Origin of the sequence: Kitasatospora sp. NPDC101183, from assembly GCF_044767945.1 — a bacterium.
Classification (GTDB): domain Bacteria; phylum Actinomycetota; class Actinomycetes; order Streptomycetales; family Streptomycetaceae; genus Kitasatospora.
The window spans coordinates 275,208-388,083 of sequence record NZ_JBIWOW010000004.1 but is presented as its reverse complement, the minus strand read 5'-3'; the positions used below and the strand labels follow the sequence as shown (position 1 = coordinate 388,083).

Sequence of the window (112,876 nt, the reverse complement as noted above, 5' to 3'; positions counted from 1 at the left end):
CATCCTGGGCGGCCAGGCCCGGGTGCGCGGGGTGTCGGGCATCTGGAAGGACCTGACCGACAACGTCAACTTCATGGCGTCCAACCTGACCGGACAGGTGCGCAACATCGCCGAGGTCGCCTCCGCGGTGGCCCGCGGTGACCTGTCCAAGAAGATCACCATCGACGCCCAGGGCGAGATCGCGACCCTCGCCGGGACGCTCAACACGATGGTCGACCAGCTGTCCGCGTTCGCGGTCGAGGTGACCAGGGTGGCCCGCGAGGTCGGCACCGACGGGACGCTGGGCGGCCAGGCCGGCGTGCCGGGCGTGGCCGGCATCTGGAAGGACCTGACCGACAACGTCAACCAGATGGCCAACAACCTCACCGGCCAGGTCCGCAACATCGCGCTGGTGATCACGGCCGTCGCCCGGGGCGACCTCTCGCAGAAGATCGACGTCGACGCGCGCGGCGAGTTCCTCCAGCTCAAGACCAACATCAACACGATGGTCGACCAGCTCTCCGCCTTCGCCGACGAGGTCACCCGCGTCGCCCGCGAGGTGGGCACCGACGGCCGCCTGGGCGGCCAGGCCCGGGTGCCCGGGGTGGACGGCACCTGGCAGGACCTCACCGAGTCGGTGAACGAGCTGGCCAACAACCTGACCCGGCAGGTGCGCGCGATCGCGCAGGTCGCCACCGCCGTGACCAGGGGCGACCTGAGCCTGCGGATCGACGTGGACGCCGCGGGCGAGCTCGACGAGCTCAAGGACAACATCAACCAGATGATCGCCAACCTGCGCGAGACCACCCGCACCAACCAGGAGCAGGACTGGCTCAAGACCAACCTGGCCCGGATCTCCGGCCTGCTCCAGGGCCGCCGGGACCTGGAGGCCGTCGCCTCGCTGATCATGACCGAGCTGACCCCGGTGGTCTCCGCCCAGCACGGCGCCTTCTTCCTCGCCCAGCCGGCCGGCCGCACCGCCGAGCTGATCACCGAGGACGACGACGAGAACGACACCGTGCTGCGGCTGATCGGCAGTTACGGCTACCAGCGCCGGGCGATGCCGACCACCTTCCGGCCCGGGGAGTCGCTGATCGGCCAGGCCGCGGTGGAGAAGCGGGCGATCATCGTCAAGGAGGCGCCGCCCGGCTACCTCAAGGTCGCCTCCGGCCTCGGCGAGGCCTCCCCGGCCCACATCGTGGTGCTGCCGGTGCAGTTCGAGGGCCGGCTGCTCGGGGTGATCGAGCTGGCCACGTTCAGCTCCTTCACCACCGTCGCCCTGGACTTCCTCAACCAGATCGCCGACCTGATCGGCGTCACGGTCAACACCATCAGCGTCAACACCAAGACCGAGGGCCTGCTGCTCGAATCCCAGCGGCTCACCGCGGAACTCTCCATGCGATCCGCCGAGTTGGAGGCGCGCCAGGAGGAACTGGAGCGCACCAACGAGGAGTTGCAGGAGAAGGCCGAGCAACTCGCCCAGCAGAACCGCGACATCGAGATCAAGAACAGCGAGATCGAGGAGGCCCGGCAGGTCCTGGAGGAGCGCGCCGAGCAGCTCGCCCTGGCCTCCCGGTACAAGAGCGAGTTCCTGGCCAACATGTCGCACGAGCTGCGCACCCCGCTCAACTCGCTGCTGATCCTGGCCAAGCTGCTCTCCGACAACAACGAGGGCAACCTCTCGCCCAAGCAGGTCGAGTTCGCCGACACGATCCACGGCGCCGGCTCCGACCTGCTCCAGCTGATCAACGACATCCTCGACCTGTCCAAGGTCGAGGCCGGGAAGATGGACGTGCGCCCCTCCCGGATCGCGCTCGTCCAGCTCGTCGACTACGTCGAGGCCACCTTCCAGCCCGTCGCCCTGGACAAGAACCTGGACTTCGCCGTCCGGGTCTCGCCCGCCCTGCCCGTCACCCTGCACACCGACGAGCAGCGGCTCCAGCAGGTGCTGCGCAACCTGATCTCCAACGCGGTGAAGTTCACCGACGCGGGCGCCGTGGACTTCTCCATCGCCTCCGCCGGGCGGGACGTCCCCCAGCACGTGCGCGAGCGGCTGCTGGAGTCCGGTTCGATCCAGGGCCCCGACGACGAGCTGATCGCCTTCGCCGTCTCGGACACCGGCATCGGCATCCCCGGCAACAAGCTGCGGGAGATCTTCGAGGCGTTCAAGCAGGCGGACGGCACCACCAGCCGCAAGTACGGCGGCACGGGCCTCGGCCTGTCGATCAGCCGCGAGATCGCCCGGCTGCTGGGCGGCGAGATCCACGCCGAGAGCGAGCTGGGCAAGGGCTCCACCTTCACGCTGTACCTGCCGCTGCGCGGCGGGTCCCAGGACGGCGCCCCCGGCGGCCCGGTCGCGGCGGGGGCCGGCCTGCCGCGCGCCTCGGTCGGGGTGACGCCGGTGGGCCTGCCCGTGCCGGTCGGGGAGAACCCGGCCGACCACTGGGCCCAGGAGGTCCGGGAACTGGCCGAGGAACGCCGCAGGGGCGCCCTGGAGCGCCGCCGCAGCGCCGCCCTGGAGCCGGGCCCGGCCGGGCCCCGTACGGTGGAGCCCGTCGCCCCGCCGCGGCCCGGGCGCGCGGACACCCGCTTCGACGGCCAGCAGGTGCTGATCGTGGACGACGACGTGCGCAACGTGTTCGCCCTCACCAGCGTCCTGGAGCAGCACGGCCTGACCGTCCTGTACGCGGAGAACGGCCGTGAGGGCATCGAGATGCTCGAGCAGCACGAGGGCGTGGCGCTGGTGCTGATGGACATCATGATGCCGGAGATGGACGGCTACGCGACCACGGAGGCGATCCGCCGGATGCCCCAGTACGCGGGCCTGCCGATCATCGCGCTGACCGCCAAGGCGATGAAGGGCGACCGCGAGAAGTCGCTGGAGGCGGGAGCCACCGACCACATCACCAAGCCGGTGGAGACCGACCACCTGCTGTCGGTGATGTCCGAGTGGCTGCGTACGGACCGTTCGTGAGGGGACGGGGGCGTGAACTCCCGGTGGTGCACCGGGGTTCGCGCCCTCGGCTCGACCGGTTTGCTGGCGGCCGGGCCCGGGAACCGGGTAGGGTCACCGATCGTTGCGAACAGTGACCGGACGGCGACGCGCTGCTGAGCGTGCGCCGGAGCGCGCGCCGTGCGCCGCTCCGGATCAGGTCCTGACGGAGCGATGTGCCGGGTGAGGGGGTGCGGCTAGCATGACCGGGGTAGCGGTGGGCGGGGCGCGAGTGCCCGCACCGGTGGGCAGGCAGGCGACAGGAGGGCGAGCCCCGATGCAGAAGGCGAAGATCCTCCTGGTCGACGACCGGCCGGAGAACCTGCTGGCGCTGGAGGCGATCCTCTCGGCCCTGGACCAGACGCTGGTCCGCGCGGCCTCCGGGGAGGAGGCGCTCAAGGCGCTGCTGACGGACGACTTCGCGGTGATCCTGCTGGACGTCCAGATGCCCGGCATGGACGGCTTCGAGACCGCCGCCCACATCAAGCGCCGCGAGCGCACCCGGGACATCCCGATCATCTTCCTCACCGCGATCAACCACGGCCCGCACCACACCTTCCGGGGTTACGCGGCCGGCGCGGTGGACTACATCTCCAAGCCCTTCGACCCGTGGGTGCTGCGGGCCAAGGTCTCGGTGTTCGTCGACCTGTACGCCAAGAACTGTCAGCTGAGGGAGCAGGCCGCGCTGCTGCGGCTGCAACTGGAGACGGGTGGCGGCGAGGCGGCCGCCCACGGCGCGCTGCTGGGCGAGCTGTCCGCGCGGCTGGCGGCGGTGGAGGAGCAGGCCGAGGCGCTCGGCAAGCAGCTGGACGGGGTGGAGGACGCCGCGGTGTCCGCCACGGCGGGGCACCTGGAGCGCAAGCTCGTGGCCCTGCGCCAGGCCCTGGACGCGATGCGTCCGGGTGCCTCCTGAGGCACGTTCGAGGCGGTCCCGGGGCAGTCCCGAGGGCCCCACAGGGCACTTCGGCCTCGTCCGTTCGGGTGATTTCCTGAGGCGGCCGGGTGAATCCGGGTCAGCATGACGGTGTGTCTGCGACACGTCCGGGCCCCGGGCTCGGGCACATGTGCACCGCCGACGCGCCCCGGTAGGCTGCTGACCCATGGCCACTCGTACGCCCGGAAGCGCGGCACGCAAGCAGGGTCCGGGACCGTCCAAGAAGGCCGCGGCGAAGGCCCCCGGCAAGCCGCCCGCCAAGAAGGCGGCCGCCCGCAGGGCCCCCGCGAAGCAGGCCGCACCCCCGCCGCCCCCGCCCCGCCGGGGTCTGGTCATGGGCGCCCTCAACGCCGTCGCCAGCCCCGTCGCCGCGATCTTCCGGGGCTTCAACGACGGCGCCAAGAACCTCCACCCCGCCCACCGCAAGGACGGGATCGGGCTGCTGCTGTTCGCGCTGGCCCTGGTCGTCGCCGCCGGCACCTGGTTCAGCTCCGAGGGCTGGCTCAACCAGTCCGCCACCGCCGTGGTGTCCGGCCTGTTCGGGCGGCTCGACGTGCTGGTGCCCTTCCTGCTGGCCGGGATCGCCATCCGGCTCTGGCGCCACCCGGAGCTGCCCGAGGCCAACGGCCGGATCGTGATCGGGCTGAGCGCCCTGCTGGTCGGCGTCCTCGGGCTGGTGCACATCGGCTGCGGGGCGCCCACCATGGGCAGCGGCGCCTCCCGGATAAGGACGGCCGGCGGCATCATCGGCTGGGCCGTCTCCACCCCGGTGATGGCCGCCGCCGGGCCCGCCGTCGCCGTCCCGCTGCTCCTGCTGCTCTCCTTCTTCGGCCTGCTGGTCGTCACCGCCACCCCGGTCAACCGCATCCCCGAGCGCCTGCGGGCGGGCGGGATACGGCTCGGCGTGATCGAGCCCGGCCCCGAGGACGAGTACGGGCGGGGGCGCACGCCGGAGCGCGAGCTGTCCACCGACCCCCCGGAGGACGCCGACCCGGACGCCCTGCCGTACTCCGTGGACTCCGACGGCGAGGACCCGCGCGACGAGGTCGGCGCCCGCCGCCGCCGGCGCCGCCGCAAGCCCGCCGAGGACGAGGAGCAGGCCGAGGACGGCCGGATCTCCCTCGACAAGGAGCCGCTGGACCCGTACGCCACCCGCGACCTCGCCGCCGGCGCGGCCGCCGACCTGGACGGCGCGCTGGTCTACGGCGTGCCGGCCTCCTCCGCGGTGGCGGACATGATGCACCAGGTGCAGGACCGCACCGCCCCGCCCGAGGAGCCCGCCCTCCCCGCCGCCCGCAGCGGCGGCCCGGGAGCGCCCGAGGAGCACGGCCCGGCGCCCGTGCGCATGGAGCAGCTCCAGCTCTCCGAGGGCATCACCTACGCCCTGCCCTCCCTCGACCTGCTGGAGCGCGGGGGCCCGGCCAAGGCCCGCAGCGCCCTCAACGACGAGGTGGTGGCCCAGCTCACCAGCACCTTCGCCGAGTTCAAGGTGGACGCCAAGGTCACCGGCTTCACCCGGGGCCCGACGGTCACCCGCTACGAGGTCGAACTCGGCCCGGCCGTCAAGGTCGAGCGGATCACCGCGCTCGCCAAGAACATCGCGTACGCGGTGGCCAGCCCGGACGTGCGGATCATCAGCCCGATCCCGGGCAAGTCCGCCGTCGGCATCGAGATCCCCAACCGGGACCGCGAGATGGTCAACCTCGGCGACATCCTGCGCTCGCGCACGGCCGCCGAGGACACCCACCCGATGAACGTCGGCATGGGCAAGGACGTCGAGGGCCACACCGTGATGGCCAACCTCGCCAAGATGCCGCACATCCTCGTCGCGGGCGCGACCGGCGCGGGCAAGTCCTCCTGCATCAACTGCCTGATCACCTCGATCCTCGCCCGGGCCACCCCCGACGAGGTGCGGATGGTGCTCGTCGACCCCAAGCGCGTCGAGCTCACCGCGTACGAGGGCATCCCGCACCTGATCACGCCGATCATCACCAACCCCAAGAAGGCCGCCGAGGCCCTCCAGTGGGTGGTGCGCGAGATGGACCTGCGCTACGACGACCTCGCGGCGTTCGGCTTCCGGCACGTGGACGACTTCAACGCCGCCGTGAAGGCCGGGACCGTCACCCCGCCGCTGGGCAGCGAGCGGGAGCTGCGCCCGTACCCGTACCTGCTGGTGATCGTCGACGAGCTGGCCGACCTGATGATGGTCGCCCCGCGCGACGTCGAGGACTCGGTGGTGCGCATCACCCAGCTGGCGCGCGCCGCCGGCATCCACCTGGTGCTCGCCACCCAGCGGCCCTCGGTGGACGTCGTCACCGGCCTGATCAAGGCCAACGTGCCCTCCCGGCTGGCCTTCGCGACCTCCGCGATGGCCGACTCCCGGGTCATCCTCGACCAGCCCGGCGCGGAGAAGCTGATCGGCAAGGGCGACGCGCTCTTCCTGCCGATGGGCGCGAGCAAGCCGATCCGCATGCAGGGCGCGTTCGTCACCGAGGCGGAGATCGCCAGGGTGGTCCAGCACTGCAAGGACCAGCTGAGCGCCGTCTACCGGGACGACGTGACGGTGGGCGGCGGGCCCAAGAAGGAGATCGACGAGGAGATCGGCGACGACCTCGACCTGCTGGTCCAGGCGGTCGAGCTGGTGGTCTCCACGCAGTTCGGCTCCACCTCGATGCTCCAGCGCAAGCTGCGCGTCGGCTTCGCCAAGGCGGGCCGGCTGATGGACCTCATGGAGTCGCGCGGGATCGTCGGCCCGAGCGAGGGCTCCAAGGCCCGCGACGTGCTGGTGAAGCCGGACGAACTGGACGGTGTGCTGCTGACCCTTCGCGGCTGAGGGGCGCTCAGGGGCTGATCGGCCGTGTCCGAGGGGGGTGTTCACTCGTTCGGAGGAGGGCGGGCGAACCCCGGGGAACCGAACGTCCGTGCACCGCGTCACACGGCGAAAAAGCGCACCCCGGATTCCCGCGCGCTCCTCCGCCGACGACCCGTCGGCGGAGCCGGCCCCCCGGCCGGAGCGGCCGCGCGCATTCGGGCCTGTTCCGCTTGAGAAACGATCCGCCTCCGCCCCTAGACTGTTCTCCAGCAGGTGGCCATCCGCTCGAAAGGCGTGCCCCGTGACCATCGGCAAGTCCCCCGACCGCGAGAACGCCCCGTCGTCCGTCGCGCCGACCGACGACGCGGTGCAGGCGGCCGATGCCCCGAGCATCGGCCGGGTGCTGTCCACCGCCCGGCTCGAGGCCGGGCTGACGGTGGACCAGGTGAGTACGGCGACCCGCGTGCGGGTGCCGATCGTCCACGCCATCGAGGAGGACGACTTCGGCCGGTGCGGCGGGGACTTCTACGCCCGCGGCCACATCCGCGCGATCGCCGCGGCCGTGGGAGCGGACGGCGAGGAGCTCGTCGCCCGGTACGACGCGGCCCACGGCGGCTCACCGGCCTCCAAGCGGCCCACCCAGCTCATCGACAGCGGCCCGATCAAGGTGCCCGGGCGCGGACGGCCGAACTGGGCCGCCGCCATGGTCGCCGCGATCGTTGCGGTCGTCGCCCTCATCGGCTTCAACCTCGTCAGCGGCAAGGGCGCCCACACCGGGACGGGCACGGCCAGCGCGCCGCTGCCCAGCGGCTCCGGCACCGGCTCCGTCGCCCCGGCCGCCCCCTCCGTGCAGCCGCCGGCGCCCGCGCCGACCGCCGCCGCCATCGCCGCCGTCCCGGCCGACAAGGTCACCGTGAAGCTGGTCGCCGAGGGCACCAGCTGGATCTCGGCCACCGACGGCAACGGCAAGTCGCTGTTCCAGAACAACATCAGCGAGGGCCAGGACCAGACCTTCACCGCCGACAAGCTGATCAAGCTCGTCCTGGGCAACGGCGGGGCCGTGCACGCGTACGTCAACGGCAAGGACCTGGGACTCCTCGGCAAGGACGGCCAGGTGGTGCACGTCACCTACACCCCCGGGGACCCCCAGGCGGGCTGACCGGACGGGCCCGTACGGCCCGGAGATGATCAGGTGATCCGAGGCGCGCGGCCTCCGGGGCGAACGGCACCGGAAGCCGCGCGTTAATCTTGGGCCTATGCCTGAACGCCGTACTGTCGCCCTTGTCACGCTCGGATGCGCCCGCAACGAGGTGGACTCCGAGGAACTCGCCGGGCGACTGGAAGCCGACGGCTGGTTGCTCGTGGACGACGCCGCCGACGCGGACGTCGCCGTCGTCAACACCTGCGGCTTCGTCGAGGCCGCCAAGAAGGACTCCGTGGACGCCCTCCTGGAGGCCAACGACCTCAAGGGTCACGGCCGCACCCAGGCCGTCGTCGCCGTCGGCTGCATGGCCGAGCGGTACGGCAAGGAGCTCGCCGACGCCCTGCCCGAGGCGGACGGGGTCCTCGGCTTCGACGACTACACGAACATCTCCGACCGCCTCCAGACGATCCTCTCCGGCGGCCACCACGCCGCGCACCTGCCGCGCGACCGCCGCAAGCTCCTGCCGATCAGCCCCGCCGAGCGCCAGTCCGCCGCCGAGACCGTCGCCCTGCCCGGCCACGGCGCCGAGGCCCCCGCCGAGCCGATCGCCGACCTGCCCGACGGCCTCGCCCCGGCCTCCGGCCCGCGCACCCTGCGCAAGCGGCTGGACGACAACCCGGTGGCCTCCGTCAAGCTCGCCTCCGGCTGCGACCGGCGGTGCTCCTTCTGCGCCATCCCCGCCTTCCGCGGCTCCTTCATCTCCCGCCGCCCCTCCGACGTCCTGGGCGAGTCCACGTGGCTGGCCGAGCAGGGCGTGCGCGAGGTCGTCCTGGTCAGCGAGAACAACACCTCGTACGGCAAGGACCTCGGCGACATCCGGCTGCTGGAGACGCTGCTCGGCGAGATCGCCGCGCTGGACGGCGTCGAGCGGGTGCGGGTCTCCTACCTCCAGCCCGCCGAGATGCGCCCCGGCCTGATCGACGCGATGACCGGCACCGCCGACGTGGTGCCCTACTTCGACCTGTCCTTCCAGCACTCGGCGCCCGCCGTGCTGCGCCGGATGCGGCGCTTCGGCTCCACCGACCAGTTCCTGGACCTGCTGAAGACGATCCGCGACAAGGCCCCGCAGGCCGGCGCCCGCTCCAACTTCATCGTCGGCTTCCCCGGCGAGACCGAGGAGGACTTCGCCGAGCTGGAACGCTTCGTCACCCACGCCGGGCTGGACGCGATCGGCGTCTTCGGCTACTCCGACGAGGACGGCACCGAGGCCGCGACCTACGACGGCAAGCTGCCCGAGGACGTCGTCGCCGAGCGCCTGGACAAGCTCAGCCGCCTCGCCGAGGAGATGACCGCCCAGCGGGCCGAGGCCCGGATCGGCAGCGAGGTCGAGGTGCTGATCGAGTCGATCGAGGACGGCGTGGTCGAGGGCCGCGCCGCCCACCAGGCCCCGGAGACGGACGGGCTGACCACCCTCACGGGCGTCGAGGCGCCCGAGGCCGGCCAGTTCTGGCGGGCGAAGGTCGTCGCCAGCGAGGGCGTGGACCTGATCGCCGAGGCGCTGGAGCAGGTGCGCGTGCGCCGGGCCCCGGGAGCCGGGGAATGACCAAGGGGCCCGGCGCCACGGCCGCGGCCCACCCGGGCAGACCGGCGGCCGCGATGCCGGCGACCCCGGGGATCTGGAACATCGCCAACGTGCTCACGATGATCCGGGTGCTGCTCGTCCCGGTCTTCGTGGCGCTGCTGTTCGCCGGCGGCGGGCACGACCCCAGGTGGCGCTCCGTCGCCTGGGCCGCGTTCGCGGTCGCGATGATCACCGACCTGTTCGACGGTGAGATCGCCCGGCGCAAGGGCCTGGTGACGGACTTCGGGAAGATCGCTGACCCGATCGCCGACAAGGCGATCATGGGCTCGGCGCTGATCGGCCTGTCCGTCCTCGGCGATCTCGCCTGGTGGGTCACCGTGGTGATCCTCGCCCGCGAGCTGGGCATCACGCTGATGCGCTTCTGGGTGATCCGCTACGGCGTCATCCCGGCCAGCCGCGGCGGCAAGCTCAAGACGCTCACCCAGGGCACCGCCGTCGGCATGTACGTGCTGGCGCTGACCGGCTGGCTGGCCACCGGACGGGCCGTGCTGATGGGGCTGGCGGTGCTGCTGACCGTCGGCACCGCGCTGGACTACATCGGGCAGGCGCTGCGCCTGCGCCGCGAGGGACTGGCCGCGGAGCGCGCGGACCGGTGAACGGGGGGCACGGGGTGGACTTCCAGCTGGCGGAGAAGGCGCACGCGCAACTGCGGGCCCGGGGGGCCACGGTGGCCGTCGCCGAGTCGCTGACCGGCGGGCTGCTGGCCGCCGCCCTGGTGGACGTTCCCGGGGCCTCCGCGACCTTCCGGGGCTCGGTGACCGCGTACGCGACGGAGCTCAAGGCCTCGGTGCTCGGCGTGGACGAGGGACTGCTCGACGTCCACGGGCCGGTGCACCCGGTGGTGGCCGCCCAGATGGCCGAGGGCGTGCGCCGGCTGCTGGGGGCCGACTACGGGCTCGCGACGACCGGCGTGGCCGGGCCGGAGCCGCAGGGCGGGCAGCCGGTGGGCACCGTACACCTGGCCGTCGCCGGTCCGGGGGGAACTCTGGTCACTTCGCCCCGGCTGTCGGGCGGTCGTGCCACAATCCGTCACGGGGCGGTGACAGCCGCGCTGGAGCTGCTCGTCGCCGGGACGGCCCGCTGAGGGCCCCGGTCGAGGGCGTCTCCACCGAACCTGGACCTGCCGACTGGCGCACCGGGATGGACGGGCCGGAGGATCGTGTTACATCCGAAGGCCTGGTTGGGCAGAAACCAGGTGGCGAACGGATTGCGTGACGGTGGCCGGGTGGCCCGCGTCGGGTACCACGAGGGGCCCGCAAACCCGGGTGCGACACCGGAACAAGGAGGGGGACGGCCTTGCAGCCCAGAGTGAACACGGACAGGGTCCCCGCACGCGAAGCGGCCAAGGCGGTACGGTGGGGGCGTGACATCTCGATCCGCAGTCCGAGGAGGGAGGCACCGATGATCCTGCTCCGTCGCCTACTGGGCGATGTACTGCGTCGGCAGCGCCAGCGCCAGGGCCGCACACTCCGCGAGGTGTCGGCGGCCGCCAGGGTTTCGCTCGGATACCTCTCCGAGGTCGAGCGGGGACAGAAGGAGGCCTCCTCGGAGCTGCTCTCCGCCATCTGCGACGCACTCGACGTCCGGATGTCCGAGGTCATGCGCGAGGTCAGCGACGAACTGTCGCTCGCCGAACTTGCGGCGATGGCCACCCTCTCGGAAGGTGATCTGCTGAGGCCGGTACTCGAACCGGTTCCGCTGCCCGCCCCCGGCTCCGACCGGGCGACCATGTCGCCCAAGGCCGCCGCCATGGACGTGGTCGCCGCCTGACTCCGGCCTCGCACTCCCGGCCGTGAGAGGTCGGGGACGAGCGGAGGAGGCGGTCGTGCGGAGATCCGCGACGGTGCGCACGGTGGCCCGAATACGGCTGCGGGCGCGGCGGTTGGTGCCGTGGCGGGCGCGCTGGGTCCTGGTGGCCCTGGGCGCGGGGCTCGCCTGGTGGCTGGTGGCCGTCCGGGGACAACTCGTGGACGGTGCGGCGCTGGGGCTGCTCGCGGCCGGCGGCTGGGGGCTCGGTCTCATCCCGGTCCACGCCGACCGGAGCGCGACCGGACCGGTGCGCCGCCGCCGAGGGGAGCCGGTGCCCGTACCGGCGGAACCGCCGACGACCGGCTGAAGTGAACGTGGCGAGGGCCGCGGAGGTGAACTCCGCGGCCCTCGTGCTGTGTTCAGGGGCGTACCGGCTCTACGGGCGCAGGCGCAGGCCGCGCGGGGTGGCGTGGAAGCCGGCCTCCTCCAGGGCGCGGCCGAGGTCCGAGCCGAGGGCGGGCTCGCCGTTGGCCCGTTCGACCGTGACGCTGCCGAGGGCCCCTTCGCGGGCGGCGGCGGCCAGGGCGGAGGCGGCCACCGCGAGGGTGGCGCCGTCCTGGGGCCAGGCCAGCAGGGACTTGCCGCCCCGCTCGACGTACAGCGCCAACTCGCCGTCCACCAGGACGACCAGGGCGCCGGCCTTGCGGCCCGGGCGGTGGGCCTTCGTCTCTCCGGTGCCGGGGGCCGTGGGCGGCTCGGGCCAGGGCAGGGCCGCCCCGTAGGCGTTCGCCGGATCGGCGGCGGCCAGCACCAGGGGCTGCGGGGGATCGGCGGCGGGGGCGGCCGGCCACTCGGCGGCGCGGGTGCGCTCCAGGCGGCCGTTGACCGAGCGCAGGCGGTCGGCGGCGCCCTCCATCGCGAACTGGGCGCCGCCCAGACCCTCGACGAAGTACCCCCGGCGGGCCCGGCCGCGCTCCTCCATGGCGGCCAGGACCCGGTAGACCCCGGCGAAGCCGCCGGGCACCCGTTCGGCGGCCACCGTGCCCCGGGTGAGCAGGCCGTGCCGGTCCAGCAGGCTCTGCGCCTGGGCGGTGGCCCGGACGGTCGGGTCGGTGTCGGGGGAGGGCAGCAGTGACCAGCGGCCGGCCACCGTGGGCGGGCCGGTGCGGCCTGCGGAGGCCCCCGGACGACCGGAGGGGCGGCCGAAGGGGCGGCCGGCGCCGCCGTAGCGGCCGCGCGGGGTGGACCGGGGCGCGCGGTGGGCGGTGGCGCCCGCCGTACGGCCGGAGCCGAGCAGGGCGCGCAGCGGGGCGAGGGTGTCGTTGGTGACGTACCCGGCCCAGACGAGGTCCCAGAGGGCCTCGACGGCCTCCGGCTCGGGGGTGTCCTCGGGCAGCTGCTGGACGAGCTGGCGGAAGAAGAGGCCGTAGCCGCCCTCCAGGGCCCGCAGCAGGGCGCTGTGCAGCGGGGTGAGGGCGGGCGGGACGGGCTCGGGGCGCAGCAGGTGGGCGTTCTCGGCGAGGTGGAGGCTGAGCCAGCCGTCCTTGCCCGGCAGGGCGCCGGCGCCGCACCAGCCGATCTCGCCGGCGGCCGTCAACTCGTCGAGCAGGCCGGGGGAGTAGTCGGCGAGGCGGGCCGGGAGGATCAGCTTCTCCAGGGCGGAGGCGGGCAGGGCGGTGCCCTGGAGCTGCTCGACCACACGGAGCAGGCCGTCCGGGCCGCGCAGGCGGTGGCCCGAGAGGTGCTGCCACTGGGGGAGGAAGGCGGCCAGGGCGCGCGGGGGGACGGGCTCGACCTCCTGGCGCAGGGCGGCCAGGGAGCGGCGGCGCAGGCGGCGCAGGACCTCGGCGTCGCACCACTCGGCGGCGGCGGTATGGCTCTCGGCGGGTCGGAACTGCCCTTGGACGAGGCGGCCGGAGGCGGTGAGGCGCTGCAGGGTGCCGGTGACCACGGCGGTGCCCAGGCCGTAGCGGGCGGCGGCCTCGGCGGCGGTGAAGGGGCCGTGGGTGCGGGCGTGGCGGGCGAGGAGGTCGCCCAGGGGGTCCTTGACCGGTTCGGTGAAGGCCTCGGGGACGCCGACCGGCAGCGGGGTGCCGAGGGCGTCGCGGAGCCGTCCGGCGTCCTCGATCGCGGCCCAGCGCTGCTCGCCGCCGATCCGCACGGCGATGACCCGGCGCGCGGCCTCCAGTTCCAGGGCCCAGAGCGGCTCGGCGCCCCGGGTCGTCAACTCGGCCTCGGTGAGCGGGCCGAGGAGGCGCAGGGCGTCGGCGACGCCCTCGGCGTCCTTGACGCGGCGCTCGGGGGTGAGGCGCTGGAGCTCGGCCTCCAGATCGGCGAGGACCTGGGGGTCGAGGAGCTCGGACAGCTCGGCCTGGCCGAGGAGTTCGGACAGCAGCCGGGAGTCCAGGGAGAGGGCGGCGGCGCGGCGCTCGGCGAGGGGGGAGTCGCCCTCGTAGAGGAACTGGGCGACGTAGCCGAAGAGGAGGGAGCGGGCGAAGGGGGAGGGCTCGGGGGTGGTGACCTCGACCAGGCGGACGGCGCGGGACTCCAGGTCCCCCATCAGCTCGACCAGGCCGGGGACGTCGAAGACGTCCTGGAGGCACTCGCGGACGGCCTCCAGGACGATCGGGAAGGAGCCGTACTCGGAGGCCACTTCGAGGAGTTGGGCGGCGCGCTGGCGCTGCTGCCACAGCGGGGTGCGGCGGCCCGGGCTGCGGCGGGGGAGCAGCAGGGCGCGGCCGGCGCACTCGCGGAAGCGGGAGGCGAAGAGGGCGGAGCCGCCGACCTGGTCGGTGACGAGCTGCTCGATCTCCTGGGGGTCGAAGAGGGCGGCGTCGGCGCCGACGGGGGCCTCGTCGCCGGAAGCGGGCTGTTCGGAGGGGAAGTCGAGGAGGTCGGCGTCGGGGAGGCGCAGGACGATGCCGTCGTCGGCGTGCATGACCTGGGGGTCCAGTCCGTGCTTCTCGCGCAGGCGGGCCGCCAGGGCGAGGGCCCAGGGGGCGTGGACCTGGGCGCCGAAGGGGGAGTGGATGACGATGCGCCAGTCGCCGAGTTCGTCGCGGAAGCGCTCGACCACGATGGTGCGGTCGTCGGGGAGGTGGCCGCAGGCCGTGCGCTGTTCGGCCAGGTAGTCGAGGAGGTTGGCGGCGGCCCAGTCGTCCAGGCCGGCCCGCTTGAGGCGGTCGGTGGCCTCCTCGGGGGCGAGGGCGCCGAGTTCGCGGGTGAACGCGCCCAGGGCGCGGCCGAGTTCGAGGGGGCGGCCGAGGGTGTCGCCCTTCCAGAAGGGGAGGCGGCCGGGGATGCCGGGGGCGGGGGTGACGAGGACCTTGTCGTGGGTGATCTCCTCGATGCGCCAGGAGGTGGTGCCGAGGGTGAACACGTCGCCGACGCGGGACTCGTAGACCATCTCCTCGTCGAGTTCGCCGACGCGGCCGCCGCCCTTCTTTCCGGTTTTCGAATCGGACGCAGTGGTGCCGGCGATGAAGACACCGAAGAGGCCGCGGTCGGGGATGGTGCCGCCGGAGGTGACGGCCAGGCGCTGGGCGCCGGGGCGGCCGGTGACCGTCCCCGCGACGCGGTCCCAGACGAGGCGGGGGCGCAACTCGGCGAAGGCGTCCGAGGGGTAGCGGCCGGCGAGCATGTCGAGGACGGCGTCGAAGGCGGACTGGGGGAGGGTGGCGAAGGGCGCGGCGCGGCGGACCACCGCGAGCAGGTCGTCCACCGGCCAGGCGTCCAGGGCCGTCATCGCGACGAGTTGCTGGGCGAGGACGTCCAGCGGGTTGCGGGGGATGCGCAGCGCCTCGATCCGGCCGGAGCGCATCCGCTCGGTGACCACGGCGGACTGCACGAGGTCGCCGCGGTACTTGGGGAAGAAGACGCCGGTGGAGACGGCGCCGACCTGGTGGCCGGCCCGGCCCACGCGCTGGAGGCCGGAGGCGACCGAGGGCGGGGACTCGACCTGGACGACCAGTTCGACGGCGCCCATGTCGATGCCCAGCTCCAGGCTGGAGGTGGCGACCACGGCGGGCAGCCGGCCGGCCTTCAACTCCTCCTCGACGAGGGAGCGCTGCTCCTTGGAGACGGAGCCGTGGTGCGCCCGGGCGATCACCGCGGGGGCGCCCTTGGCGGCGCCCGAGCCGCCCATCAGCTGGGCGGGGGCGTGGGCCTCGGGGGCGGCGGTGCCCGTGGCCCGCTCGTGGGCGATCTCGTTGAGCCGGTTGCACAGGCGCTCGGCCAGGCGGCGGGAGTTGGCGAAGACGATGGTCGAGCGGTGGGCCTCGACGAGGTCGACGATGCGCTCCTCGACGTGCGGCCAGATGGATGTCTGCCGCTGCGGGTCGCTGTCGGAGGCTCCGCCGGTGGCGGGGGCGGCGGGGAGGTCGTCCAGGTCGGGGACGGGGACGACGACGGAGAGGTCGAACTCCTTGGCGGAGGGCGGCTGGACGACCGCGGCCCCGCGCCGGGGGCTCAGGAAGCGGGCGACCTCCTCGACGGGGCGGACCGTCGCGGAGAGGCCGATGCGGCGGGCGGGGCGGTCGAGGAGCTCGTCGAGGCGCTCCAGGGTGAGGGCGAGGTGGGCACCGCGTTTGGTTCCGGCGACGGCGTGGACCTCGTCCAGGATCACGGTGTCGATGCCGCGCAGGGCCTCGCGCGAGGCGGAGGTGAGGAGGAGGAAGAGGGACTCGGGGGTGGTGATCAGGATGTCCGGCGGGTGGGTGGCGAAGCGGCGGCGGTCGGCCGCGGGGGTGTCGCCGGAGCGGATGGCGACCTGGACCTCGGGCTCGGGCAGGCCCAGGCGGACGGCGGCCTGGCGCAGGCCGGTCAGCGGGGCGCGGAGGTTGCGCTCGACGTCCACCGCGAGGGCCTTCAGCGGGGAGACGTAGAGGACCCGGCAGCGGCGCTTGGGGTCGGCGGGGGGCGGGGTGTTGCTGAGGCGGTCGAGGGCGGAGAGGAAGGCGGCGAGGGTCTTGCCGGAGCCGGTGGGGGCGACGACGAGGACGTCGGTGTCGCGCTGGATCGCCCGCCAGGCCTCGGACTGGGCGGTGGTGGGGGCGGAGAAGGCGCCGGTGAACCAGGCCCGGGTGGCGGGGGCGAAGCCCGCCAGGGGGTCGGCGGGTGACGGGGGTGGGGTGTGGGGCGCCATGCCCCCATGGTGCCGGGTGGGGGTGACAGGCGGGGGGACGGCTGGGGGCTGGGGGACGGTTGGGGGTGGCCGGGCGCGGCTGGGGTGGAGGGCTGGGGTGGAGGGTGTAGCTGGGGGAGCGGGAATGATGGTCGGCTCATATGGTGAGGATTCGGGCACGTGGACAATCCGTGACCGCGAACTCACCGGACCGACGAGTGGAGATCGCGCGATGCCGCAGGCGCACCTGATCGGCGGGGCTGCTCGCCGCTGTTCGCGGCGGTGGGTGCGGGGGCCGGTGCGGGCGCTGCTGGCGATGGTGCTCACGGCGCTGGTGCTCGGGGGCGCGGTGCCGTACGTGTCCGGGCGGGCGTACCTGAGCTACCTGGTGCTGGGGGAGCGGGTGGACGCCTCGGGAGCGGCGGTGGCCTCCTCCGAGAGCCGGGGGGCGGGTGGGCAGGTCGTGCAGGAGTATCCGCAGATCGGGGCGGTGCTGGTGTACGCGACCGGGGGGTTCGCGGAGAAGCTGCGGGGGCGGCCGGGGATCGCGGCGGTGGGGGCGACGCGGACGGCTCCGGTGGTGTCGCCTCCGCGGGGTGTGGTGGGGGCGGGGGACTTCGCGGCCGGGCGGGGGAGCGGGGACGCCGTGGACGGGGTGGAGCGGGCGGACGAGGCGCCGGTGGTGCCCGATCCGGGGCAGGGGGACGGGTGGAACCTGGCGATGGTGGGGGCGGTGAGCGCCTGGGGGGACGGCGCGCCCGTGGCGCGGGTGGGGGCGGACGCCCTGCGCAAGGTGCTGGTGGCGGTGCTGGACTCCGGGGTGGACGACACGCATCCGGACCTGCGGGCGGCGGTCGACCCGAAGGCCTCCGCGTCCTGTGCCGACGGCAGGCCGGACGCCCGGTTCGGGTCCTGGCGGCCCGACCCGGGGGTGGGGGAGAGCGGGCACGGGACGCACGTCGCGGGGATCGTCGGGGCGGCGGGGGAACGGCAGGGTGCCGGGCAGGGTGCTGGTGGGCAGGGTGGTGGGCAGGGTGTCAGGGGGGTGGCGCCGGGGGTGCGGATCGGGGCCGTACGGCTGCTGGGGCCGCTCGGGCAGTACTACGCCGAGAACATCGTCTGCGGGATGCTCTGGGCCGCCGACCACGGGGCGAAGGCCGTCAACAACAGCTACTTCGCGGACCCGTGGAAGTACAACTGCCCGGAGGAACCCGACCAGGCGGCGATCACCGCGGCCGTGGGGCGGGCCGTGGACTACGCGCGGGCCAAGGGGGCGGTGGTCGTCGCCTCCGCGGGCAACGACGGGCAGGACCTGGGGGCGGGGCGGACCGACGAGCGCAGCCCCAACGACCGGGTGACGGGCGCGGCGCGGACGCGGTACCTGGGGACGGAGTGCATCCGGCTGCCGGGGGAGCTGCCGGGGGTCGTCACGGTGACGGCCGTGAACCGGGACGGGAGGCCGTCGGGGTACTCCAACTTCGGGCGCGGGCACGTGTCGCTGGCGGCGCCCGGGGGCGATCCGGACGGGGGGCCGCGCGGGGCGATCGTGTCGGACTGGCCGGGCGGGCAGTACGCGGCGCTGGCGGGGACGTCGATGGCGGCCGCGCATGTGACGGGGGCGGTGGCGGTGGTGGCGGCGGGGCATCCGGAGTACGGGGCGGAGCGGTTGGAGGGGGTGTTGGCGGAGGCGGCTTCGGGGGGGTGTTCGGGGGGGCCTTACGGGTGTGGGGATCGGCGGTACTTCGGGGCGGGGCTGGTGGTGTTGCCTCGTTGAGGTGGGGGCTTTCGGGAGGGTGGGGGCCGGGGGCGGCTCCGGGGGGGGCCGCTCCGTGGGGCTGGATGATTTTCAGACTGCCGCCCTGTGGGTCCGGGGTTGGGCGCCGTTGGCAGTCTGAAAATCACCCGCAACGCCCCACTCCGGGCCACCCCCTGCGCCGCCCCCTCCCGCAGCGCGTCCCTCTCGCTGGGGTTGGGTCGTCGTGGGGGTAGGTGGGGTGGTTGCTGTGGGTGGGTTTCTGTTGCGGCCGCGCGGGCTTCGCTCCGCGCGGCCGCTGGGGGTTCTGGGCTTGCCACCGTTCCGCCCGGTGCGGCTTGTTGAGGGGAACGGCGAAGCCGCCGTCATCCCTGGGGGGATGACGGCGGCTTCGGGGTGGCGGTCAGGCCTTGCGGAGTTGGAAGGCGAGGCCGAGGGATTCGTCGGTGAAGGTTTCGGAGGTCCAGTCGGCTGCGCCGGCGGCGAAGTCGGTGGCGAGGACCTCGTCGGCGACGAGGGGGCCGTGTTCGGCGATGGCTTCGGCGGTTTCCTCGGTGGTGGCGCGCCAGCGGAGGGTGATGCGGTCGGCGACGTCGAGGCCGGAGTTCTTGCGGGCCTCCTGGATCTGGCGGATGGCGTCGCGGGCGATGCCGAGGCGCTTGAGTTCCGGGGTGATGGCCAGGTCGAGGGCGACGGTGGCGCCGGACTCGTTGGCGACGGCCCAGCCCTCGCGGGGGGTTTCGGTGATGATCACTTCTTCGGGGGAGAGGGTGATCGTCTCGCCGTTGAGGTCGACGCCGGTTTCGCCGGTGGCGCGGAGTTCGGCGGCGAGGCGGGCGGCGTCGGTGGCGGCGACCGCCTTGGCGACGTCCTGGACGCCCTTGCCGAAACGCTTGCCCAGGGCGCGGAAGTTGGCCTTGGCGCTGGTGTCGACCAGGGAGCCGCCGACCTCGGCGAGGGACTCCAGGGTGGAGACGTTGAGCTCCTCGGCGATCTGGGCGCGCAGGTCGGCGGGGAGGTCCTCCCAGCCCTGGGCGGCGACGAGGGCGCGGGAGAGGGGCTGGCGGGTCTTGACGCCGGACTCGGCGCGGGTGGCGCGGCCGAGTTCGACCAGGCGGCGGACCAGGGCCATGTGGCGGGAGAGTTCGGGGTTGATGAGGGCTTCGTCGGCGACGGGCCAGGAGGAGAGGTGAACCGAGGCCGGGGCGTCGGCCGAGGTCGGGACCACGAGGTCCTGCCAGACGCGCTCGGTGATGAACGGGGTGAGCGGGGCCATCAGGCGGGTGACGGTCTCCAGCGCCTCGTGGAGGGTGGCGAGTGCGGCGGCGTCGCCCTGCCAGAAGCGGCGGCGGCCGCGGCGGACGTACCAGTTGGAGAGGTCGTCGACGAAGGCGGAGAGCAGCTTGCCGGCGCGCTGGGTGTCGTAGGCCTCGTAGGCGGCGTCGACCTCGCGGACCAGGGTGTTGAGCTCGGAGAGCACCCAGCGGTCCAGCTGCGGGCGGTCGGCCGGGGCCGGGTCGCTCGCGGAGGGGGCCCAGTTGGAGGTGCGGGCGTACAGGGCCTGGAAGGCGACGGTGTTCCAGTAGGTGAGGAGGGTCTTGCGGACCACCTCCTGGATGGTGCCGTGGCCGACGCGACGGGCGGACCAGGGGGAGCCGCCGGCCGCCATGAACCAGCGGACGGCGTCGGCGCCGTGCTGGTCCATCAGCGGGATGGGCTGCAGGATGTTGCCCAGGTGCTTGGACATCTTGCGGCCGTCCTCGGCCAGGATGTGGCCCAGGCAGACGACGTTCTCGTAGCTGTTCCTGTCGAACACCAGGGTGCCGACGGCCATCAGCGTGTAGAACCAGCCGCGGGTCTGGTCGATCGCCTCGGAGATGAACTGCGCCGGGTAGCGCTTCTCGAACAGCTCCTTGTTCTGGTACGGGTAGCCGTACTGGGCGAAGGGCATCGAGCCCGAGTCGTACCAGGCGTCGATGACCTCGGGCACGCGCGTGGCGGTGCCGCCGCACTCGCGGCAGGCGAAGGTCACCTCGTCGATGTACGGGCGGTGCGGGTCGAGGGCGCTCTGGTCGGTGCCGGTGAGCTCGGACAGCTCGGCGAGCGAGCCGACGCAGGTGAGGTGCTTCTCCTCGCAGCGCCAGATCGGCAGCGGGGTGCCCCAGTAGCGGTTGCGGCTGAGGGCCCAGTCGACGTTGTTGTTCAGCCAGTCGCCGAAGCGGCCGTGCTTGACCGTCTCGGGGAACCAGTTGGTGGCCTCGTTCTCGCGGACCAGCGCGTCCTTGACGGCGGTGGTCCGGATGTACCAGGACGGCTGCGCGTAGTAGAGCAGCGCGGTGTGGCAGCGCCAGCAGTGCGGGTAGCTGTGCTCGTACGGGACGTGGCGGAAGAGGAGGCCGCGCTCCTTGAGGTCCGCGACGAGGTCCTCGTCGGCCTTCTTGAAGAACTGGCCGCCGACCAGGGGGACCTCGGGGGCGAAGGTGCCGTCCGGGAGGACCGGGTTGACCACCGGCAGGCCGTAGCGGCGGCAGACCGCGAGGTCGTCGGCGCCGAAGGCCGGGGACTGGTGGACGATGCCGGTGCCGTCCTCGGTGGTGACGTAGTCGGCGTTGAGGACGAAGTGCGCGTTCTCGATGGCGACCAGCTCGAAGGGGCGCTGGTAGTTCCAGTGCTCCATCTCGGCGCCGGTGAAGGACTCGCCGGTGGGCTCCCAGCCCTCGCCGAGGGCCTTGGCGAGCAGCGGTTCGGCGACGACCAGGTTCTCCGTGCCGTCGGTGGCCACCACGTAGGTGACCTCGGGGTGCACGGCGAGGGCGGTGTTGGAGACCAGGGTCCAGGGGGTGGTGGTCCAGGCGAGCAGAGAGGCTCGGTCGGCGAGGGGGCCGCCGGTGAGGGGGAAGCGGACGTAGACGGAGGGGTCGACGACGGTCTCGTAGCCCTGGGCCAGCTCGTGGTCGGACAGGCCGGTGCCGCAGCGGGGGCACCAGGGGGCGACGCGGTGGTCCTGGACGAGGAGGCCCTTGTCGAAGATCTGCTTGAGCGACCACCAGACGGACTGGACGTAGGACGGGTCCATCGTCCGGTAGGCCTCGTCGAGGTCGACCCAGTAGCCCATGCGGGTGGTGAGCTCGGTGAAGGCGTCGGTGTGGCGGGTCACGGACTCGCGGCACTTGGCGTTGAACTCGGCGATGCCGAACGCCTCGATGTCCTGCTTGCCGGAGAAGCCCAGCTCCTTCTCGACGGCCAGCTCGACGGGGAGGCCGTGGCAGTCCCAGCCGGCCTTGCGGGCGACGTGGTAGCCCTTCATCGTCCGGTAGCGGGGGAAGACGTCCTTGAAGACGCGGGCCTCGATGTGGTGCGCGCCGGGCATGCCGTTGGCGGTCGGCGGGCCCTCGTAGAACACCCACTCGGGGCGGCCCTCGGACTGCTCCAGGCTGCGCTGGAAGATCTTGTTGTCCTGCCAGAAGGCGAGGATCTGGTGTTCGAGGGTGGGGAGGTCCACCTGGGCGGGGACGGGGTTATAGGTGCTCATCGCGGGCGTCTACCTCCGGCGGATGCTGGGACTGGATCCTCCGGAGGGACGAGACGGCCTTCGCCGACCCGCGGTACCACCCTCCTTGGCCGCGGTGGTGCGTTGCGGCCCTCTTGTTTGGGGTTGCTGCCGGGTCTAGTGGGCCGCCTCGCGGCGGCTGTTCTTCCGGCGGCTCCGGGGTGATCTTCCCGCCGTGCACACCCCCGGGCTCACACCGTCCCCGGGTCGCTAATGGCTGCGTACGTCGGTACTCGTCCCGTCTGCGCCTTGCAGGCCCAGTGTATCGACCTCCGCAAATCGGTTTGTCCGGGCCGGGGAGGGGAGGCGGTTAGGTGGGGGTGATCTGGGCAGAAGTCCTTCTGCGCGAGGGGCGTGGCGATTGGGGCGGCTGCCTGGGTGGGATCACTGTGAGGTGCCGGTATGTCATGTTGTGACCGGTTTTGATCAGGATTATCGTTCCGGCACTGGAAGCCGCCGGGAACCGGCGGCTCGATTCGTTCGTAGATGGGGTCGAAGCCATGGCTGAGAAGGCAACCGGCGCGGGCACCGCCACCAAGCGGGCACGCAAGGCCGTGGCGGTCGATCCAGGGGAGGGGATTGTGACCACAACCGCACCGAAGACCGGAACGGACACCGTCACCGTGGCGCGGGGCGCCGAATCGGTGGACCCGGCCACGCTGCCGGTCCGGTCCGGCGAGGAGCCGTGGACCGCCGAGGAGGTCCACGAGCTGCACGACGAGCTGATCAGCGATCTGGAGCGGCTGCGCGGCGAGATCGAGGCCGCCGAGGCCGCCATCTCCGGCCTGATGCGTGACTCCAACGACGGGGCCGGCGACGACCAGGTGGACGCCGGTACGAAGAACATCTCGCGCGAGAGCGAGCTGGCGCTCGCCAACAACGCCCGGGACAGCCTCGCCCAGACCGAGCGGGCCCTGGGGCGGCTGGAGGGTGCCGGGTTCGGGATCTGCGAGTCCTGCGGCCAGGCCATCGGGAAGGCCCGGGTGCAGGCGTTCCCGCGGGCGACGCTCTGTGTGCAGTGCAAGGCCAAGCAGGAACGCCGCTGAACCCGGCCACCGGGGCGACGTGGGGGGTCGGGCTTGCCGTACGCTCGACCCCGTAACGTCGGTCGGCGCGTTCGCGGACGCGCTCCGGTCCCCACCGGACCACTTTCATCGGCAGCGGAGCGGATCATCACTACGCAAGGTTCCCCCCAGACGCGGGACGACGCCGTCCCGAACCCGGCCGATGACGTGGAGGCGGCTGTGGCCGAATCCGTCGAGTCCGCCGAGCCCGCCGAGCCCGCCGAATCCGGTTCGACGGAGGAGACGGGCGGGGCCACGGCTGCGGGCAAGGGGCGCCGGCGGATCGGCGTGCTGCTCGTCGTCGCGGTGCTCGCGTTCCTGATCGACCTGGGCAGCAAGCTGCTGGTCGTCGCCAGGCTGGAGAACCACGCGGCGATCAAGGTGATCGGCGACGTCGTGACCTTCCAGGTGATCCGCAACTCCGGCGCCGCGTTCGGGATCGGCCAGGCGCTGACCGTCGTCTTCACGATGATCGCCTCGGCCGTCATCGTGGTGATCTGGCGGATCGCCCGCCGGCTGTACAGCCTGCCCTGGGCGATCGCGCTCGGGCTGCTGCTCGGCGGGGCGCTGGGCAACCTCACCGACCGGCTCTTCCGGGCGCCCGGGGTCTTCCGGGGGCACGTGGTGGACTTCATCTCCGTCCAGCACTTCGCGGTGTTCAACCTCGCGGACTCGGCGATCGTGTGCGGCGGGATCCTCGTCGTGCTGCTGTCCTTCCGGGGCAGCAACCCGGACGGCACCGTGCACCAGCCGGTGGAGAAGAAGGAGAAGTAGGGCCGCTCGGACGGCCTTCGGGGGAGGGGCGGGCTGCGGCTTCCGGCATACTCGTACGGGTGAGTACCGCAGCGCAGATCCGCAGCCTCCCCGTTCCCGACGGCCTGGAGGGCGAGCGCCTCGACGCCGCCCTGGCCCGGATGTTCGGGTTCTCCCGCACCAAGGCCGCCGAACTGGCCGCCGAGGGCAAGGTGACGCTCGACGGCGCGGTGGCCGGCAAGTCGGACCGGGTGACCGCCGGCTCCTGGCTGGAGGTCGAGATCCCCGCCCCCGCCGCCCCCGTGCAGATCGTCGCCGAGCCGGTCGAGGGCATGCGGATCGTCCACGACGACGAGGACATCGTGCTCGTCGACAAGCCGGTCGGCGTCGCCGCGCACCCCAGCCCCGGCTGGACCGGGCCGACGGTGATCGGCGGGCTCGCCGCCGCGGGCTACCGGATCTCCACCTCGGGCGCGGCCGAGCGGCAGGGCGTCGTGCACCGCCTGGACGTCGGCACCTCCGGGCTGATGGTCGTCGCCAAGTCCGAGCGGGCGTACACCGACCTCAAGCGGCAGTTCCACGACCGGATCACCGACAAGCGCTACCACACGCTCGTCCAGGGCCACCCGGACCCGCTGAGCGGGACGGTGGACGCGCCGATCGGGCGGCACCCCAGCTCGGACTGGAAGTGGGCCGTCACCAAGGACGGCAAGCCGTCCGTCACCCACTACGACCTCATCGAGGCGTACCGGGCCGCCTCGCTGCTCGCCGTCAAGCTGGAGACCGGGCGCACCCACCAGATCCGCGTCCACATGTCCGCGCTGCGCCACCCCTGCGTCGGCGACCTCACGTACGGGGCCGACCCGACGCTGGCCAAGCGGCTCGGGCTGACCCGGCAGTGGCTGCACGCCGTCTCGCTCGGCTTCGAGCACCCGGCGGACGGGCAGTGGGTCGAGTTCTCCAGCGAGTACCCGGCGGACCTGCAGAAGGCGCTGGACGTCATCGCGGCGGAGAGCTGAGATGACCGCCTCCATCCGGACGGCCGCGGGGGAGGCCGACCTCGCGCTGGTGTGGGAGGTCCGGCGGGCGGTGTTCGTCGTCGAGCAGCACGTGCCGGAAGAGCTGGAGTGGGACGAGTACGACGCCACCTCGGTGCACCTGCTGGCCCTCGCCGAGGACGGAGCCGCGCTGGGGACCGCGCGGCTGATCTTCGGGGAGCAGGCGTGGAAGGAGACCGGGGGCGTCGCCGGGCGGGTGCTGCTCGGGCGGCTCGCGGTCGTCGAGGCGGCCCGGGGGACGGGGCTCGGGGCCCGGTTGGTGCGGGCGATCGAGGCCGAGGCGCGTGAGCGCGGTGCCGTCGAGGTCGAGCTGCACGCGCAGGTGCGGGCGCTCGGGTTCTACGAGCGGCTCGGGTACGTGGCCGAGGGGCCGGTGTACGACTCGGTGGGGATCGCGCACCGGATGATGACGAGGACGTTGTAGCGGGATCGTGCTGTGCCGGGAGGTCCTCGTGCCCCTTCGGGGTGAGGGGGCCTTCTGTGTCAGCTGTCGCCGGTGCGCACGCGCGGGAGCGCGGTGGGGTGGTGGTCGCGCAGGTGGGCGACGAGGTGCTCGCGGACGTCGAAGCGCAGCTGGGCGGCGTCGTCGGGGTTGCGGGCGGTCATGGTGGCGCGGACGACGATGGTGCTCGGCGTGGTGTCGGTGACGTTGAGGGCCCAGTCGGTGCCGTCCCAGAGGGGGTGGCGCTCCAGGTGGGCGTGCAGCTCCGTGCGCAGCTCGTCGACCGGGGTGGTGTGGTCGAGGTGGAGCAGGACGGCGGCGAGCAGGCCCGGGTCGCGGCGGGTCCAGTTCTCGAAGGGCCGGTTGACGAAGTAGGAGACCGGGACGACCAGGCGGCGGGAGTCCCAGAGGCGGATCACCAGGTAGGAGAGGGTGATCTCCTCGACGGTGCCCTGCTGGCCCTCCACCACCACCGTGTCGTCGATGCGGACGGTGTCCCCGAAGGCGATCTGCAGGCCGGCGAAGAAGTTGCCCAGGGTGCTCTGGGCGGCGATGCCCGCGACGATGCCGATGATGCCCGCCGAGGCGAGCAGGCTGGCGCCGATGGTGCGCATCGCGGAGAAGGTCAGCAGCATCACGGCGACGGTGACCACGGCGATCACCGCGCTGACCACCCGGCGCAGCATGCCGATCTGCGTCCGGACCCGCTGGATGCGGGCCGGGTCCTCGGAGACCGTCTCGTAGCGGCCGAGCAGGCCCTCCAGGACGGCGGCGACCACGCGGACGGTGAGCCAGCCGAGGGAGGCGAGCAGGAGCAGCAGGACGAGGTGGTGGGCGCCCTCGTCGTCCGTCAGGTGGAAGATCCTCGTGAGCGGGTGGGTGGCGAGCAGCAGGGCCGCCACGACCGTGAGCTGGAGCGGGACGCGGCAGCGGCGCAGCTGTGCCCAGACGGGGGCGTCGGGGTGGCGGGCGGCGACGCGCTGGAGGGCCTGGTCGACCGTCCAGCCGATCGCCAGGGTGGCGGCGACGGTGGCGAGCAGGGTGATCAGCGACCAGAGCACGGGGGACCTTCTCGGCGTGGGGGGTGAGCCGTACGATACCCGGGCGTTACGGGGTGAAGCGGACACCTGCCGGTGGCTTTATCGGACGCCTACCGTTGCGGCGGATACGATCAACGGCCATGGAGTTCGGTGGGGCGTGGCGTCGCTTGCGCGGCCGGGGTACGTCCGTCAGACGCAAGGTGCTGGCCGGGGTCGTGGCCCTGGTGGCGGTGGTCGGGGTCGGCACGGCGGCGGTCGCCTCGGGCGGGCAGCAGTCCGTCCGGGAGGAGGACCGTTTCCTCAGCATGCCGGAGACGCCCGGAAGCGCCCAGCAGGTCCAGCTGGACACCTCGTTCTTCACCACGGGTTCCGAACCGAGGCCGGCCGTCCTGCTGGCGCACGGCTTCGGCGGGTCCAAGGAGGGCGAGCGCGACCGCGCCGAGCAGCTGGCCCGGCAGGGGTACGCGGTGCTGACCTGGTCGGCGCGGGGCTTCGGGCGCTCGGGCGGCAAGATCGGGCTGAACGCGCCGGACCGCGAGGTCGAGGACGTCAAGCACCTGGTCGACTGGCTGGCGCAGCGCCCCGAGGTGCAGCTGGACGGGCCGGGCGACCCCCGGGTGGGGATCACCGGAGCCTCGTACGGCGGGGCGATCTCGCTGCTGGCCGCCGCGTACGACCACCGGATCGACGCCGTGTCGACGCAGATCACCTGGTGGAACCTTGCGGACGCGCTGTTCCCGCAGGGCGTGCAGGGCTCGGGCGCGGCGGACGGCGTGTTCAAGAAGCTGTGGGCCGGGATCTTCTTCACCACCGGCTCGGCAGGGGACCTGGGGCCCTCGGGTGGGGCGCCTCGGGCCGGCGGGGCCAAGCCGGCGGCGGCCGGGGCGGCCGGGGAGGTCGGCTGCGGGCGGTTCCTGGAGTCGCTGTGCGCGATGTACGACCGGGTCGCCACCGCCGGGCACGCCGACCCGGAGGCCGTCGCGCTGCTGGAGCGCTCCAGCCCGTCCTCGGTGGCCGACCGGATCAAGGTGCCGACGCTGGTGGTGCAGGGGCAGCAGGACTCGCTGTTCCCGCTCGACCAGGGGGACCGGATCGCCAAGGCCGTCGCGGCCAACGGCGCGCCCGTCGCGGTGGACTGGTTCGCGGGCGGGCACGACGGCGGGACGGACACCAGCGCGCGGGTGGACGACCGGGTGACGGCCTGGTTCGACAAGTACCTGAAGGGCGCCGCGGGGACCGACACCGGGCCGGCGTTCCGGGTGACCCGGACGGGCGGGGTGGACTCGACGGGCTTCCAGGCCGTGCTGCGCGGCGCCTCCACCGACCGCTACCCGGGCCTCGGCGGGACGGGCAGCCGCACGGTGGAGCTGACCGGCGGCGAGCAGACCGTCGCCAACCCGCCCGGCGGGGCGCCGCCCGGGATCTCGACGCTGCCCGGGATCGGCGCGCTGAGCCAGGCCGCCTCGCTGGGCGCCGGGCTCTCCCTCGACTTCCCCGGACAGAACGCCGCCTTCGACTCCGCGCCGCTGGAGAAGGCGCTGCACCTGACCGGGCAGCCGACCGTGCCCGTGCGGGTGTCGGCGGACCGGCCGGACGCGGTGCTGTTCGCGAAGCTGTACGACGTCGGGCCGGACGGGAAGTCGGTGCTGCCGCAGCAGCTGGCCGCCCCGCTGCGGGTGACCGGCGCGGACGCCGGGCGGACGGTGACGGTGGCGCTGCCCGCCGTGGACCACACCTTCCCCGCCGGGCACCGGGTGCGCCTGGTGCTGGCCGCCACCGACCTGGCGTACGCCTCGCCCGCCCAGCCGGCCGTGTACAAGGTCGCGCCGGCCGGGGCGCTGAGCGTGCCGACCGTGGAGGAGCTGGTCACCGAGGCGGCGCCGCTGCCCGCGCGGACCTGGCTGCTGCCCGTCGGCGCCGTGCTGGTGGCGCTCGGGCTGGTGCTGGTGCCCCGGCTGCGGCGCCGGCGGTGGGCCGCCGGCGTGGAGTTCGATCCGGAGCTGGCCGGGGTGCCGCTGCAGATCACCGGGCTGAGCAAGCGCTACAAGGGCTCGCAGGACCGGTACGCCGTACGGGAGTTGGGCTTCCGGGTGGAGCAGGGCCAGGTCCTCGGGCTGCTCGGGCCCAACGGCGCGGGCAAGACCACCACGCTGCGGATGCTGATGGGCCTGATCCGCCCCGACGCCGGGGAGATCCGGATCTTCGGGCACCTGGTGCGGGCCGGGGCGCCGGTGCTGTCGCGCGTCGGCGCGTTCGTCGAGGGTGCGGGCTTCCTGCCGCACCTCAGCGGGCGGGCCAACCTGCGGCTGTACTGGCAGGCCACCGGGCGGCCGGAGGCCGACGCGCGCTTCGAGGAGGCGCTGGCGATCGCCGGGCTCGGCGAGGCGCTGGAGCGCGCCGTGCGGACGTACTCGCAGGGCATGCGGCAGCGGCTCGCCATCGCGCAGGCGATGCTCGGGATGCCGGACCTGCTGATCCTCGACGAGCCGACCAACGGGCTGGACCCGCCGCAGATCCGGGAGATGCGCGAGGTGATGATCAGGTACGCGGCCGCCGGGCGGACCGTCATCGTCTCCAGCCACCTGCTGTCCGAGGTCGAGCAGAGCTGTACGGACCTGGTGGTCATGGACCGCGGGCGGCTGGTGACGGCCGGGCCCGTGAGCGAGATCGTCGGGGCCGGGGAGCTGCTGATGATCGGGGTGGCTTCCTCCGGTGATCCGGAGGCGGCCGCCGAGAAGGTGGGCGCGCTGGCCGGGGTCGGCTCGGCGGAGGCCGTCGAGGGCGGGCTGCTGGTGCGGCTCGACGGGATGGCGGCGAGTGAGCTGCTGGCGGAACTGGTGCGCCTGGGCGTGCCGGTGGAGAGCGCGGGGCCGCAGCGGCGGCTGGAGGACGCGTTCCTGTCGTTGATCGGAGGTGGTGCGGCGTGAGCGCCGTCTCGATGGACCACGCGGAGGGCTACAGGGCGAGCCGGACGCTGCCGCTGCGGGTGGAGGCGATGCGGCAGCTGCGGCGTCGGCGCACGCTGGTGATCGGCGCCGTGCTGGCGGCGATGCCGTTCGTCATCCTGGCCGCCTTCCAGATCGGCGGCACGCCCTCGCGGCCGGACCGGACCACCTTCATCGACCTGGCCACGGCCTCCGGGGCGAACTTCGCCGTCACCATGCTGTTCGTCGGCACCGGGTTCATGCTGGTCATCCCCGTGGCGCTGTTCTGCGGGGACACCGTCGCCTCCGAGGCGAGCTGGTCCTCGCTGCGGTACCTGCTGGCCGCGCCCGTGCCCCGGGCGCGGCTGCTGGCGCGCAAGTTCGCGGTCGGGCTCGCGTTCTCGGCCGTCGCGGTGGTGATGCTGCCGCTGATCGGGCTGGGGGTCGGCACGGCCGCGTACGGGTGGGGGGACCTCAAGCTGCCCGCCGGGGCCAGCCTGCCGGCCGGGCAGGCGCTGCCGCGGATCGCGATCGCGGTGGCGTTCGTGTTCCTGAGCGAGATGGTGATCGCCGCGCTGGCGTTCTGGCTGTCGACGGCGACGGACGCTCCGCTCGGGGCCGTCGGCGGGGCCGTGTTCCTGTCGATCATCACCGGGGTGCTGGACGCCGTCACCGCGCTCGGCGACCTGCGGCAGTGGCTGCCCGCGCACTGGCAGTACGCCTGGGCGGACGCGCTGCAGCCGCAGTTGGAGTGGGGCGGGATGATCCAGGGGGTGTCGGTGTCGCTCTCGTACGCGGTGGTGCTGCTGGCGCTGGCGTTCCGGGGGTTCGCGCGCAAGGACGTGGTGTCGTAGGGGTTGGGGGATCATTGGTTCGTACAGCTGCCCCCGCTTGGTGAAGGACCCGTACCGTGGCCCAGATCGTCCTGTTCCATTCCGCCCACGGGCTGCGCCCCTGCGTGCACGCCGCCGCCGAGCGGCTGCGCGCCGCCGGGCACACCGTGCACACGCCGGACCTGTTCGAGGGGCGGACCTTCGAGGACACGGCGGAGACGACGGCGTACGAGGCGGCGAGCGCGTACCAGGAGGAGATCGGCGGCAGCGACGAGCTGCTGAAGCGGGCCGTGACGGCCGTGGCGCCGCTGTCGGCCGAGGGGCTGGTGTACGCCGGGTTCGCGCTCGGCGGGGCGGTGGCGCAGAACCTGGCGCTGGCCGACGAGAAGGCGCGCGGACTGCTGCTCCTGCACGGCACCTCCGACCTGCGGGAGGACGCGGCGACGGAGATCCCGGTGCAGCTGCACATGGCGGACCCGGACCCGTTCGAGCCGGAGGACTGGCTGAACGCCTGGTACCTGCGGATGGTGCGGGCCGGGGCGGACGTGGAGGTGCACCGGTACCGGGGCGCCGGGCACCTGTTCACGGACGAGGACCTGCCGGACCACGACGCGGAGGCGGCGGGGCGGGCGTGGGCGGCGGCGATCGCGTTCCTGGAGGAATTGGACGGCTGAGTGCGGGGGGAAGGGCCGGGGGCGGGTGCCCTCGGCCCTTCGTGGTGTTCGTGGGTCAGGCGGGGTCGGTGACCTCGCGGCGGGTGGCGCGGACGACCAGGGCGCCGAGGGCGGCGAGGGCGAGCAGGACGGCGCCGAAGACCGTCGCGCCGTTCGTCAGGCCGATCGCGTCGCTGAGGTAGCCGGCCGAGACGGGCAGGGCGCCGGCGAGGAGGTAACCGCCGACGTTGAGCGCGGCGTTGGCCTCGGCGAGGCGCTGGGGCGGGACGGCCGAGTTGAGCAGGGAGAGCCCGCCGAGCTGGCCCATGCCCTGGCCGGCGCCGGCCAGCAGGGCGGCCAGGAGGAGCAGGGCCACGGCCTCGGCGCGGACGGCGGCGACCAGGGTGAGCATGGCGAGCGCGGTGCTCGCTGCGCCCGCGGTCAGGATGGTGCGGCGGCGCAGGCTGCGGACGGCGAACTGGACGCCGGTGGCGGCGAGGAACATCGCGAAGGCCATGGCGCCGGCGAGGATCCGGCTGCTGGTGCCGAGCAGGCCCGAGAGGAGGGACGGGCCGAGCGAGAGCACGAACGAGGTGGCGGTGATGCCCGGGGCGAACACGGCGATGCCGAGGGCGAGTTGGCGGCCGGTGCCGGGCGGGACGCCGGGGATGCGGAGCCAGGGGCCGGCGGCGCGGTTCTCGGCGCGGCGCTCTGAGCGGTTCTCGGCGTAGTTCTGGGGGTGGTTCTCGGGATGGTTCTCGGGGTGGTTCTCGGGGTGGTTCTCGGCGTGGGGCAGCGGCATGCGGAGGACGGTCAGGACGGCGGTGGCCAGCAGGACGGCCTCGACGGCGAAGACGGTGACGGTCGGCGCGGGCGCCAGTTCGGAGAGCACCCCGGCGAGCAGCGGGCCGAGGCCGGCGCCGAAGACCATCGCGCAGGAGGCCAACAGGGCGGCGGTGCGCTTGCGTTGGGGCCCGGCGACGTCGGTGACGGCGGCCATGCCGGCCGAGACGGCGGCGCCGACGGCGATGCCGGTGAAGAGCCGGGCCGTGATGAGGGCGGCGACGCTGGTGGCGGTCGCGAAGATCAGGCAGGCGGCGAGGGCCAGGGCGAGGGCGGGCAGCAGGACGGGCTTGCGTCCGAGGCGGTCGGAGACGACGCCGGAGACGAGCAGGGAGCCGATCAGGCCGACGATGTAGAAGGCGAAGACGACGGTCAGGGTGCCCTTGGAGAAGCCGATGTCGTGCTGCCACAGGACGTAGAGCGGGGTGGCGGCGTTGGAGAGGACGAACACGGCGGTGACCGGCCAGGCGGCGAGCCAGATCCACCGTAAGGGGGCGGTGAGTTGAGGCGTCGGGGCGGGGGACGTGAGGGTCGCGGGCATGACGGTGTCTCCCGTTCGGGTGCGGGCTCCTGTTGTACGAGTTGAGTCGAACTTAGCATGAAGTACGATTGGAGTCGTACTAGGGAGTCGTCGAGTTTCGCGTGAGGAGGCGGGAGTGTCCGTCGTGAAGGTGCTGCCCGAACCGCCAGGCCTGCCGGAGCCGTTGGCCGAGCCGGGCGTGGAGGAGTTGCGGCTGGAGGTGGTGCTCGGCGCGCTGAGCGACCCGCTGCGGCTGACCATCGTGCGCAAGCTGCTGCTGGAGTCCGAGGCGTACGACCACTCCTGCGGGTGGTTCGGCCTCGACCGGCCCAAGTCCTCGCTGACGCACCACTTCAAGGCGCTGCGCGAGGCCGGGATCACCCGGCAGCGGCAGTACGGGCTGGAGCGGCGCAGCCAGGTGCGGGTGGCGGATCTGAACGCGCGCTTCCCGGGGCTGCTGGACCTCGTCGCCGCCTGGACGCCTGCCGGCTGATCCGGTCGTCGTCGGCGCCCGGTGGTTTCGAACTGCCGGGTGCCGGAGGGGGGTTGATGGCTTGTTGGCTCCTATTCCAGCGCTAGGATAACGGCCGTGGATCGCATGGACATGGGGCTGACCGCCGCCGAACTGGCGCTGCTCGGGCTGCTGGTGGAGAAGCCGCGGCACGGGTACGAGCTGGAGAAGGTGATCGCCGAGCGGGGGCTGCGGGAGTGGACGGAGATCGGGTTCAGCTCGATCTACTACCTGATCGGCAAGCTGCGTGAGCGGGGGCTGATCGCCGAGGCGGACACCTCAACTCCCGTACGGGGCAAGGGGCGCAAGGTGTTCGCCGCGACGGCGGAGGGCCGGCGGGCGTGCGCGGCCGGGGCGGTGGCGGCGATCGCCGAGCCGCATCCGCTGTTCCCGCGGGTGCTGGTCGGGCTGGCGAACCAACCGGCCGTCGACGGCGGGGAGTTGCTCGACGCGCTCCGGCGGCGGGCCGAGGCGCTCACCGTACGGGAGGAGGAGGTGCGGCGGGCCTTCGAGGCGGAGGCGGGCGCCCCGGATTTCGTGCGCGCGATCTTCGACTACTCGCTGGGCCAACTGGCGGCCGAGCGGGCGTGGTTGGAGCGGTACCGGGCGTCGATGGGCGGCGCTCGCGGTGGAGGGGAGAGTGCGTCCGTGGCACCGTACGACATCAAGCGGGAGCTGAAGGAGTGCTACGCGCCGAGGAACACCGGATGGGCGCTGGTGGAGGTGCCCGAGCTGCGGTACCTCGCCGTCGACGGGAGCGGGGACCCGAACACGGCGCCCGCGTACGCGGCGGCCGTCGAGGCGCTGTACGCGGTGGCGTACACGGCGAAGTTCGCCGCGAAGGCGGTGGGGGCGGACTTCGTGGTCGGGCCGCTGGAGGGGCTGTGGTGGTCGGACTCGTACGAGGCGTTCACCGCGCGGGAGAAGGGGCTCTGGAGCTGGACGATGCTCATCGGGCTGCCCGAGTGGATCACGGAGGAGGCGGTCGAGGAGGCGAAGCGGGCGGCGCTGGCGAAGAAGGGGAACCCGGTGATCGCGGAGGTGCGGCGGCTGGTGCTGTGCGAGGGGTTGAGCGCGCAGGTGCTGCACGTCGGGCCGTACGACGAGGAGGGGCCGGTGCTGGAGGAACTGCACGAGCGGTACCTGGAGGCGAACGGGTTGCGGCCCTCCGGGCTGCACCACGAGGTGTACCTGGGTGACCCCCGGCGGACGGCTCCGGAGAAGCTGCGGACGGTGCTGCGGCAGCCGGTGGAGCGGGTGGCCTTGACCTGAAGTGGACTTCAGTTCCTACGGTGGGGCCCGTTCCGTGGTTCGAGGGCAAGGGGAAGGGGCACGACGGATGGCGCTCAAGGAGTACTCGCCGGAGCAGATCGCCGGGCAGCCGATCGGGGCGTGGACCGGTGAGGTGCGCCGGCTGGTCGTCGGGGGGCTGCGGGAGCAGCTGGCGGTGGAGGGCCTCACGCAGCCGCACTGGTGGACGCTCAACCACGTGGCCGGCTCGCCGGGGACGTGGACCCGGGAGGCGCTGGTCGAGCGGCTGGCGCGCTGGGACGACCTCGGGCTCGACTTCGGGGCGGTCTTCGACGATCTGGCCGCCCGGGGCTGGCTGGTGGAGGCGGAGGGCGGCGCGATGACGCTGACCGAGGCCGGGGAGGCCGGGCGGCTGCGGGCGGCGGAGCGGAACCTGGAGGTGCACCGGCGGACGCACGAGGGCATCGCGACGGAGGACTTCGTGACGGCGGTCAACGTGCTGCGGCGGATGGTCGACAACCTGGGCGGGGAGGGCAACCTGCCTGACTGATCAGCTCTCGGCGGTCCGGGCGAGGAGGTACGAGGAGGAGGCGGTGACGGCGTACCAGGTGTTGGCGGTGTCGTCGGCCGCGTCCGACCAGGCGACGACGACCGGGAGTTCGCAGTGGTCGCCCGGCCGCAGCGGGGGCAGGCGCCAGGTGATGCCGTGGTACCGGCCGTAGTCGATGCCCCAGGAGGTGTTGGTGCGCTCGTACGCCTCGTCGACCAGGGGCGCCCAGTGGCGGGGCGTGGTGCTGCCGGCCGCCTCGCAGAGCGCCACGTCGTCGTCGCCGCCGATGCTGAGCTTGACGCGCTCGTCCTCGACGGTGACGGCGGCGAGGGACTGGCCGCCGTCGTAGGAGGCGTCCGCGCCCTCCGGGAGGTGGCGCGGCAGGGTGGCGGTGAAGCGGACGTGCGCGAGGGCGGAGCGGGTCTCGACCCGCCAGACGGCGGCGTGGCTCGCGATCAGGGGGCTCCAGACCTCGGGGTCGAGGGCGGCGTCGTACGGGGTGAGCAGCAGCTCGACGGTGGTGGCGTGGGTGGTCCAGCGGGCGAGCGTCCGGCCGTCGCCGGGCAGGGCGAACAGCTCGTCGGGGACGGGCGGGAGGGTGGTGCCGTCCAGGGTGGTGGTGAAGGTCAGCGGGCCGAAGGGGGTGTCGACGGCGGGGCGTCCGGTGGGGTGGGGGAGGACGCGGGTGCGGGGGACGGCGGGGAGCAGCATGGCGGGCCTCGGGTGGTGCGGGAGGGTCACGGGGGATTGTGCCGGTGCGGGTGGTCGTGGGGCGAACCGATAACTCGGCGGCGGGGAGGGGAGGGGCCGGGGCATGATGGCGGGCATGAGTGATGCGACGTCCGAACGTGACGGATGGGTGGCACTGTGGGTGTTTCCGAATCTCCCCGGCCATCCGAACCCGGGGCGGTTGATCACGCTTTGACTGCGTGACCGGGGGATCGACTGGGACCCGTTCGAGGAGCGGGACATCCGGATCGACCTGATGTGCCGGCGGGACGAGGACGGGCACTGGCACGGCACCTTCGCCGTGTGCGTCCGGTTCGAGGCGCTGTGGCGGCTCGGGCTGCACCCGAGCCAGCTGACCTCGGTGGCGGCCGATCCGCTGCCACCCAAGTGGTGGGGGCCGTGGGGGCGTTGACGGCGCTGAGCCGCTCAGGGGTGGGGGCGCCAGGCCTCCTGGTACTCGGGGTGGTGGGAGTGCGACTGGGCGAGCGAGCGCAGGGCGTAGGCGAGGCCGGGGCGGCGGGGGTCGGCCGGGGGCATGGCCGCGTAGTCCGCGGCGAGCATGTCGATCAGGTCGAGCATGGGGAGGTGGCTGTCCAGGAGGGCGCGCCCGCCGAAGAGTTCGGCGACGTCGACGTAGGCGTGGTTGTCGTCGGCGTAGCGGTCGTGGATGAACGCCAGGAGTTCGTCCATGGGTGGTGGTGTGGTCCTAGTCGTGGGTGCGGAAGGTGGCGACGCCGGCGTCGAGGTCGATGCCGGCGCGGGGCGGGGCCCCGTTGTGGTCGTCGTCGCGGAGGGCGAGTTTGGTGCGGCGCTCCTCGATCTGGATGCGCTTGTTGGCGTTGAAGAAGGAGTGGAGCTCCTCGGTCGCGGTGGCGCCGAGACCGAGGCCGGTGCGCGGGGCCCGGGCGGCGAGGCGGCGGGCCAGCCGGGCGGGGCGGCCCGAGCGGACGATCAGGTTGCGGGCGGCGGCGAAGGTGAAAGGCACGATCACCAGTGCCGCCATGAGGAGTACGCAGGTTGCCATCACCATGCCGGTCCAACGCGCGGGTGTGGCGCGGGTGTTCCGGCTGGGGAAATTCATCGAGATCGTGCGGTCGGCGTGGCCTGGGAAGGGGGCGCCACGGGCCTGGGCGGGGGTGTCCAGTGCTTCCGGGGCGGGCGCCGGGGCGGGGCGCCCGGGTGGTCGTGGCGGGGGGGGTCGTGCGGGGCTTCGAGGGATTGGGCATATGGCCTCTGACCTGGTCTTTTATGGGTTCGCTCCCTAGGATCGGGGCTGTCGAAAGGGGGGCCGGATGGGCCGGACCGTACGTACCGTCGAGGACGTTCTCTCGTTGCTGGACGGGTTCTTCACGTCCGAGGATTCAGGGGCGGGCCGCCGCCCGGAGACCGGGGACGGCCGGGAGTTCTGGGACGGCTTCTACGCGGACCGGGAGAAGCCGGTCCCGTTCTTCGTGGCGAAGCCGGACGAGAGTCTGGTCGGTTACGTGGAGCGGGAGTTGGTCGCGCCGGGCCGGGCGCTGGACCTGGGGTGCGGGTCGGGGCGCAACGCCCTGTACCTCGCGGCGCGCGGGTTCGCGGTGGACGCGGTCGACCTGTCGCCCGTCGCCGTCGCCTGGGCGCGGGAGCGGGCGCGGGAGGCCGCCGCCGACGTGCGGCTGCTGTGCGGTGACGCGTTCGCCCTGCCCGAAGGGGAGTTGAGCGGCCCGTACGACCTGGTCGTCGACTCGGGGTGCTTCCACCACCTCGCGCCGCACCGGCGAATCAGCTATCTCGCGCTGCTGGAACGGGTGTTGGCGCCCGGCGGGCACCTGGCGCTGACCTGCTTCGCGGCGGGGGAGCGGGGGATGGGCTCGGAGCGGGCGGACGCGGAGCTGTACCGGACGGGCTCGCTGGAGGGCGGACTCGCCTACACGCCCGAGGAGTTGCGCCGGATCTTCTCCGGGCTGGAGGAGGTCGACCTGCGGCGCATGCGGGAGGAGCCGGCCGACTCGGCGTGCTTCGGCGAGCCGTTCCTGTGGACGGCGCTGTTCCGGCGGGGCCGGTCCATTGATAGGGTGGTACTTCATTATGAAGGATGTACATAATTCTCAGAAGCTGGTGGCAGACCCCGAGGGGTTCCTCTACGACCACGGGGTCCGGGTGAGCATGGAGGCGTTCATGGCGGGGGAAGGCGCGCTCGCGCTGGAGGCGGCTGCGGCGGTGCGGTCGGCGTCGCAGGCGGTGGACCGGCTGCGGTCGCAGGGTGCGGGTGGGAGGGGGCTCAGTGCTGGGGCGCTGGACGTGCTGGCGCGGCTGAGCGCCTCCGACGGCGAACAGGGGCTCAGCATCGGCGAGTTGGCGCGGGCGGGCGGGGTGAGCTCGCGCAACGTCACCGGGCTGGTGGACACGCTGGAGCGCGAGGAGCTGGTGCGCAGGGTTCAGGACCGGGAGGATCGCCGGTCCGTCCGGGTACTGATCACGGGGGCCGGCCGGGAGTGGCTGGAGGCGTTCCGAGAGCCGACGCTGCGGGCGATGTCGGCCGTCTTCCACGGCTTCACCGAGGAGGACCTCGCGCGGTTCCGGCACCTGTGCCTGCGCCTGGTGGAGAACCAGCAGCGGATCGAAGCGAGGGCGTGAGGCACGACCCCTGCGCAGGAAGTCGGACGGGCCGACTTCCTGCGCAGGGGTCGCGCTGCGTGCTCGTCGGCAGCGCCCGCAATCCGGCGATGTACGCGGGGGAGTGGGTGGCGGCCGTCCCGTTCGGCTTCCGGGTGGAGGGCGGGGCGGAGCTGCGGGAGGCCGTCGCCGCGCTGGCCGCCCGGTTCGGCGCGGTGGTGGTTGTGGCTACGCGGCGGCGCGGGTGAGGCGGACGAGGTCGGCGGCGGCCTCGGGCCAGCGGGGGTGGTCGAAGGAGAAGCCGGCCTCCAGGAGGCGGGTGGGGACGACGCGGCGGCTCTTGAGGAGCAGCTCGGTGTCCGAGCGCAGGGCGAAGGCGCCGAGCCCGGCCATCCAGCGGGTGGCCGGGAGGCCCAGCGGCATGCCGCAGGCCGTCCGGATGCCGTGCATGAAGTCGCGGTAGGGGAGCGGCTCGGGGCTGGAGAGGTTGACCGGGCCGTCGATGTCCTCGCGTTCGACGAGGAAGTCGAGGGAGCGGACGAAGTCCCGGCCGTGGATCCAGGACATGTACTGGGCGCCGCCCGCGACCGGGCCGCCGAGGCCCAGGCGGGCCAGGCGCAGCATCATGTCGAAGGCGCCGCCGCGGCCGGGGCTCATCACCATGGCGGTGCGCAGGGCGACCTTGCGGGTGCGGGGGGTGTCGGCCTCCTCCTGGGCGCGCTCCCAGGACTTGGCGATCTCGACGCTGTAGTCCCAGTAGCGGGGGACGTCCGGTTCGGCGCCGCCGATCAGGCCGGTGGGCTCGTCGTTGGGGGCGTCGAAGCGGTGGGCGTAGATGGTGGCGGTGCTCATCTGCAGCCAGAGCCGGGGCGGGCGTTCGGCCGCCGCGATCGCCCGGCCGACGGCGCGGGCGGAGTGCACGCGGGAGTCCATCATCTCGCGCAGGTTGTCGGGCGTGTAGCGGCAGTTGACGCTGCGGCCGGCGAGGTTGACGACGAGGTCGCTGCCGTCGATGGCCTCGGTCCAGGGGCCGGGGGTGCGGCCGTCCCAATGGATGTCGCGGGTGCCGGACCGCCTGGTGAGGACGATCACCTCGTGTCCGGCGGCGGTCCATTCGCGGTGCAGGAGCCTGCCGACGTGGCCGGTGCCCCCGGGCAGCACGATCTTCATGAGAAGCCTCCCCTTGGTGTTGCTTCCGGGGTAAGCCTAGAACAGATATGAACGTGTTCAAAAGTGGGGGTAGTGCTGGATCCGGTTCCGGAAAACGCGGAAGGCCGGGTCGACGCACTGTGTGCGTCGACCCGGCCTTCGTCAGTAGCGGGGACAGGATTTGAACCTGCGACCTCTGGGTTATGAGCCCAGCGAGCTACCGAGCTGCTCCACCCCGCGTCGGTGAACCCGACTCTACGGCATGGGGGTGGCAGAGAGGAAATCGGTTGATCGGGGGTGCCCGATCGAGGCCCGGGAGCTACGAGGGGATGTACGCCTTGCAGTAGTCCTGGTAGTAGTCCCTGGAGGCCCAGTTCAGGAGGACGCCGCCCGTGGCCGGGCCGACCACGCCGTCCACGCTCAGCGGGGTGACACCCGACTGCGAGTTGTAGGAGATCTGGAGCCACTGGACCATGCCGTACGTGGCCGGCCCGAAGGAACTGTCCTGGGCCAGGACGGTCGGAGCGGGCGAGCCCGGGTGGTCGCTCGGGTGCGCGCCGAGGTAGTTGAGCAGTTCCTGGACGCACCAGACCGGGCTGCCGGAGGTGACGTGGTTGTACCCGATGTACGCCGCATTGGGGTTCGCGTTGGCGGTGCCCGCGCCGACGACGAGCGCCATCCCGGCCGCCGCCACCGCCAGAACCGATCTGGTCTTCCTGCCTGGCATTTCGTGCCCCCGTTCATGAGTTCGGACGACTGGCTCGTCCGACGCACACGCTGGCACGGGACGCCGTGGGCGGTGGGGGAAACCGGGAAGATCGCGAATATGAGGTGTGTCACCCGCGGCGCCCGGCGCCGCCGTCACCTGCCGCTGTCCTCGGCGAGGGTGTGGGCGACGAGGGCGTTGGCGTGGCCGTGGCCGAGGGCGTGCTCGGTCTTGAGCCAGGCGACCAGCTCGCCGTGCTTGGTCAGGGGCGAGGTGCGGATGAGGTCCTTCCACTCCGCGATCGGGCGGCCGTACTTCTTCTCGATGGACGGGAAGTAGCTGGCGGGGCCCTTGGTCGGCGTGGTCATGTGCGTGGTCCTGTTCTCTGGGTCTCGGTGGGTCTCGGTAGGTCTCGGTCGCTTCACAGGGGTAGACCGGGGGCGGCGGCGGAACTCATCGGTGGGCGGAGAAGATTCTTTCCCGGCGCGCCACCTGCGTCACGGGGCTGTCACAGCCTCGCGGAGCCCGTTGCCCGGTGGGCCGTCGAACCGGGACGGTGGTGGTGGCGGCTACGGGAGGGGGCGCGGGGATGCGCACGGTGCGGTTGGCGTCCATGCGGATGCGGAGCGAGGTCCTGGGGCTCGGTGTCACCATGCTGGTCGTCTCGGCCGTCCTGCTGGTCGCCACCGAGGCCGTCACCGCGGGGACGGCCGTGCTCGTCTCGGTCGTGGTCGCCGCCGCCACGATCTTCGTGACGCCCCACCTGTTCTGGCTGCGGGCGGACGCGGACGGCATCACCCTGGTGAAGCGGCTGGTACCGCGCCGCTACGCATGGGCGGACGTGCACGGGCTGGCGATGGAGTTCGCCGACGATGCCGAGGGCGACGGCCGCCACCTCACCCTGCGGCTTCGCCTCACCGAACCGAAGGGCCGGTTCTGGGGGCCGCTCATCGGCAAGGTCTACGTCACCGGGGACGACACCCCGTCCGGCGTCCCCCCGAGGGCCATGGCCGAGCTGTTCGCCGTCTTCGGGGAGCGCGGACTGCCCGTCGAGGCACGGGAGTTCGCCAACGAGGTGCTCCGCGTGCGCGGGCTGCCGCTGCTGCCGCCGCTCACCCCGTGGGTCGTACCGCCGGAGGGGCCGCCCGCGCCCGAGAAGGCGTACGCGGACGCGCCGGGCATCGAGGAGGAGGAGCGGGAGGTCGAGGCCCTGCGGGTCCGGGCACGAGCGCGCAAGCGGTACCAGCGCGAGTACCTGCTGCGCAGCGCCGCGCTGGCCGACCGCCGGTGCCTGCGCGACGGCGGCGAGCGCGGGCTGGGGGGCGCGCTGGCGGCGGGCGTGGACCTGGTCGACAACGACCAGATCGGCGTCGAGGGCGACCCGCGGCCCTACGCCCGCCGCCAGTACTGGGTGTGGCGCACCTTCGGCAGCTAGCGGGCGTCGTCCGCGAGTTCGCGGACGATGTCCAGGTGGCCGGCGTGGCGGGCGTACTCCTGGAGGACGTGGAACAGGATCCAGCCCAGGGTCGGGCGCGCGCCGCCCTCCTCGGCGAAGCGGCCGCCGGGCGCGGCGACGGTGTCCAGGGGCGTTCCGGTGACGACGGCTCGGGTGTACGCGCCGCCCTCGTGGAGTGCGGCGAGGAGGCCGGCGGCGGTCTCGTCCGGGCCGGCGTGCCAGCGGTCCTCGGGCCCGCGGTCGCCCCACGGTGCGGCGACGGCCTCGCCTCGGAAGCCCCAGCGGAACCAGCGCTGCTCCATGTGGGCGAGGTGCTTGAGGAGTTCGAGCACCGTCCAGCCGGAGGGGAGCCGGCTGGTGCGGAGGTCCTCGTCGGACAGTCCCTCGACCTTGGCACCGATCGCGGAGCGGTAGTAGTCGAGGTAGCCGAGCAAGAGGTCGGTCGGGTCGGAGAGTTGCCGGTCGGGCTCGGGGAGGGCGGTGAGGGTCGTCATGGCGGAGAGTCTTCCAGGGCGTGTCGCCTGCGGGGGCCGCCGCCCCGTCCTCCTCGCGGACGTGGTCCTGTGAGGGCGGCGGTCCCTTCTGCCGGTCTCGGTCGTTCCGGTAACTGGTCTGTGGGTGGCGGGAGTTGATGTCTCAGGTGTCTTGTCCCGGGAGGGTGGGCGTCCGGAGAATCGTCGCCGTGGGCGGGCCGGGGGGCCTGCTGTTCGTTGACGGGGGGCGTCGTGGGCGTGGTCGGTGTGGTGTGCGCGGTGGTGGGGCTCGTCGGGGCGGGGTTGGTGCGCTGGCTGCCGGTCAGGGGGCGGACGGACGGGTTGGCGGCGACCGGTGTCGCCGGGGTCCGGGGTGGGGTGAGGGCGGCGTTGGTGGTGGCCGTCGTGGAGCTGCACGCCGAGGGGACGGTGGACGTCGATCCGCGTGGCCGGTTGCGGCGGGTGGTGCACAGTAGCCCCGGGCGTGGGTTGACTCCGCTTCACCGGGCGGTGTGGGCGGTGCTCGGCCGGCCCCTGTCGGCGGCCGATGTCGCGGTCGCGCCCGGTGTGCGGCGGGCGCAGGGGGAGGCGCGGGCGGACCTGGCCGGGCGGGGCCTGCGGTGCGGGCCGGTCCGGGCGGGGGTGGCCCGGGTGCTCGCGCTTGCGGCGGGTGGTACGGCGGTGGCCGTCGCGGTGAACGGGGCCGTGGCGGTGGGGCTGCCCCTGGCGGTGGCCTCGGTGGTCGTGGTGTGCGCTCCGGCGCGGACGCCGGCCGGGTACCGGGTGCTGCGGGCGATGCGCCGGGAGCACCCGCTTCCGGAGGCCGGCCCGGTGGAGCCGGAGGACGTCGGGCTCCTCGTCGCGCTGTACGGCCGCCGGGCAGTGCGTCGGCTGGTGCCGCAGTTCGCAGCCCGGGGCGGTCTGCTCGGCGGACGCGCGGCCCGGGAGACCGTCGCCCGGACCTCGGGCGACCTGTACGACGGCGACACGCACGAGGGGTCTGGCCTCAGTGGCAACTGGTCGTCATCCGACTGAGCTTCATGCGGACGGGCGGCGGTGAATCGTTGCTTCTTGCGGCCTCCGGGTGAACGGGGGCTTGGAAGGTCTCCCAGGCGGGTGATGGATCCCCGCGACTCATCAGCCGTACGGGAGGTCTTCGTGAATCGCACTCGTGTCATCACCGCGACGGTCGTCACGGCGCTCGCCATCGGATCGGGAATCGCCTTCGCGAAGCCGGCGGGCCCGGCTCGGGTCGCTGCCGAGCCGATCCTGCTGCACGCCGTGGGGAACTACATCACCCTGCAGCCGGGCCAGGAGGCCACCGTGCGCAGCCGCCAGTGCCCGGACGGCGAGATGGCCATCAGCGGCGGCGTGCAATCGAGTGCCGCTCCTGGCGCGTTCACCCTGACCGTCAGTACCCCGTGGTGGGACCACGGGCCGAGGGGGTGGCTCGCCGGTGGGCGGAACAGCGGCTCGCAGCCGATCGACATGTACGTCTACGGATTCTGCACTGCGGCGACCATGCCGGACACCCTCCTGCCCGGGCTTCCCTCGGGGCAGACCGGCGAGGGGTGAAGGACGGTCCGCAGCGCAGGAAGTCGGCGGGGCCGACTTCCTGCGCTGCGCTCCCTCAGGAGAGGGGGCGGGTCGGTCGCGCGGCGCGCTGCTGGATCAGCCGTGCATCAGGGAGTTGAGGTCGCCGTAGGGGATGGCGTCGGTGAGGGAGGTGTAGGTGCCGGTGGCGGCCAGCTCGGTCGCGGCGCGGAGGGCCACCGCGTACGCGGCCTCGGCGACGGCGGAGCCGAGGCTGACGCGGGCGACGCCCAGCTCGGAGAGCTCGGGTACGGACGGGGCACCCGGGCCGACGAGGATGTTGACCGGGGCGGGGATCGCGGCCGTGAGGGCGGCGATGGTGTCCGGATCGGTGACGCCGGGGACGAAGATGCCGCTGGCTCCGGCGTCGAGGTAGGCGCGGGCGCGGTCCAGGGTCTCCTGGAGGCGGGACTCCTGCGGGCCGACGGCGCGGAGGTAGGTGTCCAGGCGGGCGTTGATGAAGAGGGGGACGCCGGCGGCGTCGGCTGCGGAGCGGGCGGCGGCAAGGCGCTCGGCCTGGTCGGCGACCGGGCGCAGGGCGGAGCCGCCGTCGGGGTGGCCGTCCTCGATGTTGACGCCGACGGCTCCGGCGGCGATCACTCGGGTGACGGTGTCGGCGACCTCGGCGGGGGTGGCGCCGAAGCCGGTCTCGATGTCGGCGGTGACGGGGATGGATACGGAGTTGACCACGCGGGCGATCAGCGCGACGGCCTGGTCCCTGTCGAGGTGGTTGCCGTCGGCGGCGCCGAGCCCCCAGGCGACACCGGCACTGGTGGTGGCGATGGCACGGGCGCCGGTCGATGCGACCAGGCGGGCGCTCGCGGCGTCCCAGGCGTTGGCGAGGGCGAGGGGGGTGGTGGGGGTGTGGAGGGAGTGGAAGAGCTGGGCAGTGTCGTGCTGTGTGGTCATGGTCGGTATTGGAGCAGGGGGAGGCGGTTGGTGTCTGGCGGATTTACGACCGAACCCCCTCGCTCGGGCGAGCGAGGGGGTTCGGGGAGGAGCGGGGGTTAGGCGTGGTGGTCGAATGCGCCGGCCTTGGTGGCGGTGATGAGGGTGGCGAAGGTGGCGAGGGTGGTGTGGAGGGTGAGGTGGCTCTCGTCGGACTCGCGGAGTTCGATGGCCCCGCTGGCCGTGCGGACCTCCACACAGTCGTTGCCGTTGCCGCTGAAGGACGACTTCTGCCAATCGCTGCTGATCATGTTGAGCCTTTCAAAGGTTTCTCGCGATCTTGCGAATCAGGTCACGGGAGCTGCTCTCGCTGAGCGCCAGTGATTCGGTGCGCTCGAAGATGGCCCGATAGCTGGCCAACTCGCTGGCAGCATCCACGTATACGGGGCCTCGGGATGATTCGACCTCGATGGTGTCGAGCTCTGGCACCGCGCCGATCGCATGGACAAGGTTCTCGACAGCGCCAGGGAATGTGTGGATGTCGAAGGGTACGACTCGGATGGTCATCCAGGGCTGTTCGGAGTCCTCGATGAGCGAGTCGAGCTGTTCCACAAGGATCGGGGTGCCTCCGAAGCGGGTCCACAGCACAGACTCGTAGATGAAACAGGTGATCGGCTTCTGATCGCGGCGCAGATCGGCTTTGCGCTGCATCCTGAACGTGGTCCGGGCCTCCAGCTCGTGTCGAGGCAGTGGAGGGATCAGACGTCCGAAGGTTGACGAGGCATAGCTGATGGTCTGACAGGGGCCCGGCATGTGGGTGACGACCCACTGGACCAGGCCGGCCGCGCTCTTCTCCAACTCGGCGATCTCGAGGAATCCGTCCGGGATGGTGCCGCGATACTCCTCCCACCAGCCCTTGGATCGCTCCTGGACCATCACCTCAAGGGCGTCGATGAGCGGTTCGTTCATGCACTTGCAGGCAGCGGCGAAGGAGCGGAGACGTTCCGGGCTGACTCCGACCTTGGCCGCCTCTATCTGGCTGACCTGAGTCCGGTCAATGCCAAGGGCTCTGCTCAGGATGCCGGTTGGCAAACCAGCGGCCTCGCGCATCTTCCGAAGCTCGGTGCCGATGCGGCGTTGACGGAGCGTGGGGTTGAGTCGTGGCGGCATTGGTTCCTTCCTTGCCGATGTGTCCCAAGTCTGCCGTGTTGTCGCCTGTGGGGTCCACCTGGGAGTGAACTTCTCCAGATTTCAAATCACATGTGATTCGGCTGAGGTATCGTCAATCTCGCATCGATCCGATGGATCGTCAACTCTGGTGATCCTCAAGTCACTTCATCGCATCTCGGGAGAAGTCCCATGCGTCACCTCAACATGCCCTCCTTCGCCCTCGCCCGGCAGTCGCTGCACGACACGATGTCCCGCGTGGGCTGGTCGCCGTCCGTCATCTTCGACGCCGAACTCGCGCTCTGTGAGCTGCTCGTCAACGCCTGGCGGCACGGCGACACCCCCGCGCCGATCGTCCAGATCATCTCGATCGACCACCTCCTCCGGGTCTCCGTCTCCGACGAGAGCACCGCCTTCCCGACCGCGCAGACCCCCGATCTCCTCTCGGAGTCCGGGCGGGGGCTCCAACTCGTCGAGGGGCTCACCCACCGGTGGGGCGTGGACCCCCAGAAACGCGGCAAGTCCGTCTGGTTCGAGCTGAAGCAGGACGCCGCCTGATGGCCCGCCGCTACCCCATCAAGCCCGGTGATCCCAAGCTCCTGGGCTTCACCGACGACCACGTCCGCTCGCTCCTGGGCGAACTCCACGAGCGGGGCCGCAAGTTCGGTCTCGTCTTCCCCTCCTCCACCACGGACAGGACCATCGACGGCCGCGTGCTCGTCTGCTTCAACACGGCCCCGCTCTCGACGCTCCTGAACCTCCTCACCCTCCTCCTCGACGCCGATCGCGAGACCACGTGCGATTCCTGATCGGGGCGGCCTTCGCCGTCCTCCTCGCCCTCGCGTTCGCGACCGTTGCCCTGGGCGTCATCACTGCCCTCCGCGCCACCCCGCCCGACGAGGACGCCTGACCGCCGGCCCCCGCCGCCCCCGCGTGCCGGGGGCTGCGGCACGATTGCTCCCATGTACGACCACGCACCGCCGAACACGCTCCTCGGACTCCTCCAGCGCGGCCGGGGCAACGGCGCGCTGATCGCCGCCGAGGACGCGGGGGCAGCCGCCGAACTCGTCTACGGCTGCATCCGCTACGAGTGGCGCTGGGACCGACAAACGGATGATCGGGCGCTGTACCTCGCGAGGCTGATCCGGGACCTGGACCTGCCGGTCGGGCCGGTGGCCGAGATGCCGGCCGGCGACGAGGGCACCCGGGAGCGGGCCGCCGAGGTGCTGGCTCTGCTGGCGGGGGAGGCGACCCCGTCCCGCAAGCCGGAGTGCGTCCCCGAGGCGGTCGAGGCCGATATCCCCACCTTGATCGACGAGTTGGAACGGTCCTGGGTGGAGCAGCGATGGTGCGGCCCCGCCGCGCCGGCGCGGGGGCTCGCGCGCTTCGGCCCGGACGCCGCCGGGGCGGCCTCCCTGCTGCGCCGGTTCTGGTTGCACACCCCGCACTCGTACGAGCGGGCCGCCTTCCTGGAGGCGCTGATCGCCATCGGCTCCCCGGGCACGGGGGAGGCGGCGGTCGAGTCGCTGTGGGACTGCGAAGCGGAGGCCCGCCTCCTGGGCGTGCTGCATGCGCCGGAGCGGCCGGAGGTGGGGGCCCGGCTGCGGTACCTGCGGGACGATCCGATGGAGGAGGCGCGGGTGCGGGAGGCCGCCGCCGAGCGTCTCGGCGGCGCCGGGCGCTCCGGCAGGGCGGCCCCGTGACGGAGTGGACACACGGGCACGCGTCGGCGGCGAGCCTCCTGGGCCTGGTGCAGCGGGGGCGGGGGCTGGGCGCGCTGATGGCGGCGGAGGACCTGGCGGCCGCAGCCGGCGTGGTGTACGAGTGCATCCGGCGGGACTGGCGCTGGGACACGCAGACCGACGACCGGTACCTGTACCTGGCCCGGCTGATCCGGGACCTGGAGCTGCCGCTCGGCCCGGTGGTCGAACTGCTGGCCGCCGGGGACGAGGACACCCGGTACCGGGCGGGGAGCGTGCTGGAACTGCTGGTGCTCGGCGGCTCCGAGGAGGCCCGGGCGGCCCTGCCCGGGTTCGTCCCGGAGGAGGAGGACGCGCGGTCCCGGCGTTGGCAGCGGCCGCCGGACCCGTGCCCGGACCGGGACACCGCGCGCCTGCTGGACCTGCTGCGCGACCCGGCGGCGTCCGAGGGCGCCAAGGGGACCGCGCTGCGCGCGCTGTCGCGCCGCCCACCGGAGCCCCGGCTGATCCCGCTGGTGCCCGGGCTGGGCGCCGCCGACGGCACCCGCCCGCTGCCGTACCTGGCCCGGGCGCTGGAGCCGCTGGCCGAGCGGGCGGTGCCGGCCGCCCGGGAGTGGGCTGCCTCGGAGCAGGAGTGGCTCGCCTGGCTGGGGACGGGGGTGCTGGCCGACCACGGCGACGAGAGCGACCTGCCCGCCCTGCTGGCCGAGTTGGAGAGCCTCTGGGAGGACGGCCACTGGTGCGGGCCCGACCACCTGGGGCGCGGGCTGGCGCGGTTCGGCGCCCGGGCGGGCGGGGCCGTCCCGGTGCTGCGCCGCTTCTGGCTGTGGACGCCGCACTCGTACGAGCGGACGGATTATCTGGAGGCGCTGGCGGCGATGGGGGCGGAGGGTGCGGACGAGGCCTTCGTCGAGTCGTTGTGGGACTGCGAGGAGCGGGCCCGGTTGCTGGGTGTCCGGCACGCCCCGGAGGAGGCGGAGGTGGAGGCCCGGCTGCGGTATCTGCGGGACGATCCGATGGAGGAGCGGGAGGTGCGGGAGGCGGCGGGCCGGAGGTTGTGCGGGGGGTCGGCGGGCTAGAGTGGACGGGTGAACGTGTGAGTGGTGGTCCGGGCCCCGTGAGGTGGTTCGGGCCACATTCGTTTCCAGGCCCTCCACCCTGTGACCTGCGCGTTCGCCGGCCCGCCAGCCCAGCACCAGAGCCCCCGGAGGCCCCGCCTTGAGCGACCAGCCGTTCGCGCATCTGCACGTCCACACCGAGTACTCGATGCTGGACGGCGCCGCCCGGCTGAAGCAGATGTTCAAGGAGGTCGAGCGCCTCGGGCAGACCCATGTGGCGATGACGGACCACGGCAACATGTACGGCGCCGCCGAGTTCCACCGGCAGGCCACGGACGCCGGGATCACGCCCGTGATCGGCATCGAGGCGTACGTCGCGCCGGAGTCGCGCTCGAACACCAAGCGCATTCTGTGGGGCCAGCCGCACCAGAAGCGGGACGACGTCTCGGCCTCCGGCGCGTACACCCACAAGACGATCTGGGCCCGGAACAAGGAGGGCCTGCACAACCTCTTCAAGCTGACCTCGCGCTCCTACGCGGAGGGCTGGCTGGTGAAGTGGCCCCGGATGGACAAGGAGCTGATCTCCGAGCTGTCCGGCGGCCTGATGGCCACCACCGGCTGCCCGTCCGGCGAGGTGCAGACGCGGCTGCGGCTGGGGCAGTTCGACGAGGCGCTGAGGTCGGCCGCCGACTACCAGGACATCTTCGGCCGGGAGAACTACTTCCTGGAACTGATGGACCACGGCCTCGACATCGAGAAGCGCGTCCGCGACGGGCTGCTGGAGATCAGCCGGAAGCTGGGCATCCCGCCGGTTGTTACTAATGATTCGCATTACACCACCGAGGCGGACGCGGGCGCCCACGACCTGCTCCTGTGCGTGCAGACCGGCAAGAACCTCTCCGACCCGGACCGCTTCCGGTTCGACGGCACCGGCTACTACATCAAGTCGGCCGCCGAGATGTACGCCCTGGACTCCTCGGACGCCTGGCAGGAGGGCTGCCGCAACAGCCAGCTGCTGGTCGCCTCCCGGGTCGACACCGAGGGCATGTTCCAGTTCAGGAACCTGATGCCCCGGTTCCCGATCCCGGAGGGCTTCGAGTCCGAGGCGGACTTCTTCCGGTCCAAGGTCTGGGAGGGCATGGCCTGGCGCTTCCCGGAGGGCTACGACGAGGAGCACAGGAAGCTCGCCGAGTACGAGATGGACACCATCATCCAGATGGGGTTCCCGGCGTACTTCCTCGTGGTCGCCGACTTCATCATGTGGGCGAAGAGCCAGGGCATCGCGGTGGGCCCGGGCCGCGGTTCGGCGGCCGGCTCGCTGGTGGCGTACGCGATGGGCATCACCGACCTCGACCCGATCCCGCACGGCCTGATCTTCGAGCGCTTCCTCAACCCCGAGCGCATCTCCATGCCCGATGTCGACATCGACTTCGACGAGCGCCGGCGCGGCGACGTGATCCGCTACGTGACGGAGAAGTGGGGCTCCGACAAGGTCGCCATGATCGTCACGTACGGCACCATCAAGGCGAAGGCCGCCATCAAGGACTCCTCGCGCGTCCTCGGCTACCCGTACGCGATGGGCGACCGCATCACCAAGGCGATGCCGCCGGACGTCATGGGCAAGGGCATCCCGCTGTCGGGGATCACGGACTCCAGCCACCCGCGCTACGGCGAGGCCGGCGAGATCCGCGGGCTGTACGAGAACGACCCGGACGTGCGGAAGGTCATCGACACCGCGCGCGGCATCGAGGGCCTGATCCGCCAGCCGGGCGTGCACGCGGCCGGTGTGATCATGTCCTCCGAGCCGCTGACCGACCACATCCCGGTCTGGACCCGGCACACCGACGGTGTGACCATCACGCAGTTCGACTATCCGACCTGCGAGGGCCTCGGCCTCCTCAAGATGGACTTCCTCGGCCTGCGCAACCTCACGATCATGGACGACGCCGTCAAGGCGATCGAGAGGAACAAGGGCGAGAAGATCGAGCTGCTCAAGCTGCCGCTCGACGACAGGCCCACCTACGAACTCCTCGCCCGCGGCGACACCCTCGGCGTCTTCCAGCTCGACGGCGGGCCGATGCGCTCCCTTCTGCGGCTGATGAAGCCCGACAACTTCGAGGACATCTCGGCCGTCCTGGCGCTGTACCGGCCGGGCCCGATGGGCGTCAACTCCCACACCAACTACGCGCTGCGCAAGAACGGCCAGCAGGAGATCACCCCGATCCACCCGGAGCTGGAGGCGCCCCTGGAGGAGGTGCTGCGGCCCACGTACGGCCTGATCGTCTACCAGGAGCAGGTGCAGAAGGCCGCGCAGATCCTCGCCGGGTACTCGCTCGGCCAGGCCGACCTGCTGCGCCGGGCCATGGGCAAGAAGAAGAAGGAGATCCTGGAGGCGGAGTTCGTCCCCTTCCAGAAGGGCTGCCGCGAGCGCGGGTACTCGGACGCGGCGATCCAGGCGGTCTGGGACGTCCTCGTCCCCTTCTCCGGCTACGCCTTCAACAAGGCGCACACCGCCGGGTACGGGCTGGTCTCGTACTGGACGGCGTACCTCAAGGCCAACTACCCGGCCGAGTACATGTCCGGCCTGCTGACCTCCGTCAAGGACGACAAGGACAAGTCGGCGGTCTACCTCAACGAGTGCCGCAAGATGGGCATCCAGGTGCTGCCGCCGGACGTCAACGAGTCGGACTCGGACTTCACCCCGCACGGTGACACCACCGTGCGCTTCGGGTTGACGGCCATCCGCAACGTCGGCGGCCCGGTGGTCGAGTCGATGATCCGGACCAGGAAGACCAAGGGGAAGTTCTCCTCCTTCCCCGACTTCCTGGAGAAGGTGGAGTCGGTGGTCTGCAACAAGCGGACGGTCGAATCCCTCATCAAGGCCGGGGCGTTCGACTCCCTCGGCCACACCCGCAAGGGGCTCAGCGCGCAGTTCGAGCCGATGATCGACAACGTCGTCGGGGTGAAGCGCAAGGAGGCGGAGGGCCAGTTCGACCTCTTCGGCGGCGACGCCACGGCGGACGAGCCGAGCTTCGGGCTGGACGTCGTCTTCTCCGAGGAGGAGTGGGAGAAGTCCTTCCTGCTCACCCAGGAGCGGGAGATGCTCGGCCTGTACGTCTCCTCGCACCCGCTGCACGGCATCGAGCACCTGCTCGCCGACAAGGCGGACTGCGCGGTCGCCGACCTCGCGGAGCGGCCGGACGGGACGATCGTCACCATCGGCGGCATCATCTCGGGCCTCCAGCGGAAGATGACCAAGCAGGGCAACGCCTGGGCGATCGCGACGGTGGAGGACCTCGCGGGCTCCATCGACTGCATGTTCTTCCCGGCGAGCTACCAGCTGGTCGCCTCCCAACTCGTCGAGGACGCCGTGGTGTTCGTGCGCGGCAAGCTCGACAAGCGGGAGGACGTGCCGAGGCTGATGGGCATGGAGCTGTCCGCCCCCGACCTGTCGAACGCGCACGCCGAGGCGCCGATCGTCATCAACATCCCGACCGGCAAGGTCACCCCGCCGCTGGTGGCCCGGCTCGGCGAGGTGCTGGTCCACCACAAGGGGTCGACGGAGGTGCGGCTGCGGCTGGAGGGCCGCACCAGGACGACGGTGCTGCGGCTGGACCGGCACCGGGTGAAGTCGGACCCGGCGCTGTTCGGGGACCTCAAGCAGCTGCTCGGGCCGAGCTGCCTGGCGAACTCGGGGAACTGACGGGGAACTGACGGCGAACTCGGGGAACCAGGCGCTCAGGCGCCGTCGCTGGACAGGCCCGGGGGCACCGAGGTGTGCAGGGCCGAGACGAAGGCGGAGACGGCCGGGTGGCTGCCCGCGCCCGCGCGGAAGGCCGCGCGGGTGCGGCGGTACATCGGCAGCCGGGTGAGCACCACGCCGGGCGGCGGCCCGGCCGTGCCCAGGTGCGGGACGAGGGCGACGCCCTGGCCCGCGCCGACCAGGGCCAGCACGGTGGTGAAGTCGTCGATCTGGTGCCGCACGCGCGGCGTGAAGCCCGCCGCCTCGCAGGCGCGCACGGCCATGGTGTGGCAGAGCGTGCCGGGCGGGGACAGGATCCACGGCGCTTCGCGGTGCTCGGCGAGCGTCCCCGGCGCCCGGGCGGCCAGGTACATGGGCTCGGTGAAGACCGGCCTGGTCACCGCCAGGCCCGGCTCCGGTTCGGCGGGGACGAGGTCGTACTCGTGGACCAGCGCCACGTCCAGCTCGCCCGCGCGCACGGCGGCGCCGACGCCCGCCGGGTCGACCTCGGTGACCATCGGCTCCAGCGCAGGGTGCCAGGCGGCCAGCTCGGCCAGCACCCCGGGGATGATCGCCCGGGCCGCCGAGGGGTAGGTGCCGATCCGCAGCGGGCCCGCCAACCCCCGCTTGGCGTGGGCGAGTTCGGCCTCCGCCTGCTCCAGTCGGGCGAGCACCGCCTCCGCGTGCCGGACGAGCCCGGCCGCCGCCGGGGTGAGCGTCACCCGCCGCCCGGTGCGCTCCAGCAGCGGGACGCCGGCCTCCTTCTCCAGGACGGACAGTTGCTGGGACACCGCCGAAGGGCTGAAGGACAGCGCCTCGGCGACGGCGGCGATGGTGCCGTGGTGGGCCAGTTCGCGCAGCAGGCGCAGGCGTCGGACGTCGAGCATCGGCTCAGCTTACGAGAAGCGTCGGAAACGTGAACTGGACCCGGGTGATCCACTGCCCCGAGGATCGTGGACATGGACCTCAAGGGCATCTACGTCCCCCTGATCACCCCCTTCGCCGAGGACGGCACCGTCGCCCTCGACGCCCTCCAGAAGCTGGCGGGCGGGCTGCTCGACTCCGGCGCCGCCGGGCTGGTCGCGCTCGGGACCACCGGCGAGCCCGCCGCCCTGACCGCCGAGGAGCGCCAGGCCGTGACCGACGTCACCGCCGAGGTCTGCGCCGCGTACGGGGCCCAGCTGATCGTCGGCGCGAGCGGCGGGGACACCCGGGCCACCGCCGAGTCGCTGACCGCCCTCGCCGCCCGGACCCCGCAGGCCGCGGCCGCGCTGGTGACCGTCCCCGCGTTCGTCCGGCCCGGCGAGGCGGGCACCGTCGCCCACTTCCGGGCGCTGGCCGCGAGCAGCCCGCTGCCGCTGATCGTCTACCACATCCCGTACCGCACCGGGCAGCAGCTCTCCACCGCCGCGCTGCGCGAACTCGCCGCGATCGAGGGCGTGGTGGGCGTCAAGTACGCCACCGGCGGCCTCGACCAGACGGCGGCCGAGCTGCTCGCCGACACCCCCGAGGGGTTCGCGGTGCTGACCGGCGAGGACGCCTTCCTCTCGCCGATGCTGGCGGTCGGCGCGGCCGGCGGCATCCTGGCCTCCGCGCACCTGGCCACCGCCCGCTTCGTCGAGCTGGAGCGCGCCTGGCGGGCCGGCGAGGTCGAGCGGGCCCGCGAGCTCGGGAACCGGCTCACGGCGCTGGCGCTGTCCGCCTTCACCGCGCCCAACCCCGCCGTCACCAAGGGCGTGCTGCACGCCCAGGGCCGCATCCCTACCCCGGACGTACGGTTGCCGCTGCTGCCGGCCGGGCACGCCGAGGTCGAGGCCGCGCTGGCCCTCGCGAATGGTCTGGACCTCTAGTCGGCGCTCAGTACGTGGAATACCAGGTCGTTCCACCTCCGTGACAAGGCATGATGGGCGGAGGTCGGCTGTAGACAGCACATTCGGAGGAGTGGTCGGAATGAAGATCGGCATCGTCGGGGCCACCGGTCAGGTCGGCGCGGTGGTCCGCGAGATCCTGGCGGAGCGCGCCTTCCCGGTGGAGCAGCTGCGCCTGTTCGCCTCGGCCCGCTCCGCCGGGCGCACCCTGCCCTGGCAGGGCACCGAGGTCACCGTCGAGGACGCGGCCACCGCCGACTACAGCGGCCTGGACATCGTGATCTTCTCCGCCGGAGGCTCCACCTCCAAGGCCCTGGCCCCCAAGGTCGCCGCGGCCGGCGCCGTCGTCATCGACAACTCCTCCGCCTGGCGCCGCGACCCCGAGGTGCCGCTGGTCGTCTCCGAGGTCAACCCCGGCGCCATCGCCGACCGCCCCAAGGGCATCATCGCCAACCCCAACTGCACCACCATGGCGGCCATGCCCGTGCTGCGCCCGCTGCACGAGGAGGCCGGCCTGGCCGCGCTCGTCGTCGCCACCTACCAGGCCGTCTCCGGCAGCGGCGTGGCCGGCGTCGCCGAGCTGCAGGACCAGGCCGCCAAGGTCGTGGAGGGCGCCTCGGCGCTCGCCCGCGACGGCGGGGCCGTGGAGTTCCCCGAGCCCAAGGTCTACAAGCGCCCCATCGCCTTCAACGTGCTGCCGCTGGCCGGCTCGATCGTCGAGGACGGCTCCAACGAGACCGACGAGGAGCAGAAGCTCCGCCACGAGAGCCGCAAGATCCTCGGCATCCCGGAGCTGAAGGTGTCCGGCACCTGCGTGCGCGTGCCGGTCTTCTCCGGCCACTCGCTGCAGATCAACGCCCGCTTCGAGCGCCCGATCAGCCCCGAGCGCGCCGCCGAGCTGCTCGCCGGCGCCCCCGGCGTCGAGCTGTCCGAGATCCCCACCCCGCTCCAGGCCGCCGGCAAGGACCCGAGCTACGTCGGCCGCATCCGCAGCGACGAGACCGTCGAGCACGGCCTGTCGCTGTTCGTCTCCAACGACAACCTGCGCAAGGGCGCCGCCCTCAACGCCGTCCAGCTGGCCGAACTCGTCGCCGCTGAGCTCAACGGCTGAACCGTGCTGTGACCCGAAGGCGGGCCCCTCGTTGTACGGGGCCCGCCTTCGTGCGTCTTTGCGACTCGTTGGGGCGTCTGTTGCGGTACCGGGACATCCTCCGAGGTTGGGCGCGTGAACCTCGGGGAAAAGGTGACCCAACGATCGGGCGGCCACGGGGACCCCTCACCCCACACGCCCGGCGTCCGGGCGACCGCCCACCCTGCCAGAACCCCCGAGGGCGAGCGGAAAGAAGGTGCGCGGATGGACCGCTGTGTCGTCCTGGTGGATGCCGGATACCTGCTGGGCGCCGCCGCCAGCCTGCTCGCCGGGGACCCTTCCCGCTCCAAGGTCACCGTCAACCACACCGCGCTGATCTCCGCCCTGCGCGAGCGCGCCGAGGCCGAGACGGGCCTGCCGCTGCTGCGCATCTACTGGTTCGACGCCGCCCCCGACCGCCGCCCGATGCCCGAGCACCGCCGCCTGCGGGTGCTGCCCCGCGTCACCGTGCGCCTGGGCGCGCTCACCCGGGCCGAGGGCCGCTGGGTGCAGAAGGGCGTGGACGCGGCGATGCACGCCGAGCTGTCCGAGCTCGCCCGCAACCGGGCCTGCGCCGACGTCGTGCTGATCACCGGCGACGGGGACCTCCTGCCCGGGATGATGACGGCCAAGGAGCACGGTGTCGCCGTCCACCTGTGGGCGCTCCAGGCCGCGGACGGGGACTTCAACCAGTCCGAGGACCTCGTGGGCGAGGCCGACGAGCGGCGCGTCCTCGACCGGGAGTGGATCGAGGCCTCCTTCTCGCTGCGGGACACCACCACCGGCGCCTACCCCGCCCCCGGCTCGGGCGCCGCCCGGCACGAGATCGCCAAGATCCTCGCCGCTCCGCCCGCCCAGCCCGCGGCGCTGCCCGGCGTGGTGCCGCCCGCCGTCGCCCCGGCCGCCGCCGCCGTCGCGCCCGAGGCGCCCGCCGCCGCCAACGGGCAGCCGCAGCCCGCCGCCGCCACCCTGCGGGTCGTCCCCACGCCCAAGGACCTCGCCGGCCGCGCCTCCGCCGTCACCCCCGTCACCCCGATCACCGCCGCCAACGGCCACGGCGGCGCCCAGACCAACGGGCACGCGCACGCGCACGCCAACGGGCACGCCGCCAGCGGCCCGGTGCTGCGCTGGTCCTCCGACCGGGGCTGGGTCGACCGGCCCGCCCCCGAGCCCGCCGTCTGCGCCGGGGACGGCCTGCCCACCCTCGCCCAGCTGACCACCGCCGAACAGCGCTGGGCCGACCGCGAGGAGGACATCACCTCCATCGGCGGCGACGCCCACGAGGTCGGGCAGGTCTTCGCCCGCCGCTGGAGCGACCGCCTCGGCGACGTCGAGAAGCTCACCGTCCTGTGGCCCGACTACCCCCGCATCCCGCACCGGGTCGACGGCGAACTCCTGCGCTACGCCGCCCGGTTCGGCCTGCTCGCGCACAAGGACGACCAGATCGACGAGCACGACCGCTACGCGATCAGGGCCGGCTTCTGGAAGGAGCTGGCCGGTCAGGTCCCCGGCGGGTCGATGGTCGTCGACGAATGACCGGAGGTGCTCCCGGGCGGGGCCCCGTTGTCCGGGCCGCCCGTACGAGCGCGTAGAGTCTTCGGTCGTGAACCAGACGGCCGGGCGAGCACCCCAGGAGACCCCGCCCTGCGTCGTCGTACGCGACCTCGTCCGGACGTACCGCAGCGGCCGGGGCGCCGCCGCGCGCGAGATCCGGGCCAACGACGGGATCAGCCTCACCGTCCGCCAGGGCGAGGTCTTCGGCCTGCTCGGGCCCAACGGCGCCGGGAAGTCCACCCTGGTGCGCCAGCTCACCGGCCTGCTGCGCCCGGACTCCGGGACGGTCGACCTGCTCGGCCACGACGTCGTCCGCCACCCCGAACGGGCCGCCCGGCTGCTCGGCTACCTCGGGCAGGAGTCCACGGCGCTGGACGAGCTGACCGTCGCCCTCGCCGCCGAGACCACCGGACGGCTGCGCGGCCTCTCCCGGGCGCGGGCCCGGGCGGCCACCGCCGAGGTGCTGGCCGAGGTCGGCCTGGAGACGATCGCCTCGCGCCCCCTCGCCAAGCTCTCCGGCGGGCAGCGCCGCCTGGCCTGCTTCGCCGCCGCCCTCGTCGGGGAGCGCCCGCTGCTCGTCCTCGACGAGCCGACCACCGGCATGGACCCGGTGGCGCGCCGCGCCGTCTGGTCGGCCGTCGACCGGCGGCGGGCCGAGCACGGGACGACGGTGCTGCTCGTCACCCACAACGTCATCGAGGCGGAGACCGTCCTCGACCGCGTCGCCGTCGTCGACGAGGGCCGGGTGATCGCCTGCGACACCCCCGGCGGGCTCAAGGCGCTCGTCGACGGCGACGTCCGGCTCGACCTGGTCTGGCGCGACGAGGCCCCCCTCGGCGTACCGGCCGTGGCCGCGCTCGCCGACCGGGCCGAGCGCACCGGCCGCCGCTGGACGGTGCGCACCACCCCCGAGCAGGCCCGCGAACTCGTCGCCGCCGTCACCACCGGCCCGGCCTTCGCCGCGCTGGACGACTTCACCCTCGCCACGCCGAGTCTTGAGGACGCCTACCTCAAGCTCGGCGGCCGCCACGGAGGACTGGCCAAGTGACCCTGCTCTCGGCGCCGCCGCAGGCCGACCGGCGGGCCGGCGCCCCCGCCCCGCTCGCCCCCGCCGCCCGGCTGCTGCCCGCGCTCGCCGCCGTGTACCGGGCGCAGCTCGCGCGGGCCCGGGTGGCGCGGATCCCGCTGCTGTTCGTGGCCACCTTCCAGTCGCTCGGCATCCTGGTGATGATGCGCGGCGTGGTGGACGCCGGGCAGACCTCGGCGGCGCGGTCGGTGGTCGCCGGGTCGAGCGTGCTGGTCGTCGCCTTCGTGGCGCTCAACCTGCTGGCGCAGTACTTCGGGCGGCTGCGGGCCACCGGCGGCCTGGACCACTACGGGACGCTGCCGGTGCCGGCCGCCTCCGTGGTGCTGGGCGCGGCCGCCGCGTACGCCTCCTTCACCCTGCCCGGGACGCTGGTGACGGCGGCGGTGGGCGCCGTGATGTTCGGGCTGCCGCTGGGGCAGCTGTGGGTGCTGCTGGCCGTCGTGCCGCTGGCGGGCGCGGCACTGGCCGGGCTGGGCGCGGCCTGCGGGCTGCTGGCGCCCCGGCAGGAGATCGCCACCATGCTGGGGCAGATGGGCATGTCGGCGGCGCTGCTGCTGGGCGTGCTGCCCGTCGACCACCTGCCGCAGCCGGTGCTGTGGCTGCGGGACCTGCTGCCGTCCACGTACGGGGTCGAGGCCTTCGCGCGGACCTTCACCGCCAGCCCCGACTGGGGGATGGTCGCGGCGGACCTCGGCGTCTGCGCCGGGGTGGGCGTGGTGTCGCTGGCCCTGGCCACCTGGGCGTACCGGCGGGCCGTCTCCCGTTAGTACGGCCCGTGGGGATCTTTGGAGGGCTGTTCGGTCGTTTCGACGACCGGCGTGAAACGATGGGGCCCGTGACCGTACCGAACACACCTCCGGATCGCTCCCACGCCGACGTGCGGGCCGCGCAGGGCGACGCCCCCGACCCGTTCGCGCCGCCGCCGGCGGACCTGGCGGGCGTGCCGCTGCCGCCGCACGGGCTGGTGCCGGGCGAGCCGGTGGGCACGCCGGGGGAGCGGCTGCGGGACGAGCTGCGGATCGGGGCCCTGGCGGTGCTCGCCGGCCTGGTGGTCGGCGTGGTGATGGCCGTGCTGTGGGCCTGGCTGGCGCCCAAGGTGCCGCTGATCGTGGACGGCGACCGCATCCTCTACGCGGACCCGGAGGGCGAGCAGCGCGCCGGGGCCGACGCCGTGTTCGTGCTGATCGGGCTGGGCGCGGGCATCCTCACCGCGCTGGGCGCCTTCCTGCTGACCAGGCGCCGGGGCGGCGGGATCTCCGTCGCGGTCGGTCTGGCCGCGGGCGGGCTGCTCGGCTCGATCGGCGCCTGGCGGCTGGGCCGGTGGCTCGGTCCGAGCAACGACCTGATCGGCGAGGCCCGCAGGGTCGGCAACGGCGGGCACTTCGACGCGAGCATCGACCTCGGGGCGCTGGGCGCGCTGCTGGTGTGGCCGATGACGGCCATGGTGGTGCTGCTCGCGCTGTCGGCGGCCTTCGGCAAGCGCGAGGAGGACCCGCCGCCCTACTGGGGGATTCCGGCGGGGAGCCTCCCGGAGGCGCCCGTGCAGGACTCTCCGCACTCTCCGCAGGACAGGACGCCCTGAGACGTCACGGTGGGCGGGAGGTTCCGGTACGGGCCTCCCGCCCCGCTTTTTTTTGCAGGGCCCGTCTCAGGCGCGCGCGATCGGGGCCGTGACGGCGCCCGTGAGGGCGATCAGGTCGGCCGGGGCCAGCTCGACCTCCAGGCCGCGGCGCCCCGCCGACACGTAGACCGTCGGGTGGCCGAGCGCCGCCTCGTCCACGACCGTGCGCAGCGCCCGGCGCTGGCCCAGCGGGGAGATGCCGCCCAGGACGTAGCCGCTGCTGCGCTCGGCGGCGGCCGGGTCGGCCATGGCGGCGCGCTTGCCGCCGACGGCCGCGGCCAGGGCCTTGAGGTCCAGCTGCCCGGCGACGGGGACGACGCCGACCGTCAGGGCGCCGTCCACGTCGGCGACCAGGGTCTTGAACACCCGCTCCGGGGCGACGCCCAGGGCCTCGGCGGCCTCCCCGCCGTAGGAGGCGGCGGCCGGGTCGTGCTCGTACGCGTGCACCGTGAAGGCGACGGCGGCGCTCTCCAGGGCGACGGTCGCGGGGGTGCCCTGGCCGCCCTTCCTGCTCTTCTTGGCCATGCGTCGCTCCCGGGGGCGGCTGGGGGTCAGTCGGGGGTCAGTTGGGGCTGAAGGACTGGCGGGTCAGGTCGACGGCCGGCAGCGAGGGCAGCCAGCTGAGGACGGAGGACTCGCGGCGCAGCAGGTCGAGCTCCAGCCGCAGCCGCTGGGCGGTCTCCGGGCAGGCGAGCAGCCGCTGCTTGACCGGGGTCTCGAACACCGAGGCGGCGGCGACCAGGTACGAGAGCACCTGGGGGTCGTCCGGGAGCTCCTGGCGGCCGACGGTGGTGGCCTCGCGGGCGCCCGCCAGCCGCGTCTGGTACACCCGGAAGGCCCGCTCGACCTCGGCGGCGAGGGCACCGGAGCCGGCCCCGGAGTGCTCCTCCACCGGCACGACCTCGCCGGTCAGGTACGGCCCGGAGGTGTCCACCGAGCGCAGCGCGAAGCGCGTGGTGCCGGTGACCAGCAGCTCGTACCGGCCGTCGGGCTGCTGCTCGACGGAGGTGACGTCGGCGACGCAGCCGATGTGGAACAGCGCCTCCAGGGCGTCCCCGCTGACGGTGCCGAGGCCGTCCAGCGGGCCGGCGGGGCCCTCGTCGGGGCGCACCGGGGCGGTCTCGCGGCCGTCCTTGATGGCGACCACGCCGAAGCGGCGCGGGGCGTCCGGCGCCTGGCCGGGCCGGTCGAGCAGATCGGCGACGAGACGGCGGTAGCGCTCCTCGAAGACGTTCAGGGGCATCACCAGGCCCGGGTAGAGCACGGTGTTCAGCGGGAAGAGCGGCAGCCGTTCTGTCACGGCGGACAGCGTAGTTCCCCCGGGCCCGGGCGTGTCGCACAGGCCCGGGGGAGCGCCACCCGCCACGGGCCTCAGCCGCGCTGGAGCATCCGCGTCGCGCCGGTGATGAAGGTGGACGCGAGCAGCCAGCCGACCACGACCAGCCCGGCGGTCAGCCACTGGTCGATCCCGCCCGGGTTCCAGGCGCCCTGGTTGAGGTCGACGATGGGCAGCAGCTGGTTGAGGGTGTACAGCACCGGGTTCCAGTGCGGGTGCTCGTCCGGCTTGAGGGGCTCCAGCGGGCGCGCGTGGAACCAGAGGCTGCCCAGCGCCCAGGCGAGCAGCAGCCACAGGCCCGCCCGGCCGGGGCGGAAGCCGTAGCCGACCGTGACGTCCTGGACGTGGCCCCACAGGCGCCCGGGCAGCGGCAGGGTCGCCCGGCGGCGGCGCTGCTTGGCGTACAGCACCTCGCGGGCGTCGTCGTCGGCGCCGTCGCGGCGCAGGGCGGAGGCGAGCTGCTCGTAGGACTCCGGCTGGAAGTCCACCGAGGAGCCCTCCAGCCACGCGATGCGCTGCTGGATGGTGAAGGCCTCGGCCGGGCGCAGCACCTCGTAGACGAAGCCCGTCAGGCCCAGGTGCTTGCCGCGCGGCCAGGCGGTGGGGGTGTCGACCAGGTTGCCGACGCGGGCGCGGGACAGGGAGACGGTGCCGGTCGGGCGCTTGCGGCAGGTGAAGCGCAGCTCCGGGGTGTGGATGCGGCGCAGCGACAGCTCGTCGCCCTCCTCCAGGTGGAACTCGCCGGATATCAGGCAGGCGCCGTCGAAGCGGCTGTCGGAGAGCCGGACGCGGCCGTACGCGCGGAACGGGGTGATCGGGCCGTCCGGGGGCGCGGTCTCGCCGTAGCCGGAGCCGTAGTAGCTGCGGGAGCCGAGCCAGCCGCCGTCCGCCGAGCCGGTCAGGTAGAGGGTGTGGCCGACGGTGACGCGGACGGCGTTGAGGCAGGTGCGGTTCTGCGGGGCGGCGCGCAGCTGGGCGCCGCGCAGGGAGAGGCGGCCGCCGATCCGGGCGGTGCGGATACTCAACTCCCCGTCCACCTCGATGCGTTCGGCCTCGAAGTCCTGGTGGATGGTGATCCCGTCGGCGGAGATCGCCCGGCCGTAGCGGTCGCCGCCGACCTTGGCCAGGTTGAGCAGCAGGTCGGTGCCGATCTTGGCGTCGGTGAGCCGGATGCCCTCGGGGACGCGGGAGCGGGCCAGGTGGAGGTCGCCGGTGGTGGTCAGCCGGGAGGCCTCCAGCCGGGGGATGAGGCAGTCGACCAGGCGCAGGGTGCTGGCCTCGGCCTCGGAGACGAGCACCTTGTGGTCGAAGCGGCAGCTGTACAGCTCCACGTAGTGGGCGATCCGGCCGCCGGCGAGGCTGAGCGGGCCGGTGACGAGCACGCCGTTCATCCGCAGCGAGGCGACCCGGCCGGGGACGGCCTCCGGGCCGGCGAGCAGCAGATGGGCGACGACCTCGGAGCGGACGGTGCGCTCGGGGCCCCAGACCGCGTCCCCGAAGGGGTCGTCGGTGTCCGCGTCACCGAAACGGCGGTCGAAGACGTTGCCCTGCCGGTACGCCTCCCACAGCTCCCGTTCGGTGTCCGTCCAGTGGTCCGGAACGCTCTGCACCACGGTTTCCCCCGTCCCCCGGTCGTCTCGCCTTTCGTATCACGGACTGAAATGCGGGACCAGCGGTTCCGGGCACTCCTTACACTGGGTGGCGTGATCTCTCGAATCGACCTCCGCGGCTCGACCAACGACCCGCGTGACCTGCTGCCCCGTGCCGAGTTCGACGTCGCGGCCGCCCTGGAGACGGTGCGGCCGATCGCCGAGGACGTACGCCATCGCGGGGTCACGGCGCTGATCGAGATCACCGAGCGGTTCGACGGCGTGCGGCTGGAGACCACCCGCGTCCCGGCCGAGCAGCTGGCCGAGGCCCTGGAGACGCTGGACCCGAAGGTGCGCGCGGCCCTGGAGGAGTCGATCCGCCGGGCGCGCACCGTGCACTCCGACCAGCGCCGCACCGGGCACACCACGCAGGTGGTGCCGGGCGGCACCGTCACCCAGCGGTGGGTGCCGGTGGAGCGGGTCGGCCTGTACGTGCCGGGCGGGCTCGCCGTCTACCCGTCCTCCGTGGTGATGAACGTGGTGCCCGCCCAGGAGGCCGGGGTGCGCGGCATCGCCGTGACCTCGCCCCCGCAGAAGGAGTTCGAGGGCCGCGTCCACCCGGCGATCCTCGCGGCCTGCGCCCTGCTCGGCGTCGACGAGGTCTACTCCGTCGGCGGCGCCCAGGCGGTGGCGATGTTCGCCCTGGGCACCGAGGAGTGCAAGCCGGTCAACGTCGTCACCGGCCCCGGCAACATCTACGTGGCCGCCGCCAAGCGCTACTTCGCCGGGCGGATCGGCATCGACTCCGAGGCCGGCCCGACCGAGATCGCCGTCCTCGCCGACGACAGCGCGGTGGCCTCCGACGTGGCCGCCGACCTGATCAGCCAGGCCGAGCACGGCCCGACCTCCGGCTCGGTGCTCGTCACCGACTCCCCGGCACTGGCCGAGGCCGTCGAGGCCGAGCTGGCCGAGCAGGTCGCGCGGACCAAGCACAGCGAGCGCGTCGCCGAGGCGCTCGGCGGCCGGCAGTCCGGCATCATCCTGGTCGACGACCTGGAGCAGGGCCTCGCCGTGGTCAACGCGTACGCGGCCGAGCACCTGGAGATCCAGACCCGGGACGCCCACGCCGTCGCGGAGCGCGTCGTCAACGCCGGCGCGATCTTCATCGGCCGCTGGACCCCGGTCTCGCTGGGCGACTACGCGGCCGGCTCCAACCACGTCCTGCCGACGGGCGGCTGCGCCTGCCACTCCTCCGGGCTGTCGGTGCAGACCTACCTGCGCAGCGTGCAGGTCGTCGAGTACGACCGCGAGGCGCTGGCGGACGTCGCCGCGCACGTGGTGAACCTCGCGAACGCCGAGGACCTGCCCGGGCACGGGGACGCCATCAAGGCCCGCTTCGACTGGACGGTGCCGGGATCGTGACCACGCGTACGACTCGCATCGACGACCTGCCCATCCGGGACGAGCTGCGCGGCCAGTCCCCGTACGGCGCACCGCAGTTGGACGTGCCCGTCCAGCTCAACACCAACGAGAACCCGTACCCGCTGCCCGAGGAGCTCGTCGCCCGCATCGCCGAGCGCGTCGCCGAGGCCGCCCGCGGGCTCAACCGCTACCCCGACCGGGACGCGGTCGAGCTGCGCGAGGGGCTGGCCGCGTACCTGACGCGGACCACCGGCTTCCCCGTCGTACGGGAGCAGGTGTGGGCCGCCAACGGCTCCAACGAAGTCCTGCAGCAGCTGCTCCAGACCTTCGGCGGGCCCGGCCGCAGCGCGCTCGGCTTCGAGCCCTCGTACTCGATGCACGCGCTGATCTCCCGGGGCACCGGCACGGCCTGGATCTCCGGGCCGCGCAACGAGGACTTCACCATCGACGTGGAGGCCGCGGTCGAGACGATCGCCGAGCAGAAGCCCAACGTGGTGTTCATCTGCTCGCCGAACAATCCGACCGGCACGGCGGTGACCTCCGAGACCGTCCTGCGGCTGTACGAGGCCGCGCAGGCCGCCCGGCCCAGCCTGGTCGTCGTCGACGAGGCCTATGTCGAGTTCTCGCACCGCCCCTCGCTGCTGCCGCTGATCGAGGGCCGCCCCAACCTCGTCGTCAGCCGCACCATGTCCAAGGCCTTCGGCGCCGCCGGGCTGCGCCTGGGCTACCTCGCCGCCGACGCCGCTGTCGTCGACGCCGTCCAGCTGGTGCGCCTGCCGTACCACCTGTCCGCCGTCACCCAGGCCACCGCGCTGGCCTGCCTGGAGCACACCGACACCCTGCTCGGGTACGTCGGCCGGCTCAAGGAGGAGCGCGACCGGCTGGTCGAGGCGCTGCGGGCGATGGGCCTGGAGGTCACCGACTCCGACGCCAACTTCGTCCAGTTCGGCCGCTTCGCCGACACCCACGCCGTCTGGCGGGCGATCCTCGACCAGGGCGTCCTCGTCCGCGACAACGGCGTCCCCGGGTGGCTGCGCGTCACCGCCGGCACGCCCGCCGAGAACGACGCCTTCCTGGACGCCGTCCGCACCGTGATCAAGGAGCTGCAACCCCTCATGTCCCCCGATTCGCGCGTCGGACGCGTCGAGCGCACCACCAAGGAGACCTCCGTCCTCGTCGAGATCGACCTCGACGGCACCGGCCGGACCGACATCTCCACCGGCGTCGGCTTCTACGACCACATGCTCGACCAGCTCGGCCGCCACGGTCTGTTCGACCTCACCGTCAAGACCGACGGCGACCTGCACATCGACACCCACCACACCATCGAGGACACCGCCCTCGCCCTCGGCGCCGCCTTCAAGCAGGCCCTCGGCGACAAGGTCGGCATCTACCGCTTCGGCAACTGCACCGTGCCCCTGGACGAGTCCCTCGCCCAGGTCACCGTCGACCTCTCCGGCCGGCCGTACCTGGTGCACACCGAGCCCGAGGGCATCGCGCCGATGATCGGCGCGTACGACACGACGATGACCCGGCACATCCTGGAGTCCTTCGTCGCCCAGGCGCAGATCGCCCTGCACGTCCACGTGCCGTACGGTCGCAACGCGCACCACATCGTGGAGTGCCAGTTCAAGGCGCTCGCCCGGGCGCTGCGCTACGCCTCCGAGCGCGACCCGCGCGCGGCCGGCATCCTCCCCTCGACCAAGGGTGCGCTGTGAACAACACCGCGATGATCCTCATCTTCGTCGGCCTCTTCCTGGCCGGCGGGGTGATCTCCTTCTGGAAGCAGAAGCAGTCGAAGGGCGTCATCCTGGTGCTCGCCTTCGGCTCGGTGATGTGCCTGGCCTCGGGCCTGCTGCGCCTGTAGCCCCGTCGTAGCTCTGTTGCTGCTCCGTTGCAGCTCGGTTGTAGCTCGGTTGTAGAGAGACATTGGACACCTGAACATGGGCAAGAACGTCGTCGTCCTCGACTACGGCTCCGGCAACCTCCGCTCCGCGCAGCGCGCCCTGGAGCGGACCGGGGCGAACGTCACCGTCAGCTCCGACTACGACACCGCCATGGCCGCGGACGGCCTGCTCGTCCCCGGCGTCGGCGCCTTCGAGGCGTGCATGCGCGGCCTGAAGTCGGTGCGCGGGGACTGGATCATCGGCCGCCGCCTCGCCGGGGGCCGCCCCGTCATGGGCATCTGCGTCGGCATGCAGATCCTCTTCGAGAAGGGCGTCGAGCACGGCGTCGAGACGCCCGGCTGCGACGAGTGGCCCGGCGTCGTCGAGCCGCTGGACGCCCCCGTCGTGCCGCACATGGGCTGGAACACCGTGGAGGCCCCCGAGGGCACCCGGATGTTCGCCGGCCTCGACGCCGACACCCGCTTCTACTTCGTGCACTCCTACGGGGTGCGGCACTGGGAGCTGGAGACCCACAGCGCGCGGATCAACCCGCCGATGGTCACCTGGGCCACGCACGGGCAGCCGTTCGTCGCCGCCGTCGAGAACGGCCCGCTGTGGGCCACCCAGTTCCACCCCGAGAAGTCCGGCGACGCCGGCGCCGCCCTGCTGACCAACTGGGTCAACACCCTCTGACCTCCTGAGAGTTGTGTAACTGATGAGTCGTCTTGAGCTGCTTCCCGCCGTCGACGTCCGCGACGGCCAGGCCGTCCGCCTGGTCAAGGGCGCCTCCGGCACCGAGACCTCCTTCGGCGAGCCGCTGGCCGCCGCCCTCGCCTGGCAGAACGCCGGCGCCGAGTGGCTGCACCTCGTCGACCTGGACGCCGCCTTCGGCACGGGCTCCAACTACGAGCTGCTGCGCGACGTCACCGCCGCCCTGGACATCAAGGTCGAGCTGTCCGGCGGCATCCGCGACGACGAGTCCCTCGCCCGCGCCCTCGCCACCGGCTGCACCCGGGTCAACCTCGGCACCGCCGCCCTGGAGGCCCCCGAGTGGGTCGCCAAGGCCATCGCCGAGCACGGCGACAAGATCGCCGTCGGCCTCGACGTCGTCGGCACCACCCTGCGCGGCCGCGGCTGGACCCGCGACGGCGGCCAGCTCTTCGACGTGCTGGCCCGCCTGGACGCCGAGGGCTGCGCCCGCTACGTCGTCACCGACGTCAACCGCGACGGCACCCTGACCGGCCCTAACCTCCAGCTGCTGCGCGACGTCTGCGCCGCCACCGACCGCCCGGTCGTCGCCTCCGGCGGCGTCTCCTCCCTGGACGACCTGCGCGCCATCGCCGGCCTGACCGGCGTGGGAGTCGAGGGCGCCATCGTCGGCAAGGCACTCTACGAGCAGAAGTTCACCCTCGAAGAGGCGCTGGAGGCGGTCTCGGCATGACGGAGCGTCAGGTGGTGCGCGGCAGGGTCGGCGGGTTCTCCCGCTGGGAGGACGTGATCGGCTCGGTGCAGGCGATCGCCGCCGGCGACCACGTCCACGTGTCGGGCGCCCGCCCGCTGGTGGACGATGTGCTCCGCGGCGAGGGCGACCCCTACGAGCAGACCCTGGCCGCCTTCGGCAACGCGCTGGACGCGCTGGCCGCGTACGGCCTGACGGCGGCGGACGTGGTCCGCACCCGGATGTACATCACCCATGCCCGCGACGTGGACGCGGCGAGCCGGGCCCACCTCGAACTCTTCGGCGAGGTGCGCCCGGTGACGGCCCTGCTGACGGTGCAGGGCTTCGTCGACTCGCGGATGCTCGTCGAGATCGAACTCGACGCGTACCGCGCCGGGTTGGCGCAAACTCTGGAATCGCTGGAAGGTTCGTTGTCGTGACCCTCGCCGTACGTGTCATCCCCTGCCTGGACGTGGACGCCGGCCGGGTGGTCAAGGGCGTCAACTTCCAGAACCTGCGCGACGCGGGGGACCCGGTCGAGATGGCCAAGCTCTACGACGCCGAGGGCGCCGACGAGTTGACCTTCCTCGACATCACCGCCTCCTCGGGCGACCGCGAGACCACGTACGACGTGGTCCGGCGCACCGCCGAGCAGGTGTTCATCCCGCTGACCGTCGGCGGCGGCATCCGCGCGGTCGAGGACGTGAACAAGCTGCTGCGCGCCGGCGCCGACAAGGTCGGGGTCAACACCGCGGCCATCGCCCGGCCGGAGCTGATCCGCGAGATCGCGAAGCGCTTCGGGCGGCAGGTGCTGGTGCTCTCGGTGGACGCGCGGCGCTGCCCCTCCGGCGTGGAGACCCCTTCAGGCTTCGAGGTGACCACCCACGGCGGGCGGCAGGGCACCGGCCTCGACGCCGTCGAATGGGCGGGCCGCGCCGCCGAGTTGGGGGCGGGGGAGATCCTGCTCAACTCGATGGACGCGGACGGCACCAAGGACGGCTACGACCTGGACATGATCCGCGCCGTCCGCAAGGCCGTCTCCGTGCCGGTCATCGCCTCCGGCGGGGCGGGCAAGCTCGCGGACTTCGCCCCGGCCGTCGAGGCGGGGGCGGACGCGGTGCTCGCGGCCAGCGTCTTCCACTTCGGGGACCTGCGCATCGGCGAGGTCAAGGGCGCGCTGCGGGAGGCCGGGCACCCGGTGCGGTGATGTGTTTTTACGGGCCCGCCGATGTGTCTGTCGGCGGGCCCGTTCCTGCTCACTGCCGGGGCTCGCCCTTGATCAGGGCGAACGGCGCGCCGTTCGGGTCCGCCAGCCAGGCGATGCGGCCGACGTTCGTCACGTCCTCGGGCCCCATCAGGACGGAGCCACCGGCCGCCGTCGCCTTGGCGACCGTCCCGTCCACGTCCGAGGCGGCGAAGTACGGCGTCCAGGCGGCGGGCTGCCCCGGGGCCATCGTCGGGGCGATGCCGCCGAAGCTCGTCTCGTCCTGGTCGCCCTGGGAGGCGGAGATCACCCGGTAGCTCATGCCCGGGGACGGCTCGAAGTTCTCCACCCGCCAGCTGAACAGCCGCTGGTAGAAGCCGAATCCGGCATCCAGGTCGGTGGTGTGCAGCTCCGCCCAGCACAGCGCGTCGTCCACCGACACCGCGTCCAGCCCCTTGGTGCTCCCCGCCTGCCAGATCGCGAACTCGGCGCCCTGCGGGTCGGTCAGCGCGGCGAACCGGCCCTCCTGCATGACGTCCATCGGCGGGACGCGCACCGCACCGCCCGCCTGCTCGGCGGCCTTCGCGGTGGCGTCCGCGTCGGCCGTCAGGAAGTACGTCGTCCAGGCGGAGCGGGCACCCGAGTCCAGGTGCCCGAGCGCGCCGACGCGCTTGCCGTCCAGCAGGAGGAAGCCGTACCCCCCGGTCTCGGGCACCTCCTGGAACGTCCAGCCGAGGACGGCGCCGTAGAAGGCGGCCGTGGCGGGGATGTCAGGGGTGCCCAGGTCGATCCAGCAGGGCGAGCCGACGGGGAAATCGGTGGTGATCACGATGCTGAGCCCTTCGAAGGGGTCGATGCGGCCACCTGCGAGTCTGCACCCGCCCACCGACATCCGCAGCCGGGCCGGGCGCCCGGGGGAGGGACCGGGTCCAGGGGGTATCTCCAGCCTCACCGGGCACCTGCGAATCCAGGCTCATCAGGGCCCACTCCCGCTCTGTTCCCAAGGTTTCGGCGCTCTTCTACTGTGGATTCGGTGAGGATCTATCTCCTGGAGGTGGAGGATCTCGCCTCCACCCGGTGCGGGTACTCCCCGCTGCACGAGACGGTGCGCAGCCTTCGATTACGCGGCCGGACCCGGGGCTTCCCCGAACAGCGCCGCTGGGCCGCCGCCTGGGCCCGCCACTACACCCGCCTGGACACCGAGTTGCTGGACGCCCTGGTCACCCCCGGCGGCCACGCGCCGGCGGTGCTCACCCCGCGCCCGCGCGGCTGCCGGCCGGGCCTGCGGGACGAACTGTCGCTGCTGGCCACCGCGCCCCCCGACCGCCTGCCCGCCGACCTCCGGGCGGCCTACGACCGCGACGGCAGCCCGATGCCGCCCGCGCTCCACCGGCTCCTGCGGGACCCGTACGCGCTGCGCGGCCGAGTGGTCGCCGCGCTCGGCGCGTACTGGACGCACTGCCTGGAACCCCTCTGGTGGCCGCGCGCCCGGACCGTCCTGGAGGCCGACCTCGCCTACCGGGGGCGGCGCCTGGCCGAACTCGGAGCGGAGGGGCTCTTCACCGACCTGGACCCGGGGATCTCCTGGGCGGACGGGGAGTTGCGGATCTGCGACGGCCCGCCGGGGCGGCCCGTTCTGTGGGAGAGGGTCGCCGGGCGCGGGCTGGTGCTGATGCCCACGCTCTTCGCGGACCGGCCGCTCGCCGGGACCTCGCCGAGCGGCCACCCCACGGTCGTCTACCCCGCCCGGGGCCGGGGTGCCATGGCCGAGTCCACCGCCCGTACGGCCGCCTCGCCCGCCCTCGCCGGGCTCATCGGCGCACCCCGCGCCCGCCTCCTCGGCCTGCTCGACACCCCGGCCACCACCACCGCCCTGGCCCAGCGCCTGGGCGTCACCCCGGGTGCCGTCAGCCGCCACCTGGGCGCACTGGCGGCGGCCGGTCTGCTGGAACGCACCCGCATCGGCCGGGCCGTCCTCTACCGGCGCTCCGAACTGGGGGAGTCGCTGGCCTCGGGGAGGTGAACTCCCGTGGCCTTACTGACAATTGACCGCACAGGTCAAAGGATTCCGGGGCTGCGGACGCCCGCCTAGGTTGGGGCCGTGCCAGCCAGGCACACGACACCAGGGGGAACCATGCGCATCCGCATCGCCGTCGCGGCCCTCGCCAGCGCCGCCGCGCTCGCCGTACCGCTGCTGCCCACCACCGCCCAGGCCTCGTCGGCCCCGTCCGCCTCCACGGGCGACCGGCTCACCTTCGCCCAGGCCGCCGCCCGCAACGCCGGCCAGACGCCCGGGCTCACCGCCGGTTACGTCCGCTTCCGCAGCCTCTACGGCCCCACGCCCGGCCAGTGCCTCGACGCGGACGCCAACAACGGCGGCAACGGCACCAAGGTGCAGGTCTGGGGCTGCAACGGCACCACCCAGCAGGAGTGGTACTCCTACGACGACTACAGCCTGGAGAGCGCGCGCTTCCCCGGCATGTGCCTCGACGCCGACACCAACGGCGGCGGCAACAACGGCACCCGCCTCCAGCTGTGGCAGTGCAACGGCACCAGCCAGCAGAAGTGGTTCCTGCGCGCCAACGACCTGGCCATCTACAACCAGCGGTTCAACAACAACCTGAACATCGTCGTCGACCGCGACACCAACACCCCCGGCGACGGCGCCCAGGTCCAGCTGTGGCAGAAGAACTTCCAGTCCCAGCAGTGGTGGCAGGTCACCGGCGCCTGACACTCCCTGCGCTTGAGTCCGCCGCCGGCCCACGCGCCGGCGGCGGACGCTCTTCCTGCTCAGCCCGCCGCCCGGTCCACGGTCTGGCGGATGACGAAGCTCGGCCGTCCACCTGTGATTCTGACGACCCGAAGTACCAGTAGGAGGGCGGAGCAGGTGCGCGCTCAGCGGTGCTCGCGGAAGTCTGCCCACTGACGGGCGGCCCGGGTCAGCCGGGCGGTCCACGGGTCTGGGGCCTCTCCGGCGATCTCGTCCCACATCCGGGCCTGGGCCTGCGCGAAGGCGTCCATGACCGTTGGCTCGCCGCTCTTCCACGCCGGAACCCTGGCAGCCCACGCCTCGGCCTGCGCCGGAGCGTGCCCGCCGACGGCGATCAGCCAGATCACCCACAGGGCCGGGTCGATCCAGGCGGCTCCCCGCGTGGCCCACGCCCAGTCGACCAGGAGTGCCCGGCCCTCGTGGACGAGCACGTTCTCGTTGTTCAGGTCGGTGTGCAGCAGCGACTCACCGGCGAACCGGGCCGCCACCTCCGGGCCGTCCACGTAGGCGGCCCATCGCTGCTCCGCCCGGCGGAGTTCGATCTCCGGGCACGGGACGCTGCCGAGCCGGCTGAGGGCGTCGACCGTCAATTCCAGGTCTCCAGCGGCCGCGTAGTCGGCATGCCGTGCGTCGACGTGCTCGAACGCGACCAGGCTCCACCCGCCAACTTCCTTGTGCCACAGCACTCGTGGGGCAAGGTCTTGAAGGAGCGGGTTGATCTCCGCCTCCCGTCGTTGTGTCCACACGCGCGGGTGGTTGAGTCGCATTCCCTTGATGAAGACCGTGCGTTCCGTGGTGGTGAGCCGGACGGCGATCTCGGAGTTGAATCCGGCGGAGATCGTCTCCGCCGCCAGAACCCGGCCTCCGAGCCGGTCCGACACGGCCAGACGAACAGCGGCGGGCAGTTCCGCCCAGTGGATGCGCGCGGTGGTCACCCTCCACAGCCTCCCAGAATCAGCCCGGAGGCCGACCGCTTCGGCGCGGTCGGCCTCCGGGATCGTGCTACCGGTACGGGTTGTCGTCGCTGCAGCTCGCAAGCCTGCCTGCGATCCCGACCTGAAGCGGATGATGAGAGGACTGAGCATGGAGAACGAGGACGGCCGGATCTTCCGTGAGGCGTGGATCGCCGGAGTGAAACAGCACTTCCCGGGTGAACCGAGGCCGGGGTACATCACGCCCTGGGAGGAGACTCCGGACTGGGAGCGTCAGTCCGCAGCTGCCGTGTTCAGCCAGGTCCGCGACTTCATTGCCGTGAGCGGCGGTGCGACCGCCAAGTTGAGTCGGGAACAGAAGGGCCGTTTCGTCGCCCTGTGCTGGATCGCCCAGATCCACAAGCACATCCCCGATCCCAAGCCGAGTTATGTCGCTGATTGGGATGCGCTGCCGGACTGGCAGAAGGAGACGGACGCCGATATCTTCGAGCACATCGAGCGGGCTGTCTGAATTTTCTTTTCTGCGGTGGCTCCCTGGCTTGCCAGGGAGCCACCGCAATTTTTCTTTGCTCCTCGTATGTCTAGATTCTCGGGCGGGTTGTCCCTGGAAGATGCGATGTGGTGGTGCCGGGCTTCTTTTCCGAGCCCTGCTCTCGATCTTCATTTCTTTCCGTATTTCAGCGCTGCCCCTCCTCTGACGAGGAGGGGCAGCGCGGCTGTTCTTTTGATGGGCTCAGTGATAGGTGAGGCCCGCGATATGGTTTGGGGCCGCGCCTCGGCATGCCGAGGCGCGGCCCCAAATGGTTTCTCTCTTATATCTTCTTTTGCGGATCGTGTTCTTCGTCTGTGCTTCGCCGCCCGGTGAGGCACAGACAAGAGAAGCCCCTACCGCCCCGGCAGCGGCAGCGCGTGCGACAGCGCCTCCAGGGCGTCCGGCTCCCCGTTGACGGTGAGGGTGGTGCGGGCGCCGCGGCCGTAGAGGAAGAGGAGGAGTTCGGCGGGCGGGCCGGTGAGGTCGACGGCCGGGGTGGCGGTGGGCCCGGTGGTGACGGTGCGGCCGTCGGGGTGGTGGAGGTGGAGGCGGACGGGGGTGCGGCGGGCGGCTTCGAGGCGGGCGAGGAGGGGGAGGCGGCGCCAGAGGGCCTCGGAGCGGCCGGGCGGGAGGGGTGTGACGGAGGCGGGCGTCCAGGAGGGGTCGGCGCGGAGCACGTCCTCGGCGTGGACGAAGTACTCGACGGTGTTGGCGGCCTCGTCCGCGCCGGGCAGGGCGAAGAGGGAGTGGACGGGCGGGCCGGAGCGGAACAGCCGCAGGAGTTCCTCGTACGGTCGCTCGGCGTACGCGTCCTGGACCCGCCGGGTGTACGGGGCGAGCGCGGCGACCCGGATGCCCGCCGCCGCGTCGAGGCGGCGCTCGCGCAGGACGAGGTGCGCGGCGAGGTCGCGCGTGGTCCAGCCGGCGCAGAGCGTGGGGGCGTCGGGCCCGGCGGCGGCGAGCAGTTCGGTGAGGCGGTGGCGCTCGGCGAGGGCGTGGTTCGACATGCGCCTCAGCCTAGGGGTGCAGCGGCCCCGAGAGCCGGGGGCCGCCCTGCTTGTCGGTGAGGGTGAGGGCACAGGTGTAGTCCCGCCAGCCCGCCTGGTAGTTGGCGAGGGTGGGGCCGAACTGCCGCTCGTAGTACTTCTTTCCGTCGTTCTGCCGGGCCCGGGCGGCCGTCTGGGAGTCGTAGCAGCCGTTGCGGATGGCCAGCGCGACCGCGACCTCCCCGACGAGGTTGTCCGGGAGCTTGAGGTCGGCGACGACCTCGCCGTCGTGCTCGCCGGCGCAGGGCCGCTCCTCGATCTTGGTGATGACCGGGCTCAGCTGCGGGTGGTCGAAGCACGTCCCGACCGGGAAGAACGCGTACGGCGGCCGCGGCGTCGGGGTGGGGGTCGGTGTGGGCGTCGGCGTCGGGGTGGGCGTGGCGGTCGGCGGGGGAGGGGCGGCCGCCGGCTTCTTCCCGTCCTGCGGCCACAGCAGCACGGTGCCGACCACCGCGAGCAGCAGGACGAGGACGGCCGCGACGGTGATGACCAGGCCCCGGCCCGGCCGGGCGTCGGGCGGAGGAGGCGCGGACTGCTGCTCGGAGGTCATGACCATGAGAATGGCCCAAACCGCCGCCCCCCGGCAGGCGGTTGGGCGAACTCGTCGGCCGCGGCGCGGACGGCCCGAAGGCGTGATCGGCCGTGCTGACACAGCTGACACAGCTGACACAATGGCGTCATGCGCACCACACCAGCCACTCCGGGCAGCACCGCCCTGGACCCCGAGATCGCCGCGCGCCTCAAGCGCACCGAGGACGGCCTGCTGCCCGCCGTCGCCCAGCAGTACGACACCGGCGAGGTGCTGATGCTCGGCTGGATGGACGACGAGGCGCTGCACCGCACCCTCACCACCGGCCGCTGCACCTACTGGAGCCGCAGCCGCAGCGAGTACTGGGTGAAGGGCGACACCTCCGGCCACGTCCAGGCGGTCAAGTCCGTGGCCCTGGACTGCGACGGCGACACCCTCCTCGTCAAGGTCGACCAGTCCGGCGCCGCCTGCCACACCGGCGACCGCACCTGCTTCGACGCCGACGTGCTCCTCTCCCAGTCCTGACCCCACCCGACCCACGACAGTAGGTGCCGCCCAGCATGGACCTCGAAGCCTTCCGCAAGCTCGCCGTCGACACCCGGGTCATCCCGGTCACCCGCAGGCTCCTCGCGGACGGCCTCACCCCGATCGGCCTCTACCGCAGCCTCGCCGCCGAACGCCCCGGCACCTTCCTGCTGGAGTCCGCCGAGCAGGGCCGCAGCTGGTCGCGCTACTCCTTCGTCGGCGTGCGCAGCGCCGCCACCCTCACCGTCGGCCCGGACGGCGACGCCCGCTGGCTCGGCACCCCGCCGGTCGGCATCCCCGCCACCGGCGACCCGCTGGAGGTGCTGCGCGCCGCCCTCGCGGCCCTGCACACCCCGCGCCACACGGACGACGGCCTGCCCCCGCTGACCGGCGGCCTGGTCGGCTACCTCGGCTACGACATCGTCCGCCGCCTGGAGAAGCTGCCCGACCTCAACCCGGACGACCTGGGCCTGCCCGAGCTGACGATGCTGCTCGCCAGCGACCTCGCCGTCCTGGACCACGCCGACGGCACCGTCCTGCTGATCGCCAACGCGATCAACCACAACGACCTGGCCAGCGGCGTCGAGGAGGCCCACGCCGACGCGACCGCCCGCCTCGACGCGATGGAGGCCGACCTCTTCAAGCCCGTCGACCCGGGCCTGGCCACCTTCACCCCGGCCGGTCCCGGCGAGGTCCACTCGCCGTTCGGCGGCGAGCCGTACCGGGCCGCCGTGGAGATCGTCAAGGAGCGCATCCGGGCCGGCGAGGCCTTCCAGGTCGTCCCCTCGCAGCGCTTCGAGGCCCCCTGCCCGGCCTCCGCGCTGGACGTCTACCGCGTCCTGCGCACCACCAACCCCAGCCCGTACATGTACCTGTTCCGCTTCCCCGGCCCGGACGGCACGGCCGAGGGCGGCTTCGACGTGGTCGGCTCCAGCCCGGAGGCGCTCGTCAAGGTCAGCGAGGGCGAGGCGATGGTGCACCCGATCGCCGGCACCCGCCACCGCGGCGCCACCCCGCACGAGGACGCGGCGCTCGCCGCCGAGCTGCTCGCCGACCCGAAGGAGCGCGCCGAGCACCTGATGCTCGTCGACCTGGGCCGCAACGACCTCGGCCGGGTCTGCGAGCCCGGCAGCGTCGAGGTCGTCGACTTCATGCAGATCGAGCGCTACAGCCACGTCATGCACATCGTCTCGACGGTCACCGGCAAGGTCGCCCCCGGCCGTACGGCCTTCGACGTGCTGACCGCCTGCTTCCCCGCCGGCACCCTCTCCGGCGCGCCCAAGCCCCGCGCGATGCGGATCATCGAGGAGCTGGAGCCCACCAGGCGCGGCCTGTACGGCGGCTGCGTCGGCTACCTCGACTTCGCCGGGGACTCCGACACCGCGATCGCCATCCGCACCGCCGTCCTGCGCGACGGCACCGCGTACGTGCAGGCCGGCGCCGGCGTCGTCGCCGACTCGGACCCGCACGGCGAGGACACCGAGTGCCGCAACAAGGCCGCCGCCGTGCTGCGCGCCGTCGCCACCGCCAATACGCTGCGGACGCCGGGACGGTAGACCCGGGACGGTAGACCAGGAGGGCGGCCGGGATGAGCACGGTGCCGCACGACGAGCGGCGGTGGGAGCTGGTCCTCGACGCCGCCGTCCAGATCAGGGACGCGCTGGCCGGGCACGGCCGGGTCCTCTCCCTGGTCCCGGTCGACCTCCCGGCCGCCCCCGGCCCCGTCGCCCCCGACCTGGTGGTGATCGCCCCCGGCGCCGCCCGCGACGCCGGGGGCCGGTTCACGGCGGCGGCCGTGCAGGCCGTGCTGGAGCTCGCCCGCCCGGGCCTGGCGGAGGCCGGACGGGCGTACGCGCGCAGCGGCGTGCCCCTGTACGTCGTCGTCGACCCGGCGGGAGCGGCCTGCACGGTGCACACCGCGCCCTCCCCCGAAGGGGTGTACCGCGAGGCCGAACGGGTGCCGTACGGCAACGACCTGTTCCTGCCACTGGGCGGGCGCACCCTGGTGTTGCGCACCGACGGCTTCCCGGTCTGAGCGGCGACCCCGGGTTCGGCGCGGGCCGTCGGGCGGGGGATAGTGGACGGGTGACCGACCAGAGCCCCGCCCCCGCCCGCACCGCAAGCCGCCGCACCCTCGGCGTGATGCTGCTGCTGACCGTCCTGAGCGCCGTCCTGGTGCTGACCGCGGCCGGACGGGTCTGGGCCGAGGGCAGGGCCGGCAACCTGGACGTCTCCGTCACCGGCTCGACGATCTCCGAACTGCCCGGCGGCCTGGCCCTGGTGGGCCTGGCGGCGGCCGTCGCGGTGTTCGCGGTGCGAGGCGCCGGACGGCTGGCGGTCGGCGCGCTCACCCTGCTGGCCGGGCTCGGCGCGGCCGCCGCCTCGGCGGCCGGGGCCCGGGACACCGACGCGCTGGACACCGAGGCCGCCCGCAAGCTCGCCCTGGCCGGCTCCACCGCCACCGAGGTCACGCACGGCGCCTGGCCCTGGCTGGCCGTCGTCGGCGGCCTGCTGCTGGCCGTGGCCGGGGCGCTCACCCTGCGGTACGGCCGGGGCTGGCCCGCCATGGGCACCCGCTACGAGGCGCCGACCCGCAGGGGCCCGGCGAAGGCCGACACCCCCGCCGACCTGTGGAAGGCCCTGGACCGCGGCGAGGACCCGACCGCCGTCTGAGCCGCACGCGTGTGACGCGATAGACCCGCCACCCGCTTTGGGCCCCCGGTGTGTGGCCCGGCACAATGGAACCCGTCAACCCGCCGGCGGCCCCGCAGGCCCGGCCGGGCCCCGAGAGCCAAGGAGCATCACCGATGTCAGCAGCCGCACACGGTCACACCCCCGCCGCCTGGACCGGCGTGGTCATCTCCTTCGTCGGCTTCGGCATCGCGGGCGTCGCGATGATCCTGCCGTCGGTGCTGCTGACCTGGGCCGGCATCGCCGTCATCCTGCTCGGCGGCGTCGTGGGCAAGGCCATGTCGATGGCGGGCATGGGCAAGCAGCCCAGCACCAACGTCTACAAGTCGACCGACGAGCAGATCGCGGCCCAGACGGCCCGCACCGCCGCCGTCACCGCCTGACCGGCGGATCTTTCGCACGACTGAACGGCGGGCGCGACGCGCCCGCCGTTCCGTTGCACCCGGGCCCGGGACGGGCAGAATCGGGGCGTGAACGCCGCCCCCACCGCCTCCGCCCCGCCGCCCGTGCTGCGCAGGCTGGGCCCGCCGCTGGCCGCGCTGGCGGCGGTGGCCGCCCCGACCGCGTACATCGCGAGGGTGGACCCCAACAGCCCGGGGCACTACCCGGACTGCCCCTTCCTCGTCGCCACCGGCTGGTGGTGCCCCGGCTGCGGGGGCCTGCGCTGCGTCCACGCGCTGGCCCGCGGGGACCTGACCACCGCGCTGCACGACAACGCCGCCGCCGTCCTGCTGTTCGCCGTCCTCGCCGTGCTGTGGCTGCGCTGGGCCTGGGCCGCGCTGACCGGCGGAGCGCCGCCGAGGGCGGCCGTCGGGGCCCGGCGGTGGGTGCTGATCGGGCTGCTGCTGCTCGTCTTCACGGCCGTACGGAACCTGCCCGTCGGCGCCGGACTGGCCCCTGCGCTGCTCTAGCCCGCGTCCGGTTGCTGCGAGTCCACTTGTTGCCAACCGGGCCCCGAAGAGCCCGGAAACCGGCGAATCCGCAGCTCGGAGCACGGGTGCGGGGCGTCCGCTCCGCGAGACGCGCGCCGGGCGGATGCTCCCCGCGCCCCCTCGGGCCGATACCATCGAACGTGCCGACGGGCCCTGCCCGCACCGGCTCCCGCTGGCGAACCGACAGAAACGATGGGGGCTCCCGAGTGAGTGTGCTCGACACGATCATCGAAGGGGTCCGTGAGGACCTCGCCGAGCGGCAGGCCCGGGTCTCCCTGGACGAGCTCAAGGAGCGGGCCGCCAAGGCCCCGGACGCCAAGGACGGCGTCGCCGCGCTCAAGGGCGACGGGGTCCGGGTGATCTGCGAGGTGAAGCGCTCCAGCCCGTCCAAGGGCGCCCTCGCCTCGATCGCCGACCCGGCGGCCCTGGCCGTCGACTACGCGGCCGGCGGTGCCGCCGCGATCAGCGTCCTGACCGAGCAGCGCCGCTTCGGCGGCTCGCTCGCCGACCTGGACGCCGTCCGCGCCGCGGTGGACACCCCGCTGCTGCGCAAGGACTTCATCGTCACCGCCTACCAGCTGTGGGAGGCCCGCGCCCACGGCGCCGACCTCGCACTGCTGATCGTCGCCGCCCTCGAGCAGCCGGCCCTGGTGTCGCTGATCGAGCGCGCCGAGTCGATCGGCCTCACCCCGCTGGTCGAGGTGCACGACGAGGAGGAGATCGCCCGCGCGGTCGACGCCGGCGCCCGGATCATCGGCGTCAACGCGCGCAACCTCAAGACCCTCGAGGTCGACCGCAACACCTTCGGCAACGTCGTCCACGCCATCCCGGACGGCATCGTCAAGATCGCCGAGTCCGGCGTGCGCGGCCCGCTGGACGTCATCTCCTACGCCAACCTCGGCGCCGACGCGGTGCTGGTCGGCGAGACCCTGGTGACGGGCAAGGACCCGCGCGCCGCCGTCGCCGACCTGGTCGCGGCCGGCGCCCACCCGGCCGTCCGGCACAAGGACTGAAGCCGCGAAGATGAAGATCGCCACCCGCCTCGCCCCCGGCTGCCGCCCGCGCGGCTGCCGCGCGCCCGCACGCCGGGTGCTGGGGCGGCGGGTGCGCTACGTCATCGGCTGTGAGCCCGGGCAGGTGCCGGGGCGGCGATGGCGCGTGACGCACGGCTGAGCACAGCCGACCGACGTCACCGTCATCCAACCCCCTAGGGAATCCACCATGTCCGAGAAGGACTACCTGCCCGGCGCCCAGGTGCCGGACGCCCGCGGCTACTTCGGCGCGTACGGCGGACGCTTCATCCCCGAGGCGCTGGTCGCCGCCGTCGAACAGGTCGCCGAGGAGTACGACAAGGCCAAGAACGACCCGGCCTTCATCGCCGAGCTCGACGGCCTGCTCAAGGACTACACCGGCCGCCCGAGCCCGCTGACCGACGTCCACCGCTTCTCCGCCGAGGCGGGCGGCGCGCGCGTCCTGCTCAAGCGCGAGGACCTCAACCACACCGGCTCGCACAAGATCAACAACGTGCTGGGCCAGGCGCTGCTCACCCGGCGCATGGGCAAGACCCGCATCATCGCCGAGACCGGCGCCGGCCAGCACGGCGTGGCCACCGCCACCGCCTGCGCCCTGTTCGGCTTCGACTGCACCATCTACATGGGCGAGGTCGACACCCAGCGCCAGGCGCTCAACGTCGCCCGGATGCGGATGCTCGGCGCCGAGGTCGTGGCCGTCAAGTCCGGCAGCCGCACCCTCAAGGACGCCATCAACGAGGCGTTCCGCGACTGGGTCGCCAACGTCGACTCCACCCACTACCTCTTCGGCACCGTCGCCGGGCCGCACCCCTTCCCGATGATGGTCCGCGACTTCCACCGCGTCATCGGCGTCGAGGCCCGCCAGCAGGTCCTCGACCGCACCGGGCGGCTGCCCGACGCCGTCGTCGCCTGCGTCGGCGGCGGCTCCAACGCGATGGGCATCTTCCACGAGTTCATCCCCGACGCCGGCGTGCGGCTGATCGGCTGCGAGGCCGCCGGCGAGGGCGCCGAGACCCCCAAGCACGCCGCCACCCTCACCAAGGGCGACCCGGGCGTGCTGCACGGCTCGCGCACCTACGTCCTCCAGGACGAGGACGGGCAGACCATCGAGTCCCACTCCATCTCGGCGGGCCTGGACTACCCCGGCGTCGGCCCCGAGCACGCCTGGCTCAAGGACACCGGCCGGGCCGAGTACCGCCCGGTGACCGACGACGCCGCCATGCAGGCCCTGCGGCTGCTCTCCCGCACCGAGGGCATCATCCCGGCCATCGAGAGCGCCCACGCGCTGGCCGGAGCCCTGGAGCTGGGCCGCGAACTCGGGCCGGAGGCCACCATCCTGGTCTCCCTCTCGGGGCGCGGCGACAAGGACATGCACACCGCGGCCGAGTACTTCGGCCTGTACGACGAGCAGGCCGGCGACGCGGCCGACGGGGGTAAGTGACCATGGCTTCCAAGCTCAGCGCGGTACTGGCCGCGGCCAAGGCCGAGAACCGGGCCGCCATGATCGGCTACCTGCCGGCCGGCTTCCCGACCGTCGACGGCGGCATCCGGGCGGTCAAGGCCCTGCTGGAGGGCGGCTGCGACATCGTCGAGGTCGGCCTGCCGCACTCCGACCCCGTCCTGGACGGCGCCGTCATCCAGACCGCCGACGACATCGCCCTGCGGGGCGGCGTGCGGATCAAGGACGTGCTGCGCACCGTCCGCGAGGTCGCCGAGGCGCACCCCGAGGCGGCGGTGCTGGTCATGACGTACTGGAACCCCGTCGACCGCTACGGCGTGGCGCGCTTCGCCGCCGACCTGGCCGCCGCGGGCGGCGCGGGCTGCATCCTGCCGGACCTCCCGGTGGAGGAGTCCGAGGAGTGGCGCAAGGCGGCGGGCGAGCACGGGCTGGACACCGTGTTCGTGGTCGCCCCCAGCAGCAAGGACGCCCGGCTGGCCGAGGTCACGGCCGCCGGCAGCGGCTTCGTCTACGCGGCCGCCGTCATGGGCGTCACCGGCACCCGGACCGAGGTCGGCTCGCTGGCCGAGGACCTCGTCGCCCGCACCCGCGCCGTCACCGACCTGCCGGTCTGCGTCGGCCTCGGCGTCTCCGACGCCGTGCAGGCGGCCGAGGTCGCCCGGTTCGCGGACGGCGTCATCGTCGGCTCGGCCTTCGTGAAGCGGATCCTGGCCGCGGACGGGGACGAGGCCGCCGCCCTGGACTCCGTCCGGGCCCTGGCCGGCGAGCTGGCCGCCGGGGTGCGCCGGAACTGACGCCCCCTCCCGCCGTACGGCCCGCCGCTTCCCCGTGGAGCGGCGGGCCGTTCGCGTTGTCCTGACACGCCGTCGTCAAGGCGGGCGAGGGCCCCGAACGGGTGAAGACCGGCGGGGACACGCATCAGCCGGGGTTGACCGGCGTTGAGTGGAGGGACGAGTGCACGAACGACGGGCGGGGCGCCCGGAGGGCGAGCGGAAGGGGCGAGCCGGTGGCGGGTTGGCATCGGGCCGTGATGCTGCGGGCGGCGGCCGCCGCGCTGGCCCTCGGGGCGGCGGTCGGGGCGCACACCGAGGTGGGGCACGCGCTGGCCAAGCGGGCCGCCGAACGGGCCGAGCGGGACGCGGTGGCCTGCGCCGAGGCCGCCCGCTGGGACGCCGCCGAGCGGGCCGCGCACCCGCACCGCGAGGGCCGCGCCGACCTGCTGGACCCGGGGCGCCCGCCCTCCTGCCGGTAGCCGGGGCGCGGGGAACGCCTGTTCGCCGAATTCGGACGCATCACCATGAACCGTCACCCGTACGGCGTAATTCCTGAATACGGAGGAACCGCCCTTCATCCCTTACGGTTCATCAGCACGTGAACGAGTTTCCCGAGAGGGGTTCCCTGATGGCCGGCCCGGCAACAGCGCGCGACGACTCGGCACCCCCGCCGGCCGCGCGGCGGCGCCGGGACCAGGAGTGGAGCCGCTGGCTCGGCCTCGCCGTCCGGCTGGGCCTGGCCGTGGTCTGGGGCTGGGCCGGACTGGCCAAGATCTCCGACCCGGCCGAGGCCGCCCAGGCCGTCCGCGCCTTCGAGATCCTGCCCGAGGGCCTGGTCAAGCCGGTCGGCTACGGCCTGCCCTTCCTGGAGCTGGCCCTCGCGCTGCTGCTGGTGATCGGCCTCGGCGTCCGGCTCGTCGCGGCCGTCTCCGCCCTGCTGCTGCTCGCCTTCATCGCCGGGATCGCCTCCGCCTGGGCCCGCGGCATCTCGATCGACTGCGGCTGCTTCGGCGGCGGCGGGCACGTCGACGAGTCGCAGACCAGGTACCTCCAGGAGATCCTGCGCGACACCGGCTTCCTTCTCCTCGCCGCATGGCTGCTGTGGCGCCCCCGCACCCGGCTCTCCGTGGACGGCTGGCTGGCGAGCTGACCGGCCCCACCCCCGCACCCCACCCGACGAAGGCCCCCGACCGTGGATGTCAAGGCAATGAGCGAGAAGAACCAAGAAGGCAAGCGCACCGCCCGCGAGCGGATGCAGGAGCAGCGCGCGGCCGAGGAGGCCTCGGGCAGGAGGAGGAAGAAGCTGGTCGTCGGCGGCGCCGTGCTCGCCGTCATCGCCGCCGCCGTGATCACCGGCGTGGTGGTGCAGAACCAGCGCTCCAAGCCGGAGACCCCGACCGCCGCCCCCTCCGGCACGATCGGCGACAAGAACCTCGTCATCCCCGCCGGCGCGAGCAACGCGCCCGCCGTCCTCACCGTCTACGAGGACCCGCGCTGCCCCGCCTGCGGCATGTTCGAGCGTGAATTCTCCGCCACCGTCGACCAGTTGGAAGACGCGGGCAAGATCTACACCAACTACCACATCGTCTCGTTCATCGACCGGGCCGTCCCCGGCAAGGGCTCCAAGATCGGCGCCAACGCCCTCGCCTGCGCCCAGGACGCCGGGCACTTCCGGGACTTCCACGACGTGCTGTACCGCAACCAGCCCGAGGAGACCAACGACGCCTTCGGCGACAAGGCCGTCCTCCTCGGCCTCGCCAAGCAGGTCAACGGCCTGGACACCCCCGAGTTCCAGGCCTGCGTCAACAGCAACAAGTACGGCGGATGGGTGTCCTCCGTACAGCAGGACTTCGACAAGTCCAGCTACAAGTCGACCCCGACCGTGCTGCTCAACGGCCAGCCGATCTACCCCAAGAACGGCAACGACGAGATCACCCCGGCGAACCTGGTGAAGTGGGTCGACGCCGCGAACCAGGGCAAGCAGCCGGGCACGCCGGGCTCGCACGGCCAGACCCCGGCCCCGACCAGCACCGCCTCCGAGGCCAACAACCCCTCCCCGACGGCCGGCTGAGCCGAGCCTCCCCGACCGACCGGCGCCGCCGCCCCCTCCCCGTCCTGAGGGGGCGGCGGCGCCGGTTGTTCGATTTCTGTGACCCCTGGGGTGTCCGACCGGCCCCGGGGACCCTGTAGCGTCGGAACCGCCATGGATATCGCCTACATTCCCAGCCCGTCGCGGGGCGTCCTCTACCTCGGACCGATCCCGCTGCGCGCCTACGCCTTCTGCATCATCCTCGGTGTCGTCGTGGCCGTCTGGCTCGGCAGCAAGCGCTGGGTCGCCCGGGGCGGTGCCAAGCACACCGTCGGTGACATCGCCGTCTGGGCCGTGCCGTTCGGCCTCGTCGGCGGCCGCCTCTACCACGTGATCACCGACGGCGGCCGGCTGTACTTCGCCGAGGGGAAGAACCCCTGGGACGCCCTCAAGATCTGGGAGGGCGGCCTCGGCATCTGGGGCGCGATCGCGCTGGGCGCGGTCGGCGCCTGGATCGGCGCCCGCCGCCGGGGCGTCCCGCTGCCCGCGTACGCCGACGCCATCGCCCCGGGCATCGCGCTCGCCCAGGCGCTGGGCCGCTGGGGCAACTACTTCAACCAAGAGCTGTACGGGAAGTCGACCACGCTGCCCTGGGGCCTGGAGATCGACAAGACGCTCCCCAGCGGCGAGGTCGTCAAGGGCGTCTACCACCCGACGTTCCTGTACGAGTCGCTCTGGTGCGTCGGCGTCGCGCTGCTGGTGATCTGGGCGGACCGCCGTTGGAAGCTCGGCCACGGGCGGGCGTTCGCGCTGTACGTCGCCGCGTACACGGTGGGCCGGTTCTGGACGGAGTGGCTGCGCATCGACGAGGCGCACGTGTACTTCGGGCTGCGGCTCAACGACTGGACCTCGATCGCGGTGTTCCTGGGCGCGGTGGCGTACCTGGTGATCGTCGGGAAGAAGCGGCCCGGCCGGGAGGACCCGGCGAGCATCGACCCGGCGGCGCACGAGGAGGCGCAGGCCTCGGCTGCGGCTCCCGAGGTCGACGGGAAGGCTGGCGACAAGCCCGCCGACAAGCCCACCGGGAAGTCCGCGGAGAAGCCCGGCGAAAAGAATTCGTCTCGATCCGTGGACGGGAACGCCGCCGACGGCGTCGCCGAGAAGACCGACAAGGTCGTCGAGAACCCGATCTGACCAGGGGTTTCCCCGTGAGTTCAGGCCGCCCTTCCCGCGTACGGGAAGGGCGGCCTCACTGCTGTTCGGACAGCCTTACTTTGCTGGAACCGTGCAGGTCAGAGGGGCTACGGTCGTCCCGGAAGAGACGAAGACGGAGGGGACGAGACCCGTGAGCGCGACCACCCTGGAACACGAAGCCGGACAGCACCCGCGGATACCCGCGGCCGACCACCACCGGGACGTCAACGGCGGCTGGCTGCGGCCGGCGGTGTTCGGTGCCGTGGACGGACTGGTGTCGAACTTCGCGCTGATGACCGGTGTGGTCGGCGGCGCGGCCTCCAACGGCACGGTGATCCTCACGGGCCTGGCGGGCCTGGCGGCCGGCGCCTGCTCGATGGCGGCGGGGGAGTACACCTCGGTGGCCTCCCAGAGCGAGCTGGTGCAGGCCGAGATCGAGGCCGAGCGGCTGGAGCTGAGCCGCAACCCGCACGGCGAGCTGGCCGAGCTGGCGCAGGTGTACATCTCGCGCGGGGTGGAGCCGGAGCTCGCCCACGAGGTGGCGCGGCAGCTGTCGCGGGACCCGGAGCTGGCGCTGGAGGTGCACGCCCGCGAGGAGCTGGGCATCGACCCGAACGACCTGCCCTCGCCGCTGGTCGCCGCCTCCTCCTCCTTCCTCTGCTTCGCGCTCGGCGCCCTGCTGCCGTTGCTGCCGTACCTGCTCGGCGCGACCAGCCTGCTGCCCGCCCTGCTGCTCGCCGCCCTCGGCCTGTTCGCCTGCGGCGCGGTGGTGGCCCGGGTGACGGCGCGCAGCTGGTGGTTCAGCGGCACCCGGCAGCTGGTCCTCGGCGGGGCCGCGGCCGCCGTCACCTACCTGCTCGGATGGCTCATCGGCGGCCACGTGGGATGATCCGGACCACTGCATGACTATGCCGGGCAATGCGTGACGTTCCACACACGGGCGTCGGGCGTTGCCCGGCATTGTCTCAGCATCCGGGCCGCCCCGGCCGGGGAATCGCAACCGCCGCGCCGTGGTGGGGAATGGATTCGCAGGCACCCTTGATCCACTCCGGTTGCGTTCCGGTTTCACCCCTGTTTCAGCCGGGGGCCCGTTGGGCACAATCGTCGGGACGTGCACTGTGGCACGTCCTCTTCCCCACCCTCTTCGCACCCCCCGTGACCTGCGCGTCCGTCCGCCATGTGGACGGGATATTCCGCTTCTCGGGATCGTGGGCATCATGTAACTTGCACGACACCGCACCATCGCATCAGGGCCAACGTCGTCCCTCCTTGCATCAACTTGCCGAAAGACGACGACGGGAGAGCCGATGCTGTCTGCATCCATGCACTCCGCCAACGAGCACCGGGACGGCGCCGCGCGCCAGCCCTACGCGCTCGTGCCGGATGCGCGACCTGCTGCTCAGGGCCTGTACGACCCGCGGAACGAGCACGACGCCTGTGGCGTCGGCTTCGTCGCCACGCTCACCGGCACGGCCGACCACACCGTCGTCGAGCAGGCGTTGACCGTCCTGCGCAACCTGGAGCACCGCGGCGCCACCGGCGCCGAGCCCGACTCCGGCGACGGCGCGGGCATCCTCACCCAGATCCCGGACGCCTTCCTGCGCGAGAAGGCCGCCTTCGCACTCCCGGCGGCCGGCTCCTACGCCGTCGGCATCGCCTTCCTGCCCGACGAGGACGCGGCCGACGCCGGCGCCGTCGCGCAGATCGAGGCCATCGCCGCCGAGGAGGGCCTCACCGTCCTCGGCTGGCGCGACGTGCCGGTCTCGCCCGACCTGCTCGGCGCCACCGCCCGCAGCGTCATGCCGCGCTTCCGGCAGCTCTTTCTCGCGTCAGCGCCTGTTGAGCAGAGCCTGAGCAAGGACGGCCTCGCGGGCATCGAGCTGGACCGCGTCGCCTTCGTGGTCCGCAAGCGGGCCGAGCGCGAGGCCGGGGTGTACTTCCCCTCGCTGTCCGCGCGCACCATCGTCTACAAGGGCATGCTCACCACCGGCCAGCTCGAGCCCTTCTTCCCCGACCTGTCGGACCGCACCTACGCCTCCGCCATCGGCCTGGTGCACTCCCGGTTCTCCACCAACACCTTCCCGAGCTGGCCGCTCGCCCACCCGTACCGCTTCGTCGCCCACAACGGCGAGATCAACACGGTCAAGGGCAACCGCAACTGGATGCGCGCCCGCGAGTCCCAGCTCGCCACGGACCTCATCCCCGGCGACCTCAGCCGGATCTTCCCGATCTGCACCCCCGACCACTCCGACTCCGCGTCCTTCGACGAGGTCCTGGAGCTGCTCCACCTCGGCGGACGCTCGCTGCCGCACTCGGTGCTGATGATGATCCCGGAGGCCTGGGAGAACCACGCCACCATGGACCCGGCCCGCCGCGCCTTCTACCGGTACCACTCCAACCTCATGGAGCCCTGGGACGGCCCGGCCTGCGTCACCTTCACCGACGGCACCCAGGTCGGCGCCGTCCTCGACCGCAACGGCCTGCGCCCCGCCCGCTACTGGATCACCGAGGACGGCCTCGTCGTCCTCTCCTCCGAGGTCGGCGTCCTCGACATCGACCAGGAGAAGGTCACCAAGAAGGGCCGCCTCCAGCCCGGCCGCATGTTCCTCGTCGACACCGCCGAGGGCCGCATCGTCGAGGACGAGGAGATCAAGTCCGCCCTCGCCGCCGAGCACCCCTACGCGGAATGGGTCGACGGCGGGCAGATCCAGCTCGCCAAGCTCCCCGAGCGCGAGCACATCGCCCACACCCACGCCTCCGTCACCCGCCGCCAGCAGACCTTCGGCTACACCGAGGAGGAGCTGCGCGTCATCCTGGCGCCGATGGCCCGCACCGGCGGCGAGGCCCTCGGATCCATGGGCACCGACTCGCCGATCGCCGCGCTCAGTGAGAAGCCCCGCCTGCTGTTCGACTACTTCGTGCAGCTCTTCGCCCAGGTCACCAACCCGCCGCTGGACGCCATCCGCGAGGAGCTCGTCACCTCGCTGCTGTCCAACCTCGGCCCCGAGGGCAACCTGCTGGCCGCCGAGGCCGCCGCCTGCCGCTCCGTCGGCATCACCTTCCCGGTGATCGACAACGACGAGCTCGCCAAGCTCGTCCACATCAACCACGACGGGGACCAGCCCGGCCTCAAGGCCGTCACCCTGTCCGGCCTGTACAAGGTCGCCTCCGGCGGCGAGGGCCTGGCCACCCGCCTGGCCGCGATCGCCGCCGAGGCCGACGCCGCCATCGCCGACGGCGCCCGGATCATCGTGCTCTCCGACCGGCACTCCGACGCCGAGCACGCCCCGATCCCCTCGCTGCTGCTCACCTCCGCCATCCACCACCACCTCATCCGCACCAAGCAGCGCACCCAGGTGTCGCTGCTGGTCGAGGCCGGTGACGTCCGCGAGGTGCACCACGTCGCGCTGCTGATCGGCTACGGCGCCGGCGCGGTCAACCCGTACCTGGCCATGGAGTCCGTCGAGGACCTCGTCGCGCAGAAGGTGTTCATCGAGGGCGTGGAGCCCGAGAAGGCCATCAGGAACCTGATCAAGGCCCTCGGCAAGGGCGTCCTCAAGGTCATGTCCAAGATGGGCATCTCCACCGTCGCCTCCTACCGCGGCGCCCAGGTCTTCGAAGCCATCGGCCTCTCCCAGGACCTCGTCGACGGTTACTTCTCCGGCACCACCACCAAGCTCGGCGGCATCGGCCTGGAGGAGATCGCCCGCGAGACCGCCGCCCGCCACGCCAAGGCCTACCCGGCCTCCGGCATCCCCGCCGCGCACCGCGCGCTGGAGATCGGCGGCGAGTACCAGTGGCGCCGCGAGGGCGAGCCCCACCTGTTCGACCCCGACACCGTCTTCCGGCTCCAGCACTCCACCCGCAACCGCCGGTACGACATCTTCAAGCAGTACACCGACCGGGTGAACGAGCAGTCCGAGCGCCTCATGACGCTGCGCGGCCTGTTCCAGCTGGACGGCCTCGGCCGCGAGCCCATCCCGGTCGAGGAGGTCGAGCCGGTCTCCGAGATCGTCAAGCGCTTCTCCACCGGCGCCATGTCCTACGGCTCCATCTCGATGGAGGCGCACGAGACCCTCGCCATCGCGATGAACCGCCTCGGCGGCAAGTCCAACACCGGCGAGGGCGGCGAGGACCCGGAGCGCCTCTACGACCCCGAGCGCCGCTCCGCGATCAAGCAGGTCGCCTCCGGCCGCTTCGGCGTCACCTCCGAGTACCTCGTCAACGCCGACGACATCCAGATCAAGATGGCCCAGGGCGCCAAGCCCGGCGAGGGCGGCCAGCTGCCCGGCCACAAGGTCTACCCGTGGGTCGCCCGCACCCGGCACTCCACCCCGGGCGTCGGCCTGATCTCCCCGCCGCCGCACCACGACATCTACTCCATCGAGGACCTCGCCCAGCTCATCCACGACCTCAAGAACGCCAACCCGGCGGCCCGCATCCACGTGAAGCTGGTCTCCGAGGTCGGCGTCGGCACGGTCGCGGCGGGCGTCTCCAAGGCGCACGCGGACGTCGTCCTCGTCTCCGGGCACGACGGTGGTACGGGCGCCTCCCCGCTCACGTCGCTCAAGCACGCCGGCGGCCCCTGGGAGCTCGGCCTCGCCGAGACCCAGCAGACCCTGCTGCTCAACGGGCTGCGCGACCGCATCGTCGTCCAGACCGACGGCCAGCTCAAGACCGGCCGCGACGTGGTCGTCGCCGCGCTCCTCGGCGCCGAGGAGTTCGGCTTCGCCACCGCGCCGCTCGTCGTCTCCGGCTGCATCATGATGCGCGTCTGCCACCTGGACACCTGCCCCGTCGGCGTCGCCACCCAGAACCCCGTGCTGCGCGAGCGCTTCTCCGGCAAGCCCGAATTCGTCGTCAACTTCTTCGAGTTCATCGCCGAGGAGGTCCGGGAGATCCTGGCCTCCCTGGGCTTCCGCTCGATCGAGGAGGCCGTCGGGCACGCCGAGCACATCGACGCCCGCGCCGCCATCGACCACTGGAAGGCCGCCGGGCTCGACCTCGCCCCGCTCTTCCACGTGCCGGCCCTGCCCGAGGGCGCCGCCCGCCACCGCACCACCAGCCAGGACCACGCGCTCGACAAGGCCCTGGACAACCAGCTCATCGAGCTCGCCCAGGACGCCCTGGAGCGCGGCGAGGCCGTCCGCGTCCAGCTGCCGATCCGCAACGTCAACCGCACCGTCGGCACCATGCTCGGCCACGAGGTCACCAAGCGGTACCGCGGCGAGGGCCTGCCCGAGGGGACGATCGACGTCACCTTCACCGGCTCCGCCGGACAGTCCTTCGGCGCCTTCGTCCCGCGCGGCATCACCCTGCGCCTGGAGGGCGACGCCAACGACTACGTCGGCAAGGGCCTCTCCGGCGGCGTCGTCGTCGTCCGCCCCGCCCGCGAGGCCGCCGCCATCGGCAACGACGCCCAGAACCACGTCATCGCCGGCAACACCATCGGCTACGGCGCCACCTCGGGCCGGATCCACCTGCGCGGCAAGGCCGGCGAGCGCTTCGCCGTCCGCAACTCCGGCGCCACCCTCGTCGTCGAGGGCGTCGGCGACCACGGCCTGGAGTACATGACCGGCGGCCGGGTCGTCATCCTCGGCGAGACCGGACGCAACCTCGCGGCCGGCATGTCCGGCGGCATCGCGTACGTCCTCGACCTGCGCCCCGCCAACGTCAACGAGGGCCAGGTCGGCATCGAGGCGCCCACCGCCGCCGACCGCGACTGGCTGCGCGAGACCGTGCAGCAGCACTACGAGGAGACCGGCTCCACCGTCGCCGCCGAACTCCTGGCCGACTGGGGCGGCGGGGTCTCCCGCTTCTCCAAGATCATGCCGACCGACTACAAGGCCGTCCTCGCCGCCAAGGAGGCCGCCGAGCGCGACGGCCTCTCCGAGGCCGAGACCACCGCGAAGATGATGGAGGCGGCTAATGGCTGACCCCAAGGGCTTCCTGACCACGCCCAAGCAGCTGGCGGAGCGCCGCCCCGTCGACGTCCGGATCAAGGACTGGAACGAGGTCTACGTCGAGCGGAGCCTCCTGCCGATCATCACCAAGCAGGCCGGCCGCTGCATGGACTGCGGCATCCCGTTCTGCCACAACGGCTGCCCGCTCGGGAACCTCATCCCCGAGTGGAACGACCTCGCCTACCGCGAGGACTTCACCGGTGCGATCGAGCGGCTCCACGCCACCAACAACTTCCCGGAGTTCACCGGGCGGCTGTGCCCGGCGCCCTGCGAGTCCGCGTGCGTCCTCGGCATCAACCAGGACGCGGTGACCATCAAGAACGTCGAGGTCACCATCATCGACAAGGCCTGGGACCGCGGCGGCGTCACCCCCCAGGTGCCCGAGCGCCTCTCCGGCAAGACCGTCGCCGTCGTCGGCTCCGGCCCCGCCGGCCTCGCCGCCGCCCAGCAGCTCACCCGCGCCGGGCACACCGTCGTCGTCTACGAGCGCGCCGACCGCGTCGGCGGGCTCCTGCGCTACGGCATCCCCGAGTTCAAGATGGAGAAGCGGCACATCAACCGCCGCGTCGAGCAGATGCGCGCCGAGGGCACCCGCTTCCGCACCGGCGTCCACGTCGGCGAGGACATCACCGGCCAGCAGCTGCGCGAGCGCTTCGACGCCGTCGTCGTCGCCGCCGGCGCCACCACCGCCCGCGACCTGCCCGTCCCCGGACGCGAGCTCAAGGGCGTCCACCAGGCCATGGAGTACCTGCCCCTGGCCAACAAGGTGCAGGAGGGCGACTTCGTCGAAGCCCCGATCAGCGCCAAGGGCAAGCACGTCGTCGTCATCGGCGGCGGCGACACCGGCGCCGACTGCGTCGGCACCGCCCACCGCCAGGGCGCCCTGTCCGTCACCCAGCTGGAGATCATGCCCCGGCCCGGCGAGGACCGCCCCGGCAACCAGCCCTGGCCCACCATGCCGATGACCTACAAGGTCACCTCCGCGCACGAGGAGGGCGGCGAGCGGATCTACTCCGTCTCCACCACCCACTTCGCCGGCGACGAGGACGGCAACGTCCAGGAGCTGCACCTCGTCGAGGTCGAGTTCAAGGACGGCCGCTTCGAGCAGGTCCCCGGCACCGAGCGCGCAATCCCCGCCCAGCTCGTCACCCTCGCCATGGGCTTCACCGGGACGGACGTCCGCAACGGCCTCGTCGAGCAGCTGGGAGTCGACCTCGACGCGCGCGGTAACATTGGCCGCGACGGCCGGTTCGCCACCAATGTCGATGGCGTGTACGTCTGCGGAGACGCCGGCCGAGGCCAGTCGCTGATCGTCTGGGCCATCGCGGAGGGCCGCTCGGCCGCCGCGGCGGTGGACACGTACCTCGGCGGCAAGACCCCGCTTCCCGCGCCGATCCGGCCCACCGACCGCCCCCTGGTGGTCTGACGGGCCCCGGACGCTCCGACCGGCCCACCCCGAACCCCCGGCGCCGCATCGCCGGGAGCTCAACCCGCTGCCCCCGTCAGAGTCGCCGGGCCAACGCGGTCTCCTGGCGCCTGCCCTCTTCCCCGACCAGTTGGAGGGCGGGCGCCCACGCGTTTCCTTGACGTTCCCATGGTGTCCAACAGGGCTGAATCCGCACCAACTCTCAGGGAACGTTCAGGGGTTGGCGCTACCGTGGACACCTTTCCTACGTGACTCGGCCAGTCGGCACCGAACGGGCTGTTGTTCGTCGGTGCCAGGTGGCAGACTGCCGCCGACGGCCGGGGGGCTGCGCGAGTGCGGAGGTTGAGTTCATTGGGCACCACTCAGGCAGGAGGAGGCGCCACCGTACGGCGCCTGCTGCTCGGCACCCAGCTGCGCAAGCTCCGCGAGGCCAGAGGCGTGAGCCGCGAGGAGGCCGGATACTCGATCCGCGCCTCCGAATCCAAGATCAGCAGGATGGAACTCGGCCGGGTCGGCTTCAAGGAACGCGACGTCGCCGACCTCCTCACCCTCTACGGCGTCGAGGCCGAACACGAGCGCGCCACCGTCCTCGGACTCGTCCGCGCCGCCAACACCACCTCCTGGTGGCACGAGTACGGGGACATCCTGCCCGCCTGGTTCCAGAACTACGTCGGGCTCGAAGAAGCCGTCGCCGAGATCCACAGCTACGAGGTCCAGTTCGTCCACGGCCTCCTCCAGACCGCCGACTACGCCCGCGCCGTCATCACCGCCGGCGGCCACGTCACCGGGGCCGAGGAGATCGAACGCCGCGTCGAACTCCGCCTCAAGCGCCAGTCGCTGCTCACCTGCGACCACGCGCCCCGCCTCGTCGCCGTCCTCGACGAGGCCGCGCTGCGCCGGCCCTGGGGCGGCCCCGAGCTGATGAGCACCCAGATCGACCGGCTCCTCGACCTCGCCGAACTCCCCAACGTCCACCTCCAGGTCATGCCCTTCGGCGCCGCCGGCCTCAGCGCCGAGGTCGGCGCCTTCACCCTCCTCGGCTTCGCCGAACCCGACCTCGCCGACGTCGTCTACCTGGAGCAGTTCACCACCGCCCTCTACCTCGACAAGCCCGCCGAGGTCGCCGAGTACCGCCACGCCATGACCAACCTCCTCACCGACAGCCTCACCCCGGAGGCCAGCCGCGACCTCCTCCACACCGTCCGCAAGGAGCTGTGAGGGCGGCCGGCCTCAGGCCGGGGAGAACGTGGCGAGGCGCCGCCGGGTCGGGTCCCGGCGGCGCCTCGCGTTTCAGGGGTGGTGCGGGTGGTTCGGAGTGGGGATCAGAACACCGGCTGGCCGGCGCGGACGAGGCGCCAGGAGTTGGTGAAGAAGTCGGCCGGGTCGATGATGCCCTTGGCCTTCACCCAGGCGATCATCGTGTTGCGGATCTCGTCGGAGTTCGACCAGACCAGCTTCGCCTGCGCGACGTGCGGGAAGTTGCCGCCGCCGTTGGCGCGGTAGTTGTTGACCGCGAGGACGAACTGGGCCGCCGGGTCGATCGGCTTGCCCTGGAACGACAGGTTGACGATCCGCTGCCCCTTCGGCTGCGCGATGTCGATGTCGTAGCTCAGGCCGTACACCGAGTCGTAGTTGTAGTCCGGGGTGGTCTCGGCGCCGGTCATGGCGTCCTTGTCCACCGGGGCGCCCGGGGCCAGCTGGTAGAAGTACTTCGCCGAGAACTCCAGGTAGTCCTTGAGCTGGGCGCCCGTCAGGATGCGGGCCTCCAGGGTGTTCTCGTAGATGTACAGGCCGGCCGCGTCACGCAGCTTGACCTGGCCCGAGGGGATCAGCGCGGTGCGGTTGAACGGCGCCGCCTGCGCCAGCACCGGCAGGTTGGCGTACTGCCCGCCCGCCAGCGCCGCCTTCACCGCGTCGGCCTGCACCTTGCCGATGAGGTCGATGATCGGGGTCGCCTTGAAGCGGGCCTCCGCGATCGACAGCTCGATCTTGCTGGTGCCGATGTTCTGGTTGACGTACTCGACGACCTTCTTGTGCTGGCCGACCAGCGCGTTGGTGATCTCCGGGTTCTCCGGCACCGTGTTGGAGTTCAGCACCCGGGAGGAGACCGAGGACACCTTCCAGTGGCCGTCGACGAGCTCCACCTCGAAGTCGAAGCAGCTCAGGCGCTGGCCCCAGCACAGCGGCTCGGACAGCACGACCGTCTTGCCGGTCTTCTTGTTGACGATCAGGCGCTGCGCCACCTCCTTGTGGGTGTGGCCGACGAGCACCGCGTCGATGTCCGCGACGGTCTCGGCCATCTCGCCGGAGGCGTCCTCGGGCCAGGGCAGCTGGTCGCCGTAGGTGGTGGGCTCGTCGATGCCGGAGTGGGCGGAGACGACGATGACGTCCGCGCCGGCGGCCTTCATCCGGGGCACGTACTTGGCGGCGGTCTCGACGATGCCGGGGAAGACCATCTTGCCGCTGACGTTGGCCTTGTCCCAGATCGCGATGCCCGGGTTGGTCAGACCGAGGATGCCGACCTTGAGCGGCTTGTCCTCGTCGAACCAGATCTCCTTGATCACGTACGGCTTGAAGGCCGGCTTCTCGTTCTTCGCGTGCAGGGCGTTGGCGCCGAGCAGCGGGAACTCCAGCTGGTCCTCGAAGGCCTTCACGGTCGGGATGCCGTAGTTGAACTCGTGGTTGCCGAGCGCCGCGGCGTCGTAGCCCATGAGGTTCATGGCGACGGCCATCGGGTGGTCCGGCACGGTGTCGCCGTCGGTGGCGATCGGCTCGATCCGGGCGTAGTAGTACGTGAGCTGGGTGCCCTGGATGATGTCGCCGGAGTCGATCAGCAGGCAGCGGTCCCAGCCCTTGTCCTCGCGGACCTGGTTGGCCAGGGTCGAGATCTTGGCCAGGCCGACCGCGTTGTGGGCCTTGTCGACGTACTCGGCGTCGGTGAAGTAGTCCCAGTTGAGCACCCGGCCGTGAAGGTCGGTGGTGCCCATGACGGTGAAGGCCTGCTTGCGGCTCTTCTTGTCGCCCTTGGCGCCCTTGGCCGTCGTGCTCGGCTCGGCGGCCACGGCGGGAGCGGCGGCGGCGACGACGGCCCCGCTCGCCAGGGCGGCGCCGGCGGCGGTGGCGGCGGACCGGGTGACGAAGTCACGGCGGTTGAGGGACATGGATGAGACTCCCGGGAGGGACTGACGGTGAACGAACCGTCAACTGGTGTACTGACGAAGGTGAACGTGCGCCGGACCGTACGCGTTGACGCGCGTAGAAAAGGGCGCGGGTGGAAGTCTGCCGTGCGCGCCGGGCCGAGGGATAGCCCCCGGACGTTGCCAACAGGTGAGATCTTGGCGACTCGTTCGTGACGGAGCCGGGCAGGAGCCGGGCAGGAGCCGGGCAGGGCTCGGGGTGTTGGGGAACCCCTACGGAACCCCGGTCAGCTCCGCCGAGAGCTCCGCCACCACCCGGCCCAGCTCGGCCGCCGGATCCGGCGCGTCCGGGCCCGCCCACGGGCGCCACGTCCGCGCCCGCAGGTAGCCGTCCACCGCCACCGGCAGACGGTGGCGCACCATCCGCCGCACCTCCGGGCCGGGCCGGGCCTCCCGCAGGGACGCCAGCAGCTCCGCCACCCGCGCCGAGGCGGGCAGCGGGGCGGAGGCCACGTAGGCCTCCAGGGAAGCCAGTTCGGGGTCCGCACGGGGCTCGGGGGCCCTGGTGGCGGGCCGCTCCGACCGGATGGGTGTGGTGGGCCCGCCCGGTCCGTCCGGCCCGTCCGGCTTCCCGGGGCCACGCGGGCCCGGGGTGAGCAGCGCGCCCGCCCCGTACAGGCCCACGATCACCCCCGGCCACCACGAGCCGCCCAGCCCCAGGTAGTGCAGCCCCACCCCGGCCACCCCGCACCCGGAGGCGACCAGGTTCCGCGTCGACTCCAGGTACTCCAGGACCTTCCGGCCCCACCCGTCACTGGTAGCCACGGATCTCCTCGAACACGCCGTCCAGCGACCCGCCGCCGTCGAACAGCTTCCCGCCGCTCACGTCCGCGATCCCCTGCAACTGGGCCACCGCCGCCTCCCCGAACTTGATCGGGAAGATCGGGACCGACCTCTCACCCGCCGGCAGCGCGTCGTGGAACCGCTTGAAGTCCCCGTCCGTGGCGCCCTCGTTGCTCTCCCCGTCCGTCATCAGCACGATCGAGGTGAACCGGTCGTCCTTCGCCTCCGCCTGCTGCTGCTCGATCACCTTGTACGCCTGCTCCAGCGAGTCGTACAGCGCCGTCCCGCCCTCGGCCTGCAGCGACTGCACGTCCGCGTTGATCGACGCCAGCTCCGCCTCCGGGCCCGGGCTGCTCCCCGAGGCCGGCACCACGTGCGACTTCGTCCACTTCACCTTCGACGCGAACGAGATCAGCGACACCTGCTCCCGGTTGCGGAAGCGCCGCAGCCCCCGGGTGTCGTCCGCCCCCGTCAGCCGGCCCAGCGCCGCCTTCAGCGAGTCCAGCCGCTGGCCCATCATCGAACCCGAGGTGTCCAGCACGTACACCGTCCGCGACGGGCGGCGCAGGTCGTTCTGGTACGAGGCCAGCAGCCCGTCCGCCACCGCCCGGGTGCCCGGGAACGGCAGCTCCTTGCGGCGGTCCGTCGGCAGGCCCGCCGCCGGCGACGCCCCCGCCGCCACCGGGCGGCGCAGCGTCGTCTCGGAGATCTTCTTCTGCACGTCCGCCGTCAGAAGGTAGGCCGTCAGCCGCTTGTACGCGTCCTTCTGCGGGTCGCCCGCCGAGGACAGCAGCGACAGCGGGTAGTCCGCCGAGACCACGCCGTCCACCGGCCGCACCACCGTCAACTGCCGGTCCGCCGGAAGGGTCTTGTTCATCGACAGCAGCACCGACTCGTAGTTCACCAGCGCGCCCAGCCGGCCCGGCTCCGCCTTCGCGTACGCCTGCGCCAGCCAGCCCGAGGAACCGGAGGTCAGCTTCTGGCCGGTGAAGAACTGCTTCAGCTGCGGCGTCGCCTTCTGCACGTCCGCCTCCGTCAGCGCCGCCGACGCGCCCGAGAAGGCCGAAGCCACCGCCACCAGCGTCGAGAAGCCCGAGTTGGAGCGCGACGGGTCCGACATGCCGTACGCCAGCTTGCCGCCCGCCGCCGCGTCCCCGATCTGCGCCCAGGTGACCTTCGAGCCGTCCCCCCAGCCGAGATCGCTCAGCACCGAGGACCGCACACCGACGGCCACCGGGGACACCATCACCGGGGTCTCCGACAGCACCTTCGACCTGCCGGCCTGGTCCAGGCGCAGGTACTGGTTCGAGGGGAACCACACCGCGTCGTACTTGCCGTCCGCCCGGCCCGAGGACACCGTGTCCGCGCCGTCCAGGGTGCCCGAGAACTCGAGCTTCACGGACACGCCGGTGGCCTTCTGGGCCTCGTCCAGGACGGGCTGGAGGTCCTGCAACTCGCTGCCCGCCAGGACCCGGAGGGTACCGGGGGCGGCGGACGTCGGCCAGGCGGAGGCCTTCGACGCCGACGGGTCCGGGACCGGCTTGCCCGACGTGCAGGACGTCACCGTCACCGCCGCCGTCAGCAGCGAGGCGAGCAGGACGGCGAGACGACCGCCCCGTGAGGTGCGCACGCTCACTTCGTACCCTTCTTGGCCGAGTTGTTGAGCTTCTTCTGGAACTCCATCGAGGGCACCGGAGCCTGGCCCACGTTCACCGCCTGGAGGTTCTTGGCGAGGCTCGGCTGGCGGCCCTCGGTCTGCTTGCCGAACACCTCCGGGTGCTTCTGCACGCGGAAGCCGTACTTCGCCTCCAGGTCGACGAGCGCGTCGTCGTCGCGCAGCACCGTCCCGAGCTTGCGGCCCGCCTCCGTCCGGCCCACCAGGGTGTGGTCCGACTGCACCGTGGTGTCCGGGTACATCACGACGGTGTCGTTGGTGTTCAGGCCCTGCAACTGCAACTGGGCGACCTGCGACTCGTAGCCGAAGACCAGCGGCCTGCCCACGTTCGCCGTGAAGTCGCGGAACAGCTCGTCGGTGCTGCTCTTCTGGGCGCCCTGCGGATTCGTCGCCGCGAACAGCACGTCCGTCACCTTCGCCACCGCGGCGTCGTCCGCCACCACGCGGTGGTCGTTCGCGGTGTAGGACAGCAGCGCCAGGTACATCGCGCCCGAGGAGGAGCTCTCCGGATCGGTGGTCGCCACCAGCACCGGGCCCTTCAGGTCCGGATTGTTCGACGAGCCGTTCATCGACTCCCACGCCGTCTTCTGGCCGAGGGCCGCCACGTACGCGTCCATCTTGAACTTCCAGACGCCTCCGTTGGCCTCGTCCTTCACGGCCAGACCGGCCTTCGCCAGCACCTGCGCCGCCCCGGAGTGCGTCAGGATCACCACCGGCGAGTAGAACGGCACCACCGGCGAATCCTGGAGGCTCCAGGCCTGCTTGACGGCCGACGCCGCCTCCCCGCTCGCCGGGAAGGCGAAGTCGAACTTCTCCGGGGTGGCCTTCGCCTGCTCGCGCATCGTCCAGGAACCGGTCGAGTCCGCGTTCACGACGAGACCCTGCTTGGCCAACTCGGCCTTCACGTCCGGGTCGTCGAAGAAAGCCCGCTTCTCGGAGCCGATCAGCCCGTTGATCGTCACCGTCTTCGGCGGCGGCGGATGTTCATCGCCCGGGATCAGCGCGTAGGCCACCCAGCCCAGCAGGGCCAGAGCCGCCACCACCCCGAGCACTCGTCTCATCATCGGCGCATCCCCCTCGTCCCCCCTCAACCCCCGGCAACGCCCGGGTCGTCACCCGGGGGTGACGAGCGTCCCGCCGGGCGCCGAGCAGCGGCCGAATCCACGGTGAACCGGAGGTGAACACCCCTTCACGGAATCGCATCGGCCGCACGGCCACGAACGGGCCTCGCACACCGGTCCGAGGATGTGTCAGATTGTTCAACTCACCTTATGGAAAAGGTCATCCCGAGGCCCGGACCCGCCTCGTGGTTACGCGCCGGTAATCCTTAGTCTCAGCACTATGCGCCGAGCAAAAATCGTCTGTACCCTCGGGCCCGCCACCGACTCGTACGACCAGATCAAGGCCCTGGTCGACGCCGGGATGGACATCGCCCGATTCAACCTCAGCCACGGCACCCACGCCGAGCACGAGGAACGCTACCGTCGCGTCCGCAAGGCCGCCGACGAGACCGGCCGGAGCGTCGGCGTCCTCGCCGACCTCCAGGGCCCCAAGATCCGGCTCGACACCTTCGCCCACGGCCCCGTACTCCTCGAACGCGGCGACGAGTTCACCATCTCCACCGACAACGGCGTCGTGGGGGACAAGGACATCTGCGGCACCACCTACCCCGGCCTCGCCGCCGACGTCACCCGCGGCGAACGCATCCTCGTCGACGACGGGCGCGTCACCCTCGAAGTCGTCGAGGTCGACGGGCCGCACGTGCGCTGCCTCGTCATCGAAGGCGGCCTCGTCTCCGACCACAAGGGCCTCAACCTCCCCGGCGTCGCCGTCTCCGTCCCCGCACTCAGCGACAAGGACGTCGCCGACCTGCGGTGGGCGCTGCGCACCGGGGCCGACCTCATCGCGCTCTCCTTCGTCCGCAGCGGGCGCGACATCGAGGACGTCCACCGGGTCATGGCGGAGGAGGGGCGGTTCGTCCCCGTCATCGCCAAGGTCGAGAAGCCGCAGGCGGTGGAGAACCTCGAATCCGTCGTGGACGCCTTCGACGGCGTGATGGTGGCGCGCGGCGACCTGGGCGTGGAGATGCCCCTCGAACAGGTCCCGCTCGTCCAGAAGCGCGCCGTCAAGCTCGCCAAGCGCAACGCCAAGCCGGTCATCGTCGCCACCCAGATGCTCGACTCGATGATCAACGCCTCCCGGCCCACCCGGGCCGAGGCCTCCGACGTCGCCAACGCGGTCCTCGACGGGACGGACGCGGTGATGCTCTCCGGGGAGACCTCGGTGGGCAAGTACCCCGTCGAGACCGTCAAGACCATGGCCCGCATCATCTCGGCGGCCGAGGACGACATCCTCGCCGCCGGCCTGCCCCCGCTCACCACGGGCAGCAAGCCCCGCACCCAGGGCGGCGCCGTCGCCCGCGCGGCGGCGGAGATCGGCGACTTCCTGCACGCGAAGTACCTGATCGCCTTCACCCAATCCGGCGACACCGCACGCCGGTTGACCCGCTACCGCTCGCCGATCCCGGTCCTCGCCTTCACCTACGAACCGGCGGTGCGCAGCCAACTCGCCCTCACCTGGGGCGTGGAGACCTTCCTCGGCCCCTTCGCCCCGACGACGGACCAGATGGTCGAACAGGTCGACGCCGCGCTGCTGTCGCTGGGCCGCTGCCAGAAGGGCGACATCGTCGTCATCACGGCCGGCTCACCCCCCGGCCTCGCCGGCTCCACCAACCTCGTCCGCGTCCACCACGTGGGGACGCTGGACGCCTGACGGGCAGGTTGCGGCGCGGCCCTCGCGGGGGCCGCGCCGCGATCGTCAGTACTTGGGGCCGATACGGACGTCCATGAGGGCGACGGAGTCCTTGCGGGCGACGGAGATGTTGAAGCCGCCGTTCGACCTGGAGGCAGGCTTCCACTGGACGCCGACCGCGTCGAGGGTGGCGGTGAAGAGGCCGATGATGTCGGCTGAGGTGTTGGTGAAGAAGTAACGCGGGTACTCGTAGCGCTTCTTGACGCCGCCGACCGTGCGGGTCGCCCAGTTGGTGATGCGGCAGCCGTCGGAGTGGATGAGGCCGCGCAGGAACTCCCAGGGATGGGCGTCGACGATCTCCTGCTGCCAGGAATCCAGGGCTATCTTGCGCAGATGCTTTTTGCCGGGGCTGTGTTGGGGGAAGAGGCAGGGCCAGTGCTTGCTGGTGCTCACCACACTCGTGCAGCCGGGCGCGTGGACGCGCAGAACCTTGTTGTGCGGCATGACGGCGGACATGGCCCGCTGGCACTCGTCGATGAGGCCCGGCCAGCCGTCGCAACAGGCGATGCGGAGGGCGTAGACCTTTCGGCGGCCCTCACTGATGCAGCCGTCGCCGAGGTAGAGGCCGAGCAGGTAGGCGTATTCGGCGCGAGGTCGTGAGGGATCGAGCCCCTCCCGGACCGGGCATTCGGCGGTCATCCGCGGGCTGGGCACGGCGCCGGATGCCCATTGGCGGATTGCGTAGCGAGAGATGCCAGTTGCGCGACTGACCTGACTGAGAGTCAGCCCTGATGCGTGGAGGTCGAGCGCGCGTCGGCGGGTGGCCATGTCGTACATGGCGGTGTCAGTACTTGGGGCCGATGTGGACGTCCATGAGGGCGACGGAGTCCTTGCGGGCGACGGAGATGTTGATTAGGCCGTTTGAGCGGCGGATCGAGGCTTTCCACTGGACGCCGACAGCGTCGAGGGTGGCGGTGAAGAGACCGATGATGTCGGTCGAGGTGTTGGCGAAGAAGTAACGCGGGTATTCGTAGCGCTTCTTGACCTCGTCGACGGTCTTGGTCGCCCAGTTGGTGATGCGGCAGCCGTCGGAGTGGATGAGGCCGCGCAGGAACTCCCAGGGGTGGGCGTCGACGATCTCCTGCTGCCAGGGCTCCAGGGCTATGGTGCGCTCGTGCTTCTTGCCGGGGCCGTGCTGGGGGAAGTAGCACGGCAGGTGCTTCGAGTACACCTTGACGTTGTGGGAGCCGGGGCGTCGTACACGGCAGGGCGAGAGGCTGGGGAAGACCTGTCGCATGGTCGCCTCGACGGCATCCATGATTCCTGGCCACTTGTCGTCGCAGCTTATGAAGAGGCTTGGGACTCGGTGCTGCTTCGGGTGGCTGATGTGACCGTCGCCCAGATAGAGCCCGAGCAGGTACGAGTACGCGGGGCGGTCCAGCCCGTCGCCGTAGCAGTGCAGGCAGGGGGAGCGCTTCCGGCCGGGGAGTTCGCCACGCTTGGCGAGGTCGCGATGCTTCCACCACGAGACCGTGCCAACGGGTATGCCGAGTTTGCGGGCAGTCTCGGCGGTGCCAGTGCCGTTGCGGAGGAGATCGACAGCCCGTTCGCGCACAGAGAGCTCGTACATGCGACCGAGCGTGTGCGAACCGGGTTGGGAAGTCCGGCGAACGATCGAAGCTTCACCCGAATCAGTGAAGATCGCCAAGCATTGTCCGGCTGGCGGATTCCTTCGAATCGAAGGAAAGGTGCCCCGAGTGGGATTCGAACCCACACTGTATGGTGTTTGAGACCATTGCCTCATGCCAATTGGGCTATCGGGGCCTACGATTCGAAGGTGATTTCCTTCGCGTCGTGTCTCAAACATACCGTGTCTAGGTACCCTCGTGCATGCAGTACCCCGCCGGAACTAGGAGCCCCGTGAGCACCGCCGACGAGCAGGCACAGCCGCTTGAGACCGAATCGCCCCAGATCACGCGGATCGTGATCGCTGAGGACGAGGCGCTGATCCGCCTTGACCTCAAGGAGATGCTCGAAGAGGAGGGGTACACGGTCGTCGGGGAGGCCGGGGACGGGGAGACGGCGGTGAAGCTCGTGGAGGAGCTGCGGCCGGATCTGGCGATCTTCGATGTGAAGATGCCGGTGCTGGACGGGCTCTCCGCCGCTGAGCAGATCCACGAGAAGCACCTGGCTCCCGTGCTGATGCTGACGGCGTTCTCGCAGCGGGAGCTGGTGGACCGGGCGCGGGACGCCGGGGCGATGGCGTACATCGTCAAGCCGTTCTCGAAGTCGGACCTGGTGCCGGCGATCGAGATGGCGGTGTCGCGGTACACCGAGATGCGGGCGCTGGAGAAGGAGATCGGGGATCTCACCCAGCGGCTGGAGACCCGGAAGCTGGTGGACCGGGCGAAGGGTGTGCTGCAGACGAAGTTCGGGCTGAACGAGCCTGCCGCGTTCCGGTGGATCCAGAAGACCTCGATGGACCGGCGGATGACGATGGCGGCGGTGGCCGAGGCGGTCATCGAGGAGGGCGAGGCCCAGGACCGCAAGAAGGCGGAAGAGGAGAGCCAGCCCGAGTAGGCGTATGTGGGGAAGGGCCCGGCGGATGTCCACCATCCGCCGGGCCCTTTTTCAGTCCTCGCCGAGGTACGCCTTGCGGACGGACTCGTCGTGCAGCAGGTCCGGCCCGGTGCCCGTGAGGACGATGCGGCCGGTCTCCATGACGTAGCCCCGGTCGGAGAGGGACAGGGCGGCCTGGGCGTTCTGTTCGACGAGCAGGATCGTGGTGCCGCTCGCCTTGAGTTCGACGATGGTGGCCATGATCTTCTGCATCATGAGCGGCGAGAGCCCCATCGACGGCTCGTCGAGCATCAGCAGTTTGGGTCGCGACATCAGCGCCCGCCCCATGGCGAGCATCTGCTGCTCGCCGCCGGAGAGGGTGCCGGCGGCCTGCTTGCGGCGTTCGCCGAGGATGGGGAAGAGGCCGTAGGCGCGTTCGACGTCGGAGGTGATGCCCGGGGTGTCGGTGCGCAGGAAGGCGCCGAGGAGGAGGTTCTCCTCGATGGTCATGCGGGGGAAGATGTGCCGGCCTTCGGGGGAGTGGGCGAGGCCGAGGGAGACGATCTTGTGGGCGGGGACGGTCGCGAGGTCCTGGCCGTCGAAGGTGATGCGTCCGGCGGTGGGCTTGAGGAGGCCGGAGAGGGTGCGCAGGGTGGTGGTCTTGCCGGCGCCGTTGGTGCCGATGAGGGTGGTGACCTCGCCCTGTTCGACGGTGAAGCCGATGCCCTTGACGGCTTCGATCTTGCCGTAGGAGACGCGGAGGTCCTGGACCTCGAGGAGTGCGGTCACGGGGTTTCCTCCGGTGCTGCGGCCTCGTCGAGCGGGGCGCCGAGGTAGGCCTTGATGACGAGTTCGTCGTTCTGGACGGTCTCCCGGTCGCCCTCGACGATCTTGGTGCCCTGGACGAGGACGGCGGTGCGGTCGCACAGGTTGAAGATGAACCGCATGTCGTGCTCGATGACGAGGATCGAGACGCCGCGGTCGCGGATGGCGAAGACGAGTTCCTCGACGGCCCTGGTCTCCTGGGGGTTCATGCCGGCGGTGGGTTCGTCGAGGAGGAGCAGGCCGGGGTCGGAGGCGAGGGCGCGGGCGATCTCGAGCTTGCGCTGTTCGCCGTAGGGGAGGTTGCGGGAGAGGTGGTCGGCCTTGTCGGCGAGGCCGGTGAAGGCGAGGAGTTCCATGGCCTTCTCGCGGCTCTCGGCTTCGGCGCGGTGGTAGCGGGGGCCGCGGAGGATGGCGGAGAAGATGCCTTCCCTGGTGCGGGTGTGGCGGCCGACGAGGACGTTCTCCAGGACGGTCATGTTGGCGAAGAGCCGGATGTTCTGGAAGGTGCGGGCGATTCCGGCCTGGGTGACGAGGTGGGGCTTGGGGGGCAGGACGGTGCCGCGGTAGCGGACGGCGCCCTGGGTGGGGACGTAGAGGCCGGTGAGGCAGTTGAAGAAGGTGGTCTTGCCGGCGCCGTTGGGGCCGATGAGGCCGATGATCTCGCCTTCGCCGACGGTGAGGGAGACGTCGTTGACGGCGGTGAGGCCGCCGAAGCGCATGGTGACGCCGGTGACGTCGAGCAGGGGGGTGGCGGTGGTGGTCATGTGGCGGGTCACGCCCCTGCCTTGGTGAGTGCGGTGTCGTCGGCGGGTCCGGTGGGTCGGGCGGGCGCGGTGGCCTCGTGGAACTCCAGCTGGCGGCGCCGGTTGGGGATGAGGCCTTCGGGGCGGACGCGCATGAGGACGATGAGGGCGGCGCCGAAGGCGAGGAGCTGGTAGTCGGCGAGGAACTCGAGCTTCTTGGGGATGAGGAAGAGGAGGGTGGCGCCGACGAGGGGTCCGCTGATGGTGCCCATGCCGCCGAGGATGACGGCGGCGAGCAGGAAGGCGGAGTTGGGCGGGAGGGCCTCGGCGAAGGTGTACTGGTCGGGGGTGACGGTGTAGCTGACGTGGGCCTGGACGGTGCCGGCGAGGCCGGCGAGGCAGGCGCCGAGGGCGAAGGCGAGGAGCTTGAGGCGGAAGCCGTTGATGCCCATGGCCTCGGCGGCGGTCTCGTCCTCGCGGATGGCGACCCAGGCGCGGCCGATGCGGGAGTCGCCGACGCGGGCGAAGACGAGGACGACGAGGGCGGTGACGAGGAGCATCAGCAGGTAGTAGTTGGAGAACCGGCCGAGTTCGATGCCGGCGACCTCGTGGGTCTTGCCGAGGTTGAAGCCGAAGATCTCCAGGTCGGGGATGCGCGGGATGCCGTTGGAGCCGTTGGTGACCTTGGGGCCGGTGGTGCCGTTGAGGTTGAGCATGGTGATGCGGAAGATCTCGCCGAAGCCGAGGGTGACGATGGCGAGGTAGTCGCCGCGCAGCCGCAGGGTGGGGGCGCCGATGAGGACGCCGAAGATCATGGAGACGGCGGCGCCGGTGAGCATCGCGGCCCAGAACGGGAACTGGACGTGGATGGGCGAGGCGGGGGAGCCGGAGACCAGGGCGGCGGCGTAGGCGCCGACGCCGAGGAAGGCGACGTAGCCGAGGTCGAGGAGTCCGGCGAGGCCGACGACGATGTTGAGGCCGAGGGCGACGGTGCCGAAGATCAGGATGTTGGTGGCGACGGAGGTGTACTGGTCGCTGGTCTGGGTGAAGGGGAAGCTGGCGGCGGCGGCGAAGGCGGCGCCGGTGGTGACGGGGCGGTGCTTGACGGTGAGGGCGCGCAGCCGGGCGAGGAGGCCGGAGCGGCCGAGGGCGGGGACGGCGGTGGCGGCCAGGAGCAGGCAGCCGACGAAGAGTTCGCCGTACTCGGTGTCGATGCCGAAGGTGATGGCGAACAGTCCGAGGCCGAAGGCGACGATGATCAGCAGGATCTCGGCCCAGGAGGGGAGTTCGCGGGGGGTGGGGAGGCGGCGTTCGACCTTGCCCAGGCGCAGCCAGGAGTTGGCGAGGTGGCCGAGCTGGAGGAGGAGGACGGCGCCGGTGGCGAGGGCGAGGCCGCCGGCGAGGGCGGTGAGGACGGGGGCGACGGGCTTGTCGTCGGGGACGGCGTGGGTGCCGATCCAGACGAGGGGGGCGGCGGGGACGAGCAGGTAGAGCCGCTTGTCGAGGATGCGCAGCGGGACGTGGGTGCGTCGGTCGAGGGGGAGGCCGAGGGCGCCGGCGAGGGTGGTGAGGCCGCCGGCGGCGAGGATCCAGCCGCCGGGTTCGAGGTTGGCGAGGCCGCCGAGTTCGTCGGAGATGGCGGCGACGGAGTAGACGGCGACGGCGAGGGCGCCGGTGGCGGCGAGGAGGACGGCGTTGTTGCTGCGCAGGGGGGCGGCCCAGCGCAGGCCGGTGACGCCGTGGGTGGCGAGGAGGAGGACGAGGGTGAGGAGGCCGGCGGCGAGGGCGAGCCACTGGAGGCCGGCGGGGGAGCCGGTGTAGGTGAGGTCGCCGGGGAAGTCGCTGGTCCAGGTCCAGGGGAGTGCGGCGGAGGCGGCGGTGAGGAGGGCGCCGAGGCCGGTGAGGGCGGTGGCGGCGTTGGCCGGCAGGGGGATGACCGGGGTGGTCTCGGTGGTGGTGGTCATGGTGGTCACGCCCTGTCCGCGACGCGCTCGCCGAGCAGGCCTTGGGGCCGGACGAGGAGCACGAGGATGAGGAGTACGAAGGCCCAGACGTCCTTCCAGGCGCCGCCTCCGAAGAGGTGCATGCCGGGGATGTGCTGGACGTAGCCGGAGGCGAGGGCTTCGGCGACGCCGAGGGTGAGGCCGCCGAGCATGGCTCCGTAGATGTTGCCGATGCCGCCGAGGACGGCGGCGGTGAAGGCCTTGAGGCCGAGGAGGAAGCCCATGCGGAAGTCGACCTGGCCGGTGCGCAGTCCGTAGGCGACGGCGGCGACGGCGGCGAACGCGGCGCCGATGGCGAAGGCCATGACGATGATGCGGTCGGTGTCGATGCCCATGAGCTTGGCGGTGTCGGGGTCCTGGCTGGTGGCCTGCATGGCGCGGCCGGAGCGGGTGCGGTTGACGAACCAGCCGAGGGCGAGCATGCACAGGGGCGCGGCGATGATGAGGAAGAGGTCGCTGCGCTGGATGGTGACGGAGCCGAGGGTGAAGGGGTCGCCGGGGATCTTGGGGAAGACGCGGGCCTTCTTGGCGTCCGGGTAGAAGGAGAAGACGAGTTGCTGCAGGAAGATGGACAGCCCGATGGCGGTGATGAGGGGGGCGAGTCGGGGGGCGTTGCGCAGGGGCCGGTAGGCGAAGCGTTCGGCGCCGATGGCGGTGAGGGTGGAGACCAGGATGCCGGTGAGCAGCATCAGCGGTAGGGCCAGCCAGAGGGTGGTGCCGCCGGGGAGGGCGAGGTAGGCGGTCAGGGCGCCGAAGCCGCCGACCATGACGATCTCGCCGTGGGCGAAGTTGATGAGCTGGACGATGCCGTAGACCATCGTGTAGCCGATCGCGACGAGTCCGTAGAGGGCGCCGAGGATCAGGCCGTTGGCCAGCTGCTGCGGTAGGTCGTGCACCGCTGGGCCTCCGTAAAGCGTTCGGGGTGTCCGCGTGGGTGGTGGATGTGGGGGCGCGCGGGGGCACTGGTGGCGCCCCCGCGCGCTGGGGTGCTGCTGTGGGGTGGGGGCGGTGGTCAGCCCTTGAAGGTGCCGGACTTCTCGACGGCCCACTTGCCGTCCTTGACGGTGTAGACGGTCAGCTGCTTGTTGGTGGTGTCGCCGAACTCGTCGAAGGAGACCTTGCCGGTGACGCCGTCGAAGCTGACGTTCTGGACGGCGTCGCGGACGAGTTCGCGGGCCTTGCTGTCGCCGAGCTTGCCGTCGGCCTTGACCTTCTTGACGCCCTGGATGATGGCCCAGGCGCTGTCGTAGGAGTAGCCGCCGTAGGTCTCGTAGGCGTCCTTGTAGCCGGCGGCCTTGTAGTCGTCGATGAACTGCTTGGCGGTGGGCAGGGATTCGACGGGGAGGCCGACGGCGGTGGCGAGGTCGCCCTGGCCCTTGGGGTTGAGCTTGATGAAGTCGCCGCTCTGGATGCCGTCGCCGCCCATGAGGGGGACGGTGACGCCGGCGTCCTTGAGCTGGAGGGAGAGGGGGCCTGCGGCGGGGTACTCGCCGCCGTAGTAGACGGCGTCGGCGCCGGAGCTCTTGACCTGGGTGACGATGGCGGAGAAGTCGCGGTCGTCGGGGTTGACGTGCTGTTCGCCGGCGATGGTGCCGCCGAGCTTGGTGAACTCGCCCTTGAAGGTGGCGGCGAGGCCGGCGCCGTAGGTCTTCTGGTCGTCGATGAGGAAGACCTTGGTCTTCTTGGCGTCGGTGAAGAGGTACTGGGCGGCGAAGGGGCCCTGGACGGCGTCGGTGGTGGCGGTGCGGAAGTAGGACTTGAAGGGGCGCTTCTTGTCGCCGCTGGCCCACTTCTCGCCCTGGGAGAGGGCGACGCCGGTGTTGGCGGGGGAGATCTCGACGAGGTTCTTGTCGTCGAAGATCTGCTGCATCGACTGCGCGACGCTGGAGTTGAGGGGGCCGACGACGCCGAGGACCTTGTCGTCGGCGGTGAGCTGGGTGGCGTTCTGCTGGCCGGGGGCGGGCTTGCCGGTGTCGTCGAGGGCCTTGATCTCGAACTTGACGCCGGGGACCTCGTTGGTGGAGTTGGCCTTCTTGACGGCGAGTTCGACGGAGTTCTTGATGCCGAGGCCGAGGGCGGAGAGGTCGCCGGTGAGCGGGGCGTCGACGCCGATGACGACGGTGGTGGTGGCGGCGTTGTTGTCCTTGCCTCCGGCGCCGTCGCCGTTCTTCTTGTCGCTGCGGGAGCCGCACGCGCTCAGGCTGAGGGCGCCGATGACGGCAATGCTCACGACAACTGCTGCACGATGACGCACGAGGGTTCCCTTCGGTTCGGGAGGCGCCGCGCCTGACAGGCGGGTGCCGGGATGCGCGTGGGGCAGAGCCCAGATCAAGTGGCGCGGTGACTGGCCGTGACTCTAGATGCCCCCAGGCGACTCGGGCAGTGCTGCGGGAAGGCTGTGATTCTCTTGTTATGAGCACACGGAGCATTTGTCTCAGCATCTGGGAATTGTGGCTTGATCGATTCGGAACGACCGCGTGTCTACGCCCTGGTAGGCCGATGTAAGGCCCGTAAATGCGGGGTGCAGCTGGCAGCGTCGATAATCGGACGCCGGTGTTCGGTGTGCTGCTTTCGGGCGTGCACGTCCGTATTTCGGACAGTGGGGGCGTGGCGAGGATGCTCCGGGCGGCTTTCCGGCCTCGGAACTGCGGGTTACGTGGACGTCCTAGTTATTACGCAGCGTTACATTCGTGCGAAGCGGGCCGGGGTTCGGCGCCGGCCGGGCACGGACGCAGAAGGCCGCCCCCTCGTCCTGACCAACGCCTGCCCAGGGGGGCGGGTGGTCAAACAAGGGGGCGGCCAAGGGATTTGACTTCGACTTGACTGAACTTGCTTCAGTCGTAGGGATGTTGTGAGGGTGTCGGCCTGCGGGTGTGCGGCGCGGGTCGGCAGTGCGCTCCGGGCCGGCGGTGCGCTCCGGGCCGGCGATGCGCCTCGGGTCGGGCGCGTCCCGGTCCGGCGCGTGTCAGAGGTCGCGCAGCATGCAGGTCAGCCGGCAGCTGGTGATCCGCTTTCCGGTGTCGTCCGTGATCGCGATCTCGTACGTCGCGGCCGTGCGGCCCTTGAACACCGCCGTGGCGACGCCGGTCACCAGTCCGGAGGTCGCCGAGCGGTGGTGGGTCGCGTTGAGGTCCACGCCCACCGCGTAGCGGCCGGGTCCGGCGTGCAGCATCGCGCCGATCGAGCCCAGCGTCTCGGCGAGCGCGGCCGAGGCGCCGCCGTGCAGCAGCCCGTACGGCTGCTGGTTGCCCTCCACCGGCATGGTGCCGACCACGCGGTCGCCGGAGGCCTCGACGATCCGGATGCCCATCCGCTCGCCGAGCTCGCCGCCGGAGAAGGTCTCCGGGTTCACGCCGAGCTTGGCGAAGTGGTCCAGCACGTCCTGGGGGACGTTCAGGACGGGGGCGGGGTCGGGCGTGGCGCCGGGCGCGGTGTCGCGGGTCGCGTCGGTCATGGGGGGCTCCTGCCGCTGGGGGTGTCACATCATCGTGCTGCCTGTGATCGTACGACCGGCCTACTCGGCGGTAGCGGGCCTCCCGCGCACCTGGCGTGCCGCTCGCAGCCCGCTGGGGCGGCGGGGCGGGCTGTTGACGCGGCGCCCCTTTTGTCGGTGCCGGGCCATAGGATCGGTGGCCGGTAGTGGAATCGGCAGGAACGGACGTTGACGTGGCTACGCAGAGTACGGACAAGGGCGCGGCGGGTGGCCGTCGGCCCCGGCTGATGCTGCTCGACGGGCACTCGATGGCCTACCGGGCCTTCTACGCGCTGCCCGTGGAGAACTTCAACACCTCCACCGGCCAGCCCACCAACGCGGTCTACGGCTTCGCCTCGATGCTCGCCAACACCGTCCGGGACGAGCAGCCCACGCACCTCGCGGTCGCCTTCGACCTCTCCCGGCAGACGTTCCGCTCCGTCGCGTTCCCCGACTACAAGGCCAACCGCGCCAAGTCACCCGACGAGTTCCGCAGCCAGATCGGCCTGATCGGCGAGCTGCTCGACGCCATGAACGTTCCCCGGCTCACCGTCGAGGGCTTCGAGGCGGACGACATCATCGCCACCCTGGCCACCGCCGCCGAGGCCGCCGGCTTCGACGTCCAGATCGTCACCGGGGACCGCGACTCGCTGCAACTCGTCACCGAGCACGTCACCGTCCTCTACCCCACCAAGGGCGTCTCCGAGCTCACCCGCTACACGCCGGAGAAGGTCGCCGAGAAGTACGGCGTCACGCCGAACCAGTACCCGGACCTCGCCGCCCTCCGGGGCGACCCGTCCGACAACCTGCCCGGCATCCCCGGCGTCGGCGAGAAGACCGCCGCCAAGTGGGTCAACCAGTTCGGCTCCTTCGAGGAACTCGTCTCCCGCGCCGACGAGGTGAAGGGCAAGATCGGCGAGAAGCTGCGCGACAACCTCGACTCCGTCAAGCGCAACCGGATGCTCACCGAGCTCGTCCGCGACGTCGAACTCCCGCTGGGCGTCGACGACCTGGAGCGCCGGCCCTTCGACAAGGGCGCCGTCGGCACGCTGATGGAGTCCCTGGAGTTCCGCAACGACAACTTCCGCGACCGCGTCTTCGGCGTCGACCCGTCCGGCGCGGCCGAGGAGGAGGTCGAGCTGGCCCCCGGCGTCGAGGTCGACGGCGAACTCCTCACCGACCCGGGCACGCTGGCCTCCTGGCTGCGCGAGCACGGCTCCGACGGCAAGACCACCGTCGCCCTCGCCGCCGTCTACACCTGGGCGCTCGGCAGCGGCGAGGTCACCGAAGTCGCCCTCGCCGCAGGGGAGTCGGCCGCCTGGTTCGACCCGGCGCAGCTCGCCGAGGAGGACGAGCGCGCCTTCGCCGCCTGGCTCGCCGACGCGGCCGCCCCCAAGGCGCTGCACATCGCCAAGCAGGTCATGCGCGCCTTCGCCGAGCGCGGCTGGACGATCGAGGGCGTCGTCGCCGACACGGCCCTCGCCGCGTACCTGGAGAAGCCCGGCCGTCGCACCTTCACCCTGGAGGCGCTCGCCGAGGAGTACCTCGCCCGCTCCCTCGCCCCGGCCCCCGCCGCCGAGGGCGGCCAGCTCACCTTCGACGCGCCCGAGGAGGACGAGACGGCCGCCGCGCAGGCCCTGATGCTCCAGGCCCGCGCCGTCCTCGACCTCGCCGCGCTCTTCGACACCCGCCTCGCCGAGGTCGGCGCCACCGAGCTGATGCGGGACATGGAACTGCCCATCGCCGCCCTGCTCGCCCGCATGGAGCGCAACGGCATCGCCGCCGACCGCGAGTGGCTGGGCACCCTGGAGTCGCAGTTCGCCGCCGAGATCCAGCGCTGCGCCGAGGAGGCCCACGTCGCCGCGGGCCACGAGTTCAACCTCGGCTCGCCCAAGCAGCTCCAGGAGATCCTCTTCGGCGAGCTCGCGCTCCCCAAGACGAAGAAGATCAAGACCGGCTACACGACGGACGCCGACGCCCTGACCTGGCTCGCCACCCAGACCGACAACGAGCTGCCGGTCATCCTGCTGCGCCACCGCGACCAGGCCAAGCTGCGCACCACCGTCGAGGGCCTGCTCAAGACCGTCTCGCCGCAGGGGCGCATCCACACCACCTTCAACCAGATGGTCGCCGCCACCGGCCGGCTCTCCTCGCAGGACCCGAACCTGCAGAACATCCCGGTGCGCACGGAGGAGGGCCGGGCCATCCGCCGGGCCTTCGTCGTCGGCCAGGGGTACGAGTCGCTGCTGACCGCGGACTACTCGCAGATCGAGCTGCGCGTCATGGCGCACCTGTCGGAGGACGAGGCGCTCATCGAGGCCTTCGTCTCCGGCGAGGACCTGCACACCACCGTCGCCTCCCAGGTCTTCGAGGTGCCGGGCGCGGCCGTGGACGCCGAGATGCGGCGCAAGATCAAGGCCATGTCGTACGGCCTCGCGTACGGGCTCTCCGCGTACGGGCTCTCGCAGCAGCTCGGCATCAAGCCGGCCGAGGCGCAGGGCCTGATGGACACCTACTTCGAGCGCTTCGGCGGCGTGCGGGACTACCTGCACCGGGTGGTGGAGGAGGCCCGGGCGACGGGGTACACCGAGACGCTGCTCGGGCGGCGCCGGTACCTGCCGGACCTCAACAGCGACAACCGGCAGCGGCGGGAGATGGCGGAGCGGATGGCGCTCAACGCGCCGATCCAGGGATCGGCGGCCGACATCGTCAAGATCGCGATGCTGCGGGTGGACGAGGCGCTGCGGGCGGCCGGGCTGGGCTCGCGGATGCTGCTCCAGGTGCACGACGAAATCGTGCTGGAGCTGGCTCCGGGGGAGCGGGAGCCCGTCGAGGCCGTCGTCCGGGAGCAGATGGCGGGGGCGTACCCGCTGCGGGCGCCGCTGGACGTGTCGGTGGGCGTGGGGGCGAACTGGGAGGCCGCCGCGCACTGAGCGGTGGTCGGTTCGCCGGGGCGTCGGTTGGTCGGTTCGCCGGTTGGTCGGGGGCGGGCTCGGATGCTTCGGTGTCCGGGCCCACCCGTTTACCTGCGGACTTTGCGATTGCTTTACCATTGCGCTCAGGGAATTCGGTGAGCGAGAGCGGTGGTCGGGTATGGCGCGTGGGAGCCGGTGGGTGGCGGTCGTGGACGTGGGGGCGGTCGTGGTCGCGCTGGTCGTCACCGTCCTCGTGCTGCGCGCGTTCGGGTTCGGGGGCTTCCTGCCGGTGCTGATCGGCGGATGCGCCGGAGCGGCCACCGTGCGCCTGCGGCTCGGGGCGCGTCTTGTGAGGGGCTGACGGGGGTCACCCGCAGGTGGAGGGCGGCCAGCAGGAGGCAGGCCGCGGCCGCCGTCGAGGAGCGCGTCGACGACGCGGCGCGGGCGCTCAACGCGCTGCTGCTCGACAGCGGGGCCCGGCCGCAGTTGGACCGGGCGCCGGGGGAGCCCTGGCAGGTGCACTTCCACGGCGCCGACGACTCGTACGCGGTGGGCTGGAGCGCCGGGTGCGCCACCGGGCTGGCGATGGCGATCGGCGGGGACTACGCGGGG

105 protein-coding genes, 2 tRNA genes and 1 pseudogene (2 of these 108 only partly in view) are annotated in these 112,876 nt (G+C 72.3%); 72 read left to right on the top strand and 36 right to left on the bottom strand.

Translation table 11 applies throughout. From position 1 onward, the window contains the following. The 9 genes from ACIRRS_RS07525 to ACIRRS_RS07485 all read left to right on the top strand — a co-directional run. Positions 1–2,953 carry the 3' portion of a HAMP domain-containing protein gene (locus ACIRRS_RS07525; RefSeq protein ID WP_402966398.1) on the top strand. The gene continues 1,589 nt to the left of window position 1, outside the view, so 2,953 of the gene's 4,542 nt are visible here — the last part of the coding sequence; the start codon falls outside the window, past its left edge; its stop codon occupies positions 2,951–2,953. A 295-nt stretch (positions 2,954–3,248) separates the two neighbouring features. Further along, the gene (locus ACIRRS_RS07520) at positions 3,249–3,884 is read left to right on the top strand and encodes a response regulator (RefSeq protein ID WP_402966358.1); all 636 of its coding nucleotides are present in this window, start codon (positions 3,249–3,251) and stop codon (positions 3,882–3,884) included. Between the two features lie 187 nt (positions 3,885–4,071). Continuing rightward, positions 4,072–6,738, top strand: a complete 2,667-nt coding sequence (locus ACIRRS_RS07515; RefSeq protein ID WP_402966356.1) for a DNA translocase FtsK — start codon at positions 4,072–4,074, stop codon at positions 6,736–6,738. A gap of 280 nt (positions 6,739–7,018) precedes the next feature. Further along, positions 7,019–7,876 carry a helix-turn-helix domain-containing protein gene (locus tag ACIRRS_RS07510; protein ID WP_402966354.1) on the top strand — a complete coding sequence of 286 codons (858 nt, stop codon included), beginning with the start codon at positions 7,019–7,021 and terminating at the stop codon, positions 7,874–7,876. 97 nt (positions 7,877–7,973) lie between these two features. Further along, on the top strand, positions 7,974–9,464 hold the full coding sequence (rimO, locus tag ACIRRS_RS07505) for a 30S ribosomal protein S12 methylthiotransferase RimO (RefSeq protein WP_402966352.1): 1,491 nt from the start codon (positions 7,974–7,976) through the stop codon (positions 9,462–9,464). Continuing rightward, positions 9,461–10,099 carry a CDP-diacylglycerol--glycerol-3-phosphate 3-phosphatidyltransferase gene (pgsA, locus tag ACIRRS_RS07500; RefSeq protein ID WP_402966350.1) on the top strand — a complete coding sequence of 213 codons (639 nt, stop codon included), beginning with the start codon at positions 9,461–9,463 and terminating at the stop codon, positions 10,097–10,099. Before rimO ends, pgsA begins: the two co-directional genes overlap by 4 nt. A 14-nt stretch (positions 10,100–10,113) precedes the next feature. Beyond that, a complete protein-coding gene (locus tag ACIRRS_RS07495) occupies positions 10,114–10,587 on the top strand; it encodes a CinA family protein (protein ID WP_402966348.1) in 474 nt (157 codons plus the stop codon). A gap of 317 nt (positions 10,588–10,904) precedes the next feature. After that, complete coding sequence (locus ACIRRS_RS07490; RefSeq protein ID WP_097236055.1) at positions 10,905–11,273, top strand: helix-turn-helix domain-containing protein; 369 nt, start codon at positions 10,905–10,907, stop codon at positions 11,271–11,273. Between the two features lie 82 nt (positions 11,274–11,355). Continuing rightward, positions 11,356–11,619 (top strand): hypothetical protein, encoded by a 264-nt coding sequence (locus ACIRRS_RS07485; RefSeq protein WP_402966346.1) that lies wholly within the window; start codon positions 11,356–11,358, stop codon positions 11,617–11,619. A gap of 69 nt (positions 11,620–11,688) precedes the next feature. Here the strand turns inward: ACIRRS_RS07485 and ACIRRS_RS07480 are convergent, their stop codons facing one another. Continuing rightward, entirely contained in the window at positions 11,689–16,395 is a 4,707-nt protein-coding gene (locus ACIRRS_RS07480; protein ID WP_402966344.1) for an ATP-dependent helicase, read from the bottom strand. A 211-nt stretch (positions 16,396–16,606) separates the two neighbouring features. On the opposite strand from ACIRRS_RS07480, the gene ACIRRS_RS07475 reads away from it, so the two are divergent. Then, the gene (locus ACIRRS_RS07475) at positions 16,607–18,148 is read left to right on the top strand and encodes a S8 family peptidase (RefSeq protein ID WP_402966342.1); all 1,542 of its coding nucleotides are present in this window, start codon (positions 16,607–16,609) and stop codon (positions 18,146–18,148) included. A 382-nt stretch (positions 18,149–18,530) separates the two neighbouring features. Here ACIRRS_RS07475 and ileS read toward each other — a convergent pair whose 3' ends face one another. Next, positions 18,531–21,659, bottom strand: a complete 3,129-nt coding sequence (gene ileS / locus ACIRRS_RS07470) for an isoleucine--tRNA ligase (protein WP_402966340.1) — start codon at positions 21,657–21,659, stop codon at positions 18,531–18,533. A gap of 599 nt (positions 21,660–22,258) precedes the next feature. On the opposite strand from ileS, the gene ACIRRS_RS07465 reads away from it, so the two are divergent. The 4 genes from ACIRRS_RS07465 (at position 22,259) to ACIRRS_RS07450 (ending at position 24,976) form a co-directional block, all read left to right on the top strand. After that, positions 22,259–22,723 (top strand): TraR/DksA family transcriptional regulator, encoded by a 465-nt coding sequence (locus tag ACIRRS_RS07465; RefSeq protein ID WP_402966337.1) that lies wholly within the window; start codon positions 22,259–22,261, stop codon positions 22,721–22,723. A gap of 198 nt (positions 22,724–22,921) precedes the next feature. After that, on the top strand, positions 22,922–23,515 hold the full coding sequence (lspA, locus tag ACIRRS_RS07460; protein ID WP_402966335.1) for a signal peptidase II: 594 nt from the start codon (positions 22,922–22,924) through the stop codon (positions 23,513–23,515). Between the two features lie 59 nt (positions 23,516–23,574). Continuing rightward, positions 23,575–24,513 carry an RluA family pseudouridine synthase gene (locus ACIRRS_RS07455; protein ID WP_402966333.1) on the top strand — a complete coding sequence of 313 codons (939 nt, stop codon included), beginning with the start codon at positions 23,575–23,577 and terminating at the stop codon, positions 24,511–24,513. Position 24,514: 1 nt separating this feature from the next. Continuing rightward, positions 24,515–24,976 (top strand): GNAT family N-acetyltransferase, encoded by a 462-nt coding sequence (locus ACIRRS_RS07450; RefSeq protein ID WP_402966331.1) that lies wholly within the window; start codon positions 24,515–24,517, stop codon positions 24,974–24,976. Between the two features lie 59 nt (positions 24,977–25,035). Here ACIRRS_RS07450 and ACIRRS_RS07445 read toward each other — a convergent pair whose 3' ends face one another. Next, positions 25,036–26,055, bottom strand: coding sequence for a mechanosensitive ion channel family protein (locus ACIRRS_RS07445; protein ID WP_402966329.1), 1,020 nt, complete (start codon positions 26,053–26,055; stop codon positions 25,036–25,038). A 119-nt stretch (positions 26,056–26,174) separates the two neighbouring features. Between ACIRRS_RS07445 and ACIRRS_RS07440 the strand changes: the two genes are divergently transcribed. The 3 genes from ACIRRS_RS07440 to ACIRRS_RS07430 are packed head-to-tail and all read left to right on the top strand — an operon-like array spanning position 26,175 to position 30,465. After that, positions 26,175–28,961 (top strand): alpha/beta fold hydrolase, encoded by a 2,787-nt coding sequence (locus ACIRRS_RS07440; protein WP_402966327.1) that lies wholly within the window; start codon positions 26,175–26,177, stop codon positions 28,959–28,961. An 11-nt stretch (positions 28,962–28,972) separates the two neighbouring features. Beyond that, positions 28,973–29,812: an ABC transporter permease gene (locus ACIRRS_RS07435; protein ID WP_402966396.1), complete on the top strand. Its 840-nt coding sequence runs from the start codon at positions 28,973–28,975 to the stop codon at positions 29,810–29,812. 56 nt (positions 29,813–29,868) lie between these two features. Continuing rightward, on the top strand, positions 29,869–30,465 hold the full coding sequence (locus ACIRRS_RS07430) for a dienelactone hydrolase family protein (RefSeq protein ID WP_402966325.1): 597 nt from the start codon (positions 29,869–29,871) through the stop codon (positions 30,463–30,465). A 55-nt stretch (positions 30,466–30,520) separates the two neighbouring features. On the opposite strand, the gene ACIRRS_RS07425 is transcribed toward ACIRRS_RS07430, so the two are convergent. Further along, positions 30,521–31,828 carry an MFS transporter gene (locus tag ACIRRS_RS07425; RefSeq protein ID WP_402966323.1) on the bottom strand — a complete coding sequence of 436 codons (1,308 nt, stop codon included), beginning with the start codon at positions 31,826–31,828 and terminating at the stop codon, positions 30,521–30,523. A 115-nt stretch (positions 31,829–31,943) separates the two neighbouring features. Here ACIRRS_RS07425 and ACIRRS_RS07420 point away from each other — a divergent pair, with 115 nt between their 5' ends. The 3 genes from ACIRRS_RS07420 (at position 31,944) to ACIRRS_RS07410 (ending at position 34,119) form a co-directional block, all read left to right on the top strand. Next, the gene (locus ACIRRS_RS07420; protein ID WP_402966321.1) at positions 31,944–32,300 is read left to right on the top strand and encodes an ArsR/SmtB family transcription factor; all 357 of its coding nucleotides are present in this window, start codon (positions 31,944–31,946) and stop codon (positions 32,298–32,300) included. Between the two features lie 105 nt (positions 32,301–32,405). After that, positions 32,406–33,590, top strand: coding sequence for a GyrI-like domain-containing protein (locus ACIRRS_RS07415; RefSeq protein ID WP_402966394.1), 1,185 nt, complete (start codon positions 32,406–32,408; stop codon positions 33,588–33,590). A gap of 67 nt (positions 33,591–33,657) precedes the next feature. Further along, positions 33,658–34,119, top strand: a complete 462-nt coding sequence (locus ACIRRS_RS07410) for a MarR family transcriptional regulator (protein ID WP_402966319.1) — start codon at positions 33,658–33,660, stop codon at positions 34,117–34,119. Here ACIRRS_RS07410 and ACIRRS_RS07405 read toward each other — a convergent pair whose 3' ends face one another. After that, entirely contained in the window at positions 34,120–34,860 is a 741-nt protein-coding gene (locus ACIRRS_RS07405) for a hypothetical protein (protein ID WP_402966317.1), read from the bottom strand. A 244-nt stretch (positions 34,861–35,104) separates the two neighbouring features. On the opposite strand from ACIRRS_RS07405, the gene ACIRRS_RS07400 reads away from it, so the two are divergent. Next, on the top strand, positions 35,105–35,260 hold the full coding sequence (locus ACIRRS_RS07400; RefSeq protein ID WP_402966316.1) for a hypothetical protein: 156 nt from the start codon (positions 35,105–35,107) through the stop codon (positions 35,258–35,260). Positions 35,261–35,274: 14 nt separating this feature from the next. Here ACIRRS_RS07400 and ACIRRS_RS07395 read toward each other — a convergent pair whose 3' ends face one another. Beyond that, the gene (locus tag ACIRRS_RS07395) at positions 35,275–35,538 is read right to left on the bottom strand and encodes a DUF6221 family protein (protein ID WP_402966314.1); all 264 of its coding nucleotides are present in this window, start codon (positions 35,536–35,538) and stop codon (positions 35,275–35,277) included. Between the two features lie 16 nt (positions 35,539–35,554). Next, positions 35,555–35,839 (bottom strand): DUF6191 domain-containing protein, encoded by a 285-nt coding sequence (locus tag ACIRRS_RS07390; protein WP_402966312.1) that lies wholly within the window; start codon positions 35,837–35,839, stop codon positions 35,555–35,557. A 301-nt stretch (positions 35,840–36,140) separates the two neighbouring features. Between ACIRRS_RS07390 and ACIRRS_RS07385 the strand changes: the two genes are divergently transcribed. Genes ACIRRS_RS07385 through ACIRRS_RS07375 form a run of 3 tightly spaced genes read left to right on the top strand, consistent with a single transcriptional unit; the run spans position 36,141 to position 37,691 of the window. After that, positions 36,141–36,932, top strand: coding sequence for a class I SAM-dependent methyltransferase (locus tag ACIRRS_RS07385; RefSeq protein WP_402966310.1), 792 nt, complete (start codon positions 36,141–36,143; stop codon positions 36,930–36,932). Between the two features lie 13 nt (positions 36,933–36,945). Continuing rightward, complete coding sequence (locus tag ACIRRS_RS07380) at positions 36,946–37,464, top strand: MarR family winged helix-turn-helix transcriptional regulator (RefSeq protein WP_402966308.1); 519 nt, start codon at positions 36,946–36,948, stop codon at positions 37,462–37,464. Positions 37,465–37,523: 59 nt separating this feature from the next. Beyond that, complete coding sequence (locus ACIRRS_RS07375; RefSeq protein ID WP_402966306.1) at positions 37,524–37,691, top strand: hypothetical protein; 168 nt, start codon at positions 37,524–37,526, stop codon at positions 37,689–37,691. Here ACIRRS_RS07375 and ACIRRS_RS07370 read toward each other — a convergent pair. From ACIRRS_RS07370 to ACIRRS_RS07355, 4 genes are all read right to left on the bottom strand, one after another. Beyond that, positions 37,672–38,613: a TIGR01777 family oxidoreductase gene (locus ACIRRS_RS07370; RefSeq protein WP_402966304.1), complete on the bottom strand. Its 942-nt coding sequence runs from the start codon at positions 38,611–38,613 to the stop codon at positions 37,672–37,674. The two genes, ACIRRS_RS07375 and ACIRRS_RS07370, sit on opposite strands and share 20 nt — an antisense overlap. Positions 38,614–38,758: 145 nt before the next feature. Beyond that, positions 38,759–38,832 (bottom strand) — tRNA-Met (locus ACIRRS_RS07365). A 79-nt stretch (positions 38,833–38,911) separates the two neighbouring features. Then, positions 38,912–39,319 (bottom strand): peptidoglycan-binding protein, encoded by a 408-nt coding sequence (locus tag ACIRRS_RS07360; RefSeq protein WP_402966302.1) that lies wholly within the window; start codon positions 39,317–39,319, stop codon positions 38,912–38,914. Between the two features lie 134 nt (positions 39,320–39,453). Continuing rightward, positions 39,454–39,666 (bottom strand): DUF4287 domain-containing protein, encoded by a 213-nt coding sequence (locus tag ACIRRS_RS07355; protein WP_402966300.1) that lies wholly within the window; start codon positions 39,664–39,666, stop codon positions 39,454–39,456. Positions 39,667–39,887: 221 nt separating this feature from the next. Between ACIRRS_RS07355 and ACIRRS_RS07350 the strand changes: the two genes are divergently transcribed. Beyond that, positions 39,888–40,733, top strand: a complete 846-nt coding sequence (locus tag ACIRRS_RS07350; RefSeq protein ID WP_402966298.1) for a hypothetical protein — start codon at positions 39,888–39,890, stop codon at positions 40,731–40,733. On the opposite strand, the gene ACIRRS_RS07345 is transcribed toward ACIRRS_RS07350, so the two are convergent. Beyond that, the gene (locus ACIRRS_RS07345) at positions 40,730–41,248 is read right to left on the bottom strand and encodes a DinB family protein (RefSeq protein ID WP_402966296.1); all 519 of its coding nucleotides are present in this window, start codon (positions 41,246–41,248) and stop codon (positions 40,730–40,732) included. The genes ACIRRS_RS07350 and ACIRRS_RS07345 overlap by 4 nt on opposite strands. 231 nt (positions 41,249–41,479) lie before the next feature. Between ACIRRS_RS07345 and ACIRRS_RS07340 the strand changes: the two genes are divergently transcribed. Then, the gene (locus ACIRRS_RS07340) at positions 41,480–42,262 is read left to right on the top strand and encodes a TIGR04222 domain-containing membrane protein (RefSeq protein WP_402966294.1); all 783 of its coding nucleotides are present in this window, start codon (positions 41,480–41,482) and stop codon (positions 42,260–42,262) included. Between the two features lie 123 nt (positions 42,263–42,385). After that, positions 42,386–42,802: a hypothetical protein gene (locus ACIRRS_RS07335; RefSeq protein WP_402966292.1), complete on the top strand. Its 417-nt coding sequence runs from the start codon at positions 42,386–42,388 to the stop codon at positions 42,800–42,802. Positions 42,803–42,898: 96 nt separating this feature from the next. Here ACIRRS_RS07335 and ACIRRS_RS07330 read toward each other — a convergent pair whose 3' ends face one another. The 3 genes from ACIRRS_RS07330 to ACIRRS_RS07320 all read right to left on the bottom strand — a co-directional run bounded on the left by ACIRRS_RS07330 (position 42,899) and on the right by ACIRRS_RS07320 (position 44,878). Continuing rightward, positions 42,899–43,729, bottom strand: a complete 831-nt coding sequence (locus ACIRRS_RS07330) for an isocitrate lyase/phosphoenolpyruvate mutase family protein (protein WP_402966290.1) — start codon at positions 43,727–43,729, stop codon at positions 42,899–42,901. Positions 43,730–43,827: 98 nt separating this feature from the next. After that, complete coding sequence (locus ACIRRS_RS07325) at positions 43,828–44,019, bottom strand: DUF397 domain-containing protein (RefSeq protein WP_402966288.1); 192 nt, start codon at positions 44,017–44,019, stop codon at positions 43,828–43,830. A gap of 10 nt (positions 44,020–44,029) precedes the next feature. Beyond that, positions 44,030–44,878 carry a helix-turn-helix transcriptional regulator gene (locus tag ACIRRS_RS07320; protein WP_402966286.1) on the bottom strand — a complete coding sequence of 283 codons (849 nt, stop codon included), beginning with the start codon at positions 44,876–44,878 and terminating at the stop codon, positions 44,030–44,032. Positions 44,879–45,067: 189 nt separating this feature from the next. Here ACIRRS_RS07320 and ACIRRS_RS07315 point away from each other — a divergent pair, with 189 nt between their 5' ends. The 5 genes from ACIRRS_RS07315 to dnaE all read left to right on the top strand — a co-directional run bounded on the left by ACIRRS_RS07315 (position 45,068) and on the right by dnaE (position 51,336). After that, positions 45,068–45,433, top strand: coding sequence for an ATP-binding protein (locus ACIRRS_RS07315; protein ID WP_402966284.1), 366 nt, complete (start codon positions 45,068–45,070; stop codon positions 45,431–45,433). Next, positions 45,433–45,684: a hypothetical protein gene (locus ACIRRS_RS07310; protein ID WP_402966282.1), complete on the top strand. Its 252-nt coding sequence runs from the start codon at positions 45,433–45,435 to the stop codon at positions 45,682–45,684. The genes ACIRRS_RS07315 and ACIRRS_RS07310 overlap by 1 nt, the downstream gene beginning before the upstream one ends. Before the next feature lie 153 nt (positions 45,685–45,837). Continuing rightward, positions 45,838–46,578 carry a hypothetical protein gene (locus ACIRRS_RS07305; RefSeq protein ID WP_402966280.1) on the top strand — a complete coding sequence of 247 codons (741 nt, stop codon included), beginning with the start codon at positions 45,838–45,840 and terminating at the stop codon, positions 46,576–46,578. Continuing rightward, entirely contained in the window at positions 46,575–47,654 is a 1,080-nt protein-coding gene (locus tag ACIRRS_RS07300) for a hypothetical protein (protein WP_402966278.1), read from the top strand. Before ACIRRS_RS07305 ends, ACIRRS_RS07300 begins: the two co-directional genes overlap by 4 nt. Positions 47,655–47,793: 139 nt before the next feature. Further along, complete coding sequence (dnaE, locus tag ACIRRS_RS07295) at positions 47,794–51,336, top strand: DNA polymerase III subunit alpha (protein WP_402966276.1); 3,543 nt, start codon at positions 47,794–47,796, stop codon at positions 51,334–51,336. Between the two features lie 35 nt (positions 51,337–51,371). Here dnaE and ACIRRS_RS07290 read toward each other — a convergent pair whose 3' ends face one another. Next, complete coding sequence (locus tag ACIRRS_RS07290; RefSeq protein ID WP_402966274.1) at positions 51,372–52,262, bottom strand: LysR family transcriptional regulator; 891 nt, start codon at positions 52,260–52,262, stop codon at positions 51,372–51,374. Between the two features lie 72 nt (positions 52,263–52,334). Here ACIRRS_RS07290 and ACIRRS_RS07285 point away from each other — a divergent pair, with 72 nt between their 5' ends. The 6 genes from ACIRRS_RS07285 (at position 52,335) to ACIRRS_RS07260 (ending at position 58,595) form a co-directional block, all read left to right on the top strand. Next, a complete protein-coding gene (locus ACIRRS_RS07285) occupies positions 52,335–53,225 on the top strand; it encodes a dihydrodipicolinate synthase family protein (protein ID WP_402966272.1) in 891 nt (296 codons plus the stop codon). 100 nt (positions 53,226–53,325) lie between these two features. Next, complete coding sequence (locus ACIRRS_RS07280) at positions 53,326–54,354, top strand: aspartate-semialdehyde dehydrogenase (protein ID WP_402966270.1); 1,029 nt, start codon at positions 53,326–53,328, stop codon at positions 54,352–54,354. Positions 54,355–54,597: 243 nt separating this feature from the next. Then, entirely contained in the window at positions 54,598–55,908 is a 1,311-nt protein-coding gene (locus ACIRRS_RS07275) for an NYN domain-containing protein (RefSeq protein WP_402966268.1), read from the top strand. Positions 55,909–55,975: 67 nt separating this feature from the next. Beyond that, entirely contained in the window at positions 55,976–56,974 is a 999-nt protein-coding gene (locus tag ACIRRS_RS07270) for an ABC transporter ATP-binding protein (RefSeq protein WP_402966266.1), read from the top strand. Then, positions 56,971–57,780 (top strand): ABC transporter permease, encoded by an 810-nt coding sequence (locus tag ACIRRS_RS07265; RefSeq protein ID WP_402966264.1) that lies wholly within the window; start codon positions 56,971–56,973, stop codon positions 57,778–57,780. Before ACIRRS_RS07270 ends, ACIRRS_RS07265 begins: the two co-directional genes overlap by 4 nt. Before the next feature lie 68 nt (positions 57,781–57,848). Beyond that, positions 57,849–58,595: a hypothetical protein gene (locus ACIRRS_RS07260; protein ID WP_402966262.1), complete on the top strand. Its 747-nt coding sequence runs from the start codon at positions 57,849–57,851 to the stop codon at positions 58,593–58,595. 66 nt (positions 58,596–58,661) lie between these two features. Here ACIRRS_RS07260 and ybaK read toward each other — a convergent pair whose 3' ends face one another. The 3 genes from ybaK to ACIRRS_RS07245 all read right to left on the bottom strand — a co-directional run bounded on the left by ybaK (position 58,662) and on the right by ACIRRS_RS07245 (position 61,580). After that, positions 58,662–59,159 (bottom strand): Cys-tRNA(Pro) deacylase, encoded by a 498-nt coding sequence (ybaK, locus tag ACIRRS_RS07255; RefSeq protein WP_402966260.1) that lies wholly within the window; start codon positions 59,157–59,159, stop codon positions 58,662–58,664. Positions 59,160–59,196: 37 nt separating this feature from the next. Then, positions 59,197–59,934, bottom strand: coding sequence for an LON peptidase substrate-binding domain-containing protein (locus tag ACIRRS_RS07250; protein ID WP_402966258.1), 738 nt, complete (start codon positions 59,932–59,934; stop codon positions 59,197–59,199). A 71-nt stretch (positions 59,935–60,005) separates the two neighbouring features. Continuing rightward, positions 60,006–61,580: an oxidoreductase gene (locus ACIRRS_RS07245; RefSeq protein ID WP_402966256.1), complete on the bottom strand. Its 1,575-nt coding sequence runs from the start codon at positions 61,578–61,580 to the stop codon at positions 60,006–60,008. 93 nt (positions 61,581–61,673) lie between these two features. Between ACIRRS_RS07245 and hisD the strand changes: the two genes are divergently transcribed. The 8 genes and pseudogenes from hisD (at position 61,674) to hisF (ending at position 67,512) form a co-directional block, all read left to right on the top strand. Next, positions 61,674–62,981 (top strand): histidinol dehydrogenase, encoded by a 1,308-nt coding sequence (gene hisD / locus ACIRRS_RS07240; protein ID WP_402966254.1) that lies wholly within the window; start codon positions 61,674–61,676, stop codon positions 62,979–62,981. Continuing rightward, a pseudogene (locus ACIRRS_RS07235) lies at positions 62,978–64,084 on the top strand (histidinol-phosphate transaminase); the annotation flags it as partial. The gene hisD and the pseudogene ACIRRS_RS07235, both read left to right, overlap by 4 nt. Before the next feature lie 12 nt (positions 64,085–64,096). Continuing rightward, positions 64,097–64,699, top strand: coding sequence for an imidazoleglycerol-phosphate dehydratase HisB (hisB, locus tag ACIRRS_RS07230; RefSeq protein ID WP_402966392.1), 603 nt, complete (start codon positions 64,097–64,099; stop codon positions 64,697–64,699). Next, positions 64,696–64,848 carry a hypothetical protein gene (locus ACIRRS_RS07225; RefSeq protein ID WP_402966252.1) on the top strand — a complete coding sequence of 51 codons (153 nt, stop codon included), beginning with the start codon at positions 64,696–64,698 and terminating at the stop codon, positions 64,846–64,848. The genes hisB and ACIRRS_RS07225 overlap by 4 nt, the downstream gene beginning before the upstream one ends. A 76-nt stretch (positions 64,849–64,924) precedes the next feature. Next, positions 64,925–65,560 (top strand): imidazole glycerol phosphate synthase subunit HisH, encoded by a 636-nt coding sequence (gene hisH, locus ACIRRS_RS07220; protein WP_402966250.1) that lies wholly within the window; start codon positions 64,925–64,927, stop codon positions 65,558–65,560. 22 nt (positions 65,561–65,582) lie between these two features. Beyond that, a complete protein-coding gene (priA, locus tag ACIRRS_RS07215; protein WP_402966248.1) occupies positions 65,583–66,308 on the top strand; it encodes a bifunctional 1-(5-phosphoribosyl)-5-((5-phosphoribosylamino)methylideneamino)imidazole-4-carboxamide isomerase/phosphoribosylanthranilate isomerase PriA in 726 nt (241 codons plus the stop codon). Then, positions 66,305–66,745 (top strand): Rid family hydrolase, encoded by a 441-nt coding sequence (locus ACIRRS_RS07210; RefSeq protein WP_402966246.1) that lies wholly within the window; start codon positions 66,305–66,307, stop codon positions 66,743–66,745. Before priA ends, ACIRRS_RS07210 begins: the two co-directional genes overlap by 4 nt. Then, positions 66,742–67,512 carry an imidazole glycerol phosphate synthase subunit HisF gene (gene hisF / locus ACIRRS_RS07205; protein ID WP_402966244.1) on the top strand — a complete coding sequence of 257 codons (771 nt, stop codon included), beginning with the start codon at positions 66,742–66,744 and terminating at the stop codon, positions 67,510–67,512. The genes ACIRRS_RS07210 and hisF overlap by 4 nt, the downstream gene beginning before the upstream one ends. Positions 67,513–67,561: 49 nt before the next feature. On the opposite strand, the gene ACIRRS_RS07200 is transcribed toward hisF, so the two are convergent. Next, positions 67,562–68,338: a VOC family protein gene (locus ACIRRS_RS07200; RefSeq protein ID WP_402966242.1), complete on the bottom strand. Its 777-nt coding sequence runs from the start codon at positions 68,336–68,338 to the stop codon at positions 67,562–67,564. A 204-nt stretch (positions 68,339–68,542) separates the two neighbouring features. Between ACIRRS_RS07200 and ACIRRS_RS07195 the strand changes: the two genes are divergently transcribed. Both ACIRRS_RS07195 and ACIRRS_RS07190 read left to right on the top strand, forming a co-directional pair. After that, a complete protein-coding gene (locus ACIRRS_RS07195) occupies positions 68,543–69,532 on the top strand; it encodes a helix-turn-helix domain-containing protein (protein WP_402966240.1) in 990 nt (329 codons plus the stop codon). A 111-nt stretch (positions 69,533–69,643) separates the two neighbouring features. Next, positions 69,644–70,240, top strand: a complete 597-nt coding sequence (locus tag ACIRRS_RS07190) for a ricin-type beta-trefoil lectin domain protein (RefSeq protein WP_402966238.1) — start codon at positions 69,644–69,646, stop codon at positions 70,238–70,240. 164 nt (positions 70,241–70,404) lie between these two features. Here the strand turns inward: ACIRRS_RS07190 and ACIRRS_RS07185 are convergent, their stop codons facing one another. After that, on the bottom strand, positions 70,405–71,214 hold the full coding sequence (locus ACIRRS_RS07185) for an aminoglycoside phosphotransferase (RefSeq protein ID WP_402966236.1): 810 nt from the start codon (positions 71,212–71,214) through the stop codon (positions 70,405–70,407). A gap of 148 nt (positions 71,215–71,362) precedes the next feature. Between ACIRRS_RS07185 and ACIRRS_RS07180 the strand changes: the two genes are divergently transcribed. Continuing rightward, positions 71,363–71,722 (top strand): hypothetical protein, encoded by a 360-nt coding sequence (locus tag ACIRRS_RS07180; protein ID WP_402966234.1) that lies wholly within the window; start codon positions 71,363–71,365, stop codon positions 71,720–71,722. Positions 71,723–72,096: 374 nt separating this feature from the next. Here ACIRRS_RS07180 and ACIRRS_RS07175 read toward each other — a convergent pair whose 3' ends face one another. Together ACIRRS_RS07175 and ACIRRS_RS07170 are read right to left on the bottom strand one after the other, a co-directional pair. Next, on the bottom strand, positions 72,097–72,750 hold the full coding sequence (locus ACIRRS_RS07175; RefSeq protein WP_402966232.1) for a TIGR03085 family metal-binding protein: 654 nt from the start codon (positions 72,748–72,750) through the stop codon (positions 72,097–72,099). A gap of 10 nt (positions 72,751–72,760) precedes the next feature. Then, positions 72,761–73,339, bottom strand: a complete 579-nt coding sequence (locus tag ACIRRS_RS07170; protein ID WP_402966230.1) for a hypothetical protein — start codon at positions 73,337–73,339, stop codon at positions 72,761–72,763. Between the two features lie 129 nt (positions 73,340–73,468). Here ACIRRS_RS07170 and hisI point away from each other — a divergent pair, with 129 nt between their 5' ends. The 18 genes from hisI to ACIRRS_RS07080 all read left to right on the top strand — a co-directional run bounded on the left by hisI (position 73,469) and on the right by ACIRRS_RS07080 (position 92,559). Then, positions 73,469–73,843: a phosphoribosyl-AMP cyclohydrolase gene (hisI, locus tag ACIRRS_RS07165; RefSeq protein WP_402966228.1), complete on the top strand. Its 375-nt coding sequence runs from the start codon at positions 73,469–73,471 to the stop codon at positions 73,841–73,843. Between the two features lie 35 nt (positions 73,844–73,878). Then, a complete protein-coding gene (locus ACIRRS_RS07160) occupies positions 73,879–75,399 on the top strand; it encodes an anthranilate synthase component I (protein WP_402966226.1) in 1,521 nt (506 codons plus the stop codon). Between the two features lie 32 nt (positions 75,400–75,431). Continuing rightward, positions 75,432–75,878, top strand: a complete 447-nt coding sequence (locus tag ACIRRS_RS07155) for a Uma2 family endonuclease (RefSeq protein WP_402966224.1) — start codon at positions 75,432–75,434, stop codon at positions 75,876–75,878. Between the two features lie 50 nt (positions 75,879–75,928). Continuing rightward, a complete protein-coding gene (locus ACIRRS_RS07150) occupies positions 75,929–76,516 on the top strand; it encodes a TIGR02234 family membrane protein (RefSeq protein ID WP_402966222.1) in 588 nt (195 codons plus the stop codon). A gap of 134 nt (positions 76,517–76,650) precedes the next feature. Further along, positions 76,651–76,917, top strand: coding sequence for an HGxxPAAW family protein (locus ACIRRS_RS07145; RefSeq protein ID WP_402966220.1), 267 nt, complete (start codon positions 76,651–76,653; stop codon positions 76,915–76,917). 87 nt (positions 76,918–77,004) lie between these two features. Beyond that, complete coding sequence (locus ACIRRS_RS07140) at positions 77,005–77,445, top strand: DUF2752 domain-containing protein (RefSeq protein WP_402966218.1); 441 nt, start codon at positions 77,005–77,007, stop codon at positions 77,443–77,445. 227 nt (positions 77,446–77,672) lie between these two features. Further along, positions 77,673–78,479 carry an indole-3-glycerol phosphate synthase TrpC gene (trpC, locus tag ACIRRS_RS07135; RefSeq protein WP_402966216.1) on the top strand — a complete coding sequence of 269 codons (807 nt, stop codon included), beginning with the start codon at positions 77,673–77,675 and terminating at the stop codon, positions 78,477–78,479. 10 nt (positions 78,480–78,489) lie between these two features. Beyond that, positions 78,490–78,639 (top strand): tryptophan biosynthesis modulator TrpM, encoded by a 150-nt coding sequence (trpM, locus tag ACIRRS_RS07130; protein ID WP_167395798.1) that lies wholly within the window; start codon positions 78,490–78,492, stop codon positions 78,637–78,639. Positions 78,640–78,687: 48 nt separating this feature from the next. Beyond that, positions 78,688–79,938: a tryptophan synthase subunit beta gene (gene trpB, locus ACIRRS_RS07125; protein WP_402966214.1), complete on the top strand. Its 1,251-nt coding sequence runs from the start codon at positions 78,688–78,690 to the stop codon at positions 79,936–79,938. Positions 79,939–79,940: 2 nt separating this feature from the next. Further along, positions 79,941–80,750 (top strand): tryptophan synthase subunit alpha, encoded by an 810-nt coding sequence (gene trpA / locus ACIRRS_RS07120; RefSeq protein WP_402966212.1) that lies wholly within the window; start codon positions 79,941–79,943, stop codon positions 80,748–80,750. A 212-nt stretch (positions 80,751–80,962) separates the two neighbouring features. Further along, a complete protein-coding gene (locus tag ACIRRS_RS07115; RefSeq protein WP_402966210.1) occupies positions 80,963–81,208 on the top strand; it encodes a hypothetical protein in 246 nt (81 codons plus the stop codon). Between the two features lie 149 nt (positions 81,209–81,357). Further along, on the top strand, positions 81,358–81,879 hold the full coding sequence (locus tag ACIRRS_RS07110; protein WP_402966208.1) for a MauE/DoxX family redox-associated membrane protein: 522 nt from the start codon (positions 81,358–81,360) through the stop codon (positions 81,877–81,879). 57 nt (positions 81,880–81,936) lie between these two features. Then, the gene (locus ACIRRS_RS07105) at positions 81,937–82,800 is read left to right on the top strand and encodes a DsbA family protein (protein ID WP_402966206.1); all 864 of its coding nucleotides are present in this window, start codon (positions 81,937–81,939) and stop codon (positions 82,798–82,800) included. Between the two features lie 132 nt (positions 82,801–82,932). Further along, positions 82,933–83,952 carry a prolipoprotein diacylglyceryl transferase gene (gene lgt, locus ACIRRS_RS07100; protein ID WP_402966204.1) on the top strand — a complete coding sequence of 340 codons (1,020 nt, stop codon included), beginning with the start codon at positions 82,933–82,935 and terminating at the stop codon, positions 83,950–83,952. A gap of 166 nt (positions 83,953–84,118) precedes the next feature. After that, positions 84,119–84,841 (top strand): VIT1/CCC1 transporter family protein, encoded by a 723-nt coding sequence (locus ACIRRS_RS07095; RefSeq protein ID WP_402966390.1) that lies wholly within the window; start codon positions 84,119–84,121, stop codon positions 84,839–84,841. Positions 84,842–85,274: 433 nt separating this feature from the next. Further along, a complete protein-coding gene (gene gltB / locus ACIRRS_RS07090; protein WP_402966388.1) occupies positions 85,275–89,888 on the top strand; it encodes a glutamate synthase large subunit in 4,614 nt (1,537 codons plus the stop codon). Beyond that, on the top strand, positions 89,881–91,341 hold the full coding sequence (locus tag ACIRRS_RS07085; RefSeq protein ID WP_402966202.1) for a glutamate synthase subunit beta: 1,461 nt from the start codon (positions 89,881–89,883) through the stop codon (positions 91,339–91,341). Before gltB ends, ACIRRS_RS07085 begins: the two co-directional genes overlap by 8 nt. A 351-nt stretch (positions 91,342–91,692) precedes the next feature. Then, entirely contained in the window at positions 91,693–92,559 is an 867-nt protein-coding gene (locus ACIRRS_RS07080; protein ID WP_402966200.1) for a helix-turn-helix domain-containing protein, read from the top strand. A 104-nt stretch (positions 92,560–92,663) separates the two neighbouring features. On the opposite strand, the gene ACIRRS_RS07075 is transcribed toward ACIRRS_RS07080, so the two are convergent. From ACIRRS_RS07075 to ACIRRS_RS07060, 4 genes are all read right to left on the bottom strand, one after another. Further along, the gene (locus tag ACIRRS_RS07075; protein ID WP_402966198.1) at positions 92,664–94,502 is read right to left on the bottom strand and encodes a bifunctional metallophosphatase/5'-nucleotidase; all 1,839 of its coding nucleotides are present in this window, start codon (positions 94,500–94,502) and stop codon (positions 92,664–92,666) included. Between the two features lie 249 nt (positions 94,503–94,751). Continuing rightward, positions 94,752–95,303 (bottom strand): hypothetical protein, encoded by a 552-nt coding sequence (locus ACIRRS_RS07070; protein WP_402966196.1) that lies wholly within the window; start codon positions 95,301–95,303, stop codon positions 94,752–94,754. After that, positions 95,290–96,951 (bottom strand): extracellular solute-binding protein, encoded by a 1,662-nt coding sequence (locus ACIRRS_RS07065; protein WP_402966194.1) that lies wholly within the window; start codon positions 96,949–96,951, stop codon positions 95,290–95,292. Before ACIRRS_RS07065 ends, ACIRRS_RS07070 begins: the two co-directional genes overlap by 14 nt. Before the next feature lie 2 nt (positions 96,952–96,953). Beyond that, entirely contained in the window at positions 96,954–98,060 is a 1,107-nt protein-coding gene (locus tag ACIRRS_RS07060; protein ID WP_402966192.1) for a hypothetical protein, read from the bottom strand. Between the two features lie 277 nt (positions 98,061–98,337). Between ACIRRS_RS07060 and pyk the strand changes: the two genes are divergently transcribed. Beyond that, positions 98,338–99,768 carry a pyruvate kinase gene (gene pyk / locus ACIRRS_RS07055; RefSeq protein ID WP_402966190.1) on the top strand — a complete coding sequence of 477 codons (1,431 nt, stop codon included), beginning with the start codon at positions 98,338–98,340 and terminating at the stop codon, positions 99,766–99,768. 45 nt (positions 99,769–99,813) lie between these two features. Here pyk and ACIRRS_RS07050 read toward each other — a convergent pair whose 3' ends face one another. From ACIRRS_RS07050 to ACIRRS_RS07040, 3 genes are all read right to left on the bottom strand, one after another. Continuing rightward, positions 99,814–100,584: a transcriptional regulator gene (locus tag ACIRRS_RS07050; RefSeq protein WP_402966188.1), complete on the bottom strand. Its 771-nt coding sequence runs from the start codon at positions 100,582–100,584 to the stop codon at positions 99,814–99,816. Between the two features lie 7 nt (positions 100,585–100,591). Then, positions 100,592–101,377, bottom strand: coding sequence for a helix-turn-helix domain-containing protein (locus ACIRRS_RS07045; RefSeq protein ID WP_402966186.1), 786 nt, complete (start codon positions 101,375–101,377; stop codon positions 100,592–100,594). A 119-nt stretch (positions 101,378–101,496) separates the two neighbouring features. Continuing rightward, positions 101,497–101,571 (bottom strand) — tRNA-Leu (locus ACIRRS_RS07040). Positions 101,572–101,667: 96 nt separating this feature from the next. Between ACIRRS_RS07040 and ACIRRS_RS07035 the strand changes: the two genes are divergently transcribed. Continuing rightward, positions 101,668–102,327 carry an ANTAR domain-containing response regulator gene (locus ACIRRS_RS07035; RefSeq protein ID WP_402966184.1) on the top strand — a complete coding sequence of 220 codons (660 nt, stop codon included), beginning with the start codon at positions 101,668–101,670 and terminating at the stop codon, positions 102,325–102,327. Positions 102,328–102,378: 51 nt separating this feature from the next. Here ACIRRS_RS07035 and ACIRRS_RS07030 read toward each other — a convergent pair whose 3' ends face one another. From ACIRRS_RS07030 to ACIRRS_RS07005, 6 genes are all read right to left on the bottom strand, one after another. Further along, positions 102,379–103,095, bottom strand: a complete 717-nt coding sequence (locus tag ACIRRS_RS07030; RefSeq protein WP_402966182.1) for an ABC transporter ATP-binding protein — start codon at positions 103,093–103,095, stop codon at positions 102,379–102,381. Beyond that, positions 103,092–103,895: an ABC transporter ATP-binding protein gene (locus tag ACIRRS_RS07025; RefSeq protein ID WP_402966386.1), complete on the bottom strand. Its 804-nt coding sequence runs from the start codon at positions 103,893–103,895 to the stop codon at positions 103,092–103,094. The genes ACIRRS_RS07030 and ACIRRS_RS07025 overlap by 4 nt, the downstream gene beginning before the upstream one ends. A gap of 8 nt (positions 103,896–103,903) precedes the next feature. Continuing rightward, positions 103,904–105,838 carry a branched-chain amino acid ABC transporter permease gene (locus ACIRRS_RS07020; RefSeq protein ID WP_402966384.1) on the bottom strand — a complete coding sequence of 645 codons (1,935 nt, stop codon included), beginning with the start codon at positions 105,836–105,838 and terminating at the stop codon, positions 103,904–103,906. A 5-nt stretch (positions 105,839–105,843) separates the two neighbouring features. Continuing rightward, entirely contained in the window at positions 105,844–106,773 is a 930-nt protein-coding gene (locus ACIRRS_RS07015) for a branched-chain amino acid ABC transporter permease (protein WP_402966180.1), read from the bottom strand. A 116-nt stretch (positions 106,774–106,889) separates the two neighbouring features. Then, positions 106,890–108,131 (bottom strand): branched-chain amino acid ABC transporter substrate-binding protein, encoded by a 1,242-nt coding sequence (locus ACIRRS_RS07010; RefSeq protein ID WP_402966178.1) that lies wholly within the window; start codon positions 108,129–108,131, stop codon positions 106,890–106,892. Between the two features lie 711 nt (positions 108,132–108,842). Beyond that, positions 108,843–109,331: a PaaI family thioesterase gene (locus tag ACIRRS_RS07005; RefSeq protein WP_402966176.1), complete on the bottom strand. Its 489-nt coding sequence runs from the start codon at positions 109,329–109,331 to the stop codon at positions 108,843–108,845. A 266-nt stretch (positions 109,332–109,597) separates the two neighbouring features. On the opposite strand from ACIRRS_RS07005, the gene polA reads away from it, so the two are divergent. From polA to ACIRRS_RS06990, 3 genes are all read left to right on the top strand, one after another. Next, positions 109,598–112,282 carry a DNA polymerase I gene (polA, locus tag ACIRRS_RS07000; RefSeq protein WP_402966382.1) on the top strand — a complete coding sequence of 895 codons (2,685 nt, stop codon included), beginning with the start codon at positions 109,598–109,600 and terminating at the stop codon, positions 112,280–112,282. A 181-nt stretch (positions 112,283–112,463) separates the two neighbouring features. Continuing rightward, entirely contained in the window at positions 112,464–112,625 is a 162-nt protein-coding gene (locus tag ACIRRS_RS06995) for a hypothetical protein (protein ID WP_402966174.1), read from the top strand. Continuing rightward, positions 112,568–112,876: the 5' portion of a CGNR zinc finger domain-containing protein gene (locus ACIRRS_RS06990; RefSeq protein WP_402966172.1), read on the top strand. The gene runs 135 nt beyond the window's last position; the window shows 309 of its 444 coding nt (coding positions 1–309); the start codon lies at positions 112,568–112,570; the stop codon falls past the right edge of the window. Before ACIRRS_RS06995 ends, ACIRRS_RS06990 begins: the two co-directional genes overlap by 58 nt.

Excerpts from the sequence above, each read along its gene's own strand:
- ACIRRS_RS07160 (WP_402966226.1), top strand. The coding sequence starts at position 73,879 with ATGGACCTCGAAGCCTTCCGCAAGCTCGCCGTCGACACCCGGGTCATC.
- trpM (WP_167395798.1), top strand. The coding sequence starts at position 78,490 with ATGAAGATCGCCACCCGCCTCGCCCCCGGCTGCCGCCCGCGCGGCTGC.
- pyk (WP_402966190.1), top strand. The coding sequence starts at position 98,338 with ATGCGCCGAGCAAAAATCGTCTGTACCCTCGGGCCCGCCACCGACTCG.
- ACIRRS_RS07210 (WP_402966246.1), top strand. The coding sequence starts at position 66,305 with ATGACGGAGCGTCAGGTGGTGCGCGGCAGGGTCGGCGGGTTCTCCCGC.
- trpB (WP_402966214.1), top strand. The coding sequence starts at position 78,688 with ATGTCCGAGAAGGACTACCTGCCCGGCGCCCAGGTGCCGGACGCCCGC.
- ileS (WP_402966340.1), bottom strand. The coding sequence starts at position 21,659 with ATGAGCACCTATAACCCCGTCCCCGCCCAGGTGGACCTCCCCACCCTC.
- ACIRRS_RS07155 (WP_402966224.1), top strand. The coding sequence starts at position 75,432 with ATGAGCACGGTGCCGCACGACGAGCGGCGGTGGGAGCTGGTCCTCGAC.
- ACIRRS_RS07425 (WP_402966323.1), bottom strand. The coding sequence starts at position 31,828 with ATGCCCGCGACCCTCACGTCCCCCGCCCCGACGCCTCAACTCACCGCC.
- ACIRRS_RS07075 (WP_402966198.1), bottom strand. The coding sequence starts at position 94,502 with ATGTCCCTCAACCGCCGTGACTTCGTCACCCGGTCCGCCGCCACCGCC.
- ACIRRS_RS07175 (WP_402966232.1), bottom strand. The coding sequence starts at position 72,750 with ATGTCGAACCACGCCCTCGCCGAGCGCCACCGCCTCACCGAACTGCTC.
- hisH (WP_402966250.1), top strand. The coding sequence starts at position 64,925 with ATGGGCAAGAACGTCGTCGTCCTCGACTACGGCTCCGGCAACCTCCGC.
- hisB (WP_402966392.1), top strand. The coding sequence starts at position 64,097 with ATGTCCCCCGATTCGCGCGTCGGACGCGTCGAGCGCACCACCAAGGAG.
- ACIRRS_RS07025 (WP_402966386.1), bottom strand. The coding sequence starts at position 103,895 with ATGACCACCACCGCCACCCCCCTGCTCGACGTCACCGGCGTCACCATG.
- ACIRRS_RS07280 (WP_402966270.1), top strand. The coding sequence starts at position 53,326 with ATGAAGATCGGCATCGTCGGGGCCACCGGTCAGGTCGGCGCGGTGGTC.
- ACIRRS_RS07290 (WP_402966274.1), bottom strand. The coding sequence starts at position 52,262 with ATGCTCGACGTCCGACGCCTGCGCCTGCTGCGCGAACTGGCCCACCAC.
- ACIRRS_RS07145 (WP_402966220.1), top strand. The coding sequence starts at position 76,651 with ATGTCAGCAGCCGCACACGGTCACACCCCCGCCGCCTGGACCGGCGTG.
- ACIRRS_RS07180 (WP_402966234.1), top strand. The coding sequence starts at position 71,363 with ATGGAGAACGAGGACGGCCGGATCTTCCGTGAGGCGTGGATCGCCGGA.
- ACIRRS_RS07520 (WP_402966358.1), top strand. The coding sequence starts at position 3,249 with ATGCAGAAGGCGAAGATCCTCCTGGTCGACGACCGGCCGGAGAACCTG.
- pgsA (WP_402966350.1), top strand. The coding sequence starts at position 9,461 with ATGACCAAGGGGCCCGGCGCCACGGCCGCGGCCCACCCGGGCAGACCG.
- ACIRRS_RS07350 (WP_402966298.1), top strand. The coding sequence starts at position 39,888 with ATGCGCACGGTGCGGTTGGCGTCCATGCGGATGCGGAGCGAGGTCCTG.
- hisI (WP_402966228.1), top strand. The coding sequence starts at position 73,469 with ATGCGCACCACACCAGCCACTCCGGGCAGCACCGCCCTGGACCCCGAG.
- ACIRRS_RS07320 (WP_402966286.1), bottom strand. The coding sequence starts at position 44,878 with ATGCCGCCACGACTCAACCCCACGCTCCGTCAACGCCGCATCGGCACC.
- ACIRRS_RS07435 (WP_402966396.1), top strand. The coding sequence starts at position 28,973 with ATGGACCACGCGGAGGGCTACAGGGCGAGCCGGACGCTGCCGCTGCGG.
- ACIRRS_RS07170 (WP_402966230.1), bottom strand. The coding sequence starts at position 73,339 with ATGACCTCCGAGCAGCAGTCCGCGCCTCCTCCGCCCGACGCCCGGCCG.
- ACIRRS_RS07410 (WP_402966319.1), top strand. The coding sequence starts at position 33,658 with ATGGCGCTCAAGGAGTACTCGCCGGAGCAGATCGCCGGGCAGCCGATC.
- ACIRRS_RS07330 (WP_402966290.1), bottom strand. The coding sequence starts at position 43,729 with ATGACCACACAGCACGACACTGCCCAGCTCTTCCACTCCCTCCACACC.
- ACIRRS_RS07085 (WP_402966202.1), top strand. The coding sequence starts at position 89,881 with ATGGCTGACCCCAAGGGCTTCCTGACCACGCCCAAGCAGCTGGCGGAG.
- gltB (WP_402966388.1), top strand. The coding sequence starts at position 85,275 with ATGCACTCCGCCAACGAGCACCGGGACGGCGCCGCGCGCCAGCCCTAC.
- ACIRRS_RS07385 (WP_402966310.1), top strand. The coding sequence starts at position 36,141 with ATGGGCCGGACCGTACGTACCGTCGAGGACGTTCTCTCGTTGCTGGAC.
- ACIRRS_RS07305 (WP_402966280.1), top strand. The coding sequence starts at position 45,838 with ATGTACGACCACGCACCGCCGAACACGCTCCTCGGACTCCTCCAGCGC.
- ACIRRS_RS07310 (WP_402966282.1), top strand. The coding sequence starts at position 45,433 with ATGGCCCGCCGCTACCCCATCAAGCCCGGTGATCCCAAGCTCCTGGGC.
- ACIRRS_RS07325 (WP_402966288.1), bottom strand. The coding sequence starts at position 44,019 with ATGATCAGCAGCGATTGGCAGAAGTCGTCCTTCAGCGGCAACGGCAAC.
- trpA (WP_402966212.1), top strand. The coding sequence starts at position 79,941 with ATGGCTTCCAAGCTCAGCGCGGTACTGGCCGCGGCCAAGGCCGAGAAC.
- rimO (WP_402966352.1), top strand. The coding sequence starts at position 7,974 with ATGCCTGAACGCCGTACTGTCGCCCTTGTCACGCTCGGATGCGCCCGC.
- ACIRRS_RS07020 (WP_402966384.1), bottom strand. The coding sequence starts at position 105,838 with ATGACCACCACCACCGAGACCACCCCGGTCATCCCCCTGCCGGCCAAC.
- ybaK (WP_402966260.1), bottom strand. The coding sequence starts at position 59,159 with ATGGCCAAGAAGAGCAGGAAGGGCGGCCAGGGCACCCCCGCGACCGTC.
- lgt (WP_402966204.1), top strand. The coding sequence starts at position 82,933 with ATGGATATCGCCTACATTCCCAGCCCGTCGCGGGGCGTCCTCTACCTC.
- ACIRRS_RS07345 (WP_402966296.1), bottom strand. The coding sequence starts at position 41,248 with ATGACGACCCTCACCGCCCTCCCCGAGCCCGACCGGCAACTCTCCGAC.
- ACIRRS_RS07110 (WP_402966208.1), top strand. The coding sequence starts at position 81,358 with ATGGCCGGCCCGGCAACAGCGCGCGACGACTCGGCACCCCCGCCGGCC.
- ACIRRS_RS07415 (WP_402966394.1), top strand. The coding sequence starts at position 32,406 with ATGGACATGGGGCTGACCGCCGCCGAACTGGCGCTGCTCGGGCTGCTG.
- ACIRRS_RS07370 (WP_402966304.1), bottom strand. The coding sequence starts at position 38,613 with ATGAAGATCGTGCTGCCCGGGGGCACCGGCCACGTCGGCAGGCTCCTG.
- ACIRRS_RS07005 (WP_402966176.1), bottom strand. The coding sequence starts at position 109,331 with ATGACCGACGCGACCCGCGACACCGCGCCCGGCGCCACGCCCGACCCC.
- ACIRRS_RS07475 (WP_402966342.1), top strand. The coding sequence starts at position 16,607 with ATGCCGCAGGCGCACCTGATCGGCGGGGCTGCTCGCCGCTGTTCGCGG.
- priA (WP_402966248.1), top strand. The coding sequence starts at position 65,583 with ATGAGTCGTCTTGAGCTGCTTCCCGCCGTCGACGTCCGCGACGGCCAG.
- ACIRRS_RS07400 (WP_402966316.1), top strand. The coding sequence starts at position 35,105 with ATGTGCCGGCGGGACGAGGACGGGCACTGGCACGGCACCTTCGCCGTG.
- ACIRRS_RS07105 (WP_402966206.1), top strand. The coding sequence starts at position 81,937 with ATGAGCGAGAAGAACCAAGAAGGCAAGCGCACCGCCCGCGAGCGGATG.
- ACIRRS_RS07285 (WP_402966272.1), top strand. The coding sequence starts at position 52,335 with ATGGACCTCAAGGGCATCTACGTCCCCCTGATCACCCCCTTCGCCGAG.
- ACIRRS_RS07060 (WP_402966192.1), bottom strand. The coding sequence starts at position 98,060 with ATGATGAGACGAGTGCTCGGGGTGGTGGCGGCTCTGGCCCTGCTGGGC.
- ACIRRS_RS07190 (WP_402966238.1), top strand. The coding sequence starts at position 69,644 with ATGCGCATCCGCATCGCCGTCGCGGCCCTCGCCAGCGCCGCCGCGCTC.
- ACIRRS_RS07395 (WP_402966314.1), bottom strand. The coding sequence starts at position 35,538 with ATGGACGAACTCCTGGCGTTCATCCACGACCGCTACGCCGACGACAAC.
- ACIRRS_RS07355 (WP_402966300.1), bottom strand. The coding sequence starts at position 39,666 with ATGACCACGCCGACCAAGGGCCCCGCCAGCTACTTCCCGTCCATCGAG.
- ACIRRS_RS07360 (WP_402966302.1), bottom strand. The coding sequence starts at position 39,319 with ATGCCAGGCAGGAAGACCAGATCGGTTCTGGCGGTGGCGGCGGCCGGG.
- ACIRRS_RS07045 (WP_402966186.1), bottom strand. The coding sequence starts at position 101,377 with ATGTACGAGCTCTCTGTGCGCGAACGGGCTGTCGATCTCCTCCGCAAC.
- ACIRRS_RS07315 (WP_402966284.1), top strand. The coding sequence starts at position 45,068 with ATGCGTCACCTCAACATGCCCTCCTTCGCCCTCGCCCGGCAGTCGCTG.
- ACIRRS_RS07450 (WP_402966331.1), top strand. The coding sequence starts at position 24,515 with ATGACCGCCTCCATCCGGACGGCCGCGGGGGAGGCCGACCTCGCGCTG.
- ACIRRS_RS07515 (WP_402966356.1), top strand. The coding sequence starts at position 4,072 with ATGGCCACTCGTACGCCCGGAAGCGCGGCACGCAAGCAGGGTCCGGGA.
- ACIRRS_RS07490 (WP_097236055.1), top strand. The coding sequence starts at position 10,905 with ATGATCCTGCTCCGTCGCCTACTGGGCGATGTACTGCGTCGGCAGCGC.
- polA (WP_402966382.1), top strand. The coding sequence starts at position 109,598 with ATGCTGCTCGACGGGCACTCGATGGCCTACCGGGCCTTCTACGCGCTG.
- ACIRRS_RS07480 (WP_402966344.1), bottom strand. The coding sequence starts at position 16,395 with ATGGCGCCCCACACCCCACCCCCGTCACCCGCCGACCCCCTGGCGGGC.
- ACIRRS_RS07050 (WP_402966188.1), bottom strand. The coding sequence starts at position 100,584 with ATGTACGACATGGCCACCCGCCGACGCGCGCTCGACCTCCACGCATCA.
- ACIRRS_RS07440 (WP_402966327.1), top strand. The coding sequence starts at position 26,175 with ATGGAGTTCGGTGGGGCGTGGCGTCGCTTGCGCGGCCGGGGTACGTCC.
- ACIRRS_RS07275 (WP_402966268.1), top strand. The coding sequence starts at position 54,598 with ATGGACCGCTGTGTCGTCCTGGTGGATGCCGGATACCTGCTGGGCGCC.